The sequence below is a fragment of the Streptomyces sp. SGAir0957 genome (assembly GCF_043523415.1).
In genome coordinates this window covers 6,906,356-7,021,698 of record NZ_CP027293.1, presented here as the reverse complement: position 1 = coordinate 7,021,698, position 115,343 = coordinate 6,906,356, and the positions used below count along the sequence as shown (strand labels likewise).

Here is a 115,343-nt window from a genome sequence, read left to right as displayed (position 1 = left end):
GTCAACGGCCCGCCGGGCGAACCGCCCTTCGTGCAGCCCCTGCACTTCGCCTACGACCCGTCGGCGGGCGGCGAGTTCGGCCGGGCCGTCGCCCATCTCGCCCGCCCGAACCCGCTGTGGCCCGCGCTCGACGCCCGCCCCGAGGTACTGCTCAGCGTCGTCGACGACTACGCCTTCGTGCCGGGACCCTGGCAGGCGCTGCCCGGCGCCCCCGCCGAGCACGGGACGCCGACCAGCGTCTACACCGCCGTCCAGCTCCGCTGCACCGCCCACGTCGTGGACGACCCCGGGGAGAAGGCCGCGCTGCTCGACCGCCAGGTCGGCCACTTCCAGCCGCCCGGCCTCTCCGCGACGGTGGCGGTGGGCGAGGCCCCGTACGGGCGGCTGCTCGCCGGGATCCGTGGCCTACGGCTCGAAGTGACCGGCGTACGCGCGAAGTTCAAGTACGCCGGACACAAGCCGGAGGAGGTCCAGGACCGGATCGCCGCGGGCCTCGCGGACCGGGGCGCCCCCGGCGACGCCGCCGCCCTCGCCGGGCAGCGACGGCGCCGCGCGGAGGCATGACCCGTGCTCACGCCGCGGTTCTGGCCTCCGCCACCGCGAGCCCGCCCACCGCGGCCAGCATCAGCGCCGTACCCGCGACGGTGGCGGCGGTCAGCCGCTCCCCGAGCAGCGTCACGGCGATGAGCGCCGCGGCGACCGGTTCGAGCAGCATGACCACGGACACCGTGGCGGACCGCACGACGGCCGCGCCCGCGAAATACAAGGAGTAGGCGAGCGCCGTCGGCACGGACGCGGTGTAGGCAAGGAGCGCCAGGATTTCCAGGGCCCTGGCCGTGTGCGGGACCAGCCCCTCGGCCGCGCCGAGCGGCAGCAGCGCGAGCGAGGCGACCGCGAACGTGGCCACGGTCGTGCCGAGCTGGTCACCGGCGCGGCCCGCCCGGCCGAACCACCGGGTGAGCAGCGTCATCACGGCGTACCCGGCGGCGGAAAGCAGCGCCCACACCACACCGAGGGGACGTACGGTCGCCCCGCCGCCGGCCAGGACTAGCACCGCGAGCCCGCCGAGCGCGCCCGTCACGGCGACGGTCCCGCCGCGCCCGAGCCGCTCCCCCATCGTCAGCCGGGCGCCGAGCGCGATGAGCACCGGGCCCGCGCCGAGCGTGACGACGGTGGCGACGGCGAGGCCCGTCACCCCGACCGCGGCGAAGTAGGCGGTCTGGAACACGGCCAGGCACAGCCCGAGCACGACGTACCGGACGGACCTGCGGCCGAGCGGTTCGCCCGCCGGGACGGGTGCGGACCCGCGCCGCAGCACCCGGGCGCCCACGAGCAGGACGAGACCCCCGGCGCACCGCCAGAACGACAGGGCGGCGGGCCCCATGTCGCTCTGCCGGAACACGACGGAGGCGGCGCCGCCCGCGGTGCCCCAGGCGACACCGGCGCCGACGAGGTACAACAGGCCGCGCCCCACGGGCAGTCGGGGCGCGGGACGGACATCGGAAGAAGGCGCGGCTGAGCCGGCCGGAACTGCGTGCGACACGTGGATCTCCACGGAAGGGACCCCGCCACGGCGAGGCCCGGGGACACGGACTCGTCCTGCGCGGACAGCCACGAGACCCCGGCCGCCCGCGAGCGGGCCCGTCGGGCGGATCCTCCGAGAACGGCACGGCACGGCCACGGCCACGGTGATGGCCTGCGGCTGCGGCTGCGGCTGCGGCTGCCAGAAGGATCGACGCCCACCCGGGACACGCGCCCCTGCGGATCGGCAGCACCGTGCGGACCGGCACCGAGGGTGCCGGTCTCCTCTCACGGCGGCGGATCGCCGGACGTGACGCCCCGGGTCCGGCCGGTTGTGTGCACCGGCCGGGCGGACGGGCCCTAGACCGCCGGAGGCGGAAGTACGAGTGCGCGTGCGTGCATGATCGTCACCCTAGACCGCGCCGCCCGACCGGGACAACGTGGTTTCCGCCGCTTCCGCCGGTTCCGCCGCGACCGGCCCGGGGTCGGCGGCCACCGGCTTCGAGGACTGCGCGATGAACGCCCCGACCAGCACGACCGCACCGCCGAACAACTGCGGCGCCGACAGGTGCTCGCCGAGCAGCACCCACGCGAGGACCGTCGCGATCACCGCCTCCAGGCACGCCACGACCCCGGCCACCTGCGGAGAAAGACGCCGTACGGACACCACCCCGGTGACGTAGGCGACGACCGTCGCGAGCAGCACGAGCCAGCAGAGCAACAGCCAGGCCGGGACGGCGGTGCCGTTCATGGCGGCCTCACCCGTGAGCACGGACCAGTCCATGGACCAGGGCCGGGCGACGACGGTGAGCACGACGGTGCCGACCAGCAGTCCGTGGGCGATGACGCCGAACGGGTCGGGCACCTCACCGCCCAAGGCCCCCGCGTCGCTGCCCTGGTCGGACAGGACGAAGTAGCCCACCTGGCAACAGGCGGCGGCCAGGGCGAGCAGCAGCCCGAGCGCGTCGAAGCTGAGCCCCGCCCACACCTCCACCACGCACGCGAGGCCGCCGACCGCGAGGACGACGCCGAGCGCGGCGGCGCGGGTCACCGGCTTGCGCTGCACGAAGCGGACCCAGCCGAGCACGAGCGCGGGCGCCAGATACTCGATGAGCAGGGCCACCCCGACCGGGATGCGGGAGATCGCCGCGAAGTAACAGGCCTGCACACCGGCGACGGCGAGCAGTCCGAACCCGAGGAGCAGCAGGGGCCTGTGCCGCACCAGGGCGCGGTGGCGCCAGGCGACGGGCAGCATGACGAGGGCGGCACCCGCGACCCGCAGCCACACCACGTGGAGGGGATCGAGCCCCGCCTCGATCAGCGGTTTCGCCGCGACGCCCGAGCCGCCGAACGCCAGCGCGGAGACCAGCGCGAGCCCGAGCCCGAAGCCGCGCCCTCTGGTTCTCCGACTCTCCCGCAACTCCTTCGACCCATGCACCGGCACATCATGACAGGGCGCGTCAGTACCGTCACCCCCGATGGCGCCTGTCTCACAGAACGGACGCACAGCACGCCCCGCGGTGCGTCGTCCGAGGTCAGCCGAGCCGCCGCCGCAACCGCGCCACCTCCACGCCCGCGCGGCCGAGCACCTCCACCGCCCGGCACTCGCCGTCCGCCGCGAGCGCCGCAAGGAGGTCCAGGCCGCGCGCCCACGCCTCCCCGCGCGACGCGGCCCGCGCGCTGGCCGCCTCCATCGCGGCGGCGACCAGCGGCGACAAAGCGGGGGCTCCCCCGAGGACGGGCACGGCGCCGGAATCCTCCACCGCGCCCTGCCACCGCAGCCCGTAGCCGATGCTGCGCTGCACCAGATAGCCGAGAAGCCGCGCGACCTGCGCCTTGTCGTCGAAGGCCGCCCGCACCTCGGGGTCGGCCTCGAGCAGCGAGTGCAGCAGATGGGCCGTGTCGATCTGCCGGTCCCCGTCCCGCAGCGCACGCCGCCGGGCGCCCGCGACCACCGGGGCCAGCGCGTCGCCGAGCGGGGCGGCGGGGGCGTTCGACGGGGTAGGACTCTGCACGTAACCCACCCCATCAGCCCCGATGCACAGGAACATCCCCGGCGAGGAGCATCTTCGCGTCCGACACAAGGTGGGCATACGGGTACGACGTCTCCTCCTCAAGGAGGAGAGGCAACCGCCACCCCCACCCCGCTCGTCCGTCACAGACATGGAGAGCGGGTGCTGGATCGTGACCCTGCCCGCGGTCGACGGCAGGCAGTACGTGTACCGGGTGTACGCCCCCGCCGACGCGCTGCCCGCCGATCTGTTCTGGGACGCCTGGCACTGCCACGACGAGGGGCCGCACCCGCGCGCGTACGACGTGTTCGACGCGGCGCGGATCGAGCGCGTGGGCGGCGCCGTGGACACGAAGCATTTCTGACGGTTCATCAGTATTGAATGTTCGAGGCCGGACGGCTACTTTCCGCGACACATCACCGTTGCCTGCCGAAGGGGTGCCGCATGGCCGAGGTCAGCGCGGAAGCACGCATCGAGGCGCCCGCCGAGAAGGTCTGGGCGCGGCTCACGGACTTCACCTCGTACGGGGAGTGGAACGCGACCCACACCGGCTTCCCCAAGGGTGCTCCCACCGACCTCCGGGTCGGCGGGCAGTTCGAGGAGAACATGAAACTGATGGGGTTCCCGGCCGAGGTCACCTGGACCGTCGAGGAGCTGGTGAGCCCGCGCACGCTCGCGATCGGCGGGAAGGGCCCGATGGGCGTGCACGTCAGCACGCGCTACACCCTCGCACCCGACGGGGACGCGACGACGATCCGCGCCGACGGCGCGTTCACGGGCGCCGCCGTCTCCTTGATGGCGGGCAAGCTGAAGGACTCGGCGACGGCCGCGCTCCAGGAGTCCCTGCGCAAACTGGCGGCGCTGGTGACCTGAACCCGTACACATCCCTCCGGACACGAAGAGGCGCCCGTACGTGGCTGACGTACGGGCGCCTCTCGCGCGCTCTGTCCCCCGGCGGTCGAGCCCGCACGGGCTCAGTCCTCGTCGGCGAGGATCAGGTACAGCTTCTTGCGCGCTTCGTTGATCACGGAGAGCGCCTTCTCGCGCTGCCCCTTGCTGCCGGTCTTCCAGACCTGGCCGAACGCCTCCATCAGACCGAAGCCGGCCTGCCGGATCTCGTTCATGGCGTCCCAGTCGACGCCGCGGCCCGCCTCCTCCCAGGGGGCCTCGGGGCCCTCCTCGGCGGCGGTGCGGCCGTCGTCGGTGAGCGAGAAGAGCTTCTTGCCGCCCTCGCTGGCGCTGGCGATCAGGCCCTCGTCCTCGAGCAGCTGGAGCGTGGGGTAGACGGAGCCCGGGCTGGGCTTCCACGCGCCGCCGCTGCGCTCGGCGATCTCCTGGATCATCTCGTAGCCGTGCATCGGACGGTCCTTGAGGAGGGCCAGGATCGAGGCGCGCACGTCACCGCGGCGCGCTCGCCCCCTGGGCCCGCCGCCGCGACCGCCGCGGCCGCCCCAGGGCCCCGGGCCGAAGCCGGGTCCGAAGGGTCCGAACGCCGCGCGCCGGCCTTCGAAGCCACCGCGTTCGAACCCGCCGCGCTCGAATCCGCCCCGGCCCTCGCGGCCGGGTCCGTAGTGTCCATGTCCATGGTCGTGTCCGTGGGTACGCATGGGAATCAGTCCTTTCATCACTGATCGTGGGTGTCGATGACCGCGATCATCAACCGATCGCGATGCCTCAACGATATATCGGAAGCCATCGCATGGCAATACCCACCACGGGCCCGGCCGACCGGGGTCGTCTAGCGTCCGTGGCATGCGTATTCGTATCGTCGACGCCTTCACCGACCGCCCCTTCGCCGGCAACCCCGCCGGCGTCCTGCTCCTCGACGCGTTCCCGGACGACGCCTGGATGCAGAACGTCGCCGTCGAGGTCCACCACGCGGAGACCGCCTTCGCGCACCCGCTGCCCGAGGGCGGCGACGCCGACTGGGCCCTGCGCTGGTTCACCCCCGGCACCGAGGTCGACATGTGCGGCCACGCCACGCTCGCCACCGCCCACGTCCTGCACTCGACCGGGGCGAGCAGCGGCCCGGTCCGGTTCGCCACCCGCAGCGGCGTGCTCGTCGCGACCCCGCGCGAGAACGGGTCGTACACCCTCGACTTCCCGACGGCCCCGCTCACCGAGGAAGCGGCACCCGCCGGGCTCGCCGAGGCCCTCGGCGCCGACCCGGTCTCCGTCCACGACACGGGCCGCCACGTCGGCGACCTCCTCGTCGAACTGGCCGACGAGAAGACGGTCCGGGGTCTCGCCCCCGGCCTCAGGGAGCTCATCGGGCTCTCCCGGCGCGGCGTCATCGCGACGGCCCGCGCCGAGGACCCGTCGGGCGGTTACGACTTCGTGTCGCGCTGCTTCTTCCCGGGCGTCGGCGTCGACGAGGACCCGGTGACCGGCAGCGCGCACACGGCGCTCGCCCCGTTCTGGGCGAGGAAGCTCGGCCGCACCATCCTCACCGGGCTGCAGGCGTCCGCGCGCACCGGCCTGGTCCGCGTCGACCTGCGCGGCGAGCGCACACTGCTCGGCGGTCGCGCCGTGACCACCATCGAGGGCGACCTGCTGGTGTAGCGCTCAGGCGGTGGGCAGCCAGTCCACCTTGCCCGCGAGCAGCGCGTATCCGACGAACGCGCCGACGTCCAACAGGGTGTGGGCCACCACCAGCGGTCCCACCCGCCCCCACCGCCGGTACAGGTAGGCGAAGACGACGCCCATCGCGAGGTTCCCGAAGAACCCGCCGATGCCCTGGTACAAGTGGTAGGAGCCGCGAAGGACGGACGACGCGACCAGCGCCGTGCCGGGCGACCAGCCCAACTGGCCGAGCCTGCGCAGCAGATACCCGACGACGATGACCTCCTCCAGTACGGCGTTCTGCACCGCGGAGAGGATCAGCACCGGGTACTTCCACCACACGTCGGGCAGCGCCTCCGGCACGACCGTGAGGTTGAAGCCGAGGCCGCGCGCCGCGAGGTAGAACCCGATGCCGAGGCTGCCGATGACGGCGGCGATCGCGGCGCCGCGCGCCCCGTCGAACCACGGCCGCGTCCGGTCGAACCCGATCGCGCGCAGGCCCGCGCCCTCGCGCAGCAGGAAGTGCGCGACGAGCGCGACGGGCACGAGCGCGCTCGCGATCCCGAACAGCTGCCACGCGAGATCCAGCCACGGCCTGCCGGGCGCCGCCGACGCGTTGAGCGTGGCCGCCTGGTCCTTGAGCCCGCCCGGCTTGGTGACCGAGCCCACAAAGCTGATCAGCGCGGACACTCCGCTCGCGCCGAGCGAGAGGCCCAGGACGAGCAGGGTCTCGTCCCGCAAAAATCGTCGCGAGAGCCCCCCGTCGGGATAAGAACCGGCCACCGTCCCCGCCTCCACCTGCACACCTGCCTTACTTGGGTCATCCCCGCCGCATCCCCCACGCCGCCCCGCTAGGGTCTCGAATGCAGGTACGAAGATCGCGTGCGAGGCCGAGGGGGCGGACGCCGCAGTCCGGCGCGCCTCTCCCCTCCCTTGCTCCACCGCTTATACCGCAACTGCCTTTACGGCTCAGGGAGGGGCACCACCGTCATGGGACGTCACAGCAGCATGCCCGACACGCGCGGACCGGCCGCGGCCGATCCGCGCCCCCGTTCGCGGGGCCGTTCGGTGGCCATCGCGACGGCCCTCGTCCTCACCGTCGCGGCCGGCACGGCGCTCGCCGTCCGCAGCGACCTGCTCGACCTGGGGGACGCGTGCGGGAGCACGGTGCACCTGGAGGTCGTCGCGTCGCCTGACGTGGCGCCCGCCCTGCGGACCGCCGCCGACCGGGCCCGCGAGCGGAACGTCACCTCGGACGGCAGCTGCCTCGATGTCGCCGTCACCCCGCGCGACTCGTACAAGGTCGCCGACGCCCTGCGGGCCGGCAAGGGCGGAGAGGACTACCAGGTGTGGGTGCCGGACTCCGACCTGTGGGTCCAGCGGGTCGGGCAGACCGCGAAGGCAACGCGGGTCAGCGCGGCCGGGAACATCGCCACGTCGCCGATCGGCGTCGGCATGGTCCCGTCGGCGGCGAAGGCGTTCGGCTGGCCGAAGAAGACGTACACCTGGACGCAGTTGACGGGCGCCGCGATGACCGACGACGACGTGCGCCTCGGCGCCGCCGACCCGGCCCGCAGCTCCACGGCGCTGCTCGCGCTCACCAAGCTGACGGACGCGTCGAAGAGCTCCCGCGACGGCGACACCCGGGCCGCCGCCATGGCGAAGGTCCTCTCGCAGCGCACCTCCGACAGCGACGGCCGGCTGATGGAGACCCTGGCCCGCGACGACTCCGGCGCCGGGAAGGACGACCCGCGCCGCAACCGGGCGCTGATCCTCTCCGAACAGGCCGCCTTCGCGCACAACGCCGAGGCGGACGGCGGCTCCTCCCTCGACCTCTTCTACCCGAAGGACGGCTCACCCGAGCTCAACTACCCGTACACGCTGGTCGGCGGGGAGGCCCTGACCACCGAGCAGAGCCGCGCCGCCGTCCGCCTCATGACGCTGCTCACCGCCCCCGACGGCCGCGCCGTCCTGGCGAAGCACGGTTTCCGCACCGACGGCGACGGCTCGCCGGACGCGGTGGCCGCCCAGGCGGGCGCCCACTCCCCGCAGCCGTACGCGGAGCCCACCTCGCGACCGCCCCGCGACGAGGAGATCGAGGAGACCCTCGGCATGTGGACGATCACGGTGCAGAGCGCCCGGATCACCACCGTCGTGGACGCCTCGGGCTCGATGGCGAACCCGGTGCCGGGCCGCGGCCGGTCCCGGATGGAGGTGACGAAGGCGTCGATGCTGGCGGCCCTGTCGACGTTCACGCCCGAGGACGAGATCGGCCTGTGGGAGTTCTCGACGCTGCTCGACGGCGCCCGCGACTACAAGCGGCTGGTCCCGACCGAGCGCCTCGGCGACCGCAAGGGCTCCGGCACCCAGCGCGACCGCCTCTCCGCCGCGTTCACCGCCCTGCAGCCCGTCGCGGGCGGCGCGACGGGCCTGTACGACACGACGCTCGCCGCCTACAAGGAGGCGACGGCGTCGTACCGGAGCGGCAAGTTCAACGCCGTCGTCCTGGTCACCGACGGCGTCAACGAGGACCCGGGCTCGCTCTCCCGCTCCACCCTCCTCAAGCGCCTGGAGATACTCAGCGACCCCGAGCGCCCGGTGCCGCTCATCGCCATCGCGGTGGGCCCGGCCACCGACAAGGACGAGGTCGAGCAGATCGCCGAGGCGACCGGCGGCTCCGGCCACCAGGTCAGCGACCCGGCCGACATCCAGCAGGTCATCCTCAAGGCCATCGTCCAGGCGGGCGCCAAGAGCAACTGACCGCTCCCGGTGCCGGCCCCGCTCAGCCCAGCGGGACGGCGGGCGTCGGCAGCCCCACGGGCCACGTGTGCACGGCCTCCCCGGAGTGCATCAGCTCCGCGTACCGGCGCGTGGTCGCCGCGAGCGCCGCCTCCCGCTCCAGTCCGCTCTCCAGAGCCCGGTGGTAGGTCGCCGCCTGCCACGAGGCGCCGTTCATCCGCCGCTCGCAGCGGCCCTCGATCACCCCGAGGTAGAAGTCGCGGTCGGCGGGTTCGACCCCCCACGCGTCGAGCCCGGCGGCCGCGAGCGGCAGCAGCTCGTCCCGTACGAGGGTGGTGGCCGCCACCTGCTCGGTGCCGCCGCGCCTGCCCTGGCGCGGCCACTCCAGGTGCGCGTCGATCCCGTGCCGGCACGCGGTGTCGAAGTTGCGGGCGGCGGCCTCGAAGGACAGCCGCGACCACACGGGGCGCGACTCCTCCGCGAGCGCCCGCACGAGCCCGTAGTAGAAGGCGGTGTTGGCGACGACGTCGGTGACGGTGGGCCCGGCGGGCAGCACCCGGTTCTCCACGCGCAGGTGCGGGACGCCGTCGGCGATGTCGTAGACGGGCCGGTTCCAGCGGTACACGGTGCCGTTGTGCAGCACCATCTCGGCGAGGGTCGGCACCCCGCCCTTGTCGAGCACCTCGAGCGGCTGCTCGTCGTCCAGGATGGGCAGCAGCGGCGGGAAGTACTTGAGGTTCTCCTCGAAGAGGTCGTACGCCGAGTCGATCCACCGCTCCCCGAACCAGGTCCGCGGCCGCACCCCCTGCGCCTGCAGCTCCGGCGGCCGTACGTCCGTGGACTGCTGGAACAGCGGGGGCCGCGACTCGCGCCACACCTCGCGCCCGAAGAGGAACGGCGAGTTGGCCCCCATCGCGATCTGCACCCCGGCGACCGCCTGCGCCGCGTTCCACACCGCGGCGAAACGGTTCGGCGTGACCTGGAGGTGCAGCTGCACGGACGTACAGGCGGCCTCGGGCACGATCGACGAGGACGTGGTGGTCAGGCGCTCCACCCCGTCGATGTCGAGCTGGAAGTCCTCACCGCGGGCGGCGACCATCTGTTCGTTGAGCAGGGTGTAGCGGTCGACGTCCGACAGGTTCGCGGAGACGAGGTCGTCCGGCCGCAGCGTCGGCAGAATGCCGATCATCACGATGCCCGCATCGACCTCGTTCGCCTTTCTGTGGGCATAGTTGAGCCCGGTGCGCATCTCCTCGGCGAGCTGGTCGAGAACACGGCCGCCGAGCCGGTGCGGGGCAATGTTCACTTCGAGATTGAACATCGCGAGTTCCGTTTGGAAATCCCGGCTCGCGATGCGCTCCAGCACTTCCCCATTCATCATGCGCGGCAGCCCGTCGGGCCCCGCGAGATTCAGCTCGATCTCCAGTCCCATGAGGTTTTTGGGGCGGTCGAACCGCTTCTCCTCCAGGAGTCGCCCGAGCCCCTCCAGGCACTCCTTCACCTTCTGCCGGTAGTGCCGCCGATCCGCCGGATCGACCGCGCCCGCAGCGACCTTCTCCCCCATGGGAGCTTCCTTCCTCGCCTGGGCAGCCCGATGATCCGGCCGCGCGTCACGGTGGATGATGCCCAGCAGATGTGATCGATAACGCCCCGCGCGGGCCCGCGGAGCAGTACGCTCACAGCGCTTACCCCACGGCACATTCCCTAGGCATGCAGCTTTTCGCAGATTCATCTACGAACATCTGGTAAAAAACGCCGACGAGATTCAGCCGTCCGCCCGAACGGGCAAAGCCGAGGTCAAGAGGGTGGGGTCCGCGAGAAATCGTCGTGACACCGACAAAACAGCGTCCACGCGACGTCCTGATAGCCCCTTGCGGACACGTTCGTGACTGCTAGCGGAAACATCATGTGAACACACGTCGTATAAACTCCGCGGACGAGACAGAGAGTTGGCGCCCGTGTCGAGGCCCCCGCCCCCTCTGGCCCGCGTAACGCAGCGCACTTTCGCGCACCCGAGCAGCAGACAGCGCCGTCCGCTCTTCCCGCACCGCCCTCGCACCACGTGCCTGTCGAATGAGAGGCGACCCACCATGCCGCTGCATGTCCCCCCGGCTCCCGCGCCCGCTCTCCGCAGTGTCCTCACCGCCCTGGGTTCTCCCACCGCGGTCCGTGAGGCCCGCACCCCGTCCCTGCGCGCCGCGCAGGGCCCCGCGAGCCCCGAACTCCCTTTGCCCGTCTACGTGTTGGACCGCATCACCGAGACCACCGCAACAGGCGACCGCCCCTCGCCCGCCCGCCTGACCGGCTGGCGCTTCCTGGTCCGCTGCGGGGACCGGGCGGTGGCCGCCGCCGACACCATGCTCACCCCCGACGGCTGGGCCTTCTCCCACTTCTTCGAAGGCCCCTACGTGAAATCCACCGAGCGCGCGCTGCGCCAGGCCGAACCCCTGCCGGGGAGCTACCAGCCGCGGCTCCTCTCGGTCCCGGAGCTGTACATGCTCACCCTGTGGCTCCACGGCGACCACACGGCGGACACCGCCGACGGCATCCCGGCGGCCGACGACATCCTGATCCCTCTCGCACCCGCGCCACCGGGCATCGCCGCCCACCGCCCGCACCGCGTCGCGGAACTCCTCCCGGTCCTGGCGCTGCGCCTGACCCCGGCCCGGGCCGCCCTGCTCGCCTGAAACCGCGCCCACCCCTGTGCCCCGCGCCGCCGCCGTCCGGTCGCGGGGCACAGCCCTGTCCGGCCCGTCCGAGCGGACTAGTCCGCTCCGGCCACCCCGAACCACCCGAAGAGGCAGTGCAGTTGGATTGAACCGCCCGCAAGAGTGACGCGTCTTCATCCAGTGAGGACCGCTGCAACGAAATCCCTGCGGATTGACGCCCGCAGGGCAACACTGGGTTCCGGACCGACCGAATACGGGGGGCGGCCATGAACACGACTTCACGCCGCAGCACAGACGCCGACATCATCGAGATCACTACGCAGCGAAAGAACCTACCCATGTGCCAGCACCAGCCGTCGTGCCCCACAGCAGAATCCGCGGACAGGGAGGCCGCGCTTCCGGTGGCTCACCACCCGGAGCAGGGCTGGAGCCTGCTGTGCAACGGGGTCCTGCTCTTCGAGGACACCGGGGAACTCCTCCCCAACGGCACGATCATCGCCCCGCACCGCCCGCTGGCGACGGTAGTGACAGCCGCCTAGGGGCGCGAGGAACTGCGCGACCGGCCACGTACGAGGGCAGGCCGCGCAGCCACCTCGACCCTCACGCCTCGTAGGCGTCCAGGGGCGGGCACGAACACACCAGGTTCCGGTCACCGAAGGCCTGGTCGATACGGCGGACCGGCGGCCAGTACTTGTCGGAGGCCGCGACCCCCGCGGGGAAGACCGCTTCTTCGCGGCTGTACGCGTGCGCCCACTCCCCGCCGAGCATCCCGGCCGTGTGCGGAGCGTTCCGCAGGGGGTTGTCGTCCGCCGGCCACTCACCGGTGGCGACCTTCTCGACCTCGCCGCGAATGGCGATCATCGCGTCGCAGAACCGGTCGAGCTCGTCGATGTCCTCGCTCTCGGTCGGCTCGATCATCAGCGTCCCCGCCACCGGGAACGACATGGTCGGCGCGTGGAAGCCGTAGTCGATGAGGCGCTTGGCGATGTCGTCGACGGTGACACCGGTCGCCTTCGACAGCGGACGCAGATCGATGATGCACTCGTGCGCGACGAGCCCGCCGGGCCCGGTGTAGAGCACCGGGAAGTGCGGCTCGAGCCGCTTGGCGATGTAGTTGGCGGAGAGCACGGCGACCTGCGTCGCCCGCTTCAGCCCCTCGCCGCCCATGAGCCGCACGTACGACCACGAGATCGGCAGGATGCCCGCCGAGCCCCACGGCGCGGCCGAGATCGGCCCGACGCCGGTCTCGGGGCCCGCGGCCGGCTGCATCGGGTGGTTCGGCAGGTACGGCGCGAGGTGTGCGCGCACACCGACCGGGCCGACGCCGGGGCCGCCGCCGCCGTGCGGGATGCAGAACGTCTTGTGCAGGTTCAGGTGGGAGACGTCGCCGCCGAAGTGCCCCGGCTTGGCGAGCCCGACCAGCGCGTTGAGGTTGGCGCCGTCGACGTAGACCTGGCCGCCCGCGTCGTGCACGGCGGCGCAGATGTCGGCGACGTGCTCCTCGAAGACACCGTGCGTCGACGGGTACGTGATCATGAGGACGGCCAGCTGGTCGGCGTACTGCTCGATCTTGGCGCGCAGGTCCTCGACGTCGATCTCACCGTCGTCGGCGGTCTTCACGACGACGACCTTCATGCCGGCCATCACCGCGCTCGCCGCGTTGGTGCCGTGCGCGGAGGACGGGATGAGGCAGACGGTGCGCTGCTCGTCGCCGTTGGCGCGGTGGTAGCCGCGGACGGCGAGGAGCCCGGCCAGCTCGCCCTGCGAACCGGCGTTCGGCTGGAGCGACACCTTGTCGTAGCCGGTGACCTCGGCGAGCCGCTCCTCCAGCTCCGTGATGAGCGTCAGGTAGCCCTGCGCCTGCTCGGCCGGGACGAAGGGGTGCAGCTGACCGAACTCGGGCCAGGTCACCGGCTCCATCTCGGTCGTCGCGTTCAGCTTCATCGTGCACGAGCCCAGCGGGATCATGCCGCGGTCCAGCGCGTAGTCGCGGTCGGCGAGCTTGCGCAGGTAGCGCAGCATCGCGGTCTCCGAACGGTGCTGGTGGAAGACCGGGTGCGCGAGGATCTCGTCGCCGCGCAGCGCCGACTCCGGCAGTACGTCGGCGGCCTCGGCGTCCAGCGCCTCCACGTCGCCCTCGACGCCGAACGCGCCCCAGACGATGTGCAGCTGGCTACGGGTGGTGGTCTCGTCGCAGGCCACGGAGACGAGATCGGCGTCGACCTGGCGCAGGTTGACCCCGCGCTCGCGCGCGGCCCGCACCACCTGAGCGGCCTGACCCGGCACCCGTACGGTCACGGTGTCGAAGTAGGTGCCGTGCACGACCTCGACGCCGCCCGCCGTCAGACCGGCGGCCAGGAGGGTGGCGTAGCGGTGGGTGCGCTGCGCGATGGAGCGCAGGCCGTCCGGGCCGTGGTAGACGGCGTACATGCCGGCCATGACGGCGAGCAGTACCTGTGCCGTACAGATGTTGCTCGTGGCCTTCTCGCGGCGGATGTGCTGCTCACGCGTCTGCAGGGCGAGGCGGTACGCCTTGTTGCCGTCGGCGTCCACGGAGACACCCACGAGCCGGCCCGGCAGGGACCGCGCGAACTTCTCCCGTACGGCCATGTAACCGGCGTGCGGGCCGCCGAAGCCCATCGGGACGCCGAACCGCTGGGTCGTGCCGACGGCGATGTCGGCGCCCAGCTCGCCGGGCGAGGTCAGCAGCGTGAGGGCGAGCAGGTCGGCGGCGACGGTGACGATGGCGCCGAGCTCGTGCGCCTGGTCGATGACGGGCTTGATGTCGCGCACGGCTCCGGAGGCGCCCGGGTACTGGACGAGCACGCCGACGACACCGCGCTCCGCGACCTCGGCGGGGATGCCGTCGCTGAGGTCGGCGACGACGATCTCGACGCCCGTCGGTTCGGCCCGGGTCTGTATCACGGCGGTGGTCTGCGGAAGCGCGTCGGCGTCCACCACGTAGACACCGTCCTTGACCTTGCCGATGCGCCGCGACAGGGCCATGGCCTCGGCGGCGGCCGTGCCCTCGTCGAGCAGCGAGGCGCCGGAGGTCGGCAGGCCGGTCAGCTCCGCGACCATCGTCTGGAAGTTGAGCAGCGCCTCCAGGCGGCCCTGCGAGATCTCCGGCTGGTACGGCGTGTAGGCCGTGTACCAGGACGGGTTCTCCATGACGTTGCGCAGGATGACGGGCGGGGTGAACGTGCCGTAGTAGCCGAGGCCGATCATCGAGCCGAGCACCTGGTTGCGGTCGGCGAGGGAGCGCAGCTCGGCGAGGACCTCGGCCTCGGTCCGGGCGGCGGGCAGCTCCAGCGCCTCGGCGCTCTTGATCACGTCCGGCACGGCGGCGGCGGTCAGCTCGTCGAGCGAGCCGTAGCCGACCTGCGCGAGCATCTTGGCCTGCGCGGCGTCATCCGGACCGATGTGGCGCTGCTCGAAGGGGATGCCCTGTTCGAGCGCGGAGAGCGGAGTGCGGTTGGCGGTCATTGCGGAGGCCTCCTGGTCACTACGACCTGCGAGGGGCACCACGGCGCGGGTGCCCGGACGGCCTCCCCCTCTGTCATCTCAACCTGAGAGCTTCACCGGCCCGCCCCGCACGATCACGGAGCACACCGGCTTTCACCGTCGGTGAGGGTGGGAGACGCGCCCCCGCCCTGCTTTCCAGAGTGACCTCGTCCGTGCGGTACGTGGGCCTGAGAGATTCCGGGGAGGATTTGCTCCTTCGGCGCCTCCGACCTCGGTCGGAGACTCTCCCGCACAGGGTCAGCAGCCGCTTGCCAGCGTACCAGCGGCAGTATGACCGCAGCCCCCGAGTGGCCGCCTTGCCCGATGTGCTCTTTCGTAGTGCTTACCACCGATTTCGTAGCGCTTACGGACCTGTTCGTCGTCGCCGCTCGAGCGAGTCTGTAGCGTTTCCCGACGAGTCGCGACCTGCTGGAGGGCCCGTGCAGACCGACATCGATCCGCGCACCTTGATCGGCCGCAAAGCGTTCGACCGGACCGGAGCCAAGATCGGCACGATCGACGAGGTCTACCTCGACGACGCCACCGGCATCCCGGAATGGGCCGCGATACGCACCGGTCTCTTCAGCCGCGACGCCTTCATCCCCCTGGCGCCCAGCCGACTCGTCGACGGCACCCTGCGTGTCCCCTTCGACCGCGCCCTGATCAAGGACTCCCCCGACTTCGGCGTGGGCCGCCACCTCTCCCCCCAGCAGGAACTGCAGCTCTACCACCACTACGGCCTGGACACGACGGTCCCGGCCCCGCCGGACACGGAGTTCGGCACCATCGCGGGCAAAGAGACCGAACGCCCCTAGCACCCTCAACGCCCCTGGCGCCCCCGGGGACAGCGGCCCGGCCCCTGCCGCCGACTCCCCCGGCGCACCCCTGGGCGGCTGGTCGGGCGGCCTCACCCCTGTACGCCCGGGCGCCGCCCCGCCTCCCCAGCGGCTCTCACCGCACCGCAGCCGCGCACCGGCCCGCCGGGCTTTGCTGCCTCTTTCAGCGAAGATCGGCCTGGGCCACTCCCGCTCAGTGCGCTCCCCGCACCTCGGCCCCCTCCGCCTCCTCCGCCCGCTCCACCAGCGGCAGCGGTTCCGTCGGCTCCAGTTGCGGGTCGTCGACCAGGAACGTCCTGACCCGGCCGGGGACCGCCTCGTACGGGGTCTCGAAGCGGACCGTGACCCGCCCGAGGCCGCTCCCCTGGACCCAGCCGGGGCCGTACTCCGCGTGCCGCACGTCGTGGCCCGCCATGTAGCGCCGCTCGGCCGACGCGGCCGGGGCCTCCACGGGCTCGGGCCGCTCCTCAGGCGCCTCCACCGCGTCCTGCGCGCCGCCCCGGACCTCCTCCTCGGCGGCAGCCGCCTGCGCGAACAGATCCTCCTGCGTGAAGTCGGCGAGGCCGCTCACCCCGACCCCGAGCAGGCGCACACCGCCCGTCGTGTCCACGGCCTCCAGGAGGCGCGCGGCAGCCTCCCGCACCACCCCGGGGTCGTCCGTGGGCCCCCGCAGCGTCTCGGAGCGCGTCAGCGTCGAGAAGTCGTAGCGGCGCACCTTCAGGACGACGGTCCGGCCCGAGCGCCCGGCCGCCCGCAGCCGCTCCACGCACCGGTCCGCGAGCCGCTGGACCTCGCCCCGCACCCTCACCCGCTCGTGGATGTCCACGTCGTAGGTGTCCTCGACCGACACCGATTTGGAGTCCCGCTCGGCGACCACGGGCCGCTCGTCATGGGCCAGCGCCATCGCGTACAGATGCGCCCCGTGCGACTTCCCGAGCAGCCGCACCAGCTCGTCCTCGCCCGCCTCGGCGATCTCCGCGACGGTGAGGATCCCGGCCCGGCGCAGATGGTCCCCGGTGGCGGGCCCGACGCCGGGCAGGATCCGTACGGACTTCGGGCCGAGCAGTGCCCGCTCGGTCCCGGGCCGTATCAGCACGAGCCCGTCCGGTTTGGCCTCCTCGGAGGCGATCTTCGCCAGCATCTTGGACGCGGCGAGCCCGACCGATCCGGTCAGTCCGGTGACCCGGCGGATGTCCGCGCGCAGCCGCACCCCCACGGCCTCGGCGGACGCTTCGTCCCAGGCCACCTCACCGGCCTCCAGGTCGACGAACGCCTCGTCCAGGCTCAGGGGCTCCACCAGCGGCGAAAGCTCCCGCAGCAGCCCCATCACCTGCTCGCTGATCTCCCGGTACAACCGGAACCGGGGCACCAGGTACGCGGCGTGCGGGGCGAGCCGGCGCGCCTGCCCCATCGGCATCGCCGAGTGCACCCCGAACTTCCGGGCCTCGTACGACGCGGTGGCCACGACCCCGCGTGGCCCGAGCCCGCCCACGACGACCGCTTTCCCGCGCAGGCTCGGCTTGGCCGCCTGTTCCGCCGAGGCGTAGAAGGCGTCCATGTCGAGATGCAGGATCGTCGGCGCGGCTCTCACATCACCGATGCTGCCCTACGCCACTGACAACGCGGGCGCAGGCACGTCACACGGCCCGGTTGCGCCGCCTCGCCAGCTCGTCCGCCGGGTTGTTCCCGACCAGCGTCTCGCCCGTGTCCACCCGCTCCCCGTGCAGCTGCGAAAGGGCGCGGTCCACGTCCCGCCAGACCACGCCCACCGCGATGCCGAAGATCCCCTGCCCGCCCTGGAGCAACTCGTGCACCTCGGCGGGCGACGTGCACTCGTAGACCGTCGCGCCGTCGCTCATGAGCGTCATGCGCTCCAGGTCGCGGAAGCCCTGCTCCCGCAGGTGCTGCACGGCCGTGCGGATGTTCTGCAGCGAGACCCCGGTGTCGAGGAAGCGCTTGACGACCTTCAGGACGACGACGTCCCGGAAGCTGTAGAGCCGCTGCGTCCCCGATCCGTACGCGGCCCGCACGCTCGGCTCGACTAGGCCCGTTCTGGCCCAGTAGTCGAGTTGTCGATAAGTGATGCCGGCCGCCGCGCACGCGGTCGGCCCCCGGTATCCGATCTGCTCGGACGCCGCGTCGCCGCTCTCCCCCGCCACCGCAGACACTGCCTGCGGGCGCTGCGGAGTGTGATCGGCCGCGCTGCCGTGAAACGAGTACGGACCGCCCGTCGCCGTACCGTCGCCGCTGCTTCTCACGCCGACCTCCTCTGTGACCTGCCTTCACGACGGTAGGCAGTCACAAGGGGTGCGTCAACGAACGCCACACTCGCCACGCCGAGTGATAATCACCCTACGAGTGGTTTCCCGTGTCCCGCCGCGGGGAAAGGCTAGCCGAATGTGCCGGGACGGGCGCTCACTGGCTGTTGGTCCCGAAATCCTCGGGCGAGATCTGGTCGAGGAACTCGCGGAACTTCTCCACCTCGTCCTCCTGCTCGTCCGGGATCGCGATGCCCGCGTCGTCCAGGACCCCGTCGCTGCCGAAGATCGGCGTCCCGGTGCGCAGCGCGAGCGCTATGGCGTCGGACGGGCGGGCACTGACCTCGACCCCGCTCGCGAACACCAGTTCCGCGTAGAAGACCCCGTCCCGCAAATCGGTGATGCGTACTTCGGTGAGCTCCTGCCCGACCGCCTCCAGCACGTCCTTGAACAGGTCGTGCGTCAGCGGCCGCGCCGGGGCCATGCCCTGCTGGGCGAAGGCGATCGCCGTCGCCTCCCCCGGTCCGATCCAGATGGGGAGGTAACGGTCGCCTCCCACTTCACGCAGGAGCACGATCGGCTGGTTGGAGGGCATTTCCACCCGGACACCTACGACGTCGAGCTCGTTCACACAGCAACCCTAGGACGTGCCCGGCCGGTTTGGGTAGTCGGGCATGCGCCGCGGCCGGGGCCCACGGCTTTCGCCCACCCCTGTGATCAGGGCAGACGCACGCCAAGTGCAGTTTGCACCAGAGCGGCGTGCAGTCGCACGGTGAGACCGGCCAGTTCTTTGGCCCGCGCCTGCGCCAGGGCCCTGGTCTGCGGATTGCGGTGCACCTTGAGCGGCGCGACGACGGAGTCGACGAGGCCGGCCTCCCGGTCCGCGGCGGCCCGCATCACCCGCAGGTGCCGCGGCTCGATGCCGAACCGGCCGAGCTCACCCACCAGCTCGGCGACCGATACGGCCGTGGCGTCGTAACCGCCGTCCGGCAACGGGGCGATGAGCCCGTACGACTCCCACTCGTCGAGGTCCCCCTCGTCGATCCCCGCGGCGGCGAGCAGCTCGTCCCGGCCAACGCGCGCGGCCGTGGGAGCGCTCTCGGCGTCCTCCGGACCGTCACCGGGCCTTCCCGCGGGCGCGGAGGGGGTCTCGCCCCGCTCCAGCGCGTCGAGCTGCTCCTTGATGACCTTCAGGGGCAGATAGTGGTCCCGCTGCATCCGCAGGACGTGGGCGAGGCGCTCGACATCGTCCGCGCTGAACTTGCGGTAGCCCGAGGGCGTCCGCTGCGGCTCGACGAGGCCCTCGGACTCCAAGAACCTGATCTTGGAGATGGTGACCTCGGGAAACTCGTCGCGCAACACGTTCAGCACGGTGCCGATGCTCATCGACCGACTGCCCGCGGTGGCGGTGCCCGATCCGGCACCGCCCCTCGGTGTATGAAGCATGGACCTTCCTGAGGTTGGCTGGGTCAGATACCCCGCTGGCTCGCGTAGAAGACCAGCCGGTACTTGCCGATCTGCACCTCGTCACCGTTGTTCAGGAGCACGGAGTCGATGCGCTCACGGTTCACGTACGTCCCGTTGAGGCTGCCGACGTCCGACACCGTGAACGAGCCGTCCTGCTGGCGACGGAACTCCACGTGGCGGCGCGACACGGTCACGTCGTCGAGGAAGATGTCGCTCTGCGGGTGGCGCCCCGCCGTGGTGAGGTCGCCGTCCAGGAGGAAGCGGCTTCCCGAGTTCGGGCCGCGGCGCACCACCAGGAGCGCGGAGCCCAGCGGCAGCGCGTCGACCGCGGCCTGCGCCTCGGGCGACAGGGCCGGCAGCTGCGTCTGCCCCGTGGCCTCCGGGTCGTAGGACTCGAGTCCCGAGATGGAGATCGTGGACGTCGTCTCCGACGGTCCCTCGGGCGCGGCGCCGCCGCGCAGCGGAGCACCGCAGTTGGAGCAGAACCGGCTGTTCTCGCCGTTCCGGTTCCCGCACCTCGTACACACCAGGGCCGACATGGACGGATCCTCCTGCCGCGGCTGCCCCGCGGGGGCCTGGGACGCGTACGGGCCGGAGCCGAACTGTCCACCCGTACCTGAGGCTGACGGTTCCCCGAAACCTATGCGGCCGCCACCGGCAGGGTCAACAGACGACGCGCCCTGGCCACCCACCTGGTCCCGGAACAGGGGGCGCTCGCCCACCTGCGTCTCCGGCACATCTCCCTGGCGCGACGCACGGTGACGGTTGTCCTCACGCGCGCTCTTGCCGAACAACTTCGCAAACAACTTCACGGGCGATTCCCCTTGACCGAAACAGACCCGCCCGTGGGGCAGGACGAACCCTGACTGCACACATCGGCGTACATCATGGACACGGACATCCTCACAACGTCCGGATCCGCCAAACAGTTTCCACCACACACCCCGTCTCCGGTGCGGCGACCCCCCGCAACCTCATGCCCTTGCACGACATCCCCCATGCCCCTTCGCCTCACTCGGAGGACGACCGAGCGTAATCAGGCTGCCGCGCCGCCCGCAAGGCGTCCACGATGATCTTCTGGGAGCGGTTCACCACCACGGTGGCCTGCTCCTTCTCCAGTGTCTGCACCACACCTCCGGGGATGTTGAGGGCCGGTTCGAGGTCCTGCGGCTTGCCGATCACCTTGAAGACGTACGGCTGCCCGATCTTGTGCCCGTCCACGCTGACCCCCTTCCCTCCACTCGCGTCCGTCAGATACGTGTTGGCCACGACGCGCACGTCGTTCACCTGGATCGCCTCGGCGCCCGCCGCGCGCAGCTCCTGCACCGCGTCGAGCAGCATGTCCGCCTCGACGGCACCCTTCGGGTCGGTGACCGTCAGGGTGATCCCGGGGCCCTGCGCGGCCACGGTGCCCGCCAGGATGCCGAGCTGCCGTTCCTTCTCCACCGTCTGCTTGCGCGCCTCCTCGGCCTGGTCCGAGCTGTTCTCCAGCTCGGTCCGCTGATCCTCGAGACCTTGCTTCTCATCTTCCAGACGTTGAGTGCGGTCATCGAGTTCATCGAGGATACGAACAAGATCTTCTTGTCGCGCGCCGCGCAACGCGCTGTTGTCGTCACTGTTCGAGCGCACCTGGATGGCGAGTCCGAGGCCGAGGACGAACAGCAGCACGGCGACGGTCAGTTGCGCGCGCGACACGCGCGGCGGCCAGAGCCCCTGTACGAGCCGCTGCCGCCCGGTGAGCCCCGCCTCGCCGCCCGGCTCCGGCGCCGCCGCGACGGCCGGTGCCTCGCTGCTGCTCACCGGCACCTCGGCGGGCAGCTCCTTGCGGTAGCGGTGCTGCTCCGTGCTCTCGGCGTGCTCGGCGTGCTTGCCGTGCGCCGTGTTGTCGGCGTGCTTGCCGTGCCCTGTGTTGTCGGCGTGTTTGCCGTGCTCCGTACTCATCGGCGTCACGCCCTGAAGACGTGCCGACGGATGGCGGCCGCGTTGGAGAAGATGCGGATACCGAGCACCACGACGACGCCCGTGGACAGCTGCGCGCCGACACCCAGCTTGTCGCCCAGGAAGACGATGAGGGCGGCCACGACGACGTTCGACAGGAACGACACGACGAACACCTTGTCGACGAAGATCCCGTCCAGCATGGCGCGCAGCCCGCCGAACACCGCGTCGAGCGCCGCGACGACGGCGATCGGGAGGTAGGGCTCCACCACTGCCGGCACCTCGGGCCTGACGAACAACCCGACCACGACTCCCACGACGAGGCCCAGTACGGCGATCACGATGTGCCCTTCTGCTCTGCTACCGGCTGTGCTGTACGTACGATCACGCTGGGTGCGGCGGGCAGCTGGACGTCGTCCTGGGCCGAGATGCTGGTCCGGATCCCGAAGTTCTCCTGCAGGGCGTGCAGATACAGCCCGTCGGAACTGTTCTGGAACCGGGTGCTCAGCCGCTGGCCGTCCCCCACCGCGAGCACCGCGTACGGCGGCACCAGCGGTTTGTTGTCGACCAGTATCGCGTCACCCGCGGCCCTGATCGCGGACAGGGCGGTGAGCCGCTGCCCGTTGATGCTGACGGCCTCGGCGCCGGACTCCCACAGGCCGTTGATCACCCGCTGCATGTCGCGGTCGCGCACCCGCCCGGTGTCGGAGAACCCCGCGCTCTCGCGCGGCCCGCTCCCGCCGCCGGACTCGGCCGACTTGGCGTCGTCGACGACGAGCTTGATCCCGGGCCCGTGCACGGGAATGGCGCCCGACAGCACGCCCATCAACTCGCCCTGTTCACCGCCGTGTTTCTTCAGCGCCTCGCGCTGCCTCTCCCCCACGTCGGTCCGCAGCGAGTCGACCCGGCCCTCCAGCTTGTCGGCGGCCGCGGTCTCCTCGTCGATGCGGTCGATCAGTTCCTCGCGCTCCTTGGCCACCACCGGCGCGGCGACCCGGGCCTGCGCGGCCCCCACGGTCACCACGAGCGCGGCGAGCACGAGCCCCGCCGCGAGCCCCAGCTTCGCACGCAGCGTCTTGGGCATTCCGCTCTGCCCCGAGGCCCGCATCCGGGCCGTCGCCTCCGCGTACCCGTCGTCCAGGCTGTGGTCCATGACGTTGGTCAGCAGCGACATGGAGGCGTCGGGGCGCGGAGGGCGCTGAGGAGTGCTCCGAACGGGGGGCTGCTGCGGCATGCCGCACATCGTCGCACGTCGCGGCCGTTACCTCCGAATGGCCCCGTCGGCGCGCCGGTCGGCACCCGTGACGGGTGCCGACCGGACCGACCTCACGTGCGGCTACGGGTGGTTCAGCGCCCCGCGCTGTCCACCACCGCCGCCCACTCGTCGAGCAGTTGCTGCGCGGAGGCGTCGTCGGGGCCCTCCGCCCACAGGTGCGTGACAGCCTCGGCCGGGTCGGGCAGGACCATGACCCAGCGCCCGTCCGCCTCGACCACCCGCACGCCGTCGGTGGTGTCCACGGACCGGTCGCCCGCCTCCTCCACGACGCGACGCATGACAAGGCCCTTGACCGCCCACGGAGTCGCCAGATCGCGCTTGATGACGTGCGCCCGCGGGATACGGGCGTCGATCTGGCTCAGCGTCAGCTGCGTCCGGGCGACCAGGCCGATCAGCCGCACGAAGGCCGCCGTGCCGTCGAACACGCTGCTGAACTCCGGGATGATGAAGCCGCCGCGCCCGTCACCACCGAAGATCGTCTCGTCCTCGCGGCCCACGCGCGTGAGGTCGTCGGGCGACGTGTTCGTCCACTCCACCTGCGTGCCGTGGTACGCGGCCACCTGCTCGGCGATCCGCGTGGTCGTCACCGGCAGTGCGACCCGCCCACTGCGCCGCTCGGCGGCGACGAGGTCGAGCATGACGAGCAGCGCCCGGTCGTCCTCGACGATCCGCCCCTTCTCGTCGACGAGCGAAAGGCGCTCGCCGACCGGGTCGAACCGCACGCCGAACGCGGCCCGCGCCGACGCCACGATCTCCCCGAGCCGCACAAGGCCGGCCCGCCGGGCATCGGCGGTCTCGGTGGGCCGGGACTCGTCGAGCCCCGGGTTGATCGTCAGCGAGTCGACGCCGAGGCGGCCGAGAAGGCTGGGCAGCACGAGCCCGGCGCTTCCGTTGGACGCGTCGACGACGACCTTGAGCCCGGCCTCGGCGATCCCGGTCGTGTCCACGTTCCGCAGCAGCGACCCGGTGTACGAGTCGAACACGCTGGACGGGAAGTGCAGGTCGCCGATCTCACCCGGGAACGCCCGCCGGTACTCCTGCCGCGCGAACACCCGGTCGAGCTTGCGCTGACTGGCCTGCGACAGGTCCGCCCCACGCTCGTCGAAGAACATGATGTCGACGGAGTCCGGCACACCCGGCGTCGTCCGGATCATGATGCCGCCGGCGCTGCCTCGCGCGGTCTGCTGTCTGGCCACCGGCAGCGGCACGTTCTCCAGGTCCCGTACGTCGATGGCGCTGGCCTGCAGGGCGGAGATGACGGCCCGCTTCAGCGCACGCGCACCACGCGAGTGGTCACGTGCGGTGGTCACGGTCGACCCCTTCTTCAGGGTCGTCGCATACGCGCCCGCGAGCCGCACCGCCAGCTCGGGGGTGATCTCCACGTTCAGGATGCCGGAGACGCCGCGGGCGCCGAACAGATGGGCCTGTCCGCGCGACTCCCAGATCACCGAGGTGTTGACGAAGGCACCGGCCTCGACCGTCTTGAACGGGTAGACCCGCACATTGCCCTGAACGATCGATTCTTCACCGACCAGGCACTCGTCGCCGATGACGGCGCCGTCCTCGATCCGGGCGGCCCGCATGATGTCGGTGTTCTTGCCGACCACGCAGCCGCGCAGATTGGACTGCTGCCCGATGTAGACGTTGTCGTGCACGACGGCCTTGTGCAGGAAGGCCCCGCTCTTCACGACGACGTTGGAGCCCACGACCGTGTGTTCGCGAATTTCCACATCGGCTTCGACCTTGGCGTAGTCACCGATGTAGAGCGGCCCGCGCAGCGTCGCGTCGGGGTGGACCTCGGCACCCTCGGCGACCCAGACGCCCGGCGAGATCTCGAACCCGTCGATCTCGACGTCGACCTTGCGCTCCAGGACGTCCGCCTGGGCCTTCACGTAGCTCTCGTGGGTACCTACGTCCTCCCAGTACCCCTCGGCGACGTAGCCGTAGACCGGCTTGCCTTCCTTCATCAGCTGCGGGAAGACGTCGCCGGACCAGTCGACGGACTTGTCGGCCTCGACGTAGTCGAAGACCTCCGGTTCCATCACGTAGATGCCCGTGTTCACCGTGTCGGAGAAGACCTGGCCCCAGGTCGGCTTCTCCAGGAAGCGCTCGACCTTGCCTTCCTCGTCGACGATGGTGATTCCGAATTCCAGCGGGTTGGGGACACGCGTCAGACAGACGGTGACGAGTGCTCCCTTTTCCTTGTGGAAATTGATGAGTTCAGTGAGGTCGAAATCGGTCAGGGCGTCACCGGAGATGACGAGGAACGCGTCGTCCTTCAGCGCTTCCTCAGCGTTCTTCACGCTGCCGGCGGTGCCGAGTGGCTTCTCCTCGTTGGCATAGGTGAGCTCCATACCGAGCTCCTCGCCATCCCCGAAGTAGTTCTTGACCAGTGAGGCCAGGAACTGCACAGTGACCACGGTTTCGGTAAGCCCATGCCGCTTGAGCAGCCTGAGCACGTGCTCCATGATCGGCCGGTTGGCCACCGGCAGGAGCGGCTTGGGCATACTCGAGGTCATGGGGCGAAGGCGGGTGCCCTCGCCTCCGGCCATCACGACGGCCTTCATGTCGGAAGCGTCCTCCTTGAAAGAGACGACGGTCCGGCCGACTTCGCCCGTCCGATAACCCGCAGTTCTTGTGACGCGGGCCACTCGGCTTCACCGAAGACCGAATGGCGAGCTCAATCAGCCGTGGAGTCCGCCCTGACAAGTCGGCGGACTTGGACCATGTACAGGATCCCTGCCCACCAATACAGGGTTGTACCCCAACCGGCGAACGCCCATCCGAAAATAGCAGCGAGTTCGTGGATCCAACCGTCCCCGTCACTGAGTAGCAGCAGCGGGAACGCGTACATCAGGTTGAACGTGGCGGCCTTGCCGAGGAAGTTCACCTGCGGCGGCGGATAGCCGTGGCGGCGAAGGATCCCCACCATCACCAGGAGAACCAGCTCACGCGCCAGCAGTATGGCGGTCAGCCAAATGGGAAGGATCTCCCGCCATGTCAGACCGACCAGGGTCGACAGAATGTAGAGCCGGTCGGCAGCGGGGTCGAGGAGCCGGCCGAGGTTGCTGATCTGGTTCCAGCGGCGGGCGAGCTTCCCGTCGAGATAGTCGCTGACCCCGCTGAACGCGAGCACCAGCAGTGCCCAGCCGTCGCTCTTCGGCCCGCCGAACTCAGGCCTGAGGATGAGCCACAGGAAGAGGGGTACGCCGACGAGACGCGCCATGCTGAGGATGTTCGGGATGGTGAGCACCCGGTCCGTCTGGACACGGGTCTCCTGGACCTCCACCCGGGGGCCTCCTGTGGGGAAACGAGCCAACGATGCCCCCTGACTTTACCCTCAGCCCCGTCGGCGTCGAGCAGGGGGTGCGTCTGAACGCAGAAAAGCCCCGTGCCAATGGCACGGGGCTTTTCTCTACAATTAGTTCGGCGGCGTCCTACTCTCCCACAGGGTCCCCCCTGCAGTACCATCGGCGCTGTGAGGCTTAGCTTCCGGGTTCGGAATGTAACCGGGCGTTTCCCTCACGCTATGACCACCGAAACACTATGAAACTGTCAACCGGAGCCGTGACCATGGCTACAAACGGTTGTTCGTGGTTTCAGAACCAACACAGTGGACGCGAGCAACTGAGGACAAGCCCTCGGCCTATTAGTACCAGTCACCTCCACCCGTTACCGGGCTTCCAGATCTGGCCTATCAACCCAGTCGTCTACTGGGAGCCTTAACCCCTCAAAGGGGGTGGGAGTCCTCATCTCGAAGCAGGCTTCCCGCTTAGATGCTTTCAGCGGTTATCCTTTCCGAACGTAGCCAACCAGCCATGCCCTTGGCAGGACAACTGGCACACCAGAGGTTCGTCCGTCCCGGTCCTCTCGTACTAGGGACAGCCCTTCTCAAGACTCCTACGCGCACAGCGGATAGGGACCGAACTGTCTCACGACGTTCTAAACCCAGCTCGCGTACCGCTTTAATGGGCGAACAGCCCAACCCTTGGGACCGACTCCAGCCCCAGGATGCGACGAGCCGACATCGAGGTGCCAAACCATCCCGTCGATATGGACTCTTGGGGAAGATCAGCCTGTTATCCCCGGGGTACCTTTTATCCGTTGAGCGACGGCGCTTCCACAAGCCACCGCCGGATCACTAGTCCCGACTTTCGTCCCTGCTCGACCCGTCGGTCTCACAGTCAAGCTCCCTTGTGCACTTACACTCAACACCTGATTACCAACCAGGCTGAGGGAACCTTTGGGCGCCTCCGTTACTCTTTAGGAGGCAACCGCCCCAGTTAAACTACCCATCAGACACTGTCCCTGATCCGGATCACGGACCCAGGTTAGACATCCAGCACGACCAGAGTGGTATTTCAACGACGACTCCCCCTGAACTGGCGTCCAGAGTTCACAGTCTCCCACCTATCCTACACAAGCCGAACCGAACACCAATATCAAACTGTAGTAAAGGTCCCGGGGTCTTTCCGTCCTGCTGCGCGAAACGAGCATCTTTACTCGTAGTGCAATTTCACCGGGCCTATGGTTGAGACAGTCGAGAAGTCGTTACGCCATTCGTGCAGGTCGGAACTTACCCGACAAGGAATTTCGCTACCTTAGGATGGTTATAGTTACCACCGCCGTTTACTGGCGCTTAAGTTCTCAGCTTCGCACACCCGAAAGTGCACTAACCGGTCCCCTTAACGTTCCAGCACCGGGCAGGCGTCAGTCCGTATACATCGCCTTACGGCTTCGCACGGACCTGTGTTTTTAGTAAACAGTCGCTTCTCGCTGGTCTCTGCGGCCACCCCCAGCTCACCGAGTAAATCGGATCACCAGTGATGGCCCCCCTTCTCCCGAAGTTACGGGGGCATTTTGCCGAGTTCCTTAACCATAGTTCACCCGAACGCCTCGGTATTCTCTACCTGACCACCTGAGTCGGTTTAGGGTACGGGCCGCCATGAAACTCGCTAGAGGCTTTTCTCGACAGCATAGGATCATCCACTTCACCACAATCGGCTCGGCATCAGGTCTCAGCCTTAATGTGCGACGGATTTACCTACCGCACGGCCTACACCCTTACCCCGGGACAACCACCGCCCGGGCTGGACTACCTTCCTGCGTCACCCCATCACTCACCTACTACCAGATTGGACCGGCGGCTCCACCACTTTCCATTCCCCGAAGGGTCCGGAACGGCTTCACGGCCTTAGCATCACTGGATTCGATGTTTGACGCTTCACAGCGGGTACCGGAATATCAACCGGTTATCCATCGACTACGCCTGTCGGCCTCGCCTTAGGTCCCGACTTACCCTGGGCAGATCAGCTTGACCCAGGAACCCTTAGTCAATCGGCGCACACGTTTCTCACGTGTGTATCGCTACTCATGCCTGCATTCTCACTCGTGAACCGTCCACCACTAGCTTCCGCTGCGGCTTCACCCGGCACACGACGCTCCCCTACCCATCACAGCCGCCGTTGGGCGTATTGCTGCAATGACACGACTTCGGCGGTACGCTTGAGCCCCGCTACATTGTCGGCGCGGAATCACTAGACCAGTGAGCTATTACGCACTCTTTCAAGGGTGGCTGCTTCTAAGCCAACCTCCTGGTTGTCTGTGCGACTCCACATCCTTTCCCACTTAGCGTACGCTTAGGGGCCTTAGTCGATGCTCTGGGCTGTTTCCCTCTCGACCATGGAGCTTATCCCCCACAGTCTCACTGCCGCGCTCTCACTTACCGGCATTCGGAGTTTGGCTAAGGTCAGTAACCCGGTAGGGCCCATCGCCTATCCAGTGCTCTACCTCCGGCAAGAAACACACGACGCTGCACCTAAATGCATTTCGGGGAGAACCAGCTATCACGGAGTTTGATTGGCCTTTCACCCCTAACCACAGGTCATCCCCCAGGTTTTCAACCCTGGTGGGTTCGGTCCTCCACGAAGTCTTACCTCCGCTTCAACCTGCCCATGGCTAGATCACTCCGCTTCGGGTCTTGAGCGCGCTACTAAATCGCCCTATTCGGACTCGCTTTCGCTACGGCTTCCCCACACGGGTTAACCTCGCAACACACCGCAAACTCGCAGGCTCATTCTTCAAAAGGCACGCAGTCACGACTGCATGTGCAAGCACATACAGCGACGCTCCCACGGCTTGTAGGCACACGGTTTCAGGTACTATTTCACTCCGCTCCCGCGGTACTTTTCACCATTCCCTCACGGTACTATCCGCTATCGGTCACCAGGGAATATTTAGGCTTAACGGGTGGTCCCGCCAGATTCACACGGGATTTCTCGGGCCCCGTGCTACTTGGGTGTCTCTCAAACGAGCCGCTGACGTTTCGACTACGGGGGTCTTACCCTCTACGCCGGACCTTTCGCATGTCCTTCGCCTACATCAACGGTTTCTGACTCGTCTCACAGCCGGCAGACTGTAAAAGAGAGATCCCACAACCCCGCATACGCAACCCCTGCCGGGTCTCACACGTATACGGTTTGGCCTCATCCAGTTTCGCTCGCCACTACTCCCGGAATCACGGTTGTTTTCTCTTCCTGCGGGTACTGAGATGTTTCACTTCCCCGCGTTCCCTCCACACTGCCTATGTGTTCAGCAGCGGGTGACAGCCCATGACGACTGCCGGGTTTCCCCATTCGGAAACCCCCGGATCAAAGCCTGGTTGACGACTCCCCGGGGACTATCGTGGCCTCCCACGTCCTTCATCGGTTCCTGGTGCCAAGGCATCCACCGTGCGCCCTTAAAAACTTGGCCACAGATGCTCGCGTCCACTGTGCAGTTCTCAAACAACGACCAACCACCCGTCACAACCCGCTCACGCGAATCTTTACCGGGGCCGGCATTGAGGTCGGGAACAAGTCCGTACCCTCAGATACCCAACAGCGTGCCCGACACCCTCGCCGCTTCCCTCAACGTTCCACGCTCCGAAGAGCAGTACTGGAAGGAGAAGACGATCAAGTGTGCCGAATAGTCAACGTTCCACCCATGAGCAACCACCGTCGAACGTTTGCCGACGTTATGGCCCTGGACCACCAAGCAAGCTTGGCGGCCTAGATGCTCCTTAGAAAGGAGGTGATCCAGCCGCACCTTCCGGTACGGCTACCTTGTTACGACTTCGTCCCAATCGCCAGTCCCACCTTCGACAGCTCCCTCCCACAAGGGGTTGGGCCACCGGCTTCGGGTGTTACCGACTTTCGTGACGTGACGGGCGGTGTGTACAAGGCCCGGGAACGTATTCACCGCAGCAATGCTGATCTGCGATTACTAGCAACTCCAACTTCATGGGGTCGAGTTGCAGACCCCAATCCGAACTGAGACCGACTTTTTGAGATTCGCTCCACCTTGCGGTATCGCAGCTCATTGTATCGGCCATTGTAGCACGTGTGCAGCCCAAGACATAAGGGGCATGATGACTTGACGTCGTCCCCACCTTCCTCCGAGTTGACCCCGGCGGTCTCCTGTGAGTCCCCATCACCCCGAAGGGCATGCTGGCAACACAGAACAAGGGTTGCGCTCGTTGCGGGACTTAACCCAACATCTCACGACACGAGCTGACGACAGCCATGCACCACCTGTACACCGACCACAAGGGGGACCCTGTCTCCAGGGTTTTCCGGTGTATGTCAAGCCTTGGTAAGGTTCTTCGCGTTGCGTCGAATTAAGCCACATGCTCCGCTGCTTGTGCGGGCCCCCGTCAATTCCTTTGAGTTTTAGCCTTGCGGCCGTACTCCCCAGGCGGGGAACTTAATGCGTTAGCTGCGGCACCGACGACGTGGAATGTCGCCAACACCTAGTTCCCACCGTTTACGGCGTGGACTACCAGGGTATCTAATCCTGTTCGCTCCCCACGCTTTCGCTCCTCAGCGTCAGTAATGGCCCAGAGATCCGCCTTCGCCACCGGTGTTCCTCCTGATATCTGCGCATTTCACCGCTACACCAGGAATTCCGATCTCCCCTACCACACTCTAGCCTGCCCGTATCGACTGCAGACCCGGGGTTAAGCCCCGGGCTTTCACAACCGACGTGACAAGCCGCCTACGAGCTCTTTACGCCCAATAATTCCGGACAACGCTTGCGCCCTACGTATTACCGCGGCTGCTGGCACGTAGTTAGCCGGCGCTTCTTCTGCAGGTACCGTCACTTTCGCTTCTTCCCTGCTGAAAGAGGTTTACAACCCGAAGGCCGTCATCCCTCACGCGGCGTCGCTGCATCAGGCTTTCGCCCATTGTGCAATATTCCCCACTGCTGCCTCCCGTAGGAGTCTGGGCCGTGTCTCAGTCCCAGTGTGGCCGGTCGCCCTCTCAGGCCGGCTACCCGTCGTCGCCTTGGTGAGCCATTACCTCACCAACAAGCTGATAGGCCGCGGGCTCATCCTTCACCGCCGGAGCTTTTAACCACCGTCCAGGAGGACGGAAGTGTTATCCGGTATTAGACCCCGTTTCCAGGGCTTGTCCCAGAGTGAAGGGCAGATTGCCCACGTGTTACTCACCCGTTCGCCACTAATCCACCCCGAAGGGCTTCATCGTTCGACTTGCATGTGTTAAGCACGCCGCCAGCGTTCGTCCTGAGCCAGGATCAAACTCTCCGTGAATGTTTCCCCGTGATCGGGGTGACACCACGAGAGCGGACCAGACAGGAGGAATAGTCCCGTCCGGTCACAGCGTCCTCGCTGTGTTTATTTCAAAGGAACCTCGCCCCAACCATCAGATGACGGCCGGAGACGGGGTAATCAACATATCTGGCGTTGACTTTTGGCACGCTGTTGAGTTCTCAAGGAACGGACGCTTCCTTTGTACTCACCCGAGAGACTCTCTCGCGGCTTTCCTCCGGGCGCTTCCCTTCGGTCTTGCTGTCTTGCGTTTCCGACTCTATCAGATCTCTCCGATCCGATTTCCTCGGGGGTTTTGCTTTTTACCGCTCTTGCTTCCGGAATTCCGCTTTTCGCGGTCTCCCTTCGGCGATTCCGAACTCTATCAGTGTTTTTCCGGCCCTCTAACCAGGCATCCGCAGACATGCGAAAGCTGAGCAAAGTTAAGGTTGACTTGATAGAAGCTGCCGGGCCAACGGACGTTCGAAGACGTCGGTCCGTCCCAGGCAGGGGTACGACAGTACATGGGGGTCAGGGTGCGGCGCAAATCGTTTGCCGGGCGCCCCTACGTCAGCCAACCGGTACCTCTGGTGCGGAACCGGGACTTTTTATGACTTACGCTTCTGAACAGTACGCCTTTGCACAGTACGCCGTCCAGCACAACCGTGACGGCGCTCAAGAATCTCCGCCCCCTGGGAGGCTTGCCATGACCAGTGTGTCGTCCCCTCTTGTAGGACGCGCCATCGGGCTCTCCACCGTGCCTGACCCGGTGTTCTCCGGCGCCATGGTCGGCCCCGGCACCGCCATCGACCCCGTCCGTGAGCCCTCCGAGGCCGTCGCTCCCGTGGACGGCATCGTCGTCTCCCTGCACCCGCATGCCTTCGTCGTCGTGGACGACCAGGGGCACGGTGTGCTGACGCACCTGGGCATCGACACCGTCCAGCTCAACGGTGAGGGCTTCGAGCTGCTCGTCAACAAGGGCGACACCGTTCAGCGCGGCCAGGCCGTGGTCCGCTGGAACCCGGCCGCGGTCGAGGAGGCCGGCAAGTCGCCGGTGTGCCCGGTCGTCGCGCTCGAGGCCAGCGCCGAGTCACTGTCGGACGTCGTCGAGGATGGCGACGTCGCGGCTGGGGACCTTCTCTTCAGCTGGAAGTGACGGACGTCCGTTCGCGGACTGCCGGCAGCAGCACAACCAACGCGGCGGCTCGGGCCGCCGCACTATCGGAGACGGTGAGATGGAGACAACGCTTCGCGGCGTCGGTGTGAGCCACGGTGTGGCGATCGGCGAGGTCCGGCACATGGGGACCGCCGTGCTCGAGCCGCCGGCCAAGCAGATTCCGCCGGAGGAGGCCGAGCGCGAACAGGGGCGCGCCCGCCAGGCCGTCGAGGCTGTCGCGGCGGACCTGATCGCCCGCGGCAATCTGGCCGGTGGCGAGGCGCAGATGGTGCTCGAGGCCCAGGCCATGATCGCTCAGGACCCTGAGCTGATCGCCGACGTCGACCGCCGGATCACGGTCGGCAGTTCGGCGGAGCGGGGTATCTACGACGCCTTCTCGCACTACCGCGAGCTTCTCGCGGGTGCCGGCGAGTACATGGCGGGCCGGGTCGCGGACCTCGACGATGTGCGGAATCGTATCGTCGCCCGTCTGCTCGGGGTTCCCATGCCCGGCGTGCCGGACAGCGACAAGCCGTACGTGCTCATCGCCCGTGACCTCGCCCCCGCCGACACCGCGCTGCTCGACCCCGCGCTCGTGCTCGGCTTCGTGACCGAGGAGGGCGGGCCGACCAGCCACAGCGCCATCCTCGCGCGCGCTCTTGGTGTGCCCGCTGTCGTGGCGCTGCCGGGCGCCGGAGAGCTGGCGGAGGGCACCGTCGTCGCCGTCGACGGCAGCACGGGCGAGATCTTCGTCGACCCGACCGCGGAGAAGCGGGCCGCCCTTGAGGCGTCCGCCGCCGAGCGCAAGGCCGCGCTGTCCGCTTCGACCGGGCCCGGCGCCACGTCGGACGGGCACAAGGTGCCGCTGCTCGCCAACATCGGTGGCCCGGCGGACGTTCCCGCCGCCGTCGAGGCGGGTGCCGAGGGCGTCGGTCTCTTCCGCACCGAGTTCCTCTTCCTCGACGACAGCAAGCAGGCGCCGTCGGAGGAGAAGCAGGTCGAGGCGTACCGCCAGGTGCTCGAGGCCTTCCCCGAGGGCCGGGTCGTCGTGCGCGTGCTCGACGCCGGCGCCGACAAGCCGCTCGACTTCCTGACCCCGGCCGACGAGCCCAACCCGGCTCTGGGCGTGCGGGGGCTGCGCTCCCTCCTCGACCACCCCGAGGTCCTGCGTACGCAGCTGACTGCGCTGGCGAAGGCCGTCGAGGGGCTGCCGGTCTATCTCGAGGTCATGGCTCCGATGGTGGCCGACCGGTCCGACGCCAAGGCGTTCGCCGACGCCTGCCGCGAGGCCGGTCTGCAGGCCAAGTTCGGTGCGATGGTCGAGATTCCGTCCGCCGCGCTGCGTGCCCGCTCGGTGCTGCAGGAGGTCGAGTTCCTCTCGCTCGGCACCAACGACCTGGCCCAGTACACCTTCGCGGCCGACCGTCAGGTCGGTGCCGTGTCGCGGCTGCAGGACCCGTGGCAGCCCGCGCTGCTCGATTTGGTCGCGCTGTCCGCCGAGGCGGCCAAGGCCGAGGGCAAGAGCTGTGGCGTCTGCGGTGAGGCCGCGTCCGACCCGCTCCTCGCCTGTGTGCTGACCGGTCTGGGTGTCACCTCCCTCTCCATGGGTGCCGCCTCGATCCCCTACGTCCGCGCAACGCTCGGCAAGCACACGCTGGCCCAGTGCGAGCGGGCGGCCGCCGCCGCCCGCGCCGCGGACTCCGCCGACGAGGCGCGTGCCGCCGCGCAGGCCGTCCTGTCCGGCGAGTAGGCGACGAGCCGCAGCCCGGCCGGCCCACAGGGCTCCGGGCCGCGGGCTCTTCTGAGGGCGCTTCACCTTCGGGTGGGGCGCCCTCAGCGCTGTCGTCGCTGTCGTCGCTGTCGTCGCTGTCGTCGCTGTCGTCGCTGTCGTCGCTGTCGTCGCTGTCGTCGCTGTCGTCGCTGTCGTCGCTGTCAGCGGGTCTGTACTTGCCTGCGGTTCAGTGGCAGTCGCGGCCCTCCAAGGCGGCGAGGCCCTCCACTTCGGGCGCTGTGCAGTACTCGACACCCGGTTCGGGTGCGGTCAGGTCGCCGGAGACCGTGTCGGTGCAGTACGCGTCGAAGACCTGGGCGGCGGTCAGCTGCTGGAGGCGTTTCTCCTTCAGGCGCCAGCCGTAGACGCGGGCGCTGTGGTCCACGGTGGTCCGGACGACCAGGGCGCAGGGGGTGTCGGTGACGAGGGCGAGCGCCATGACGGTCGTCAGTTCCATCGCCGACGTCTCGTCGAGACGGACGGTGCCGGGTGTCCGGGCGTCGATGTGGAGTACCGCGAACAGCGTCTGCTGCCCGGTGGGGACGCTGCACACCCAGTGGTGGAGGCCGTCCCCGATGGTGTCGACGGCTCGCGCCACCAGGTACGAGGCGCGGGCGAAGGCGGTGCGGCCGATGTCCTCGCCGCAAGCCGGGCAGGGGCCGGTGCGGGCGAGGACGGAGGAGGCGTACTCCCAGGTCGCCCGGCGGACGGCTTCTTCGACGAGCCGGGGCACGAGATCGGCGAGGGGTTGTCCCTCGTACGGGAGCGAGGGACCTGTCGACGCCAGTTCCGCGGTGAAGCGGGTGCGGCTGGTCGGGGTGTCGGGTTCGAGGCCCCCGTCCGCGCAGAACTCGGCGTACTCGTCGGGGTCGAAGAGGGCGACGGTGGTGTGGCCGCCCGTCGCCGCCAGGGATTTGAGCAGGGACTCGACCTGGCGCAGGTACGCCGTGTGGTCGTCGAAGGTGAAGCTGCGGTAGCGCCGCATCCGCGTGAAGTCGTGTTCGTCGGCGAGCAGGCCGATGGTTCCCGCGATCTCGCGGCGCAGGATGGTCCGGGTGCTGGTCGTCCGGCCGTGCTGGGTGTTCGTCATGATTCCCCCTGAGTGCGCTCGTCGATCGATGCTCACTCAGAGTAATCGGCGGCAATGACAACGGCCCCGGGGCGGGCCTGACCAGGCCGGACGCCGCTCGGCCGTCAGGCTCGTCCGCGGGCGATCTCCTCGTAGAACCGGAGCAGTTCGAGGTTGTCGATGGAGCCGGGGTTGACCGCCTTCTCCAGCGGGGTGCCCTGGAGCAGTCGCTTGACCGGGACCTCGATGCGCTTGCCGGTCAGGGTGTGCGGGACGCCGGGGGCTTCGATGATCTCGTCGGGGACGTGCCTCGGGGAGAGCTGTTCGCGGATGACCTGCTTGATGCGGGCGCGCAGGTCGTCGTCGAGGGTGGCGCCGGGGGCGAGGTGGACGAAGAGGGGCATCCAGTAGCCACCGTCGGGCTGTTCGAGGCCGATGACGAGGGACTCGCGGATCTCGGGGAGGCGTTCGACGGCTTCGTAGATGTCGGCGGAGCCCATGCGGACACCCTGGCGGTTGAGGGTGGAGTCGGAGCGGCCGTGGATGACGACGGAGCCGCGGGAGGTGAGGGTGATCCAGTCGCCGTGGCGCCAGGCGCCGGGGTAGGTGTCGAAGTAGCTGTCGTGGTAGCGGCTGCCGTCGGGGTCGTTCCAGAAGCGGATCGGCATGGACGGCATGGGGTTGGTGACGACGAGTTCGCCGACCTCGTCGGTGAGGTCGTTGCCTTCGGGGTCCCAGGCACGCAGGTCCGTGCCGAGGCCGGGGGCCTGGAGCTCGCCGATGTGGACGGGGAGGGTGGGCACGGCTCCCGCGAAGCAGGAGCAGACGTCGGTGCCCCCGCTGACGGAGGCGGTCCAGAGGTCGGCGCGGACCTCGTCGTGGAGCCAGCGGAAACCGTCGGGCGGGAGCGGGGAGCCGGTGGTGGCCACGCACTTCACGCGCGTGAGGTCGTAGTCGCGGGAAGGGTGCACGCCGGCCTTGCGGCAGGCCATGACGTACGCGGCGGAGGTGCCGTACAGGGTGGCTCCGGTGCGTTCGGCGATGGCCCATTGCGCGCCGGTGTCGGGAAAGCCGGGGCTGCCGTCGTACGTGACGATCGTGGTGCCGGTCAGGAGGCCGGAGACGAGGAAGTTCCACATCATCCAGCCGGTGGAGGTGTACCAGAAGAACCGGTCGTCGGGGCCGAGGTCGCAGTGCAGGCCGAGCTGTTTGAGGTGCTCGACGAGGATGCCGCCCTGGGACTGGACGATGGCCTTGGGCAGGCCGGTGGTGCCGGAGGAGTAGAGCACCCAGAGGGGGTGGTCGAAGGGCACCTCTTCGTAGACGGGCGCCACGTCGGCGGAGGTGAGGGCCGACCATTCGAGGGCGCCTTGCGGGGCGTCGGTGCCCAGCAGGGGGATGTGCACCACTGCGCGCAAGGAGGGCAGTTCGGTGCGGAGTTCCGCGACGGTGTCACGGCGGTCGTGCTCCTTGCCCCCGTAGCGGTAGCCGTCGACGGTGAACAGGACGACGGGTTCGACCTGCTGGAAGCGGTCGAGGACGCTGCGGGCACCGAAGTCGGGCGCGCAGGACGTCCAGACGGCGCCGACGGCCGCGGTGGCCAGGAGGGCGACGACGGCTTCGGGGATGTTGGGCAGGTAGCCGCTGACTCGGTCGCCGGGGCGGACGCCCAGGGCGCGCAGTTCGGCGGCGAGCGAGCCGACCTGGCCGCGCAGCTCCGCCCAGGTGACGGGGCGGAGCTCGTGCGTCTCGTCCGTGTGGAGGATGGCGGGGGTGTCCGCGCGCGCGGGGTCGTCGGCGGTGCGCAGGGCGTGGGCCGCGTAGTTCAGGGTGGCGCCGGGGAACCATTCGGCGCCGGGCATGGCGCGGCTGCCCAGCACGCGCGCGTAGGGGTGGGTGAAGCGCACGTCGAAGAAGTCGGTGACGGCTTTCCAGAAGGTGTCGAGCTCCGTGACGGACCAGCGGTGCAGGGCCTCGTAGCCGCCGTCCGCGGGTGCGCCGTACCGGTCTGCGGCCCAGGCCTGGAACCGGGTGATCCGCGCGTCGGCGATCTGCTGCGGTCCGGGCCGCCAGAGCGGCGAGGGGTTCGCTGTGGTCATGGTGCGGCTCCTGGAGAGTACGCGGCGTGTGCGTCCTGTGCGCGCACGGGCTGGGGTGTGCGCGTGACGCGGCTGAGAGGACGATGTCATGTGATCGATTGCGGCACCAGGGTGTCCGCCACACAGTGCGGCTCGTGAGGATGTGCGGTGGCCACGGGTGAACGGGAGTTGAACGCGGCCCGCGCGCGCGTCGGCGAGTGGCAGGGTGAGCGGCATGGACGGTGGTGGCCTGGTGCGCTCGGTGAAGGTGTTCTCCCTGCTGGGGCCGGTCCAGGGGGTGCGGGCCGTGGGGGCGGCGTGGCGGCGGCGCCGGGCGGACTCCGCGGGCCTCGCCCGCCGGGGGCCGGAGCGGGCGCGGGTGCCGGGGAGCGTGGTCGGGGCGGAGCCCGCGCCGGGTGGCGGTCTGGTGCGTTTCGAGCGGTCGCGGCTGCTGGTCAGGGTGACGGTGAGCGGTGCCGTGTTCCTGGGGTGGGACGGGGCCGAGCCGGCGCCGTCCTACGGTGTCGCGGGGCGGTGTCCCGAGGCGGACGCGCGTGCCGTTCTGGAGCCGGACAAGGACGGCGGCTGGCGGGTGGTGTCCGAGCGGGCGACCGTGGCGGTGTCACGGCACGGCGCTGTCACGGTGTGCACGCCTGGTGGGGTGCTGTTGCGGCGTGCGCTGCCGCCGCGCTGGTGGGAGCCGGTGGGTGGCGGGGAGGCCCGGTGGGTGCAGCGCTCCGAGGTGGCGGCGGACGCGCGGTTCTTCGGGCTCGGGGGGCGTGCGGAGGGTCCGCGGCTGCGGGACGGGACGTACGCCCTGTGGAACAGCGACCCGGGCGATGTGCCCGGATCGGCGGACGCGTCGTCGTCGGTGGGGATGCCGGTGCAACTGGTGGTCGCGGACGCGGGCACGCATCTGGTGTTCCACGACACCACGTGGGACGGCACGGTGAAGCTGCGGGAGGGGCGCGAGGGCGCGGGTTCCGGGCACGACCGGCCGGGCACGAGCGAGCTGCGGACGGGCGGCCCGTTGCGCTGCTGGGTGGTGGTGGGCACGCCCGCGCGTGTGCTGCATACGTGGACGCGGCTGACGGGGGCTCCCGCGGTGCCGCCGTCATGGGCTTTGGGTCACCACTACGCGCGCGGGGATCTCGACGCCGAGGAGGAAGTGGGCCGGGTCGTCGACAGGTTCGAGAGGCTTCGTCTGCCCTTGGCGGCCGTGCATGGGGAGATTGAGCGTCCTGGGGCTCGATGGGCCGAGGAGGTGCGGGAGGACCGGGTGCGGCTGGTGGCCGAGGTCATCCCGCAGGTGGAGGCCGTGGCCAGCAATGCGGTGTTCGACAGTGGGCGGGCGATCGACACCTTTGTGCGCGACGCGTCCGGGCGCCGGGTGCGTGGGCGCGTGGGGACGGTGTGGTCGGTCTGTCCGGACTTCACGTCGGAGAAGGTCCGGAAGTGGTGGGGCGGTCTCTACGAGGAGCGGGTGGCGCAGGGCTTCTCGGGGTTCTGGCACGCCATGCGCGCGCCCGCGTCGTTCCCCCTCTCGGCCCGGTACGCGCTGGAAGGGCGAGGCGGCGACCATCGCGAGGCGCACAACGTGTACGCCCTGTGCATGGCCCGCGCCGCGTATGAGGGGCTACGCGAACTGCGCCCGCAGGAACGGCCTTTCGTGGTCGGCCGGGGCGGCTGGGCGGGCACGCAGCGCTACGGCGGGGCGTGGTGCGGCGATGACGTGCCGGCCGGCTGGTCCGGGCTGCGCGCCTCGCTGGCCCTGGTGATCGGGCTCGGGCTGTGCGGGATCCCGTACGCGGGAGCGGATGTGAGCGGCGCCGACGAGGAGCCGTCGCCGGAGCTTTTCGTGCGCGGGGTCCAGTTGGGCGCCTGTCTGCCGTTGTTCCGTACGCGGTCGGCGTCGCGGGTGGGGCGGCGGGAGCCGTGGGGCGTCGGTGACGAGGCGCTCGCCCACGCGCGCGTGGCGCTTCAGGGACGGCGGCGTCTCGCGCCGTACTTCATGTCGCTCGCGCACGTGGCCCGGCAGACGGGTGCTCCGTACGTGCGGCCCTTGTGGTGGGGTGCTCCGGAGGACCGTGGCCTGCGGGACTGCGGGGACGCCTTCTTCCTGGGCGACTGTCTGATCGTGGCTCCGGTGCTGGAGCCCGGGGTGGAGCGCAGGAGCGTACGGCTGCCCGAGGGGCGGTGGCACGACACGGCGACCGGCGCGGTGTTCGACGGTCCGGGGCCGGTGACGGTCGACGCTCCCCTGTCGCGGATTCCGGTGCTCGCGCGCGCGGGCGCGGTCGTGCCCGTACGGGGTGAGGGCGGTGGGACCGAGCTGGAGGTGTGGGGTCCGGAGGCGGGGCGTGCGGGCGGTGGCCTGGTCGTGCCCGACATGGGCGACGGGTGGGAGGAGCCGAAGGCCGAGCGGTACCGCGTGCACTGGCGCGAGGGGCGGGTGGTCGTGGAGGGGAACGGCGGCGATGGGAGGCCGCCGTACCCCGTGCGGCTGCGTGGTCTCTGAGGGCGCGTCTCAGCGGGGGGCGGGGACGGTCACAAGGGACGCGCGTAACGACCCTCGAACCATGCCTTGACGGCCACCGTGTGGAGCGGGAAGGCGAGTTCGGCCGGGTGGCGCAGGAGGTGCCAGCCTTCCGTCTCGTCCGTAGCGGCGCTGTCGGGCAGCTGGTCCGCCGGACGTTCGGGCAGGAGACCGAAGAGCAGGAGGTGGCCGTCGGGGGCGCTCATGGCGTCCACGAGGCGCACGTCGCGGCCGGCCGCGTCGATGCCGGTCTCCTCCTTCAGCTCGCGGACGACGGCGTGGCGCCAGTCCTCGCGGTTGTCGATGAAGCCGCCTGGCAGAGCGGCCTCCCCGCGCGCGGGGGCGATGCTGCGGGTGATCACGACCAGTGCCGTGCCGGCCGTGTCGTACACGGGCTGCAGGGCGATCGCGACGGGCAGCGGGTTCCGGTAGGCGACGGTCTCGCATGCCGGGCAGGTGCGCGGCCAGCCGTGCACCTCGTTCCCGTAGGCGGCTCCACAGCTCGAACAGTGGGAATCCGGAACGGGGTTGACCATGGGGTGGGTTTCTTCGGACACGGCGCGGACTGTATCCGATCACCCGGGCACGGTCTTCCCCGGAGGGGTCGGCTCCTGATAGACGCAGGGACCATGACCACAACCGTCACCGCACTGCGCAGACTCGCCGCCATGGTTTCCGCCGCACTGCTGGGCGTGGCCGCCGCTCCGGCGACCGCACAGGCCGCGCCCGAACCGAAGGCGCCCAAGGGCTTCGTGGCGCTCAGCGACGTCGATCCCACGATCATCCAGGAGATGCGCTACTTCACGGAGCACGACTTCGTGGGCGAGCGGATCGACGGCTACAAGAAGCCGATGTGCATCCTTACGCGGCCTGCCGCGAAGGCTCTGCACAAGGCGCAGCTCGGACTCCTGAAGCAGGGTTACTCGCTGAAGGTGTACGACTGCTACCGGCCGCAGCGGGCCGTCGACCACTTCGTCCGGTGGGCCGAGGACCTGGGCGACCAGCGGATGAAGGCGGAGTTCTATCCGCGGGTCGACAAGACGCGGTTGTTCGCGGACGGCTACATCGCCGAGAAGTCGGGGCACAGCCGGGGCTCCACGGTCGATCTGACCGTCGTGAAGCTGCCGGCCCGCCCCGCGCGCGCGTACGTGCCCGGAGAGTCGCTCACGCCCTGTTACGGGCCCAAGAAGGAGCGGTTCCCCGACAATTCCGTCGACATGGGCACCGGGTTCGACTGCTTCGACACGCTCGCGCACACGGATGATCCGCGCATCAAGGGCGTGCAGCGGGCCAACCGGGATCTGCTGCGCAACGCGCTGTCGGGGCAGGGGTTCGTGAATCTCCCTGAGGAGTGGTGGCACTTCACGCATTTGGCGAGTCAGGGCGACGTGTACTACGACTTCCCGGTGAGCCGCCGATCCCTCACGTCCTAGCCGGACGAGTCGGCCGATCGAAAACTGGCCACGATCTGGCGTGCGTACTGATCATCCGGGCCTAGGTCTTGGACCGCTTGATCGGCCTCATGCATCCGACTCGTCTCGCACAGCAGGTGAATGAGGGTATAGAGGGCATGGCGATCGCCCTCTCTGGCGCGGTTACGGAGTGCCGTTCCCATCCTCCGCTGGCGGAGCGCTCTGTTGAGCCTCCGCCGCGCGTGGACATCAGTGATTGCGCGCTCCGTAAGCTCCGAGAACCGATCCGCCCGCGCCAGCAGATCCATGTGCCACAGGTGGCTGTCATGCCTGGAGGGATCGGCGGAGAAGCACTCCGCGTGGGCGCTCACCAGCGCGATGGCCATGTTCCAGTCGCGGCGTCGTTCCGCCGCTTGAGCTACCTCGAACCACTCCACGCGACGAGTATCACCCAGCGCGGGAGAGCGGGGCCCTCCGGCGAGGAGTGGCCGGGATCGCTACAGGTGAGCCGCTGCCTGCTGACGAGCGACTGAAGAGAAGGACTGTGGCACTACACCTACAAGCCCGAGCTCTTCCCCGACACCTACTTCGACTTCCCGGTCTCCCGGCGGTCGCTTGCGGGGCGGTGAACCGGAGGGCGCGGCCGGAAACACCCCCGTCGGATCCCGGTCGCGCCCTCACGGAATAGACGGACGCACAGGAGGCGCACATGGTTCTGCGCGACACCTGACGACGTTCGGCCGACCGTGGCACACTTCTGACGTTCCGTCAGGTCGGGCGCCGGGGAGGAATTGTGGCGCGAACGCGTACGCCTGTCGTCGCCGATTGGTTCACGGGCGAAGGGCAGGAGTTCTGTCTGCTGGGCACGCGGTGCTCGGCCTGCGGGTCGGTGTTCTTCCCCCGTGAGGACTCGGCGTGCCGCAACCCGGGGTGCGCGGGCGGTGAGCTCGTCGAGGTGCCGTTGTCGCGGCGGGGGCGGGTGTGGTCGTACACCGACGCGCGCTACCGGCCGCCCGAACCGTATGTCTCGGACCGGGAACTTCCGTGGCAGCCGTACACGTTGATCGCTGTGGAGCTCGCGGCAGAGCGCATCGTGGTGCTCGGCCAGGGGGCTCCAGGGGTCTCCGTGACCGATCTGGAGGTCGGCATGGAGGTGGAGGTCGTACCGGGGGTGCTCGGCGAGGAGGGGGACGAGGAGACGGGCACGGCCTTCACGACGTGGCACTGGCGGCCGACGGGGGTGGCGGGATGACGGGGGACGTGGCGGTGCTCGGCGCGGGCATGCATCCCTGGGGCAAGTGGGGGCGGAGCTTCGTCGAGTACGGCGTTGCGGCGGCGCGGGCGGCTCTCGCCGACGCGGGCGTGGAGTGGCGTGACGTGGACTCCGTGGTCGGCGCGGACACCGTGCGCGGCGGATACCCCGGCTATGTGGCGGGGGCGACGTTCGCCAAGGCGCTCGGGTGGCAGGGCGCTCGGGTGACCAGCGTGTACGCGGCCTGCGCGTCGGGGGCGCAGGCGGTGCAGGCGGCGCGGGCACAGATCCTCGCGGGGCTCGCCGAGGTCGTCCTGGTGGTGGGGGCGGACGCCGCGCCCAAGGGCTTCTTCCGTCCGGCGGGCGGGGAGCGGCCCGACGACCCGGACTGGTTGCGCTTCCGGGTGCTCGGGGCGACGAACCCGACGTACTTCGGGCTCTACGCGCGGCGCCGCATGGCTGTGCACGGGGACACGCTGGAGGACTTCGCGCAGGTCAAGGTGAAGAACGCGGCCTGTGGTGCGCTCAATCCGAACGCGCGCTACCGGACGGCGGTGACGGCCGAGGAGGTCGCCGGGTCCGCCGTCGTGGCCGATCCGCTGCGGTTGCTGGAGATCTGCGCCACCTCGGACGGGGGCGCGGCGCTGGTGCTGTCCAGCATGGAGTTCGCGCGGAGGCACCGGGTCACGGCGCCGGTCCGCGTCCGGGCGGTCTCCACGGTGACGCCGACGTATCCGGCCACGGTGCTCGACCTTCCGGACATCGCCACGGACTCGGCGGCGGGCGTCGAACCGGAGGGGCCGGGTTTCCGGGCCTCCATCGCGCGTGCCGCCTACGAGGAGGCGGGGATCGGCCCCCGGGACCTGTCCCTCGCCGAGGTCTACGACCTGTCGACGGCGCTCGAGCTGCAGTGGTACGAGGATCTCGGGCTGTGCGGCGAGGGCGAGGGCGCCAAGCTGCTCCGCGAGGGCGCGACCACGCTCGGCGGCCACATACCGGTGAACGCCAGTGGCGGGCTCGCCTCCTTCGGGGAGGCGGTTCCGGCGCAGGCGATCGCGCAGGTCTGCGAGCTGACGTGGCAGCTGCGGGGAGAGGCCGGGGCGCGGCAGGTGGCGGGGGCGCGGGTCGGGATGACCGCCAATCAGGGGCTGTTCGGGCACGGGTCGGCGGTCGTCGTGGTGCGCTGATCCACTGCGTGCGCCGGCCCGACATCCGTACCGTGCCGTTCCTCAATCCCCTTTCGCATGGCGGGATTTGAGGCGCTGCGCCCTCCCCTCAACCGTTGCCGTCCGCGACCTTGACGCTCCAGTACGGCCGGTGAACACTTCCGGTGTCAGTCGGCATCGCCGCATGTCGGCCCTTCGTTCACGGGCCACTCCCCCACGATCGGCGGCAGTGCGGGCACGCTTGTCACGGACGCCGGGCGGGCGCGGGACGCTCCGCCGCCGGCCGAAGTCGCCGGAACCAGCCATGGGATACGCACCCTGCACGGAGGACCGGGGCGAGGGCCCCGGGCGAGGGCCTAGGAGCCGCCATGAGCAATGGAGACATCTTCGTAGGTGAGGTCATCGGCACCGCCATCCTGATCCTGTTCGGCGCGGGCGTCTGCGCCGCCGTCACCCTCAAATACTCCAAGGCGAAGGCGTCCGGGTGGGTCGTCATCGCGTTCGGCTGGGGCTTCGGGGTCCTCGCGGGGGCGTACACGGCCGCGCCGCTCTCCGGCGGGCATCTGAACCCGGCCGTGACGCTCGGCATCGCCGTCGACACCGGCAAGTGGGACAAGGTCTGGGTCTATCTGTGCGGCCAGATGGTCGGGGCGATGCTGGGAGCCGTCCTCGCGTACCTGGTGTATCTCGCGCAGTTCAACGCCAATGTGAGCGCGGGCGCGAAGCCGGGGGCGCAGGGCGCGCAGGAGTCGGCGGGCGCCGTGGAGGGCGGCGGTCCGGTGCCCACACTGGGGATCTTCTCCACGATCCCGGAGATCCGGAACCCTGTCGCGAACCTGATCACGGAGGTCATCGCGACGATCGCCCTGGTCCTGCCCATCCTCGCGTTCGGTCTGACCAAGGGCCTGGGCGAGTCCGGCATGACGGTGCTGCTCGTGTCGCTGGTCGTCGTCGGCATCGGCCTGTCGCTCGGCGGGCCCACGGGCTACGCGATCAACCCCGCCCGTGACCTGGGGCCGCGCATCGTCCACCAGTTCCTGCCCATTCCGAACAAGGGCACGTCCGACTGGGGTTACGCCCTCGTCCCGGTGGTCGGACCGCTGATCGGCGGGGCGCTGGCGGGGCTCATCTACAACGCAGCGTTCTGAGCACGTCACCACTCGTACGCACGCCGTCTTCTCACGAAGGGGTAGCCATGCCCGACAACTCCGTGAAGTACGTCGCCGCCATCGACCAGGGCACCACGTCGAGCCGCTGCATCATCTTCAACCAGGACGGCGAGATCGTCGCCGTCGACCAGCGCGAGCACCGGCAGATCTTCCCGAAGCCCGGCTGGGTGGAGCACGACGCCACCGAGATCTGGTCCAAGGTCCAGGCCGTGGTGGCGGGCGCGATCGCCAAGGCGGGCCTGCGACCCGACCAGCTCAGCGCGCTCGGCATCACCAACCAGCGCGAGACGACGGTCCTGTGGGACCGGGCGACCGGCAAACCCGTGCACAACGCGATCGTGTGGCAGGACACCAGGACCTCCGCGCTCTGCAAGGAACTGGGCGGCACGGACGGCCAGGACCGGTTCCGCGAGCAGACGGGACTGCCGCTGGCCAGCTACTTCTCCGGGCCGAAGGCGGCCTGGCTGCTCGACAACGTGCCGGGCCTGCGGGCGCGCGCCGAGCGCGGCGAGATCGCGTTCGGCACGATGGACTCGTGGCTGATCTGGAATCTGACGGGCGGCACCGACGGCGGCGTCCATGTCACGGACGTCACCAATGCCGGGCGCACCATGCTGATGAACCTGGAGACGCTGCAGTGGGACCCGACGATCCTGTCGGCGATGAACGTGCCGCAGGCGGTGCTCCCGGAGATCCGCTCCTCGGCCGAGGTGTACGGCACGGCGGTGGGCCAGCTCTCCGGGGTGCCGGTCGCGTCCGCCCTCGGCGACCAGCAGGCGGCCGTGTTCGGGCAGGCGTGCTACGACACCGGGACGGCGAAGAACACGTACGGGACGGGCAGCTTCCTGCTGCTCAACACGGGGAACCGGCCGGTCCCGTCGAAGAACGGGCTGCTCACCACCATGGGCTACAAGATCGGCTCCGAGGCGCCGGTGTACTGCCTGGAAGGGGCCATCGCGATCACCGGCGCCCTGGTGCAGTGGTTCCGTGACCAGCTCGGCATCATCAGGACGGCCGACGAGATCGAGACCCTTGCGGCGAGCGTCGACGACAACGGCGGGGCGTACATCGTGCCGGCGTTCTCCGGCCTGTTCGCGCCGTACTGGCGCTCCGACGCGCGCGGTGTCGTCACGGGCCTGACCCGGTACGTCACCAAGGGGCACCTGGCGCGCGCCGTCCTGGAGGCGACGAGCTGGCAGACCCGCGAGGTCGTCGACGCCATGTACCAGGACTCCGGGGTGCGGATCACGACCCTGAAGGTCGACGGCGGCATGACGAAGAACAACCTCCTCATGCAGCACCAGGCGGACGTCCTCGGGGTGCCCGTCATCAGGCCCAGGGTGTCCGAGACGACGTGCCTGGGCGCCGCGTACGCCGCCGGGCTCGCCACGGGCGTGTGGAACGACCTGGACGAGCTGAAGGCCCACTGGCAGCGGGACGCGGAGTGGACGCCGTCGATGGACGAGCGGGCCAGGGAGGCCGAGTTCCACAACTGGCGCAAGGCGGTGGAGAAGAGCTTCGGCTGGCACGAGGAGGCGGGCGCCGAAGGAGCCTAGGGCGGTACGGCGGTACGGCGGTACGGCGGTACGGGCGCGTAGCGGAGAAGTGGGCGGTACCGGCGTACGCGCGCGTAGCGGAGAAGAAGACGGCACGGGCGCGCGCGTAGGGGCGGAAGACGTCCCTACGCGCGCGTGCCGCACCGTACGGGTCAGGTCACCGCGGGCTGCCGTCGGCGTGCGGCCGTGTCCGCGGCGTGTTCGACGACGCGGATCAGGACGTCCTTGACGGAGCCCTTGTCGCGGGCGTCGCCGAGGACGACGGGCACGCTGTCGTCCAGGTCGAGCGCCTGCCGCACCGAGTCGGCGGGGTAACGGTCGGCTCCGTCGAAGCAGTTGACGCCGACCACGAAGGGGATGGAGCGCCGCTCGAAGTAGTCGACGGCGGCGAAGCAGTCCTCCAGGCGGCGGGTGTCCGCGAGGACGACGGCGCCGAGGGCGCCGGTGGCCAGCTCGTCCCACAGGAACCAGAAACGGTCCTGCCCCGGCGTGCCGAAGAGGTAGAGGACGAGGTCCTCGCGGAGCGTGATGCGGCCGAAGTCCATGGCCACCGTGGTGGTGTGCTTGCCTTCCACGCCCTGGGTGTCGTCGACGGGCCGGCCGGCCTCGCTGAGCAGCTCCTCCGTGCGTAAGGGCCTGATCTCGCTGACCGCGCCGACCAGCGTGGTCTTGCCCACGCCGAAGCCGCCGGCCACCAGGATCTTGAGCGTGACGGGCTCGACGGGGCCCTTGCCGCGCTCGGATCGCCCGAAGATCATGGGTTGTCTCTCCTGCCTCACTACTGATGTCGCTGTGTGCTGTGCGCGCCGTTCCGGAGGGCCTTACAGAGCTCTGAGGCCGTCGATGACGTCGCGCAGGATGCTTTCGTCGGGCAGTTCCGCGGGCGGTACGGGACGGCTGACGTGGACCAGTTCGTCGTCTACGAGATCGCCGATGAGGACGCGGACCACGCCGACGGGCAGGTCGAGTTCCGCGGCGAGTTCGGCGACCGACTGCGGGGCGTCCTGACAGAGCCCGACGATGTCGACGTGCTCCGGCGACAGCGTCTGGTCGGCGACCGGGTCGTCGGCGCGGGACTCCGCGACGACGACCGCGATCAGGTCGAGGCGATGCTGGGCCGCGCTGCTGGTGCGGCCGCGTGTCATGGCGTACGGACGGACGACGGGTCCGGCCTCGTCGTCGAACCAGGCCTGTGTCTCCTGCGTCTCCTCACCGTCTGCGCTCATGCCGACCCACTACCCTCCGGCGGGCTGATCCGTGCGCGGGGCCGTCCCCAGATGTGCGCCCACCCGCTTGACCAGCAGTGTCATCTCGTAGGCGACAAGGCCGACATCGGAGTCCGCGTCGGACAGGACGGCGAGGCAGCTGCCGTCACCGGCGGCGGTGACGAACAGGAACGCCTCGTCGAGTTCGACGACGGTCTGACGGACGCCGCCCGCGTCGAAGTGGCGTCCGACGCCCTTGGCGAGGCTGTGGAACCCGGAGGCGACGGCGGCGAGATGCTCGCTGTCCTCCCGGCTCAGGTCCTTGGAGATCCCTGTCGGCAGTCCGTCCCCGGAGAGCACGAGCGCCTTGCGGATGCTGGCGACGCGCTCGACCAGGTCGTCCAGGAGCCAGTTGAGCTCCCTCGATCCACCGTTCGTGGTCTGCGCGGTGGCCTTCGGTGCGGTCATCGACCGTCCCCCTCAGAAGTCGTTCCCTGTGCTGTGCCGTCGGCGCCCTGGGCGCTCTCGGCGTTCTCCTCGCGGCCGCGCCGCCAGCCACGCTGGAGCGAGGCCATCCGGCTGCGTACCTCGTCGGCGTCCCGGTCGGCGGGCGATGCGGAGACTGTCTCGTCGCGGGCCTTCGCGCGGTTGCCGCGCAGGTCGGGCCCGTCCTTCAACTGCGGTGCAAGGTTCGCCTGCCGTACGCGCTTGGGCAGGCCCCCGAGTGTGGCGTCGGGCGCTGCGGTCTCGGCGGGCGCGGCCGGCTCGGCGGCACGCGCGCGCCTGCGCGGGAGGTCGGCCGGGGGCGCCGGGGTGAGGCCGCGGGGCCTCTCGGTGCCGTCGCGGTCGTGGCGCTCCCCCGGCTCCGTGGCGCCGCCCCGGTCGAGGGCGGCGGGCCGGGTGCGCGTGACGGGCCTGCCGTGCGAGCTGACGAGCTTGGGGGCGCGGCGGCGCGGCAGGGGCACGAGGCCCTCCGGGGCGGCGTCACGGCCGCCGCCACGGCCGTTCTCGGCGGTCGTGGGCTCGTCGGCCTGCTGGTGCTGTTCGCCGGGGAGGCCCGCGACGCGGCGGCGGGGGCGGAACAGCGCGCCGCGCTCGCTGTCCTCGTCGCCGAGGGCGCCCGGGAAGGCGGGCGTGTCCGAGGTGACCGGCGGCGCGTCCAGGGTGATGGGGCTGTCCAGCTCGACCGGGCCGCCGAGGACGGAGGCCGGGAGGCCGGGCAGGCCGTCGGAGGTGCCGAGGCCGGGCAGCGGCGCCTGGCGCGTCCCCTCGGGCCGGTCGAGGCGGAACCCGGCGCCCTCGGTGTCGGGGGCGTCCGTGAGCAGCGCCTCCGGGATGAAGACGACCGCGGTGGTGCCCCCGTACGGGGACGGCTGCAGGGAGACGCGGACGTTCTGCCGCTGGGCGAGGCGGCTGACGACGAAGAGGCCGAGACGGTCGGTGTCGGAGAGTTCGAACTCGGAGGTCTCGGCAAGGCGAAGATTGGCGTCCAGGAGGGCGTCGGCGGCCATGCCGAGGCCGCGGTCGTGGATCTCCAGGGTGAAGCCGTTGGCGACGCGCTCGCCGAGGACCTGGACGGCGGTGTGCGGGGGCGAGAACACCGTGGCGTTCTCCAGGAGTTCGGCCACCAGGTGGGTGAGGTCGGCGACGGCGGGCCCGGTCACCGCGATCCGCGGCAGCCGGCGCACCTCGATGCGCTCGTAGTCCTCGACCTCGGCGACGGAGGCCCGCACGATGTCCATGAGCTGCACGGGCTTGCGCCACTGGCGGGACGGCGCTGCCCCGGAGAGGATCACGAGACCCTCGGCATGGCGGCGCATACGGGTGGTCAGGTGGTCGAGCCGGAAGAGGTCGGCGAGTTCGTCGGTGTCGTCGGTCCTGCGCTCCATGGCGTCGAGCAGAGTCAGCTGCTTGTGGAGGAGGACCTGGCTGCGGCGCGCCAGGTTGACGAAGACCTCGGAGACGCCGCGCCGCAACTCGGCCTGCTTGACGGCCGCCTCGACGGCGGAACGTTGCAGGGTGTTGAGCGCCTGGCCGACCTGGCCGATCTCGTCCTTGTCGTACTCCAGGTGCGGCGACTCGGTCGCCACGTCGACGGTCTCGCCCGCGGCAAGGCGGCGCATCACGCCGGGCAGCCGGACGCCGGACGCCTCATGGGCCTCAAGACGCAGCCGGCCCAGGTCGCGGACGAGGCCGCGGCCGATGCGGACCGACAGGAAGAGGGAGACGAGCAGGGCGAGGAGGCCGAGGACACCGGCGACACCGGCCCGGACGAACACCTTGACGGCGATCGGTTCGGCCCGGTCCTGGTAGCGCTTCGCGGCTGCGGTGTCCCGCTCGGCGAGGGCGCCGAGGACCTGGCTCGCGGCCTTGTCCCAGCTGGCGGAGGTGACGCCCCTGGGGGTGCCCGGGGCGCCGGTGACCAGGGCGTTCTCGGCCGTGCGCAGCGGGTTGGTGTCGGGGCTGCGCCAGTAGCGCTGGAACCGGGCGCGTTCGTCGGCGGGCAGCTGGGCGAGGTGGGTGTCGTACAGGAGCGTGCGCTGCGCCACGAGGTCGGAGACCTGGCGCAGTTCCTGCTGCGTCAGACGGCCCGCGACGAGAGCCGAGCCGACCAGCGCGTCCTCGCGCGACAGCAGCTCGCGGGCCTTGATGACGCCGGCGACGGCGCGTCCCTGGCTCTCCACCTCGGAGTCGTCGAGAGCGGTGAGGTGGAGCAGGAAGCGATCCGTCGGCTCGATCAGGCGGGTGTAGAAATCGAGCGCCTGCGCGCGCGTGACGGTTCCTTCGTCCACGGTCCTGCGCAGGGACTCGATGCCTTCGAAGCCCTCGACGGCGGCGTCCAGGGCGCCCCGCGCGTCGCCGTTCAGGTCGTCGCGCAGGCCGGAGTCGGCGGCCTTCCGCTTGATCAGGGACATCTGCTCGTCGGCGGCGGTGCGGCGGGTCCGCAGGTCGGACTGGGCGTCGGAGGCGCGGGGGTCGGCGAGGTAGACCAGGGTCTGGCGGCGTTCGTCCTGCAGGGCGCGGCTGGTGTCGACCAGCGGGTAGCCGATCGCGTCGGCGGCGTTGTCCGCCGAGAAGAGCTGCATAGCGGCCCGCCCGGTGATCACCGAGGCGAACGCCCAGATCGCCGTGAGCGACAGGAGCGGCACCAGCAACAACGCCACGATCTTCCGGCGGATGGACTTCCCGCGAAAGCGCATGGCCTCCCCCAGATCGCCCCCGTGTGGTCGTCAGGGGCACACGTGTGCGTCAACAAACGGCGCGAGCCTACTACTGAGACACCCATTACTCGAAGGCCTGTCCGGATGCTGTCCGGTCCCTGTGCGGCGCGGGCGCCCCGAGTTGTCCGGGCATTGGGGGAGATTGCCTACCGGGATTCCGGTGGCCGACGCCTTTCACAGTTCGACGATCGTGAGAGCCAGTTGGCTGGAAAGCTTCGGTTCCTCTTTCGACTTCGAGGCAGTTGTCCCGAACGGGAATCTTTGTGGGCGGCCGTTCGTCTTTCTTGCAGGATGTACGGGGGGTGTACGGGGGCGCGGAGCGAGCACCGAGAGGTGGCGTGAAGCGGAGCAGGCCGGGCACTCACTGTGCAAGCGGCCGGTGCGGGGGCACCGGCGCGAGGTGTCGCAGGCATGGCCTGAGAGCGGTGGGGAGTGACGTGGTGTCGGAGACGGCGGAGCGGCGGGAGTTGTGGATCGAGGAGCCGGCGAAGCGGCGCCGGATGCCCGATCCGGTGCGTACGGCGGCGGTGCGGGCCGTCCTCATCAGTTCGGTCACCCTGATCCAGGCGATGGTCGCCTTCCTGTGCACGCTCGCCGACTCCTGGCTGGCGTTCCCCATGGTGCTCAGCAGCGTGGCCAGCACGGTCGTGGCGACATGGAGCGTGCTCGACGTCTGGGTCACGCGCCAGGTCTGGTACCAGCGTCACGGCGTGGTCTCGGTCCCGGCGAGCACGGCGCGCCAGCTGCGCAAGGAGCGGCGGCAGGCCCGACGGGCGGGGCACCGGGCGCCGGAGGGCATACGGCGGGCCGGTGGCGCCGGTCAGCTGAAGCACACGTGAGGTTGTCGTGGGTGAGCACCGGTGAGGTTGTTGTAGGTGAGCATGTCGCCGGGACACCCGTGAGCTTGTCGCCGGAGCACCGGTGAGTTTCTCGCCGGGTCGTAAGGCGGGGGCCAAGTCGGGCGGCTCACACGGGAGTTGTCGGCCCTGCCGGTAACCTGATGTTCCACATCGCGCACGAGGGCGCGTCTTGCGCAACGATGCGTCCCGGCAACGGGCCGCCGGGTGGTGGGAGCCGAGCCATGCCACGTAAGCAGGCCCCGACCGAAGCCGGGACCTCCGCCGTACAGTCCGTGGATCGCGCCGTCAGCGTCCTGGAGAGCCTCGCGCGGCGCGGAGAGGCCGGAGTCACCGAGATCGCCGACGAGCTGGGCGTGCACAAGTCCACGGCGTTCCGGCTGCTCGGCGTGTTGGAGAACCGGGGCCTGGTCGGCCAGGCCAAGGAGCGCGGCAAGTACTACCTGGGGGCCGGGGTGCTGCGTCTCGCCGGAGCGGCGGCCGTGCGCATGGACATCTCGCAGGAGGGCGGCCCCGTCTGCCGCGACCTCGCGGACGAGCTCGGCGAGACGGTGAACATCGCGGTGCTCGACGAGGACATGGCGGTCAACATCATGCAGGCCCGCGGCGCCGCGTCGGTGACCGCGCAGAACTGGCTGGGCCGGCGCACGCCGTTGCACGCCACGTCCAGCGGCAAGGTGCTGCTCGCGCACCAGCCGCCGGTCGTGCGCGAGGGATTGCTCGCGCGTACGCTGCCCCGGTTCACCGAGCACACGCTCACCGGGACGGATGCGCTCCGCGTCGAGCTGGGAGAGGTGGCCGAGCGGGGGTACGCCGTCGCCGTGGAGGAGCTGGAGGTCGGCCTCGCCGCCGTGGCCGCGCCCGTCCGCTCCCACGACGGCACGGTGATCGGGGCGATCAGTGTGTCGGGTCCGGTCTACCGCCTGACGGAGGAGAGCCTGCCGACGTCGGCGAAGCGGACCGTCGCCGCGGCCGCAGAGTTGTCGCGCCGCATGGGCCACGGCTTCTGACCGACCCCGGCCCGCCGGGCTGGTGCACTGCCTCTGCCCCGGGCACGGCGCGCCGCACTCATGCACGGCCTCCGACCGAACCCGACTCGCTCGGCCAGTTGTGCTTGCCCCCACCCCTTGACGCCGCCTCTCCCCCGTTCCCACTATGGGCCTTCGGCGTCGTCTCGCATCGCGCAACAGGTCCTGCAATACGCAACAACCGGGCCGGTTCCGTAGGCTCCGTGGGTTCTGGAGGAGCGGCATGTCCAGCGCGGCAGTTGAGCACAGCACTCCCAAGATCGTCGTCATCGGTGCCGGGATCGTCGGCTGCTCGCTCGCCGACGAGCTCACCGCCCGCGGCGTCCGCGACCTCACGGTCCTGGAGCAGGGGCCGTTGCCCGCGCCCGGCGGGTCGACCTCGCACGCGCCCGGGCTCGTCTTCCAGACCAACCCCTCCCGGACGATGACCGCGTTCGCCCGCTACACGGTGGAGAAGTTCTCCGCCCTGCGCGTGGACGGACAGCCGTGCTTCGACCGCGTCGGCGGCCTGGAACTGGCGACCACCTCCGAACGCTGGGCCGATCTGCACCGCAAGTCCGGCTGGGCCGCCTCGTGGGGGGTGCGAGGCGAACTGGTCTCCCCCGCCCGCTGCAAAGAGCTTTGGCCGCTTGTCGATGAATCGATGATCCTGGGCGGCTTCCACACGCCCGACGACGGTCTGGCCCGCGCCGTCCCCGCCGCCCAGGCCCAACTCCTCCGCGCTCAAGAGCGCGGCGCCCGTGTCCTGGACCGCCACACCGTCACCGGCATCGAACAGGAGAAGGGCCACGTCACCGGCGTCGTCACCGACCACGGCACCTTCCCCGCCACCCACGTCGTCTGCGCGGCCGGCTTCTGGGGCCCGGTGATCGGGCGCATGGCCGGCGTCGAGGTGCCGTTGCTGCCGCTCGCCCATCAGTACGCGCGGACGAAGCCGTTGCCGGATCCCATCCGCACCGGGGCCCCGCACGCCACACCCTCGAAGCCGATCCTCCGTTTCCAGGACCGGGACCTCTATTTCCGCGAACACACCGACCCGGCCGGTACCCGCCTCGGCATCGGCAGCTACGCCCACCGCCCCCTCCCCCACGACCCAGACCGGATCCACGCCCACACCAACGCCCACACCGACGCCCACGCCCACGCCCACGCCCCGGGTATGCCCTCCTCCCTCCCCTTCACCGAAGAGGACTGGCTGCCCAGTTGGGAGGAGTGCCGGCGCCTCATGCCGGCCCTCCAGGACACCGGCGTCGAGGACGGCTTCAACGGGGTCTTCTCCTTCACCCCCGACGGCATGCCGTTCCTCGGCGAGGCCCGGGCGCTGCGCGGGTTCTGGCTCGCGGAGGCCGTGTGGGTGACGCACTCGGCCGGGGCCGCGAAGGCGGTCGCCGAGGTGATGCTCGACGGGCACGCCGCGACGGACCTGCACGAATGCGACCCGGACCGGTTCGAGGAGGCGCAGCGTTCACCCGCGTACGTACACGACCGGGGGGCGCGGCAGTTCGTCGAGGTGTATGACGTCATCCATCCGCTGCAACCGATGGACCGGCCGCGCCCGTTGCGGGTCAGCCCCTTCTATGCGCGACAACAGGAACTCGGCGCGTACTTCCTGGAGGGCGGTGGCTGGGAGCGGCCGCACTGGTACGAGGCCAACCCCGTGCCGCCCGAGGGGGCCGAGCGGCGCGACCCCTGGTCCGCCCGTCACTGGTCGCCGATCGTCGCCACCGAGGCGAGGGCCACCCGCGAACGCGTCGCCCTGTACGACATGACCCCGCTGCGCCGCCTGGAGGTCACGGGCCCTGGCGCGCTCGCGTTCCTGCAGCGCATGACGACCAACAATGTCGCGAAGAGGCCGGGCTCGGTCACGTACACACTGCTGCTCGACGAGAAGGGCGGCATTCGTTCGGACCTGACCGTGGCGCGGCTGGCCGCCGAACGTTTCCAGGTGGGTGCCAACTCCCCCGCCGACCAGGTGTGGCTGCAACGGCACGCTCCCGACGACGGCAGTGTCCGGGGCCGAGACATCACCTCCGGCACCTGCTGCGTCGGAGTGTGGGGGCCGCTCGCCCGCGCCCTCGTCCAGCCCCTGACCGGCGACGACTTCTCGCACGAGGGGTTCGGGTACTTCCGCGCGAAGGAGACGTACATCGGGCATGTCCCGGTCACGGCGCTGCGCGTCAGCTACGTCGGTGAGCTGGGTTGGGAGCTGTACACCACCGCCGACCTGGGCCTTCGCCTGTGGGACACGCTGTGGGAGGCGGGGCGCGGGTACGGCGTCGTCGCGGCGGGCCGCTCGGCGTTCAACAGCCTGCGCCTGGAGAAGGGGTATCGCGCCTGGGGCGTCGACATGACCGAGGAGCACACCCCGTACGAGACGGGGCTCGGCTTCGCCGTGCGGATGGACCGGGGCGACTTCGTCGGGCGCGCGGCGCTGGAACGGCTCACGCCCCCCGCGCGCCGCCTCACCCCGCTGCTCCTCGACGATCCGTCCGCCGTCGTCCTCGGCAAGGAGCCCGTTCTCGTGCGCGGCGCGCCGTCCGGCTATGTCACGAGCGCCGCGTACGGCTACACCCTCGGCCGCTGCGTCGCGTACGCCTGGCTGGAGACGCCGTCGCCGCTGCCCGCCGGGACCGGTGTGCATATCGAGTACTTCGGCGAACGGCTGCCCGCGACCGTCGCCGACGAGCCGCTCTTCGACCCGCAGATGACCCGTATCCGCAGATGATCCGTATCCGCAGATGACCCGCGCCCCCAGCTGACCCCGCCCTCAGCTGAAAAAGGCAACACTGTCACTCGGCCCACCGGCTCATGGCCCACTGGGAGGCCCCATGTCCCCCACCTACGACGTGATCGTCATCGGTCTCGGCGGCATGGGCAGTGCCGCCGCGCACCATCTGGCCGCGCGCGGCGCCCGCGTGCTCGGCCTGGAGAAGTTCGGCCCTGTGCACCATCGCGGGTCCAGCCATGGCGGCTCGCGCATCATCCGCCAGTCGTACTTCGAGGACCCCGCGTACGTGCCGTTGCTGCTGCGCTCCTACGAGCTGTACGAGGAGTTGGAGCGGGCCACCGGGCGTGACATCGCGACCTTGTGCGGCGGTGTCATGGTCGGGCGCCCGGGCTCGCGCACGGTCGAGGGGTCGCTGCGCTCCGCCGAGCAGTGGAACCTTCCGCACGAGATGCTCGACGCGGGCGAGATCCGGCGCCGTTTCCCGACGTTGACGCCCGACGACGACGAAGTCGCGCTGTTCGAACGCAAGGCCGGACTGGTCCGCCCCGAACACACGGTCGCCGCGCACCTCCAGCTCGCCGCGCGGGCCGGTGCCGACCTGCGCTTCGAGGAGCCGATGACGCGCTGGGAGCCGTGCGCGGGCGGCGGGGTGCGCGTGCACACCGCCGAGGGCACGTACACCGCCGGGCAGTTGGTGATCTGCCCCGGCGCCTGGGCGCCCCGGCTGCTCACCGATCTCGGCGTGCCGTTCACCATCGAGCGGCAGGTCATGTACTGGTTCAGGCCGAGCACGGGAGTGGCGCCGTTCCGCCCCGAGAACCATCCGATCTACATCTGGGAGGACGCGGCGGGCGTGCAGGTCTACGGGTTCCCCGCCATCGACGGGCCGGACCTTGGCGCCAAGGTCGCCTTCTTCCGCGGCGGCGCCGAGTGCACCCCGGAGACCATCGACAGGACCGTCCACGACGACGAGGTCCGCGCCATGGCCGACCACATGTCCCGCCACATCCCGGCGCTGCCCGGCACCTTCGTCAAGGCGGCGACCTGCATGTACTCCAACACGCCCGACGAGCACTTCGTCATCGCCCGGCACCCCGCGCACCCCGACTCCACGACCGTGGCCTGCGGGTTCTCCGGGCACGGGTTCAAGTTCGTCCCGGTCGTCGGGGAGATCCTCGCCGATCTGGCGCTGACCGGTGCCACCGCGCACCCCATCGACCTGTTCGACCCGCGCCGGCTCACCGGCGCGCCCACCGCCTGAGCCACCTCGCGCCGAGCCACCGCCACGCCCCTGTACGAAGCCCCACGCCGAGCCACCGGCATCCGCACCGTCCGAAGTCCCGCGCCGGGCCACCGGCAGCACCGTCCGAGCTGTCCCCCGCCGGGCCACCGGCACCCGCACCGTCCGAGCTGTCCCCCGCCGGGCCACCGGCACCCGCACCGTCCGAGCTGTCCCGCGCCGGCTCACCGGCGCATCCGCCGTCCGAGGAGCCCGCCGTGCCGACTCTTCCGCTGCCGCCGAGTCTGGTGGCCACGCTGCCGGGCCGCTACTACACCGACCCGGACCTCTTCCGCGCCGAGCAGGAACGGATCTTCGAACGCCGGTGGATCTGCGCCGTCCGCAGCGCCGATCTCGACGCCCCCGGTGCGTTCCGCACGGTCCAGATCGGCCGGGAGAGCGTGCTGATCACCCGGTCCCGTACGGGCGCGCTCCGCGCTTTCCTCAACGTCTGCCGTCATCGCGGCGCCCGCCTTTGCATGGAGGCGGAGGGCCGGGTCCGGCGCAGCCTGCGCTGCCCGTACCACGCGTGGACGTACGACCTCGACGGGCAGCTGATCGCGGCGCCGCAGCTGGTGCGGATGCCGGACGTCGACCGTTCCGCGTACGGTCTCGTCGCGGTCGCCCTGCGCGAGTGGCTCGGGTACGCGTGGGTGTGCCTGGCCGACGAGCCGCCGTCGTTCGAGGCGTCGGTGCGGTCGGCGGCGGTCGAACGGCTCGGCGACGCGGCGGCCATCGACCACTACGGCACCGACCGGCTCGCCCTCGGCAGGCGGATCACCTACGACGTGCGCGCCAACTGGAAGCTCATCGTCGAGAACTTCATGGAGTGCTATCACTGCGCGACCATTCACCCCGAACTCACGCACGTCCTACCGGAGTTCGCGAACGGTTACGCGGCGCAGTACTTCGTGGGGCACGGCGCCGCGTTCGGTGCCGACGTGCAGGGGTTCACCGTCGACGGCGGCGAGGGCTTCGCCGCGCTGCCCGAGGTGACTCCCGAGCAGGACCGCCGCTACTACGCGGTCACGGTCAAGCCGACGGTCTTCGTGAACCTTGTGCCCGATCACGTGATCCTGCACCGCATGTTCCCGCTGGCCGAGGACCGTACGGTCGTCGAGTGCGACTGGCTGTACGCGCCCGACGTGGTGGAGTCCGGGGCCGACGTGTCGCGGTCGGCCGAACTCTTCCACCGGGTCAACACGCAGGACTTCGCGGCGTGCGAGCGCACCCAGCCCGCCATGGCGTCGCGGGCGTACCGCGACGGCGGCGTCCTCGTGCCCACCGAGCACCACATCGGGATCTTCCACGCGTGGGTCAGGGAGCAACTGGGCGCCGCCTAGCGCCGGTTCACGCCTCCTGGACCGTCTGCTCGGCGCGAGCGGCGGGCACCGTGGGCTCCACCGCTTCGACGGGCTCGGCAGACTCGACGGGCTCGACGGGCTCGGCAGGCCGCTTGAACATCCGGGTCGCCGTGATCTTCCCATGCACCGTCTCCCCCTCCGGATCCTGCTGCGGCAGCCCCGGGCGCAGATGTTCCTCCACGCTGATGTACTTCAGGCCAGCCCGCAGGTCCGCGTCGTTGCGCAGGCGGATGACCAGCGGGAACTCGGCGAGCGCCGTGGTGTCGAAGAGGCCGGTGGTGTAGAGGAGCTGAACACCGAGCGCGTCGGAGACGGCCCTCTGGAGCTCCAAAAGGTACGTGGCATTGGCGCGGCCGATGGGGTTGTCGAGGAACAGGGTGCCCGCGTGGCGGTGCTTGTCGCGGCCCCTGTCGTTCGAGCGCAGTGCGGCCATCGTGCAGTACAGGGCGATGGCGGCGGTGAGCAGCTGGCCGCCGGAGAACACGTCGCCCATCTGCCCGACGGGGACCCGCTCGGCGCGCAGTACGGCGTCGGGCTTGAGGATCTCGACGGCGACACCCTTGGGTTCGAGGGCGGCGCCGACACTGCGCAGCAGCAGGGACATGCCGTCGCGCCGCATGTCGGAGTTCTTCTTCACGGCCGCGCGTGTGGCGTCGTCGATGACCTCGCCGAGGCGCTCGGTGAGCGTCGCCTGGTCGGGCTCCTCGAAGCGGATCCGCAGGAACTCCTGGCCCGACCATTCGCCGAGCCCTTCCGGGAGGCGGGACAGGCGCTGGGCGGAGCGGAGCGTGGCGAGCGAGGACTCGACGAGGCCGCGCAGCCGGTCCACGATCGAGTCCCGGTTGCGCTCCAGCTGCGCCAGCTCGTCGGTCAGGACGCGCAGCCGGGGCGCGAACGCGTCGGCCCAGCGCTGCGCGTGCTCCGGCAGCGCCGACGCGGGCAGCTCCCGGATCTGCTGCCGCGCGGGCGTGCGCACCTGCTCGTACCGCGTGGAGTTCGCGTGCCGTACGAGGATGTCGCTCGCCTCGCGGACAGCGGTCTCGGCGGCGGACAGGTCGGCGGCGCAGCCACGCAGCGAGCGGCGGGTCTCGGCGGCGGCGGTGCGGGCCTCCTCCAGGGTGCCCGGGTAGGGCTCCGGCTCGTCCTGTTCCTCGCCGTCGGTGTGGTCGCGGAGGAGGTCGCGCAGGAGCGCGGCCGTCTCGTCGAAGCCGCCGGTGCCGTCCTCGGCGGCCCGGTGCGCGTCGAGGAGTTCGCTGTGGGCGGCGCGGGCGGTGCTCAACGCGTCGGTGCGCACGGCCAGTTCGGTGGTGACGGTGCGCAGCAGGGCGCCCGCCTGCTCGGCGTCGGCGGGGACGAGCTCCTCGGGCAGCTCGGTGTGGGCCCCGCCGTCCTCGGGCGCGTGCCGCTCGGCCTCGCCGCGCAGGCGGCCGAGCTGCTCGCTGGCGGTGGAGGCGCGGGTCTCCAGGAGCTGGACGAGCTCTTCCGCGCGGGCGGCGGCGGCCTGCCGGGAGGGGCCGTCGGACCCGTCGGGCGATTCGAGGAGGGCGGCGGCGCGGGTGCGCACCTTGTTGCTGAGCCGGTCCAGCTCGCTGAGCGCGGCGGACTCGTCGCTCTCGGCGCGGGCCTGCTCGGCACGAAGGTCGGCGCCGACGCCGACCTTCTCGTACAGCTGGGACGCGGCGCGGTACGCCTCGCGCAGGGCGGGCAGCGACGCCTTGGGCGCCTCCCCTTCGGGTACGTCGTCGGGGGCGCCCGCGATCTCGGCGCGCTCGGCGCGCAGCGCGCGGGCGGTGCGGCGGGTGTCGTCGGCGGAGCGCTGGGCGGAGCGCCGGTCCTCGTCGGCGGCGCGGGCGTGCTCCAGGCACGCCTGGGCGCGGGCCTCCGACTCGACGGCCTCGTCGGCGAGTTCGCGGACCTTGGCCTGCCAGGCCGCGCGCTCGCGCAGGCGGTAGGCCAGTCCGGCGAGGGCGTCGGCGGTGCGCCGGGCGCGCTGGGCCGCCTCCTGGCGTTCGTCGCGCACACGGGTCGCCTCGGCGGCGGCCTCGTCGGCCTCGGCGCGCACGGTGCGGGCCTCGGCCAGCTCGGCCTCGGCCTCTCCGGCGAACGTACGGGCCTGCTCGGCGGCCGTGGCGAGTTCGATCAGGCGGCCGGCCGGGCAGCCCGCGCGCCAGGAGGTGAGCCGGGCGGCCAGTTCGCGGTCCTTGGCGAGGCGTCCGGCGAGGGTGCGGATGTCCTCGTCGCGCTGGGCGGCCCGCGCGCGCAGCGCCTGGCGCTCTTCGTCGGCGGCGTGCTCGTCGTGCATGGCCGGGTTCGGCGGCACGAGGAAGACGCCGTCGCCGGAGGCGTTCGCGCCCGGGGTGGGGGCGAGCAGCGCGGCGGAGGTGCCGACGGCGACGGCGGAGCGGGGCAGGAGCGCGGCTCCCGCGAGGGCTTCACGCGCGCGTGCGTGCGAGGCGGGGTCGGTGATGATGACGCCGTCGACCAGCTCGGGGCGGGCGGCGAGCACGCGCGCGTGGTCGACCGGGTCGACGGACTGGGCGAGGTAGCGCCAGCCGGGCAGGGCGGGGATGCCGTGCTCGCCGAGGTACTCGACGGTGGCGAGGACGTCGGGTCCGGGCGGGAGCAGGCCGCCGTCGCCGAGGGCGCCGAGGATGCGGGAGTCGTCGGCGGCGGCGGTGCGCAGCTCGAACAGCTGTCGCTCGGCGGCGGTGACGGAGTCGTCGAGGAGGGTGGTGAGGTCGTCGGCGGCGCGGTCGAGGTCCTCGGGGGTGAGCGCCGCGTCGGCGGCGCGGTCCGCGTCGGCCGTGGTGATGCCGCTCGACGGGCCGACGCCGTGCCCGTCGGTGGTGGCGGTGCCGCTCGACGGGCCGACGCGGTCCCCGCCGGCCGTGGTGATGCCGCCCAACGGGCCGTCGACGCCGAGGAGTTCGGCGAGCCGCTCCTCCCCCGCCAGGGCTGCGGCGGCACGCTCCTCGGCCCGGTACGCCTGCTCGGCGGCGTTCGCGGCGTCGGCGGCGCGGGCGGCGGTCAGCTCGGCGCGGGCCTCGACCGAGGCGGCCTCGCGCGCGTGCTCGGTGGCGCGGCGGGCGGCCTCGCGGGCGGTGTCCCAGGCGGCGACGGTGGTCTTCTCGGCGTCGGAGGCGGCGAGCGCGGCGCGCGCCGGGTCGGCGTCGGGCGCGCTGTCGTCGAGCCAGCCCGCGCGGACGGCCTCGGCGGTCTCCTGCTCGACCTCGGCGAGGCGCTGGCGCAGGTGGCCGAGTTCGCTGCGGGCGCGCTGGGCCTCGGTGGCGGCGGCGGTCGCGTCGCGGTGCGCGGTCTCGCCCGCCTCCTGGAGGACGGCGGAGCGCTCCTCCTCCTCGTTGGCGTGGTGCTCGGCCTTCTCGGCGGCGCCGTGCAGGGCGCGGACGAGTTCGGCGGCGGCCTTCGCGCGGGCGGCGAGCGCGGGGGCGGCGTCGCGCTCGGCCTCGCGGATGGCGGCGGCCACGCGCGCGGAGCGGTCGGCGGCGGCGCGGTGGCGCAGGACGGCCTCGGCGGCCTGCCAGGCGGAGTGCAGGGTACGGGCGTCGGCCAGCTCGCGCTTCTGCGCTGCGGCGGCCTTCTCGGCTCCGGCGAGAGCCAAGGAGGCGTGCCGGTAGGCCAGTTCGGCGGCGATGAGGGCGCTGCGCTCGCGCGCGGACTCGGCCTCGGTGACGGTGTGCGCGGCGGCGGTGACCTGCTGGGCGAGGTCGGCGGCGCGCCCGCGCTCGACGCCCGCGCGCGCGGAGAGGCGCCGGGCGAGCGTGCGGGTGCGGCGCTCGGCGGCGGCGTGGATGTCCCGCGCGCGTGCCCGGGTGTCGGCCGCCTCGACGATGCGGGTGAGCAGGTCGACGGAGCCCGCGGTGAAGTCGCGCTCGGCGATCAGCTCGGCGCGCCGTCCCAGCTTGTTGCCGAAGCCGCTGACGAGGTCGGCCAGGCCGTCCGTGTCGCGCGTGTCCGTGACGGCGCGCAGCAGCAGGTCGGTGAAGTCGGAGTCCTTCTTGACGGCGAAGAGCCCCGCCGCCTCGCCCTCGTCGGCGTTCATCTCGCGCTGGTAGCGGAAGAGTTCGGGGTCGAGGCCGAGGTCACCGAGGTGTTCGTTCCACCGGTCGTGGCCCTCCTCCCAGTTCACCTCGAGGTGCGGGTACGCCTTGCCCGCCTCGGTCAGGGCGTCCCGGAAACCCTTCATGGTGCGACGGCGGCCCTGCGCGCCCGAGGCGCCCTCGACGGCGGCCCGTACGGCGGTCGACTCGGCGACGGGCAGCGAGTCCAGGCTCAGCCCCGGGCCCGGCCGGAACGAGTACCAGGCCTCGGCGAACTTGCGCGGGTCGTTGGAGACCTGCCGTCCGCGCCACTCGCTGGCCTTGCCGACGACGACGCACTCGCCGGTGAGGGTGTGCTGCCACTCCAGGGCGACGTGTCCGCAGTCGTCGGCCAGGAGGAACTTGCGGAGCACGCCGGAGCTGGCACCGCCGAGCGTGTTGCGGTGTCCTGGCAGCATCACCGAGAAGATCAGCTTCAGCAGGACCGACTTGCCGCCGCCGTTCTCCAGGAAGAGCACACCGGCCGGCGCGGGGCGGCGCGGCGGGCCGACGGGCTCGTCCTCGAAGAACTCCGCCTGGGTGGGCGCGGGGTGGGGCACGGGCGCGCCGACGCCCCGCAGGTCGAGCACGGTGTCGGCGTAGCGCGCACCGGCCGGCCCGATGGAGTAGAGGCGAACCCGGGACAGCTCGTACATGGCGGACTCTCGTGGTAGGTACGGACGTTCGAAGGGACGGTCGGCGTCTGAAGGGTCAGGCGGTCGGGCAGTCGGGCGACTTGGTCGGTCAGGCGGTCAGGCGGTCAGGCGGTCAGGCGGTCAGGAATGGAACGGAAGGCCCGCGTCCGCGACCAGCTCCGCCGCGCCCTCGTCCATCGGAGGCGCCAGGCTCGCGGAGCCGTCGGTCACGGCCACCACGCCGAGGTCCAGGAGTTCGGCCATGGCGGCGGTGCCGGCCATGTCGCGGACCTGCAGCTGGTAGCGGGCCGTGGTGCGGTAGGTGCCGCCGCCGTCGTCCCCGGTTCTCTGCAGGAACCCGGAGTCCGTCAGGAACGCGACGGCCTTGGCGACGATGCCGGTCGTGGACCCCGCGAGGCGGCGCGCGTCCTTGGTGGCGCCGGTGGAGCTGCGGCGCGCCCAGATCCGCCAGGCCGCTTCGAGTCCGGGCGCGTCGGTGGCCGGGTCGGTGTTCTCGCCCTGTTCGTCCGCGCGCTCCTCCAGCTTGCGGCAGGCCTGGCGGACGAACGCGTCCACCCCGTTGACGCTGACCCGGCCGATGTAGCCGTCGTCGGCGAGGTCCTCGGGGCGGGGGAAGGCGAGCGCGGCGACGGCGAGGTGGGCGAGGCCGTGCAGGAAGCGGTCGGTGGAGTCGGCCGCGGTGCGGCGGGCGTAGTCGCCCATGCGGACGGCGAAGACCGAGTCCTCGGCGGCGGTCACGGCCATCCCCGCGCGCGGGGACACCTCCAGGACGACGAGGCCGAGCCCCGTGGCGACGGCGTCGGCGAGCCGCGCGAACGGCGGGTCCTCGCGGTAGCGGCGCAGCAGTTCGCCGTACTCCTGGTCGCGGGAGGGCTGGAGCTTGGGCTGGAGGCCGAAGGAGACGAGCCGGGCCGCGTCGGCGGCGTCGGCGGGCGTGACCGGCGCGGGCGCCTTGACCGAGCCCGGGGCGGCGGCCTCGGGCTCGCCCCACTCGGGGTGCTCGTCGGGGTACTCGGTCACGGGCGGTGCTCCTTGGTCATGTCTTGGTGGGTCGGGCGGTGGTCGTCGAGGGGTACGTCACGCCGCCTCCGTGCGGTCGGCCGCCATGCCCGCCGCGTCCAGCAGGGCCGTGCCGACGATGAGGTCGGCGCCGCCGAACTCCTCGTCGTCGAGTTCGGTGCCGTCGTCCACGGCGAAGAGCAGTTTGCCCTCGCCCTGACGGTAGGCGGTACCGACGGGCGGGCTCGCCGCGTGGACCGCCAACAGGGCCACCAGGTACGGGAGTTCGGGGTCGCGCTTCCGGGCTTCGGCGAGGAGGCCCGACAGGCGGCGCGGCGCGTCCGCCGGCAGGTCGAGCAGTTCCTTGGCGCTCGCGAGCTGCTCCTCGCTGAACCGGCTGTCGTCCGGGGTGGCGATGAGGTCGGGCTCGGGCATCTCGACGCCGAGGTGCTCCCGCTCCTGCGGCGGGGTCAGCAGTATGTCGACCAGGTCGCCGACGCGTACGGAGACGGGGGTGCGCAGTCCGGTGCCGCGCGCGAAGAACGCGTCGGTCACCTTGCGGGCGTCCTGCACCGGGAGCGGCAGCAGCGGTGCGACGAGCTGCCCGTACAGGTCGAGGCCCGCGCGCGCGGAGGGCGTCGCGAACGCCTGCCGGTCCTGCTCGGCGCGGAACAGCGGCCCGGCCTCCAGGAGGCGGGACTGGAGCTGCGTGTGGCGGCGGATGCAGTCCTTGACGATGTCGACGAGCTCGGCGGCGCGGCGCTTCTGCTCCGGGTCCTCGGACTCGTCGCGGGCCTTGCGGATGTTCGTCAGGATCGCGTTCTCGTGGCGGTAGCGGTCGGCGACGTGGTCGAGCGCCTCGGCGATCATGTCGGGGACGGCCTTCAGCCAGTCGACGGCGCGCACATTGCGGCGTGTGGCGTCGAGCGCCCTGCGCAGCGTCTCGGAGTACTGGACGGTCCGGTACCGCGCCTGTTCGGCGGCGAGCTGGGCGTCGGCGAGCCGGCCGCGGCTGATCAGCACCTCCAGCTTCACCTCGGCGGCGATCTGGGCGCTGGTGACATCGGTGTCGAGGGCGCCGACGAGCACATTGACGGCCTCGTCGGTGGTGCGGAGGTAGACGCTGCCGCCGGGCCCCGGCACCTCCTCGATCAGCTTGAAGTCGTAGTCGCGGCGCACGTAGGAGCCGTCCGTCGCGAACGTGCCGTACACGGCGCGGAAGCCGCGGTCGACCGAGCCGACATTGATCAGGTTCTCCAGGACCCAGCGGGCCACGCGCTCGTGCTCGGCGCCGGGTCGCTGGGGTGCCTGGGCGGCGATGCGGGGCACCAGGCGGGCCACTATCTGCTCGTGGTCGGCGCCCGTGTCGAAGTCCATGTTGAGCGTGACGAGGTCGATCGCGCTGAGTGCGACCTCGGCCATGCCGTACGTCGAGTACTCGCCCGCGAGGTTCGCCTTGCGCACGTCGAGATCGTGCAGCGGCGCGGTGCAGGCGAGCGCGCGGAGCCGCCGCGCGAGCCCCTCGTCGGCGGCCGGCCCGGGTGCCGGGCGCGGCCCCGCGCTGAGCTGGGGCGGAACGGATTCCGTGGTGGCAGGCGAAGTCACGGAGCACAGACTAGGCGCTGGGTCTGACAACGGTCGAAACGACGCAGATGCGACGGTGGTCCGGGGCGGCTACCGGTCCGCCGTGACCCGTTGCCCGTACACCTCGACGAGGCCGTCGCGGGAGTCGTCGAGGTAGGCGGCGAGGAGCGCCTCGGCGTCGTCCCCGCGGCCCTCCCGGAGCGTCTCGACGATCTGGACGTTGCGGGCGAGGTAGGGCTCGTGGAGGCGGCGCGGGTCGTCCACGACGTGGAAGGCGAGGCGGAGTTCGGCCAGGACGCTGCGCATCAGCTCGTCGGTGCGCTCGCTCCGTGCGAGGGCGACGAGCTCGCGGTGGAAGTGGATGTTGGCGGTCGAGACGCCTTTCCACTCACGCGCCTTGGCGGCGCGCTGCCCGTCGGCGACGGCGGCGGCCACCCGGTCGAGGGCGTACGGAGGTTCGCCGAGGTTGCGCACGACGGCGCATTCGATCATGCGCCGGATCCGGTAGATGTCCTCGACGTCGTCGACGCTCAGGACGCGCACGAAGACGCCGCGGTTGAGCCGGTGTTCGAGGAGGCGTTCGTGCGTGAGCAGCCGGAACGCCTCGCGCAGGGTGTTGCGCGAGACGCCGAGAGCGCCGCCGATGCTGTCCTCCGAGAGCCGGGTGCCGGGCGGGAAGAAGCCGTCCGCTATGCGGCTCCTGAGGATGTCCGCGACGCGCTCGGCGGTGCTGGTGCGCCCGAGCAGCGGGCGGTCGTCGGCGAGTGCGTTCAGTTCTTCCGTGGCCACGGCCGAATTCAAGCGCAGATACAGGAACGAGACAACATGGGTATTGAGGGATCGTTCAACGATCCTCTACCTTGACGTCCAGAGGGGTCCCGGGACCGGGGCCTTTCGCGCGCTCTTCGCTCATCCCGTACGCACCGCCACGCACACACATCCACTGCGAGGTGCCCATGAGCACGACTCCACCGTCGCCAGGCGCGACCCTCCCCGACGGACAGCCCGCACCGGCCTCCGGACCCCAACCCGCCACCGACAGCGGCGCGTTCGGCTGGCTGCGCGCACTCGGCCCGCGCGGCCGCCGCGCCTTCGGCGGGGCTTTCGGGGGATATGCCCTCGATTCCTACGACTACTTCACGCTGCCGCTGAGCATGGTGGCGCTGGCCGCCTACTTCGGCCTGAGCAGCGGCCAGACCGGCCTGATCACCACGGTCACCCTGGTCGTCTCGGCGGTCGGCGGCGCGGCGGCAGGCGTCATCGCCGACCGGATCGGGCGCGTCAAAGCCCTGATGATCACGGTCCTCACGTACGCGGTCTTCACCGTGGCCTGCGGTTTCGCTCCCACCTACGAGGCACTGCTCGTCTTCCGCGCCCTGCAAGGGCTCGGGTTCGGCGGCGAGTGGGCGATCGGCGCGGTCCTCGTCGCCGAGTACGCCTCCGCGAAGCACCGGGGCCGCACGCTCGGCGCCGTCCAGAGCTCATGGGCGGTGGGCTGGGCCCTTGCCGCGATCGTCTACACGTTGGTCTTCCAGTTCCTCGACGCCGATCTGGCGTGGCGCGTCATGTTCTGGACGGGCGCGCTGCCCGCCCTCCTCGTCGTGTGGCTGCGCCGCCGCGTCCAGGACGCCCCGAGGGCGACACAGGAACGCGAGTGCGCGTCGGGCGCGCGCAAGGGCGCGCTCGCGCAGATCGCCGCGATCTTCGAGCCGGGCCTGCTGCGCACCACGCTCTTCGCGGTCCTCCTGTCGACGGGCGTCCAGGGCGGCTACTACACGCTCGCCACCTGGGTGCCCACCTACCTGAAGGACGACCGGGGGCTGACCGTGGTCGGCACCGGCGGCTACCTGTCGTTCCTCATCTCCGGCGCCTTCCTCGGCTATCTGACCGGCGGCCACCTCACCGACCGGCTCGGCAGGAAACGCAACATTGTGCTGTTTGCCGCGCTCTCCGCCGTGTGCATCGTGGCGTACACGAACATTCCGGACGGCGCGAACACCCTGCTCCTTGTGCTCGGTTTCCCGCTCGGCTTCTGCATGTCCGCCATCTTCAGCGGCTTCGGCTCCTTCCTCAGCGAGCTGTACCCGACGGCCGTACGCGGGACGGGACAAGGCTTCACGTACAACACGGGCCGCGCGATCGGCGCGGTCTTCCCCACCCTCGTCGGCTTCCTCGCCGACAGCTGGGGAGTGGGCGGCGCCCTGGTCTTCGGGGCCATCGGCTACGGCCTCGCGGTCCTGGCGCTGCTCGGACTGCCGGAGACGCGCGGAAGGGAACTGCTGTGAACACGGTGCACACGGACACGGTGAACGCCATCGACCGCACGGACACGCAACCGGCGTCCTGGTCACCCCCGCAGGCCCGCGCCCACTTCCGCGCGGGCGCGAGCGCCCCCACCGCGGGCTGGGCGCGCGGCCACACCCAGGCCAACCTCATCTCCGTACCGGCCGACTGGGCCTACGACATGCTGCTGTTCTGCCAGCGCAACCCGAAACCGTGCCCCGTCCTCGACGTCACGGACGCCGGTTCCTGGACGACACCGCTCGCGCCGGACGCGGACCTGCGCACCGACCTACCGCGCTACCGGGTGTGGCGGGACGGCGAGTTGGCGGACGAGCCGACCGATGTCGTCGACGTCTGGCGCGCGGACCTGGTGACGTTCCTGATCGGGTGCAGCTTCACCTTCGAGTGGGCGCTCGCCGGGGCCGGCGTGCCGCTGCGCCACATCGAGCAGGGCAGGAACGTGCCCATGTACGTCACCACGCGCGCGTGCCGCCCGGCCGGGCGGCTGCACGGCCCCATGGTCGTGTCGATGCGCCCGGTGCCGCAGCACGCCCTGGAGGCCGCTGTACGGGAGAGTTCCCTGATGCCCGCGGTGCACGGCGGGCCGGTCCATCTGGGGCCGCCCGGCGCCCTCGGCATCGACGACCTGGACGCACCCGACTTCGGGGACCCGGTGGACCGCGAGCCCGGGGACATCCCCGTGTTCTGGGCGTGCGGGGTGACGCCGCAGGCGGCGGTGATGGCGTCGCGGCCCCCGTTCGCGATCACGCACGCGCCGGGCCACATGTTCGTCACGGACACGCGGGACGAACAGCACCGGATCCTGTAGGCGCGGGCAGGCAGCCAGGCGCGGGCCGGAAGCCAGGCACCGTCAGGCAGCCAGGCACCGTCAAGCGGCCGCTTCCGGGCCGATCCTGGCGCGGACGGCGGTCTGCACCTCGGCCTCCTCGGCCGGATCCGCGGCAAGGCGGCGGAGCTGGTCGACCACGCGCGCGTCGCCGGTCTCCGCATGGCGGGCGGCGACCTCGCGGGTGGACTCCTCGCAGTCCCACAGGCACTCGACGGCGAACCCGGCCGCGAAGGAGGGGTCGGTGACGGCGAGGGCGCGGGCGGCGTGCCCACGCAGATGGGACGAGGCGGTCTCGCGGTAGATATGGCGCAGGACGGGGGCGGCGCAGGCGATGCCGAGCCGTCCGGCCCCGTCGACGAGCGGCCACAGGGCGGGGGCGTCGGGTCCGTCGCCGCGGACCGCCTCCCGCAGGGCCCAGAGCACGAGGTCGCTGTCCTGGGCGCCGCCCAGACAGGCGAGCATGCGGCCCGCGGCGGCGCCGAGCGCGTCGGGCCTGCGCGCCCAGCGGCGGGCGCGCTCCACGGCGGCGAGGCTGCGCATGCGCTCGAAGGAGTCGAGGGCGGCGTCCACCACCACGCGCGCGGGTGACTCGACGGCGGCCTCGACGAGATCGAGGACGTCGGGATCGTGCGCGTCGGCCAGGTAGCGCAGGGCGGTGCAGCGCGCCCCGTCATTGCCGTCCTGAGCGGCGCGGACGATCTGCGCGCGGTCCTCGGGCCCGGCGACGGCGGTCAGGCAGCGGGCGGCGGGCACGTACAGGACGGCCCCGCGCTCGAAGCCTTCCTGCGCCCAGTCGAAGACGGCCTGCACGCTCCAGCCGGGGCGCGGCCCCGAGGGCGTCAGCTGGCGCTGCCAGCGGTCGAACGACCCGGCTTCCTGGGCGGCACGCACGCGTGCGCCCACGTTCGGGCGCGGATCCTCGGCCCACAGCCGCCAGGGCCGCGGCTCGTAGGCGTCGCGGACGGCGGCGACGAGGTCGGCCTCGTCCTGCGCGGGGAACCGGGCGAGGACCGGCTCGGCGAGGGCGCGCAGACCCGCGTCGTCGTCGCGCAGGGCCAGCTCGTCCAGGGCCCAGGCCCAGTTCGAGCCGAAGGCGGCGTACCTGCGCAGCAGCTCCAGGGCGTCCCGCCTGCCGTACGAGGCGAGGTGGCCGAGGACCGCGAGGGCGAGCCCGGTGCGGTTCTCGTCCGTGTCGAGGACGTCGTCGGGGCCGAAGAGGTGCCGCTCGATCTCCCCGAGCTCGCCGTGGAGGTCGAGGTAGAGGCGGGCGTAGTAGAGGGAGCGGTTCTCCACCTGCCAGTCGTGGCGGGGGTCGCTCAGCACACAGTGATCGAGGGCGGCGAGGGCCTCGGCCCTCGGGGCCGTCAGCGCGTGCAGCGTGCCGTCACCGCGGCCCCGCTGCAACAGGCCGAGCAGCGTACCGCTGGGCGCTATGACCGGTTCGAACATGGGAAACAGCCTCACATCAAGCGTCGACGCAACCGGGGACCTGGAACTACCTGGCCACGCGACAACACGTCGGAGCGCCCGCCGTCTCTTGCTTGCTGTAGACCATCTCTCTGCCTCTCGTCCTAGGCCCGGTCGGGCCGATCACGGCCCGCGCGGTTCGTGGGCTTCACCTGCCCTGCCGTCGCGTCCGGAAATCACGTCGTCATCATGACCCAGCGGTTCTGCCCGCCGCGACCACATTTCCCGCACCCCCGTTTTGCCTGGTCAGACGCTGTGCGTCAGGAAGCTCCGAAGAGCTCGACGAGCTCCGCCTTGCCGAACATCCGGGCCGTGTCGACCGCCGAAGGGGTGCCCGCGGCCGGATCCGCGCCTCCGTCGAGCAGGGCGCGGATGACGCCCTCCTCGCCCTTGAAGACGGCGCCCGCGAGCGGGGTCTGGCCCTTGTCGTTGGCGCAGTTGGCGTCGGCCCCGCGCGCGAGGAGGGCGCGGACCGCGTCCGCGTGCCCGTGGTAGGCGGCCAGCATGACGAGCGTGTCGCCGCGGTCGTTCGTGAGGTTGGCCGGAACGCCCGCGTCCACATACTCCGCGAGCGCCTCGCTCTCGCCCCTCCGGGCGAGGTCGAAGATCTTGGTGGCCAGCTCCACGACCTCCGGGTCGGGGGCTTCGCTCATCGGCCGGACCGCCTTTCACATCTGTGCCGGTACGACCGTGCGGCCGTACGAGTGAATCGACAGAGTACTGCCCGGCGACGGCACATGAGCCGACCTCAGCGAGGCAAAGATCACCCCCAGTGCGGACGAGAGTCCGACGGCACGACGGGTCGAGGGAACCCTCCTGCTACCTGCCCAATGGGTGAATTCCAGCGAATTACACCCATTTGCACCTTTTGTCGTATAGATACATGCTGTGAGCCTGGAAGAACTCATGGTGACTGTCCCCATCAACCAGGAGAACCCTCATGATCCTCTCCATCTCGGGCGTCGTGCTGCTCGGCATCATCGTCTTCCTGTTCTTCCGCAAGGACGGCCTGAAGGCCTCGCACGCACTGGTCTGCGCCCTCCTCGGCTTCTACCTGGCGGGCACGGCCATCGCCCCGAGCATCAAGGCGGGCGGCGCGAGCCTCGCCAGCCTGCTCGGCGGGATCAAGTTCTGACGCCGTCCCCACCCGCACACACCCCCAGGAGACCGACGTGGCCAGGCGCCCTCTCCCCCGCATTCTGAGCAACGGCAGCGCCTCGATCGCCCGGAGCCGGGAAATGGCACGGACGGCCGCCGACGGCGCCACCGACGTCCTCCACCCCCTCATCACGATCACCCGTGGCCTGCGCCGGCTGGCAGCCGCCGGACGGCGCAAGTGGGTGGACACCCCCAAGGAACGGCGCAGCCCGCTGCTGTTCCTCGCGGGGGCGGTGGTCCTGGTCCTGGTGTTCCTCCCCTACGCGCCCCTGCTCGCCCTCATCTGCCTCATGGCGGTGGCCGCGTGGAAGGGCCGCGACCCCAAGCAGGCCGAACCCACCGGCCCCGACGAGTCGCAGGTCCAGCGGCTCTCCTCGCTCTACGAGGCGCTCGTGCCGTACTTCTCCGTCGCGGACGATCCCAGTCCCCTGTACGCGCACGGCGGCGAGTGGGAGAACGCGTTCGAGTCCTACGAGTTCGACGGCGACGGCCGCTTCGAGAGCCTCGCCATCCGCTACCCGGCCTACTTCACCGACGGCGAGCCCGAGTCCCGGGCCCGCATCGAACAACTGCTCAACGCGAAGCTGGGCCGGGGCCGCGAGTACCACTTCGGCTGGGACGAGGAGGGCAACCGGCTCACGGTGACGGTCCTCGCCCCGCTGCCCACCGACATCGCCGCCCAGCGCTTCGTCACGTCCCCCGGCGAGACGGTGCTCGGCTTCACCGACGAGACCGGCGTCCAGCGCACGCTCCCCGTCCAGGACGGCGACGGGCAGCGCGACGTGCCGCCCGTCATCTGGCGCACCGGCATCCGCTCCACCGAGCCGCACCTCCTCATCGTCGGCCAGCCCGGCACCGGCACGACCTCGCTCGTCCGCTCCGTCGCGCTCCAGGCCCTCCAGGACGGGGACGTCCTCGTCATCGAGGGCAGCGGCACCGGCGACTACGCGAGCCTCATCGGGCGGGCCGGCGTGCTCGCCGTCGAGTCCGGGCTCGCCGGGGCCCGCGCCACGCTCGAATGGGCCGCGCACGAGACCGAGCGGCGGCTCATCGCCGCGAACCGGGCCCGGCAGGCCGGGCACCCCGCGCCCGAGGACATCAAACGGCCCCTGTGGATCCTGCTCGACCGGCCCAGCGCCCTCGGCCACCTCGCGGCGGCGGACGGCCGTGACGATCCGCAGGCCCTGCTGCGGATTCCGCTGCGGCACGGGCGCGCGGCGGGCGTGACAGTCGTCGTCGCCGAACAGTTCGACAGCCTCGGCGGCCTCGACGAACACGTGGGCGCGCACACCCGCGCGCGCGTAGTGCTCGGCCCCGCCACCCCGGCGGAGCTCCTGGACGTGCTCGGCGCCCTCCCCCTCACCACCCCGACCGCCGACGCCCCTCCCGGCCGCGGCTACGCCCGCCTCGGCACCGGCCAGGTCCACCGCCTCCAGGTACCGGCCACGCCCGACCCGAACGACGACGCCACGAGCGACACCCACCGCCAGGCAGTCATCGCCCTCCTCCCGCACCACACCACCCCACGGGACGCGACACCCCCGACCCCCGACGCCTCAGCAGCCGAATCAATCCCGCCGGACGCGATCTCCCACGAGCCGACGAGAAACGCCCTGGCCGAACCGGGCCCCCCGGCCGACCCGACCAGGACGGGGTCCCCGGCCAACTCGACCGAGGCGGGGCCCCGGCGGAACACAGCGGCCGGGGCGGGGGCCGCGCAGGGTGGGACGGGCGGGGCGACAGCCGCACGGGGCGGGACGGGCGGGGCGCAGGCCCGGCAGAGCACGACGGTCGGGGCGGGGGCCTTGCAGGACACACCGGCTGGGGCGCAGGCCCCGCAGAGCACTTCGGCCCAAGCCCATGCCCAGGCCCCGAACGGCACGGCGGCCCAGGCCCCGAACGGCTCGGCGGCCCAGGCGCCGCAGGGCACTACGGCCCAGGCCCAAGCCCCGCACGGCACGGCGGGCCATGCCCAGGCCACGCAGAGCACGGCGGCCCAGAACCAAACCCCGCAGAGCACAGCGGCCCAGGCCGAGGCACCCCTGAGTACACGGGCCCGGGCCGAGCAGCCGCGGACCACCGGGGCCTACGCGCAGACACCAGAGAACCCTTCGGCCGAGGCCGCGTCTCCGCAGGGCACGACGGCCCAGACCGAGGCAGCCCGGGGCACCCGCGCCCTGGCGGGGCAGCCCCAGAACAGAGGGGCCCAGACGGAGCCGCCGCAGAACACACCAGCCCAAGTCGCGCAGCCCCAGAGCGCGCCGGCCCAGGCTCAGCAGCCGGAGAGCACGCCAGCCCAAACTCCGGCACTCCAGAACACACGGGCCCAGGACCAGCGGGCTCAGAGCGAGCCGAGCCGGACCCAGGCACCCGAGAGCACACCGCCCCAGGCCGACCCGCCGCAGCACGCACCGGCTCAGGCACCTCAGAAGACTCCGGCTCAAGACCAGCAGCCTCAGGCCAAGCCGGCCGAGGCCCAAGCACCCGAGAACACACCGCCGCAGGCCGAGCCGCCTGAGACCGGGACCCCGGCGGTCACGCCCGAGCCGCCCGAGACCCCGTTGATCCGTCCCGAGCCGCCCACGGCTCAGCCGCTCGCGGCGGAGCCGCCCCAGACCCCGCCGGCTCAGCCCGAGCCGCCCCAGATCCCGCCGCGCCCGTCCCAGCCGCCCCGGCACACGCCGATCCAGGCCAAGGCGCCCGGGGGCGAGATCGTCCAGAGTGAACCGTTGGAGGCCAAGCCGAGCCCGGCGGAGTCCGCCTCGACCGAGCCCACCCCGACTGAGACCGCTCCGACGCGGCCTACTCCGGCGGAGACCGCACCTACGGACGCTGATCCGACGGAGGCTGATCCGACGGAGGCTGATCCGACGGAGGCCATCCCGCGGGAGGCCGAGGCGCTCGCGGAGCGGTAGCACCGCCGGGGGCGGAAGAACGTCGCAAGGCACGCCACTGGAAGGGCGCCCGCTCAGCACCCGGTCGCGGGGGAGGCGCCGCCACGGGGACGGACTCGTCGCGCGGCACCCCGCCGGGAACGCCGCACCGGCCCCCAGCCCCGGGAGGGGCCGCCAAAGGGACACCCCCTCACCCGCCCCCACACCCGGGGCACCCGCCCCGCACCCGGCCACGGCCACGGGTAGACGCCGCCAAGGAGACGCCCCCGCCCCCGGCCACGCCGCCCCACCCCCACCCCGCTCAACCGAACAGCCGCGTCACGACCTCACGCGATGAGGGTCCGGGGGACCTCCGCCCCGGCACCCCGCCCCTCCCGAACCACCCGTGCCGCCGTGGCCAAGCGGAGCGCCGCTTCTTCGGCCACCGCGCCGCTCACGGTGAACGGAAGGCGGACGTAACCCTCGAAGGCGCCGTCGACGCCGAAGCGGGGGCCCGAGGGGACGCGGACGCCGAGGCGTTCGCCGACCTCGGCGAGGCGGGAGCCGGAGAGGCCGCCGGCCTTCACCCACAGGGTCAGCCCGCCTGCGGGGACGTCGAACTCCCAGGTGGGCAGGGTCTGGCGGAGCGCCCCGACGAGCGCGTCCCGGTTCTCCCGTGCCTGGTCGCGGCGCAGCCGCACGGCCGATTCCCAGCCTCCGGTGCTGAGCAGCCAGTTGACCGCGAGCTGTTCGAGCACGGGCGTGCCCAGATCGGCGTACGCGCGCGCGGCGACGAGGCTGCGGATGACGTCCGGCGCGGCCCGCACCCAGCCGATCCGCATCCCGGCCCAGAACGCCTTGCTCGCGGAGCCGACGGTGATCACGGTCGAACCGGCCGGGTCGAACGCGCAGACGCGGCGCGGCATCTCCTGATCCTCGTCGAGCCGCAGCTCCGTCATGGTCTCGTCGACGACGAGCACCGTGCCGGCCGAGCGGGCCGCGTCGACCAGCGAGCGGCGCTGTTCCTCGTCGGCGAGGGCGCCCGTCGGGTTGTGGAAGTCGGCGACGACGTAGGCGAGCCGGGGCGCGGCGTCGCGCAGCACCTGCCGCCACCGGTCGAGGTCCCAGCCGCGGAGGCCGTCCGCCATGGCGACGGGGACGAGCCGCAGGCCCGCCTCGCGCATGAGCTGGAGGATGTTGGCGTAGCTGGGCGATTCGACGGCGACTCGTTCGCCCCGGCCGGCGAAGAGGTGGCAGATCGCGTCGATGGCGCCCATCGCGCCGGTGGTGACCATGATCTGTTCGGGCATGGTCGGGATGCCGTGGCCCGTGTACCGCTCGGCGATCATGGTGCGCAGGGCGGGCAGCCCGGCCGGATAGTCGCCGTGGGTGTGCGCGTACGGCGGCAACTCCTCCAGGGCGCCCTGCACCGCGCGCGTGAGCCACGGTTCGGGCGCGGGCAGCGCCGCCGTGCCGAGGTCGATCATCGAGCCGAGCGCTTCAGGCGGCAGGGGTTCGAGGCCGCGCGCAGGCAGCGGATTGCCCGCGGGGACGGCCGTCCAACTGCCCGCTCCCCTGCGGGACTCGAGGAACCCTTCGCCGCGCAGCGCCTCGTAGGCGGCCGCGACCGTGGTGCGGCTCACCGAGAGCGCCTGGGCCAGTTCGCGTTCGGCGGGCAGTCTCGCGGCGACGGGGACGCGGCCTTCCAGGACGAGCAGCCGGATGCCGTCGGCGAGCGCGCGGTAGGCGGGCGGGCGACGGGTGCCGGGCCCGGCCGGACGGGGTTGCTGCGAGGTGAGCAACCGGGCAAGCTGCACCGATCCGATCGCCGAAGTCCACTGAGCCATACGAATCAGTCCACCTTTCCGGAATTGGCCATGGCCGACCTCTGCCCAGGAGCCACAGAGTGTCACGCATCAGGCCACGCCCACCACCCGGGGGACCCCTTGTCCACACCGTCCGGACCGACAACACCGCCCACACCGGCCACACCGTCCACCGCCGCGCCCGCGCCCGCCCCTCACCCGCACGCCCACCCCCACCCCCACCCTCCCCGCCGCCACCTCCCCCGCCGCCTCGTCCAGCTCTACGCCGGACTCGCCCTGTACGGCGCCAGCTCGGCGCTCCTCGTCGAGGCGGGGCTCGGCCTGGAGCCCTGGGGGGTGCTGCACCAAGGGCTCGCGGAGCGCACCGGCATCTCCATCGGCGTCGTGTCGATCATCATCGGCGCGATCGTCCTGCTCCTGTGGATCCCGTTGCGCCAGCGCCCCGGCCTCGGCACGGTCTCGAACGTCTTCGTCGTCGGCCTCGCCATGGACGCCACCCTCGCCGTCGTGCCGGACGTACGCGCCTACGCGGTGCGCGTCCCGCTGATGGTGGTGGCGATCGTGCTCAACGGGGTCGCGACCGGCCTCTACATCGCGGCCAGGTTCGGCCCGGGACCGCGCGACGGGCTGATGACCGGCCTGCACCGGCGCACGGGCCGGTCGATCCGCCTGATGCGCACCGCCGTCGAGGTGACGGTCGTGGCCACCGGCTTCCTGCTGGGCGGCACGATCGGCGTGGGCACGGTCGTGTACGCCCTCGCGATCGGCCCGCTCGCCCAGTTCTTCCTCCGGGTCCTCGCCGTACCGGGCCCGCCCGCCGACGCGACCGTGGTGGCACGCGCGCCCGCGCGCAAGGCGATACTTCGACGGTGACCCACCCCGTACGCCACCACCGGCTCCACCCCTACCTCGACCATCCGGGACCGCTCCCCTTCGCGCATCGCGGCGGGGCGGCGGACGGCCTGGAGAACACCGTCGCCGCGTTCCGCCGCGCGGTCGGCCTCGGCTACCGCTACATCGAGACGGACGTGCACGCCACGGCCGACGGACAGCTCGTGGCGTTCCATGACGCGACGCTCGACCGGGTCACCGACGGCAGCGGCCGGATCGCCGACCTGCCCTGGGACGACGTGCGCCACGCGCGCGTGGCGGGCAGCGAACCGGTGCCGCTCTTCGCGGAGCTCCTGGAGACCTTCCCCGAGGTGCGCTGGAACGTCGACGTCAAGGCGGAGCCCGCGCTGCTCCCCCTTATCGATCTGATCGAGCGCACGCGCGCGTGGGACCGCGTCTGCGTCGGTTCGTTCTCGGAGGCGAGGGTCGCCAGGGCGCAGGCGCTGGCCGGGCCGCGCCTCGCCACGTCGTACGGCACGAAGGGCGTCCTGGGCCTGCGCCTGCGCTCGTACGGCCTGCCCTTCCCGCTGCGCGGCACGGCCGTGTGCGCGCAGGTGCCGGTCGGGCAGTACGGGGTCCGGGTGGTGGACCGGCGCTTCGTGCGGGCGGCCCACGCGCGCGGGCTGCAGGTCCACGTGTGGACGGTCAACGACGAGGACGAGATGCGACGGCTTCTCGACCTCGGGGTCGATGGCATAGTTTCCGATCACATCGAGACGCTGCGCGACGTCCTCAAGGACCGGGGCACCTGGGCCTGAGGCCCGCCGCGCGGCGCCGGACCACGGGGAACGCAAGGGGACACGGGTGGGCACCGACACCGCGCGGGAGACGGCGAGCGGGGCCAGTGCCCTCGCCGACCGCAGGCGCGAACAGCGCGGCTGGTACGTCTACGACTGGGCCTGTTCGGTCTATTCGACGAGCGTCCTGACCGTGTTCCTGGGCCCGTACCTCACCTCGGTGGCGAAGGCGGCGGCCGACGCGGACGGCTTCGTGCACCCGCTGGGCATCCCGGTCCGGGCCGGTTCCTTCTTTGCGTACACCGTCTCCCTGTCGGTGATCCTCGCGCTCTTCGTGATGCCGCTGGCGGGCGCGGCGGCCGACCGTACGGGCCGCAAGAAGCCGCTGCTCGCCGCCTCGGCCTACCTGGGCGCGGCGGCGACGGCCGGCATGTTCTTCCTGTCCGGCGACCGCTACCTGCTCGGCGGCGCGCTGCTGGTGATCGCGAACGCCTCCCTGGCCGTCTCGATGGTGCTCTACAACAGCTATCTGCCGCAGATCGCGCCACCGGAGGAGCGCGACGCGGTCTCCTCGCGCGGCTGGGCCCTCGGTTACGCGTCGGGCGCCCTGGTGCTGCTGGCGAACCTGTGGCTGTACACGGCGCACGACACCTTCGGTGTCTCGGAGTCGACAGCGGTGCGGATCTGTCTGGCGTCGGCCGGTGTGTGGTGGGGTGCGTTCACCGTGGTCCCCCTACGCCGTCTGCGCGACCGGCGTACGCCGCCCGGCCCGGACCGTACGGCGCCGGGGTTCCGCCACTTCGTCGCGACGGTCAAGGACATGCGCCGCTACCCGCTGACGCTCTCCTTCCTGCTCGCGTACCTCGTCTACAACGACGGCGTGCAGACGGTGATCTCGCAGGCGTCCGTCTACGGCTCCGAGGAGCTGGGGCTCGGGCAGTCGACGCTCATCGTCGCCGTGCTGCTCGTGCAGGTCCTCGCGGTGGCCGGGGCGCTCGGCATGGGCCGCCTCGCGCGCGCGTACGGGTCGAAGTACACGATCCTGGGCTCGCTCGTGGCCTGGACGGTGACGATCGGGGCGGGGTACTTCCTGCCGCCGGAGTCACCGGTGTGGTTCTTCGCCCTGGCGGTCGGCATCGGACTGGTGCTCGGGGGTACTCAGGCCCTGTCACGGTCTCTGTTCTCGCATCTCGTGCCGGCCGGGAAGGAGGCGGAGTACTTCTCCGCGTACGAGATGAGCGACCGGGGCATGAGCTGGCTGGGGCCCCTGGTGTTCGGGGTCGCGTACCAGCTGACCGGGAGCTACAGGGACGCGATCGTGTCCCTGGTGGTCTTCTTCCTGGTCGGTTTCGCCCTGCTCGCGCGCGTTCCGGTGCGGCAGGCGGTGCGCGACGCGGGCAATCCCGAACCCGACCAGATTTAGCACCTGAAGGCAAAGGCCGGTAGTGTACGCGGTTGGCCTGCCAGGCGTACCGTTACTGCACGTCAAGATTGCCAGACGCTAGGTGACATCTGGTGTCAGATGTGACAAACCGGGCGTTGGTGGGTACAACAAGGGGCGGCTACGACGGCGACGCATGTCCCGGAACGGGAATCTTTACCGCCGACCGGACGTTGACCGGATGACGACGACAGCGACACCTGTCCTGTGGGCGACAAGCCCGGGAGGCACGATTCATGAGTGAGCGAGCTCTTCGCGGAACGCGCCTCGTAGTGACGAGCTACGAGACGGACCGCGGTATCGACCTGGCTCCGCGCCAGGCCGTGGAGTACGCATGCGAGAAGGGACATCGCTTTGAGATGCCCTTCTCGGTGGAGGCCGAGATCCCGCCGGAGTGGGAGTGCAAGGTCTGCGGGGCCCAGGCACTTCTCGTTGACGGCGACGGTCCTGAGGAGAAGAAGGCGAAGCCGGCCCGTACACATTGGGACATGCTGATGGAGCGGCGCACCCGCGAGGAGCTCGAAGAGGTCCTCGAGGAGCGTCTGGCGGTCCTGCGTTCGGGCGCGATGAACATCGCGGTCCACCCGCGGGACAGCCGCAAGTCGGCCTGACCCCAGGGTTCACGGTAAGACGCAAGACGGCCGGGGCCGGACACACTCTGTGTGTCCGGCCCCGGCCGTTTCCATGGTCCCAGCGCCCTCGACGGCCGGTCCCAGCGCCGTCGACGGCCGGTCCCCACGCCTAGGACGGCTGGTCCCCGCGCTTACGCGACGGTCGGCCCCGCGCTTACGACGGCATGATCGGCGGGCGCTGTTGCGAGCCGTCCGGGCCGTGCGACGGCTTCTCGTCGTCCCGGACCACCTCGCCCTGGATCACGGTGCCGGTGCCGCCGGCCGGGCCGCCGCCGCGCCGCTCTTGGAAGGCGCCGCCGAACGCGCCCAGGGAGGCCGCGCTCATCTTCCGCTCGATGGTCCGCTCCGTATAGCGGCTGAGCGCCGCACGGACCGGCGGCACGAGCAGCAGCAGGCCGAGGGCGTCCGAGATCAGACCGGGGATCATCAGGAACAGACCGGCGAGCATCAGCAGCCCGTTGCCCTGTGAACGCTGCTCGCCCGCCTCGACGGAGCCCGGCCGCTGCTGACGCTGGAGCGTCTCACTGAGGTTCTGGAAGGCGCGCCGCCCCGCCGCCTTGATCACGGCGGCGCCGAGCACGAAGCCGCCCACCAGGAGCAGGAACAGCGTGAAGCCGCCGACGGCGCCCGCCACCACCGTCAGCAGCCAGATCTCCAGGACCACCCACGCGGCGACGGCGAGCGGCAGGAGCGTGCGGACCCGGGAGCGCCGGGCGCCGGTGGACTGGTTGCTGGACGGTGTGCCTGTGGTCATGCTCCCAGTGTGCCTGGGGGCCCGTCCGAGTGGCGTAAGCAGGAACTGAGCGGAGGACGGGCGTAAGCAGAGGTGAGCGGAGGACGCGGGGACGCCGCTCAGGACCGGGCGGAGGGCCCTGAGGGGCCTGAGGGGCCCTCGGAGGAGCGGCCGAGCATCTTGCCCACCCGGGCGCCCACGCCCCACGTGGTGACCCTCCACAGGGCCTCCACGACGATGTCCTTGCTCATCTTGGAGTCGCCCAGCTCGCGCTCGACGAACGTGATGGGGACCTCGACCACGTGATAGCCGGCCTGGACGGCGCGGCGGGCGAGGTCGACCTGGAAGCAGTAGCCCTGCGAGGCCACGTCGCCGAGGCCGAGCCCCTCCAGGGTCTCGCGGCGGAAGGCGCGGAAGCCGCCGGTGACGTCGCGGATCGGCACGTCGAGCAGGAGCCGGGAGTAGGTGGAGCCGCCGCGGGAGAGGAACTCGCGGGACTTGGGCCAGTTGACGACCCGTCCGCCCGGCACCCAGCGCGAACCGAGCACCAGATCGGCGCCCTTGAGCGCGGTCAGCAGCCGGGGCAGTTCCTCGGGCTGGTGGGAGCCGTCGGCGTCCATCTCGATGAGGACGCCGTACCCCTGCTCCATGCCCCAGGCGAACCCGGCGAGGTACGCGGCGCCGAGGCCCTCCTTGCCGGTGCGGTGCAGGACGTGGACCTGGTCGTCGTCGGCGGCCAGTTCGTCCGCGAGCTTGCCCGTGCCGTCGGGGCTGTTGTCGTCGGCGACCAGTACGTGGGCGTCGGGCACCGCGGCCCGGACCCGCCCGACGATGGCCGTGATGTTCTCCGCCTCGTCATAGGTCGGAATGATCACCAAAGCCGTACCGAGAGGGCCGAACTCGCGCCCACCGCCGTCGCTCACAGATTCCCCTTAGGACTACACGCAGAACTTCAGTGCGCTTCCTCACCGCACAAGGGGACCTACCTTAGCGAGCACCGCAGGTCGGGCCGACACTGCGGATCGGGGCCGGGCGTCCTTCGGGCCGACCTGGGGCCCGCTGGCTGCGGGTCGACCGAGAGCCGTTGTCTACTGAACGCCCGGGCCCCACCCGGGTCGCACCTCGCCGGCCGGCCGGAACGTTCCAGCGCCCCGTGGCGCGGGCGCCGGACTGCGTTCTACCACCGCGTAGTCTGCGCGGCCGTACGAAAGGTGGTGGACTTGGCCGAACCTACCCGCCCCCTGCGGCGGTCTGTCAACAGCCGTCCCACCTGCACCTCTTTGTGAAGACGGCTGGTCAGGGCCGAGGATGCGCAGGTCTGCGGGGACGGCGGGCGCCCGGGACGGGCCGCGCGCCGCCCCGGTATCTCACTCGTCCGGCCCTACGAAGACCGGCTGTCCGAAGACCACCGTCCGCAGACAGACGGGGAGTTGGGCGCCCGGCGACAGGTCGGGCAGCCCCGGCGTGCCGGAGCGCGGGTCGGTGGACCAGCGGGCCACCCGGTCGTCGGGGGCCTGCACGACCAGCTCGTCGGTGCGCCAGACGGCGTAGTCCGCGGGGGCGCCCGGGACGAGGATCCCGGCGTCGTCGCGGCCCACGGCGCGCCAGCCCCCGCGCGTGTGGGCGGTGAACGCGGCCCGTACCGAGACCCGGTGCTCGGGCGTGCGGTGGAAGGCGGCGGCGCGGACCGTGCCCCACGGATCGAGCGGGGTCACCGGGCTGTCGGAGCCGAAGGCGAGCGGCACCCCGGCGCGCAGCAGGGCCGCGAACGGGTTGAGGGTGCGCGCCCGTTCGGCGCCGAGGCGGTCGGCGTACATGCCGTCCTCGCCGCCCCACAGCGCGTCGAAGGCGGGCTGCACGGACGCGGTGAGACCGAACTCGGCGAAGGCCGCGACGGATTCGGGGGTCAGCATCTCGGCGTGCTCGACACGGTGCCGGGCGGCGCGCACGCGCGCGAGGCCGACTTTCTCGGCGGCGGCCCTCATGCCGTCGACGACCGCGGTGACGGCGGCGTCGCCGATGGCATGGAACCCGGCCTGGAGGCCCGCCTCGGTGCAGGCGGCGACGTGCGCGGCGACGTCGGCGGCGCTCAGGTACGCGGTGCCGGTGTGGCCGGCGTCGGCGTAGGGCGCGTGCAGGCAGGCCGTGTGCGAGCCGAGGGCGCCGTCCACGAAGAGGTCACCGGCCGCGCCGAGGGCGCCGAGGGCGCGGGCGCGCTCGATGTCGCGGTCGGCCCAGTACCCGGCGACGCGCGGGCCCGGCTCGGAGCGGGCGAGGTCGAGCAGCCCGGTGAAGTCGTCCTCGGAGGAGATGTCGGGGCCGCCGCACTCGTGGATCGAGCCGATGCCGAGGGACGCGGCGCGGCGCAGGGCGGCGCGCTGCGCCTCGGTGCGCTGCTGCGGACCGACGGCGCCGAGGGCGGCGGCGCGGACCGCGTGGTGGGCGTCGCGCGTCAGGGGCCCGTCGGGCGCGAACCCGGCCCGGTCCCGGACGCCGGGGACCAGGTCGAGCAGGGCGGTGCTGACAGCCGCGGAGTGCACGTCGATGCGGGTGAGGTAGAGCGGGCGGCCGCCGGCGGCCTCGTCGAGCTCCGTGCGCGAGGGCGGGCGGGTGTCGGGCCAGCGGGCGGCGTCCCAGCCGTGGCCGAGCAGCACCCGGTCGGTGGGGCGGGCCGCGGCGTACTCCCGTACGAGGGTGAGGGCCTCCTCGCGGGAGCGGGCGGCCGTGAGGTCGAGCCCGGTGAGGGCGAGTCCGGTGGCGGTGGTGTGGACGTGGGCGTCGGTGAACGCCGGGGTGACCAGGGCGCCGTCGAGGTCGATCACCTCGTCCACGCCGTCCGCGAACGCGTCCGCCGCGCCTTCCGAACCGACCCAGGCGACGTGTCCGGCCTCCACCACCATCGCGGTGGCGAAGGGGTCGGCGGGGCTGTGGACCTCGCCGCGCCGGAGGAGAACGGTACGGGTGCTGGGGGGCGTGCTCATGGGGGACAGTCTCCCGCGCGGGCGAGCACGCGCGCGTGCCGGGGTCCTTTTTGTCGGCCCTGGGCGTGCTGCGCCATAGATGCACGGCCCGCGTGTGCCTCAGCTACACGTCCGGCGTGTGCCTCAGATGCGGGGCGGGCGCGCCTCAGATGCGGGGCGGGCGCGCCTCGTACGGCGTCGAGAGGACGACGGTCGTGCGCGTGGAGACGCCGGCGAGGGAGCGCACGCGCGCGAGCAGGTTCTCCAGTTCGTGCGGTGTCTCGACCCGGACCTTGAGGATGTAGTTCTCGTCCCCGGCCACGCTGTGGCACGCCTCGATCTCGGGGACGCCCGCGAGCCGTTCGGCGATGTCGTCGGGGGCGCTCGGGTCGAACGGCTTCACCGAGATGAACGCGGTCAGCGGAAGGCCCACCGCCTCGGGGTCGACGACCGCGGCGTACCCGCGGATCACGCCGCGCTGCTCCAGGCGGCGCACCCGCTGGTGCACGGCCGACGTGGACAGGCCCGTGGCCTTGCCCAGGTCGGTGTAGCTCATCCGCCCGTCCTTGACGAGCAGCTGCACGATCTGTCGGTCGAGCTCCTCCATGCGGCAGAACCTACAGGCACGTGATCGCCCCGGATACCTCGGAGCCGTGCGACCGGCCCTGTGCGGCCCCTTCGCCTACCGCGCCCCGGGCACACCCAACCGGCATGTGACGAAGACCACACAGTTCGGACCGTGTCCTCGCACGGGAAGCGATTACCGCGTGGGCGGGGAGGGAAGTGCTTGCTGTGGTCGTGGCCGCGGTTCCTGGTCGGCCCACCCGAGGGGGAGATTCCCATGCAGAACGTGAAGCGTCCCGGACGCCCCGCATCCCGTCAGCGCAAGCGCACGGTCGTCGAGCCGCAGCCGGAGGGCGTCGAACCCGACGTCTTCGACGAGGAGGCCGCCGACACCGCCGTCGAGGCCGACGCCTACGACACGTTCGAGATGTACCGGGTCCTGTGCCCGGACTGCGCGCAGCCCATCGCACTCCTCGCGGACGAGGACGTCCTGCCGGAGCACGCGCTGTGCGCCTCGCCCTGGAACCCGTTCGGACTCACCGTCTGCGCGGGCACCGGGCGTTCGGCCGCCGAGGCGCGGCCCGCCGACGAACTGATCGGCGCTCAGGAGCAGGACACCGCCCTGCTGCTCACGCTCCCTCAGGGGCTCGACTGGCGCATGCAGCCGTTCTCGCACGTGGGCGGGCCCGGCTCGCGGCCGCTGCGGATGCCGTTCCAGCCGAACCGCCGGGCCGCGGCCTGAGCCGCGCCCACCCCTTTATCTGAACCTGTTCCAGTACCTGCCCTGCACCATGGCCCGCAGGCTGCCGTGGTGCAGGATCAGTGTGTCCGGATCGCCGGGCACGACGGCCTCGCCGAAGTGGATCTGGCGATAAGCGACGCGGAGCATCACGATCGCGTGCCGCAGCGCCGCGTACAGCGTGTAGAAGTCCATGTCGCGCGGGGTGCGGCCGGTGAGTTCGGCGTAGCGCGCCTCGACGTGGTCGCGGCGCAGGAACCCGGGCAGTCCGCGCTGGCCGAAGCTCTCGGTCAGGTCCTGGAAGAAGCGGTGCAGATAGATGGTCCAGCCGAGGTCCACCTCGCGCGGGGCGAGCGCCGCCATCTCCCAGTCGAGGACGGCGACCGGGGTGAAACCGTCGTAGACGATGTTGCCGATGCGGGCATCGCCCCAGGTGAACACCGGCTCGCCCTCCTCGCGCGGCCACAGCGTCTCGAGCCGCTCGAAGGCGCTCTCGATGAGGGGTGAGCGCGCGAGGCCGTCGACGACCCAGGCGTAGTAGGCGCGTTGATCCTCGACGTGCCTGCGCAGCGGGGTGCCGTCGCCCGGCAGGGCGAGGAAGTCCGCCTCGGCCGCGGGCACGCCGTCGTGCAGCCGGGCGAGCAGTTCGATGCTGGCGTCCTCCAGGCGGGCGCGCTCGTCGTCGGTGGCCGCGTGCAGCCAGTTTCCCTCGTACGTGTAGGGCATCACGTCGGGCGGGACGCGCCCGGTGACGCGTTCCATCACGAAGAACGGCGCGCCGAGCGGCCCCGGGTCCTCCTCGAGCCACAGCACGCGCGGCACCGGCAGTTGGGCGCGGTCGGCGGCGAGCCGCATCGTCCGGTACTGGCGCTCCATGTCGTACACCGGGAAGACCGTGTACGCCGACGGGTCCGCGGCCAGCCGCAGCGCGCACGCCCTGACCGGGGGCCGGGGATGCTCGATCTCGAACAGCAGGGTCTCGCTGGACATGCCGTTGGAGGCGGGGACGGCGACGTCCACCGCCTTGGCGCCCGGCAGGCGGCGGCCGAGCCAGGCGGTGAGACGGCGGGCGATCTCCTCGGGGTCACGCGTGGAGGTACGGGGGCGCGGGGTGCCGGCCATGACCGGACTCCCTCCGAAGACGAAGACGAAAATGAACGCGGAGGCGAAGACGAAGACGAACGCGGAGGCGGGGGCGGAGACGGAGGCAGAGGCAGAGGCGATAGGACGGGGCTCAAGAGCGGCCCGGCGCCACCGAGTCGAACCCGGTGAAGCCGCTCGGGTCGTGGCGGCCGAAGCTGCCGTGCTCGAAGATGCCGTGGCCGACGCGCCCGTCGAGGGTGAAGCGGGCGGCGTGGTCGGTCACCCCGAAGGCGGCGCGCGGGTGGGCCGCCAGGTCGGAGAGGTCGTAGGCGCGGCGGTCGGTCCAGTCGCGGCCCTGCCAGGTGCCGTGCTGCCAGTCGTCGGCGGGCGGGTAGCCCGCGCCCAGGGCCAGGGGCGAGGAGGTGAGGATCTCCACCCCGAGTTCGAGTGGTTTGCGCTCGGCCGGGTCGACGAGGTGGACGACCGCGCCGCGCGGCCGTCGGGTGCCGGGGTGGTAGCCGATGTCGACGCGGGGCCAGCCGAGTTGCAGGTCGCGGTGGCCTTCGCGGACGAGGGTGGCGTCGTTGAGGGTGCGGTACCCGTCGGCGTCCTCCTGCACCACCACCATCAGGAACCGGTCCTCGAAGCGGACCGGCGCCCACACCCAGTGGAACCCCTCGGTGGGATGCTCGGCGGCGAGCCGGCCGCCCTCCTCGCCGGGCACGGGCCGCACGCCCCAGCTGCGGTCGCGGGTTCCGGTCCAGCCGCGTACCTCGATCTCGCGCTTGCCGATCCGCAGCCATCCGTCGCACTGTCCGGCCTGTACGAACCGCTTGCCCTCCAGGGTGAGCCGGGCGCCGCGGCGCTGGGTGTGGTGCGGTTCCCAGAGCGCGGGGAAGCCGGCGTGCCAGCCGATCTCGTAGGCGAGCGCGTCCGGGTCCCCGGGGTCGGCGGCGCACATCAGAAGGAAGTCCTTCAGCGGCCGCTCGACGAGGATCCGCAGCGGGCCGACCTCCATCCGCATCCGGGTCTCGTCGCCAAGCGCGTCCGAGGCGCGGACGGCGTGCAGGGTCTCCCCGTGGCGGAGGGTGGCGTACGCGTCGATCACCCCGAGGTTGGGGTACACCCCGAGTCCCAGGATGAGCAGGAACTCGCCCGTGGGGTCCACGAGATGGAAGATGCACCGGTCGTAGGCGTTGCGGTCACCGGTGGCGACGTGCTTCATCGAGAGCGGCACTTGATGGACCGGGTACTCGTCGAGGGCGACGGGACGGTCGTCCTGAGCCATGCGTCCTCCTCCGGAGGTTCGGCACCCGGAGGTTCGGCGCCGACACCTGAAACCTGGGATCGCGGAACTGACAGCGCACAGAACTGACGGTACGTCAGGTATCGCGCGGGAGGGTAGGTGTGCGGCGACAGTCCCCGCCCCGCCCCCGGGCCTCGGTGATCCCGCGAACGGACGCCCTATTGCCGGTGCCGGTGACCCGTGGCGGCGGCCGCGCGTTGGTCCGGCATGACCCCGACGCAGCCCCCCGCCCCCGCGCCCACCGGGCGGCGTAGGCGCGGCCTCTCGCCCGTCCCCGCCCCGCTCTTCGCAGAATCGGTTCACCAGGCGCCCCACACGGCCCCTGCGCCCCGCGCACCCCTGGCGCCTCACGCACCCCAGGACCCGCCCCTCTACCGCGCCCTCCTCGCCTCCTGGGCCGAGCGCGGGAGGACGCTCCCGGGGCAGTACGACCCCGAATGGGTGCGGCTCGCGGCGCCCACCGTGCGCACGGGACAGTTCAGCGACTTCCGGGCCTACTGAGTGGGCTCCGCCCAAGTGGGGGCGGCGGGCCACCAGTTGAAGAAGTGACGGAAATTGGTCCGGACCATTGACCGCACTGGTCTAGTCCTCCTACTGTCTGTTCCGTTCGGCGACACCACGCGTTCATGCCACCCCCCACCGTCGCCACTCCCCCCTCATGTCCCCCTCCCCCACGAGGAGACACCATGCGCATATCGAGACTTCCCCGCACGCCCCTCAAGGCCCTCGCCGCGGCCGCCTGTTCGGCCGTTCTCGGCGCGGGCCTGCTCGCCTCCGCGGGCAGTGCGGCCGCCCAGCCGGACACCGCCGCGCAGTCGAAGGCCGCCGCCGGTTCGAAGACCGCCGCCGGTTCGAAGGTCGTCGGATACTTCACCGAGTGGGGCGTCTACGACCGGAACTACCACGTCAAGAACATCGAGACGTCCGGCTCGGCCAACAAGCTCACGCACATCAACTACTCCTTCGGCAACGTCCAGGGCGGTAAGTGCACGATGGGCGACGCCTACGCGGCGACCGACAAGGCGTACACCGCCGACCAGTCGGTGGACGGCGTCGCCGACACCTGGGACCAGCCCCTGCGCGGCAACTTCAACCAGCTCCTGAAGCTGAAGAAGAAGCACCCGGACCTCAAGGTCCTCTGGTCCTTCGGCGGCTGGACCTGGTCCGGCGGGTTCACGGAGGCGGCGAAGAACCCGGCCGCGTTCGCCCAGTCCTGCTACGACCTCGTCGAGAACTCCAAGTGGGCCGACGTCTTCGACGGCATCGACATCGACTGGGAGTACCCCAACGCCTGCGGCCTGACCTGCGACACCAGCGGCCGCGACGCGTACAAGAACCTCATGGCGGCGCTCCGCGCCAAGTTCGGCGGCGACTACCTGCTGACCTCCGCCATCCCGGCCGACGCCTCCGAAGGCGGCAAGCTGGACGCCACCGACTACGCGGGCGCCGCCCAGTACGTCGACTGGTACAACCCGATGACGTACGACTACTTCGGCGCGTGGGACGCCCAGGGCCCGACCGCCCCGCACTCCCCGCTGAAGGCGTACGACGGCATCCCGAAGGACGGGTACAACACCGACGCCACCATCGCCAAGCTGAAGGCCGCGGGCGTGCCCGCCTCGAAGCTGCTGCTCGGCATCGGCTTCTACGGGCGCGGCTGGACCGGCGTCACCCAGGACGCCCCCGGCGGCACGGCGAGCGGCCCCGCCGCGGGCAAGTACGAGCCCGGCATCGACGACTACAAGGAGCTGGTGACCAAGTGCCCCGCGACGGGCACGGTCGGCGGCACCGCGTACGCGCACTGCGGCAACGACTGGTGGAGCTACGACACCCCGCAGACCATCGCGGGGAAGATGGACTACAAGAACCAGCAGGGCCTCGGCGGCACGTTCCTGTGGGAGCTGTCCGGCGACACGGCGAACGGTGAGCTGATCAAGGCTGTCAGCTAGCCACCGCGCGGTTCCCGTACGTCACGAGGGGCGGGTCCCGGTCTTCCGGGGCCCGCCCCTCGCGGCTGTCGTCGCGGCGGTCACATCAGTCCTGCCTGTGTGACGAACATCGCGAGCACGACCACCAAGGTCCAGCCCATGAGGTGCTCGAGGATCTTCGGGCCGTCCTCCTGCGGGCCGCCCGTGCGGGTGCGCGCGGCGGCGGGGGCCTGGGGGGCCACGGAGGCGGCTACGGAGCTTGCGGTCATGGGGGTCTCACTCACTCGGTTCGTGGGCGGTGCGCTCACCAGCTGTGTGCTCACCATCGGTGCGCTCACCAGCTGTGTGCTCACCATCGGTGCGCTGACCAGCGGCGCGCTCACCACCGGTGCGTAAACCACCTTGCCACCGGAATGTCGCTTTGCGTCCGTAACCTTGGTCACGCCCGGCGCCCGCCCCTGCCGCGCACAACCGGTCCGTGGTGTCGCGCGTCCCACATTGCGACGCGTTCCCGTCGACACCGACCGGAAGGTTCTCGATGCGCACATACCGGACACCCCGTAGGCCTGGCCGCAGAACCCGTCTCACCGTCGCCGCCGCATTCACCCTCGGCGCGGCGCTCACCGCCCCGGCCACCGTCTCGCAGGCCGCCGCGGAGCCGCCCACGCCGGGCGCCCCGGGCCTCGGCGACCCGATGTTCCCGCTCGACGGGAACGGCGGCTACCGCGTCCGCCACTACACGCTCGACTTCGACTGGCGGGCGCCGCTGACCCCGTTCGCCGCGTCGGCGACGATCACCGCCAGGGCGGAGCAGGCGCTGTCCCGCTTCAACCTCGACTTCGCGGGCAACGAGCTGCACACGGTCACCGTGAACGGGCGCCCCGCGCAGTTCCGCAGGGAAGGCGACGAGCTGGTCGTCACCCCCAAGTCGGCGCTGCGCGACGGGGATTCGTTCACCGTGAAGGTCGACTACACCGCCGACCCGACGCAGACCCGCCACCGCGACGACGCGATCGAGGACTACGGCTGGATACCCACGCCCGACGGCACGGTCCTGTACCCGCAGCCCAACGGCGCCAAGCTGATCTTCCCGGCCGACGACCACCCGAGCCGCCGCGCGCCGATCACCTTCCGCGTCACGACCCCGCCCGGTCTCACGGCCGCCGCCAACGGCAGGCTCGTCGACCGGACCGTCCGGCCCGACGGCCGGGTCCGCTGGACCTACGACTCCGAGCAGCCGGTCGCGGCCCAGCTGGCGCAACTGGCCATCGGACGGTTCCGGTTCATCGACGGCAAGGGGCCTGGCGGTCTCCCGCTGCGTGATGTCGTGCCGGACGCGCTGGTGGCGCCGACCAAGCAGTACCGCGACCTGACGCCCGCCCACCTCGACTGGCTGCGCGAGCGGCTCGGCCCCTACCCCTTCAACCGGTACGGCGTCCTGGTCGGCGACACGGACCTGGGCGTGGCCCTGGAGACCCAGACCCTGTCGCTGCTGCCCAAGGCGGACCTGCTCGGCACCCGGGTCGACGCCGAGCGGGACCTGATGCACGAGCTGACCCACCAGTGGTTCGGCGACAGCGTCGCCCTCGCCGGCTGGTCCGACCTGTGGCTCAGCGAGGGCCACGCCCGCTTCTACGAACGCGCGTACTCCGAGGAGCACGGCGGGGACAGTTTCGAGGCCGCCATGCGGACGGCCTACGAGAACCACGATCAGTGGCGCCACGACTACGGGGCGCCCGCCGAGCCGACCGAGCCGAACCTGTTCAAGCGCATGCGCTACGACGGCTCGGCGCTCGTCCTGTACGCGCTGCGCGCGGAGGTCGGCGCCGGCACGTTCCAGCGGATCGAGCGGGCGTGGCTGACGACGTACCGGGGCAGGGCGGCGTCGACGGCCGACTTCACCGCGCTGGCCTCGAAGGTCGCCGGGCGGGATCTGTCCGGCTTCCTGCACCCGTGGCTGTACGGCCCGAAGACCCCGCCCATGCCGGGACACCCCGACTGGGTGGTCACCCCGGTGGTCAGCCCCTGACACGTCGTCCCCGGGTACGGGGTCAGCGCACCCCCACGGCCGCCAGCGCCTTGCGCTGCTTCGGGGTCGGGTGGGCCGGGAAGTACAGGTAGCAGACGCCGCCGGTGCCGGAGACCACCTTGCCGGAGGCGTTGTAGCGCTTGGTGCGCAGCCAGATCGTCTCCCACTCGGCCCGCTTGTAGACGCGCCGCACCGCCGGGTCGCTCGGCGACGCCGGGTCGTTGGCGATCACGTCGCCCTCGGCGGTGAACCCGATGACGGTCATGAGGTGCCCGGAGGTGCCGTAGCCCGCGCCCGTCAGCTCCTCCTTGAGGAACGACTGGGACGTTATGGCCGGGATACCGGCCGCGATCAGCGTCTCCAGGTCCGTCAGGGAGGAGAGCCGGGTGACGACGCCCTGAAGGTCCTTGTACGTCGCCGCGTACGCCGCGTTGAAGGGCCAGTTGCCGCAGCCCTCGTACTGGTAGTCGAACGTGGAGCGGGCGGCGAGGCAGACCTGCGGGTCGGCGTAGGACGGGTCGACCCAGGCGAGCTGCTCCGCGGTGGGCCTGCGCCCCCAGTACTCGATGATCATCTGCGAGGAGGTGGGGCTGCACCAGGCCTCGCCGCCGTTGTCGTACTGCGGGTACTGGCCGGCGTGGATCTCCTGCGAGTAGCGCGGGACGATCAGCTCCTTGGCGAGCCCGGGGGTGGAGGCCGGGACGGTGAAACGGTCCGGCACGTCCGAGCCCATCGCGCCGAGCCGCCACACGGTCGGGGCGGCCTTGGCGCCGGGGGCGCGCAGCAGGGTCAGGCGCAGGCTGTAAGAGACGAGCCGCAGACCCGAGGCCGCGTCGTCGATGGAGAAGGTGTCGGTCCAGATGCTCGACCTGCCGTCGCTCTGGTCGTCGACGGAGGTGCGGCGGATGTCGAGGGTCTCGTCGTCCCCGGCCGTCCAGCGGCCCATCACGTACCAGGGCGTCTTCGTCCCGTCGGTGTACGTGCCCTGCAGCTCGACCTGGATCCAGGTGCCGGGCGGGGTGTGCGCGTTCCAGGAGGCGATGACCTCGGTGGCGGGGACGCTCAGGCGGTGGACCGGGGAGGTCCAGGTGGCGTACTCCCAGTCGGAGGTCCTGTCGAGGTGCGGGTCGGTGTAGGTGAGCGTGCCGGTCGCCTTGGCGAGGGTGACGCCGGGGCGGGCGCCCGCGACGGCGCGCGTGCCCTCGGCGGTGCCCGAGCGCCAGTCGGCGAAGGTCGTCCAGGTGTGGTTGTCCACGGGGCGTGCGGGGGCTTTCGGCCGGGCGGCGGACGGGCCCGCCGCCGCGCGCGCGGTGCCGGCGGCCGCCGTGGCGGCGAGGACGACGCCCGCGGCCGCGGCGAGCACGGTTCTGCGGGCCGGACGGGAGTCCTGATCGGGTCGGGTCATCGGGTGGTCCCCCAGTCGACGGGTCGGACGGGTCGTGCGGACGGTGCGGAGCGCACAGGGGCAGGAGATCGCCTTGTGGAACAGTGCGCCAACTATGGCCGCAGTGACGCGTTTTCCACCAGCGTTCCGGGGCCTGTCGCCCGGACCAATATTGGTCTCCACCACTGGAATGACCTGCGGCGGCGCGCGCGAAACCCGGTCCGGTCCCGGCGGGGCCGCCGCGTAACCTGGCGGCTGTGAGCTACCAGCCCGTGTCCCTCGCCCCGTACGCCGGCCGCCTGCGGCGGCTGCCGCCGTCGTGCGGTCCCGTGCGTCTCGTCGGCATCGACGGGCACGCGGGCTCGGGGAAGTCGACCTTCGCGGCGCGGCTGGCCGAGGCGCTCGGCGGGGCGCCGGTGCTGCGCCTCGACGACATCGCGAGCCACGACGCGCTCTTCGCCTGGACGGACCGACTGCGCGAACAGGTACTGACGCCGCTCTCCCGGGGCGACGCGGCGCACTACGAGAGCTACGACTGGCACGCCCGCCGCTTCGGCGCCGTGCGCGAGCTGCCGCCCGCCGGGGTGATCCTCGTGGAGGGCGTGGGCGCGGGCCGGCGCGCTCTGCGGCCCTCTCTGGCGCGTCTCGTGTGGATGGATCTGCCGCGGGAGACGGCGTGGGCGCGCGGGCGGGCCCGGGACGGCGCGGCGCAGGAGGGGTTCTGGGACGGCTGGATACCGGCGGAGCGCGAGCACTTCACACGCGACCCGTCCCGCCCCTTCGCCGAGGAATTGGTACGGGAGTGCCCGCAGGGGTACGAGGTGCGCGTGGGGCCTGGCGGGACCCTGCGAAACCACCCTTCCGTCACACAGGGTGAAGGACCGCCAGCGGTGCGCTGACGCCCTCGCTACGGCCTTCCGCCACTTTCCCCGAGTGCCTCAACTCTGCTTGACCCAGGGGCCGTACAGGACTTACGTTTCCAATGAGCGGCCTTTCGGGGCCGCCGGCAGACGCGAAGCCCCCGGTTGTTCCCCCGTGATCGGGGGCTTCGTTCTGCCCGCAATGTCCTTGTCGATCCGTGCCGAGCCCCTCGCCGCTTACCCTGGGTCACCATCCTCCACCGCGCTCACCTGCGCGAAATCCCGGGCCCGCGGCGCGCTCCGCACCGATCCGACACCGTCGCGCCCTACGGCCGACCACGCCCTCGCAGGTACGATGCCCTCGGTGCGGTCTACGGACGGCTCGCTGTCCGCATCGTGACAACTCCCGTCCATGACAGAGCGGTTCATCGGGGGCACGGCTTGTGGGGGACGTGATGGACTTCGGCACCGGTGCGCCGACGGGCCCGGCCGACCTCGCCTGGCTGCGGGGCGTCGACGCGTACACGATGGGCGCGTATCCGCAGGCGGAGGAGGAGTTCCGGGCCGCGGTGCGGCTCGATCAGGGGATGGCCGACGGCTGGCTCGGACTGCACGCGCTGCGGATCGACACGACGACGGCGCTGCTGCGGATGTTCCGCCACCGCAACCGGTTCGGGGAACAGCGCACGAGGCACCGCCGCACGCTCAACTCCTGGTACTGGCTGGGCTGGTGGGTGCAGCCGGTCCTCGAACGCCCGCGCGACCTGCTGCTCGCGCACGCCTCGCACTGGCTGGACGGGCGCCACGTCCCCGAGCTGGACCGGGCCCTGTCCACCCTGCCGGCGGCCGACGCGGATCCGCAGGTGCGCTTCCTGCACGCCTGCCGGGCCTACCTGGTCAAGGACTGGGACCAGCTGGTCCGGCACACGGACTCGCTGATCGACGACCCCATGCTCGGCATCGAGGCCGGCCTCTTCGGCGGCATGGCGCGGGTGCGCCTGGAGATGTACGGGCAGGCGGAGCCGCTGCTCTCCTCGGCCCTGATGCGCTGTCGCAGCGAGCAGCCGCAGCGCAAGGAGCTGCGGTACTGGCTGGCGCGGGCGCACGAGGGCACGGGCCGCTCGGCCGCCGCGATGCCGCTGTACCGGGCCGTGCACCGGGTCGATCCGGCGTTCATGGACACCTCGGCGCGGCTCGCGGCGATCGCCGAGGGCGACGGGTACGGGGACTTCGGCGACGGGCCGGACCTGGCCCCGCTCCCCCTGACCGGCTACCAGGACAGCGCGGACGGCGGGGAGTCGGTCGAGCCGCTGTTCGCGGGTGACGGGCGGGACCTGAAGGTCACCGAGCCGGGGCTGCCGACCCCGAGCGCGGTCGGCGCGGACGAGCCCGACATGGTGCGGGAGAAGGCCGTCGTACCGGTCTCCGCGCCGCTGCCGGCCGGGCCCGCCGATCCGGTGCTCCTGGAGGAGGCGCTCTCCGAGCTGGAGCTGATGGTCGGCCTTGAGCCGGTGAAGCGGCAGGTGAAGGCGCTCTCCGCGCAGCTGAACATGGCGCGGCTGCGCGCGGGGCAGGGGCTGCCGGTCCAGCCGCCGAAGCGGCACTTCGTCTTCTCGGGCCCGTCGGGCACCGGCAAGACGACGGTGGCCCGCATCCTCGGCCGGGTCTTCTACGCGCTCGGGCTGCTCGGCGGCGACCATCTGGTGGAGGCCCAGCGCTCGGACCTGGTCGGCGAATATCTCGGCCAGACCGCCGTGAAGGCCAACGAGCTGATCGACTCCGCGCTCGGCGGCGTCCTCTTCGTCGACGAGGCGTACGCGCTGTCCAACTCCGGCTACGGCAAGGGCGACGCGTACGGCGACGAGGCCCTGCAAGTCCTGCTCAAACGGGCCGAGGACAACCGGGACCACCTCGTGGTGATCCTCGCCGGATATCCGGAGGGCATGGACCGGCTGCTCGCCGCCAACCCCGGCCTGTCGTCGCGCTTCACGTCACGGGTCGACTTCCCCTCGTACCGGCCGATGGAGCTGACCTCGATCGGCGAGGTCCTCGCGGCCGAGAACGGGGACGCGTGGGACGAGGAGGCCCTGGAGGAGCTGCGCTCCATCGCCGGGCACGTGGTGGAGCAGGGCTGGATCGACGAGCTGGGCAACGGGCGGTTCCTGCGGACCCTGTACGAGAAGTCCTGCGCCTACCGCGACCTGCGGCTCACCGGATACCTGACCGAGCCCTCCCGCGACGACCTGGCCACGCTGCGGCTGCCCGACCTCATGCAGGCGTACGGCGAGGTACTGTCCGGGCGGGGGCCGCAGGACCCCACGGGGTTGTAGGGCCTGCGGCCGCCCGGGCCGGGGCTACGTCAGCGCCGCCTCCTGCTTCGTCCGGGCCACCGGGACCTCCGGCTCCTCCCGGTGCGCCGGGTCGCGGACCTCGCCGACCAGCAGTTCCAGGACGTCCTCCAGGGCGACGAGGCCGAGGACCCGGCCCGACGCGTCGGCGACCTGCGCCAGGTGCGTCGCCGCCCGGCGCATCACCGTCAGGGCGTCGTCCAGGGGCAGTTCCGCGCGCAGCGTCGTCATCGGGCGCCAGACCTGCTGCGGGACCGCGCGGTCCGTGCCGGGGCCCTCGATCAGGTCGAGGACGTCCTTGATGTGCAGGTAGCCCATGAACGCGCCGCCCTCCGCGCAGACCGGGAAGCGGGAGTACCCGGTGCGCGCGGTGAGGGCGATGATCCCGGCCGGGGTGACCGAGGGGCCGACGGTGACCAGGTCCGCGCGGCGCAGGAGGACGTCGGTCACCGGGCGGGAGCCCAGTTCCAGGGCGTCCTCCAGGCGTTCCTGTTCCTCCGGGCCGAGCAGGCCCGCCTGGCCGGAGTCCTCCACCAGGCGGTTCAGCTGCTCGCTGGTGAAGACCGCCTCGACCTCGTCCTTCGGCTCGACCCTGAACAGCTTGAGGATCACGCGGGCGCAGGCGCCGAGCGCGATCGTCACCGGCTTGCAGAGCCGGGCGAAGGCGACCAGACCCGGGCTGAACCACAGCGCGGTCTTCTCGGGCGCCGCCATCGCCAGGTTCTTCGGCACCATCTCGCCGATGACCAGGTGCAGGAAGACGACCGCCGCCAGGGCGATGGCATAGCCCAGCGGGTGGATCATGCCGTGCGGGACGTGGACCGCCTCGAAGACGGGTTCCAGGAGGTGCGCCACCGTCGGCTCCGCCACCGCGCCGAGCGTCAGCGAGCAGATGGTGATGCCGAACTGGGCCGCCGCCATCATCTGCGGCAGGTGTTCGAGCCCGTACAGGACCTGCCGGGCCCGCTTGCCCGGCAGCGGTTCGATCTGGCTGCGGCGGACCGAGACCAGGGCGAACTCGGCGCCGACGAAGAAGCCGTTGGCGAGGACGAGGAGGATCGCGAAGAAGAGTTGCAGCGCGCTCATCGGGCCGCCTCCAGGACGGCGGCCGGGGCGTCCGCGAGCTTCACGATGCGGACGCGCTCGGCGCGGTAGTGGTCGACCTGGCGTACGGCCAGGCGCCAGCCCGGCAGTTCGGCCTTGTCGCCGGGGGCCGGGATGCGGCCCAGGAGATCGGCGACGAGTCCGGCCACCGTCTCGTAGGGGCCTTCGGGGACGTCGAGGCCTATGCGGCGCAGGATGTCGACGCGGCAGCTGCCGTCGGCGTCCCAGGCGGGCCTGCCGTCCTCGGGCGGGGCCGCCGCGAGTTCGGGCAGGTCGAGCCGGTCGTGCTCGTCGCGGACCTCGCCGACGAGTTCCTCCACGATGTCCTCCAGGGTGACGACCCCGGCCGTGCCGCCGTACTCGTCGACGACGACGGCGATGGGCTGCTCGCTGCGCAGACGCGCGAGGAGCGGCTGCACGGGCAGGGTCTCCGGGACGAGGAGCGGGGCCTGGGCGATGCGCACGACGGGCGTGCGCAGGCGCTCGTGCGCCGTCATCGCCAGGGCGTCCTTGAGGTGGACCATGCCGATGACCTCGTCGATCCGCTCCCGGTAGACGGGGAAGCGGGACAGGCCCGTGGCACGGGTCAGGTTGATCACGTCCTCGGCGGTCGCCGATGCCTGGAGCGCGCTGACCTTCACGCGGGGCGTCATGACGTGCTGCGCGGTCAGCTCGCCGAGCGACAGCGTCCGCACGAACAGGTCGGCGGTGTCCTGCTCCAGGGCGCCCGCCTGCGCCGAGTGCCGGGCGAGCGAGACCAGCTCGCCCGGGGTGCGGGCGGAGGCCAGCTCGTCGGCCGGTTCGACGCCGAGGGCGCGGACGAGGCGGTTGGCGACCGTGTTGAGCAGGGAGATCACCGGCCGGAAGAGACGGGCGAAGGCGTGCTGGGGGCCGGCCACGAAACGGGCCACCTGGAGCGGCCTGGAGACCGCCCAGTTCTTCGGGACCAGTTCGCCGATCACCATCTGCGCGGCGGAGGCGAGCAGCATGCCGACGACGACCGAGACGCCGCTCGCGGCGCCCTCGGGCAGGCCGACGGCCTCGCAGGGGCCGCGGAGCAGCTCGGCGAGGGCCGGTTCGGCGAGCATGCCGACGACCAGGGAGGTGATGGTGATGCCGAGCTGGGTGCCGGAGAGCTGGAAGGACAGCTCCTTGAGCGCCTCGACGACGGTGCGGGCGCGCTTGTCGCCCGCGTCCGCCGCCTCCTTGGCGTCCTGGCGCTCGACGGTGACGAGCCCGAACTCGGCCGCCACGAAGAACCCGTTGGCGAGGATCAGGAGGAAAGCTGCCGCGAGGAGCAGCAACGGGATGGTCATGCAGCCGCCTCCGGGGACCTGCGCGCGAGGGGCGCGCTATGTCGGGAGGGGGCGGCGCAGGTACTGCCGGACGATCCGTCCATCGCTGGAGGGAGTCACTCCTTGGTTAGCAGGAGCCCCCGCCCACCCGTCCGGGCGCGGCAGGGGCGGAGCGGCACATGGCGCACGCCCCGCCCAACAGGTTAATCAAGGTTGGGGGCAAGGTGTCAGGGGCCGGGGCCCTGACTCAGCCCTGAAGTCCCGTCCGGGCCTCGGCGAGCGCGCGCAGCGCCTTCGCGTCGCGGATCGCGCTCTGCTTGGCCAGGGCCGGCTGGATGCCCATGGCGGCCAGGCTGGTGCCGTCGGTGAGGTTGAGGAAGACCCAGGGGTCGCCGGGGCGCAGGTTGACCTGGACGATCTCCGCCCAGGCGAGGCGGCGGCCACGGGCGATGTTGACGACGGTGACGCCGTCCTCGTCGGCGACGACCTTGGGCCGCGCGAGCAGCCCGAGCACACCCCAGAACAGCGCCGCGGTGAAGACGAAGCTCAGCTTCTCCGCCGGGCTCATCGTGTCCAGGATCAGCGCGACGACGCTGATCACGACGAAGCAGGCGGCGCCGAGCGCGTGCAGGATGACGCGGGTGTGACCGGGCCGGAAGGTGACCGGAAGGGCTACGGGGTCGGACATGGTGTGCGTCCTCAGAGGCGGCAGGCGTGGATGGCCGTGGTGAGGATGGCCCGCGCGCCGAGGGCGTACAGGTCGTCCATGATGCGCTGCGCGTCCTTGGCGGGGACCATGGCGCGCACGGCGACCCAGCCCTCGTTGTGCAGCGGGGAGACGGTCGGCGACTCCAGGCCCGGGGTGAGGGCGACGGCCTTCTCCAGGTGCTCGGCGCGGCAGTCGTAGTCCATCATCACGTACGTACGGGCGACGAGGACACCCTGGAGGCGGCGCAGGAACTGCTGGACCTTCGGGTCCTCGGCGCTGTCGCCCTTGCGGCGGATGACGCACGCCTCGGACTTCATGATCGGGTCGCCGAAGACCTCCAGGCCCGCGTTGCGCAGCGAGGTGCCGGTCTCGACGACGTCGGCGATGGCGTCGGCGACGCCGAGCTCGATGGCGGTCTCCACGGCGCCGTCGAGGTGGACGACGGAGGCGTCGACGCCGTGCTCGGCGAGGTACTTGCCGACGATGCCCTCGTAGGAGGTGGCGATCGTCTTGCCCGCCAGGTCGGCGAGGTCCTTGACGGCGCCGGGCCGGGAGGCGAAGCGGAAGGTGGAGCGGGCGAAGCCGAGCGGCAGGATCGTCTCGGCGTTGGCCCCCGAGTCGATCAGGAGGTCCTGGCCGGTGAGCCCGATGTCGAGCTTGCCGGACGCCACGTAGATCGCGATGTCCTTGGGGCGCAGGTAGAAGAACTCGACCTCGTTGCCCGGGTCGACCGTGACGAGTTCCTTGGACTCCTTGCGCTGGCGGTATCCGGCCTCATGGAGCATCGCCGACGCAGGCCCGGACAGTGAACCCTTGTTGGGGACGGCGATGCGCAGCATGAGGACGGATTCCTTCGCGTAAGGGGTGGTGAATGGGGTCGGGCCGCGTCGGGACGGCTCAGAGGTGGGCGTACACGTCGTCGAGGGAGATGCCGCGGGCGACCATCATCACCTGGACGTGGTAGAGCAGCTGCGAGATCTCCTCGGCGGCGGCTTCCTTGCCCTCGTGCTCGGCGGCCATCCAGACCTCTGCGGCCTCCTCGACGACCTTCTTGCCGATGGCATGGACACCCTTGCCGACCAGCTCTGCGGTGCGGGAAGTGGCGGGGTCGCCGGTGGCGGCCTTCTGCTGGAGCTCGGCGAAGAGCTCCTCGAACGTCTTATTGGACATGGTGGCCCCTACTTTACGCGGCTCTCCCCCGCCCCTAACGCCAGGGTTCGGAGACGGTACGCAGCGTGGTGGCGGTGGCCACGGCCGCGGTGACCGCTTCGTGCCCCTTGTCCTCGCTGGAGCCCTCGATGCCCGCGCGGTCGAGCGCCTGCTCCTCGGTGTCGCAGGTGAGGACGCCGAAGCCGATGGGGACGCCGGTGTCGACGGAGACCTGGGTCAGGCCCTGGGTGACGCCCTGGCAGACGTAGTCGAAGTGCGGGGTGCCGCCGCGGATGACGACGCCGAGCGCGACGATCGCGTCGTAGCCGCGGCCCGCGAGGACCTTGGCGACGACCGGCAGCTCGAAGCTGCCGGGGACGCGCAGGACGGTGGGCTCGCTGATGCCCAGCTCGGTCAGGGCGCGCAGGGCGCCGTCGACGAGGCCGTCCATGACCTTCTCGTGCCACTGGGCGGCGATGACGGCCACGCGCAGGTCGCCGCAGTTCTTCACGCTCAGTTCGGGGGCACCCTTGCCGCTCACGCGCTTCTCCTCGTACGTAGATGAGTTCAGGGAACAGATGGAGTTACTGGTTGGTGCAGGCGGATGTCTTGGGCGCGTCCAGCCAGGGCAGGTCGTGGCCCATCCGGTCCCGCTTGGTGCGCAGGTAGCGGAGGTTGTGCTCGCCCGCGGTGATCGGCATGGGCTCGCGGGCGGTGACGACGAGGCCGTGCCGGGTGAGGGCGTCGGTCTTGTCGGGGTTGTTGGTCATCAGGCGCAGGGTGCGCACGCCGAGGTCGTCGAGGATCTGGGCGCCCGCCGCGTAGTCGCGGGCGTCGGCGGGCAGGCCCAGCTCCAGGTTGGCGTCGAGGGTGTCGCGGCCCTGCTCCTGGAGCTCGTAGGCGCGCAGCTTGGAGAGGAGGCCGATGCCGCGCCCCTCGTGGCCGCGCAGGTAGACGACGACGCCGCGGCCGTTCTCGACGATGCGGCGCATCGATTCCTCCAGCTGGGGGCCGCAGTCGCAGCGCAGGGAGTGGAAGACGTCGCCGGTGAGGCACTCGGAGTGGATACGGACCAGGACGTCATGGCCGTCGCCCAGGTCGCCGTGGACGAGGGCGACGTGTTCGACGCCGTCGACCGTGGAGCGGTAGCCGTACGCCGTGAACTCGCCGAAGGCGGTGGGCAGATGGACGGTCGCCTCGCGCTTGACGGTGGGCTCGGCGGAGCGGCGGTAGGCGATCAGGTCCTCGATGGAGATGATCGTCAGGCCGTGCTTGCGGGCGAACGGGATCAGCTCGGGCAGGCGCAGCATGACGCCGTCCTCGCCCGCGATCTCCACGATGGCGCCGGCCGGGCGGAGCCCCGCGAGGCGGGCGAGGTCGACGGCGGCCTCGGTGTGCCCGTTCCTGGCCAGGACGCCGCCGGTGCGGGCGCGCAGCGGGAAGATGTGTCCCGGCCGGACGAAGTCGCCCGGCTCGGCCGTGCCGCCCGCCAGGAGCCGGAGCGTCACCGCGCGGTCGGCGGCGGAGATGCCGGTGGTGACGCCGTGCGCGCCGGAGGCGTCGACGGAGACGGTGAAGGCGGTCTTCATCGACTCGGTGTTGTCGCCGACCATCTGCGGCAGGTCGAGCCGGTCGAGTTCGGCGCCCTCCATGGGGGCGCAGATCAGGCCGCGGCACTCGCTCATCATGAACGCGACGATCTCGGGCGTGATCTTCTCGGCGGCGACGACGAGGTCGCCCTCGTTCTCCCGGTCCTCGTCGTCGACGACCACGACGGGGCGGCCCGCGGCGATGTCGCGGATCGCCTGTTCGACCGGGTCGAGGGAGAGGTCGGTGTCGGCGGTGATCTCGTACAGGTGGGCTGCGGTGCTCATGCGTGGGCTCCTTCGAGCGCGGGGGCCTTGGCCGCGGCGGCGCGGGACCGCAACCACCAGTCGCGCATGCCCCACAGGACGAGCGCGCCGTAGATGACGTAGACGAAGCCGGAGAAGGCGAAGCCGTTGGCGAAGTTCAGCGGGACGCCGACGAGGTCGACGAGGAGCCAGGCGAACCAGAACTCGACCATGCCGCGCGCCTGGGCGTACATGGCGACGACGGTCCCGACGAAGATGTACGCGTCCGGCCACGGGTCCCACGACAGCGCGGGGAACGCGGTGAACAGGCCGCCGACGGCGAGCGTGCCGAGCGCGGCGGCACCGACGAGGGCGCCCCGCTCACGCCAGGTGGCGAACCGGACGGCGATGGAGCCGTCCTGCGCCTGGCCCGTACCCCGGTTCCACTGCCACCAGCCGAAGAGCGCGACCAGGATGACGACGAGCTGCTTGCCCGCGCTGCCCGAGAGGTGCGCGGTGGCGAAGGCGGTGAGGAGGATCGCGCCGGAGATCAGCTGGGCGGGCCAGGTCCATATGGAGCGGCGCCAGCCGAGCGCGAGGGCGATCAGACCGATGGTGTTGCCGATCATGTCCGACCAGAGGATGTGCTGGTCGAAGATGGTGAACGCTTCCGTGTTGAGCCAGTTCACTTGGTGCCCCCCTGAGCGCTGTCCCGGCCGTCCTGCCGCGTACTGCCCTGGTAACCGAGCATCCGCTCGACGTATTTCGCGAGGACGTCGACCTCGAGGTTGACGGGGTCGCCGGGCTGCTTGAAGCCGAGCGTGGTCAGGGCGAGGGTGGTGGGGATGAGGCTGAGGGTGAAGTAATCGGCGCCCGCCTCGACGACGGTCAGGCTCACACCGTCGACGGTGATGGAGCCCTTCTCGACGACGTACCGGGCCAGCTCCTCCGGGAGCGAGATCTTGACGATCTCCCAGTGCGTGGAGGGCAGGCGTTCGATGATCGTGCCGGTTCCGTCGACGTGGCCCTGCACGATGTGCCCGCCGAAGCGGCCGTCGGCGACCATCGGGCGTTCGAGGTTGACGCGGGAGCCGGCCGCGAGCGCGCCGAGGCTGGAGCGCTTGAGGGTCTCGGCCATGACGTCGGCGGTGAAGGAGTCGCCGTCGTGCTCGACGACGGTGAGGCAGACCCCGTTGACCGCGATGGAGTCGCCGTGTTTGGCGCCTTCGGTGACGACGGGGCCGCGGACGCGGAAGCGACATGCGTCGACCGGGCTGCCGAGCATCTCGACGGCGGTGATCTCGCCCAGCTCTTCGACGATTCCGGTGAACACTTCCCGGGTCCTCCCTCATAGGGCATGGACTCCGGGGCGCTGTCGTACGACGACGACAGAACGTACGGACTGCGACACCGGTCACCGGGAACGACGCCGAACGACGGGACCGCCCGGCTGATGTGGGACGGCACCCGGAACAGACGGCGACGCACACCCTGGGGTGTCCGCCCGCCGCGCACTGCCTCCCATCCGGACTTTAACCGTCGGTCCAGGAATTTCACCTGGTCAACCGGCCACTGGACGTGACCGGGTCGCGGACTGTAACCGCCGGTTCGGACTTTCACCGACCCCGGAGTGCGCTGCTTCTGGTACAGGGCCAGTGTGCCACGTCCGATCCATGTGCATGCAAGCGAATCCTGTGGACTGGCTCACAGGGTCCGGGCGGCGGCGCGCCCCTCTGCCAGGGTGGGACCGTGACGAGCAGCTCCACCACCGGCCCCGCCGACGGACCCGACGCCACCGCGGAGTTCGAGCGGCACCGGCCGCGGATGTTCGGCCTCGCCTACCGGATGCTCGGCTCCGCCGAGGAGGCGCAGGATGTGGTGCAGGACGCCTACCTGCGGTTCGCCGGTACCGAGCCGGGCTCGATCGGGCATCTCGGCGGCTGGCTCGCCAAGGTCGTCACGAACCTCTGCCTGAACCGGCTCACGTCGGCGCGGGTGCGGCGCGAGCAGTACGCGGGGCCCTGGCTGCCGGAGCCCGTCCTCACCGCCGGCGGCACGCTCGGCCCCCTCGAATCGGCCGAGCAGCGCGACTCGGTCTCCGCCGCGCTTCTGGTGCTCCTCGAGCGGCTGACGCCGACCGAGCGGGCGGTGTACGTGCTGCGCGAGGCGTTCGCGTACGGGTACCGGGAGATCGCCGGGGTCCTCGACCTGGGCGAGGCGAACTGCCGCCAGCTGTACCGGCGGGCGACCGCCAGGATCGGAGAGCCGGGGGCGCGGTTCGAACCGTCGGAGCGGGTGCGGCGGGAGCTGGCGGAGGCGTTCGTCGGGGCGGCCCGCGAGGGTGACCTGGCCGCCCTGGAGAAGGTGCTCACCGCCGACGTGGTGTGGTGGAGCGACGGCGGCGGCAAGGTCAGCGCGGCGCGCAAACCGGTCGGGGGCCGCGTGAAGGTGCTGCGGTTCCTGGCGGGCATCGCGGAGCGGTACCTGGTGGGCGCGCGGCTCACGGTCGCCGAGATCAACGGGGAGCCGGGGATCGTCGCCCTGCTCGGGGGCAGGCTGCTCGCGGTCGTCACGTTCGAGGTGCGGGGCGGGCTCGTCATGGCCGCGCACACGGTCCTCAACCCGGACAAGCTGGAGTTCGCCGACCGGCAGCTGGCCGCGGCCCGTCAGGAGTTCTGAAAAAGATCGTCCCGGGTTGTCACATGCGCGGGGGCCCGCCGGTTCTCAGCCGGTGACGGGCGCTCCACCAGGGAGCGCTCCGGGTACGAAGGAGCTGATGCGGCCGTGACCACGATTCTCGTGACCGGGGGTACCGGAACGCTGGGCCGGCTCGTCACCGAGCGGCTGCGCGAGGACGGGACCGACGTACGGGTGCTGAGCAGGAGGTCCGAGCCGTACGCGGTGGACCTGCGGGAGGGCGGGCCCGCGCTGGACCGGGCCGTCCAAGGGGCCGATGTGATCGTGCACTGCGCGTCGTCGCCGCGCGGCGGGGACGAGCAGGCGGCGCGGAACCTGATCGGGGCCGCGCGCCGGGCGAAGGTCCCGCACCTCGTCTACATCTCCATCGTCGGCGTGGACCGGGTGCCGTTCGGCTACTACAAGGCGAAGCACGCGGTGGAGCGGCTGGTCGAGGAGTCCGGGCTCGGCTGGACGGTGCTGCGGACGACCCAGTTCCACGAGTTCGTCCACGCCATCCTGCGCACCTTCGCGAAGTCACCGGTGATGGTGCTCCCCGCCGGCCTCGACGACCAGCCGATCGAGGTGGCGGAGGTCGCCGACCGGCTGGCCGGGCTGGCCCTTGAGCCCCCGGCGGGCCGGGTCCCCGACATGGGCGGCCCCGAGGTCCGCACGCTCGGGGACCTGGCCCGCGCCTACCTGCGGGCGGAGGGAAAGCGCCGGGCGGTGGTCAGTGTGCCGCTGGCGGGGAAGACGTACCGGGCGTTCCGCTCGGGCGGCCATCTGGCACCGGAGCGGGCGGTGGGGAAGGGGACGTTCGAGGAGTATCTGCGCCGGTGAGCGCCCGGGGCGGGCCCGTGGGCCGCACACGCCCTCCCGGGTCAGCCGGTCGGTCCGAAGACGTCGTCCTGCGCCGACTGTCGCGCCGTGAGGAGCGCTCCGCGCAGCACCGCGCCGCCGCCGAGCGCTCCCGGCCGTACCTCCGTCGCCAGCGGGGACAGTGCGGTGAGGCGGGTGGCGACGCGGTGGGCGAGGGTCTCGCCGCCCGCCCGGCCCACCTCCCCGGCCAGGACGAGGCAGCCGGGGTCGAGGACCGCGACGACGGCGGCGGCGCCGAGGACGACACGGTCGGCGAGCGCGTCGAGGAAGGCGTCCGCGCCGGAGGCGACCGCGTCGCGGACCACCTCGGCCGCGCGCTCCACCGGCTCGCCCGGGGCCACGAGGCCGTGGGCGGCGGCCAGTTCGAGGATCGCGGCCGAGCCTGCCAGGGAGTGGTAGCCGCCGTCGCACCCGGTGGCGGAGGGCAGGCCGCCCGCGCCGGGCACCGGCAGGAAGCCGACCTCCCCGGCGCCGCCGGAAGCGCCGCGGCGCAGCTTGCCGTCGAGGACGACCGCCGCGCCGATGCCGAGCCCGAGCCAGAGCAGCACGAAGGTGTCCTGCTCGCGGGCGGCGCCGTCGAGCTGTTCGGCGAGGGCGGCGAGGTTCGTCTCGTTCTCGACCAGGACCCGGGCGGGGAGCCGCTCCTGGAGCACGGTGACGAGGCGCCGGTGCCACTCCGGGAGACCCGAGGAGTCGCGGAGTTCGCCGGTCGCCGGGTCGATCAGGCCGGGGGCGCCCACCCCGACGGTGTGCAGCCGGTCGACGCCCGCCTCCTTGGCCGTGTGTTCGAGGAGGGCGACGGCGCGCTCGACGGCGGCGCCGGTCCGCTCCCCCGCCTCGACCGGCAGGGACGCCCGCGCGAGCACCGTGCCGAGGAGGTCGGCGACGACGAGCCGGACGCTCTCGGTGCGCACGTCGAGGGCCGCTAGGTGCGCGCGGTCGGCGACGATCCCGTACAGCCGGGCGTTCGGACCGCGCCGTTGCGCGCCCGCCTCCCCCACGACCGTGACGAGCCCGGACGCGGTGAGCCGCTCCACGAGGTCCGCGACCGAGGGCCGGGAGAGCCCGGTGCGGTCCTTCAACTGCCCGGCGGTGAGCGGGCCTTCGTCCTGGAGGAAGCGCAGCGCGAGCCGGTCGTTGATGGCGCGGGCGGTCCTCGGTGTCGCGGGCATGGCCGGATCCTACGCTGAAATAGGGGGTAACTATCAGGCAGGGTTCCTGATAGTTTACGGCGGCCACCTCGGGCGCGCGGACGGGACGCGTACGGGGATCGACCGGGAGGGGCCCGCCGGATGAGTGAAGTGACGTACGCGCCGCGGAGCGTGAAACGGGCGCGCTACGCCGTCGCGACCGTGTTCTGCGTGCACGGCGCGGTGACCGGGTCCTTCGCGACCCGCGTGCCGTGGATCCAGGACCACGCGGGCGTCAGCGCGGGCCAGCTCGGCCTCGCGCTCGCCTTCCCCGCGATCGGCGCGTCCGTGGCGATGCCGCTGGCCGGGAGCGTGACCCACCGGTTCGGCGCGCGGACGGCGCTGCGCGGCCTGCTCGCCCTGTGGACGCTGTCCCTGGTCCTGCCCTCGCTCGCCCCGAACCTGCTCACGCTCTGCGCGGTGCTCTTCGTCTACGGCGCGTCGGCCGGCATGTCGGACGTGGCGATGAACGCGCTCGGCGTGGAGATCGAGACCCGCCTCGACAAGTCGATCATGTCGGGCCTGCACGGCATGTGGAGCGTGGGCGCGCTCATCGGCTCGGCGGGCGGCACGCTCGCCGCGCACATCGGCGCCGACGCCCGACTGCACCACCTGCTCGCCGCCGCGGTGCTGACCGTGGCCGGGTTCCTCGCCTGCCAGTGGGTGCTCGACCTGCGCCCGGCGGAGGACGAGGAGGCGCCGCCGCGGTTCGCGCTGCCGCCGAAGTCCGCGCTGCTCATCGGCGCGGTCGGATTCTGCGCCGTCTTCGCCGAGGGCGCGAGCCTGGACTGGTCGGCGGTCTATCTGCGGGACGTCCTCGACACCTCGGCGGGGCTCGCCGCCGCCTGCACCACGGCGTTCACGCTCACCATGGCGGTGGCCCGGATCGCCGGGGACGCCGTCGTGGACCGGTTCGGGGCGGTGCGCACCGTGCGGGTGAGCGGCGTCATGGCGACGGCCGGCGCGCTGCTCGTGGTGATCGCCCCGAACCCGCCCGTCGCGATGGCCGGGTTCGGTCTGCTCGGCCTCGGTATCGCGGTCGTCGTCCCGCTCGCCTTCGCGGCGGCCGGGCGCAGCGGGCCGAACCCGAGCCAGGCCATCGCGGGCGTCGCCACGATCACGTACACCTCGGGTCTCATCGCCCCGTCGGCCATCGGCACGGTCGCCGACCTGACGAGCCTCGTGGTCTCGTTCGGCCTGGTGACGGCGTTGACGTGCGGGCTGGTGGTGTGCGCCGGTGTGCTGCGCGGGGCGGACCGCACGACGACGGCCCCGAAGGACACGCCGGTGGCGCGCACCCCCTGAGTTCCCCGCCGCCGGGTCCGGCTCGGCGCGAGGCTCGTACGTACGTGCCCTTACCATGAGGCGATCGTTTCGAGCCACAGAAAGCAGAACTCACATGGACCTCGGCGTGCGCTGGAAACTGCACGGTGACGGGCGCACCCCGGCCCCAGGCGCCGTGGTCCGCCCCGACGAACGGCTGTCGTGGCCGCGCACGATCGGGCTCGGCGCGCAGCATGTGGTCGCCATGTTCGGCGCGAGTTTCGTGGCCCCCGTCCTCATGGGGCTCGACCCGAACCTCGCCATCATGATGTCCGGCGTCGCGACGGTGATCTTCCTGCTCGCGACGCGCGGCCGCGTCCCCAGCTACCTGGGCTGCTCGCTCTCGTTCGTGGGTGTCGCGGCCGTGATCCGGGCACAGGGCGGCACCAGCGCCACGGTGACGGGCGCGGTCCTCGTCGTCGGCGCCGTGCTGTTCCTCGTGGGCCTCGCGGTGCAGCGGTTCGGGGCGCGGATCATCCACGCCGCGATGCCGCCGGTCGTCACCGGCGCGGTCGTCATGCTGATCGGCTTCAACCTGGCGCCGGTCACGGCCTCCACGTACTGGCCGGCCGATCAGTGGACGGCGCTCCTGGTGATGCTGTTCACCGGTCTGGCCGTGGTGTGCCTGCGCGGTTTCTGGTCGCGTATCGCGATCTTCCTCGGGCTGATCTTCGGCTACGTGATCTCGTGGCTCTTCGACCGGATCTTCGGCAAGATCCACTCGGTGAACGGCGGCGCCGAGGCCGTCGACCACTGGCGCCTGGACTTCTCCGCGGTCGGCAAGGCGGACTGGATCGGCCTGCCCACCTTCCACGGTCCGTCCTTCCAGTGGTCCGCGATCCTTGTCGCGCTGCCCGTCGTCATCGCCCTGATCGCGGAGAACGCCGGGCACGTCAAGGCCGTCGGCGAGATGACCGGCGCCAACCTGGACGACAAGCTGGGCACCGCGATCTCCGCGGACGGCGTCGGCTCGATGCTGTCCACCGCCGTCGGCGGCCCGCCCAACACCACGTACTCCGAGAACATCGGCGTCATGGCCGCGACCCGCGTCTACTCGACGGCCGCCTACTGGGCGGCGGCCGGGTTCGCCCTCCTGTTCGGCCTGTGCCCGAAGTTCGGCGCGATCGTCGCGGCGATCCCGGGCGGCGTCCTCGGCGGCATCACCGTCATCCTCTACGGCATGATCGGCCTGCTCGGCGCGCAGATCTGGATCAACGCCAAGGTCGACCTGCGCAACCCGCTGAACCTGGTGCCCGCCGCCGCGGGCATCATCATCGGCGTCGGCAACGTCTCCCTGAAGTTCTCCGACAACTTCTCCCTCAGCGGTATCGCGCTCGGCACGATCGTCGTCATCACCGGGTACCACGCGCTGCGCGCGATGGCGCCCGCACACCTGAAGTCGCAGGAGCCGCTGCTCGACTCCGGCACGTCCACGTACGACGAGAAGACGTACGGCGAGAAGACGTACGGCGAGGACGCCAAGCAGTAGCGCGCGGTTCGCTCGTTCTGGGGAAGCGCCGAGCGGGGCCGCATCCAGGCGGCCGACGACTGCGACTCTTCGCTCATGGCGCAGTCGCAGCAGTACGAGCCGCTCGCAGCGGCACCGGGGGTCGATCGCGGGGCCGGTCACGGGGGCGGCCAGGGGGTCGACGCGGTGATCGCGCGGATGCGCGCGCTCGCCGCGGGGCTTCCGCCCCGGGACGGTGTGGCGGTCTTCAACCGGGTCTACCTCGCCGTCACCGAGGCGGTGGACCGGGCCATCGACAGCGGCGCGGCAGGCGGTTTCCCGGACCGCGCCGCCGCCGTCACCCTCGACGTCCGCTTCGCGGAGCGCTACCTCACCGCCGTGGACACGGCCTCCCCCGGGCTGCGGCTCGGCCCGGCGTGCTGGCGTCCGCTGCTGCAGTTCCGCCGCCACCCCGGGGTCAGGCCGCTGCAGTTCGCCCTGGCCGGCATCAATGCGCACATCGGCCACGACCTGGCGCTCGCCGTCGTGGACACCTGCCACGCGCTCGGCTGCGAACCGCCCGCCCTGGAGGACGAGTTCGACCGCGTCGGAGACCTCCTCGTCACCCTTGAGGAGCGCATCCGCGAGGAGCTGATGCCGGGCCCCGATCTCCTCCAGGTCGCCGATCCGCTCACCCATCTGCTCGGCTCGTGGAGCCTGGAGCGGGCGCGCGACGCCGCGTGGGGCGCGGCCCGCGCCCTGTGGGCGCTGCGCGGACTGCCGGGCGTGAGCGCCGAGTTCACCCGCTCCCTGGACACCTCGGTGGGCCTGGTGGGGCGCATGTTGCTCACCCCGCTCCCCGACTGAAGAAACCTTCGGTCTACACGGAACTCCCGGGCGCCGCTCGCGCGTTGACCTCTGCGACATCCGATGCGCACGCGACGAAGGAGCACGGTATGGCGACCCGACTCGGCCTCGGCCTCCCGCAGATGCGGCAGTACGACATCGGCCGCGACATCCCGGACGTGGCGCGCGCCGCCGAGGCGACCGGGTACGAAAGCCTCTGGGTCTTCGAGCGGATCCTCTTCCCCGAGCCCGCCCGGCAGGGCCTCTACGGCGTCCCGGGCCTCCCCTGGCCCGACCGGTACCGCTCGGTCGCCGACCCGCTCGTCTCGCTCACGCTCGCCGCGGCGGCCACCTCGCGCGCGCGGCTCGGCACCAGCGTCCTCGTGGCCCCGCTGCACGTGCCGTTCCAACTGGCCCGCGCCCTCGCCTCGTTGGACGCGGCGAGCGGCGGCCGGGTCGTCGCGGGGCTCGGCACCGGCTGGTCCCACGACGAGTACGCGGCGGCGGGCGTGGCGCCCTTCGAACGGCGCGGCAAGGTCCTGGACGAGCTGATCGCGGTGTGCCGGGCGGTCTGGGGCCCGGACCCGGTGGCGTACGAGGGCGAGCTGACGGCGGTCGCGCCGTCCGTGGTCGGCCCGAAACCGGCGGGGCCGCTGCCCGTCCTGCTGCCCGCGAACAGCGCCAGGGCCGCGCGCCGCCTGGTCGACCACGCGGACGGCTGGATGCCCGCGGCGACCGGTGCGGAGGCGCTGAAGCAGCAGTGGGCGGAGTTGCGCGCGCTCGCCGAGGAGCGGGGCCGCACGGCGCCGCTGCAGAGCGTGCTGCGGGCGAACACGCTCTGGACGCGCGAGCCGTACACGGCCGACGACCGCCGCCCGTTCCAGGGCAGCGCCGACCAGATCGTCGAGGACCTGGCCGCGCACGACGAGGTGGGCCTGGAGGAGATCCTCGTCGACCTCCAGGGCGACTGCCGCGACGCCCAGGAGCTGAAGGACGTCGCGGCCGAGGTCTACGAGAAGGCCAGAGCTGCCGGTATCTAGGGGGTCAGTCCTCCGGGAGTTCGACCGGCGCGATCGCGTCGTACACGTCGCCGGGCCCGGGGTTGGTCGCGTCGGTGGCGCCGCCCAGATGGTGCATCACGCCCCACACGGCGTTGAGCGCGGTCTGCACGGCGCCCTCGGCCCAGCCGGCCGTCCAGGAGATGTCGTCCCCGGCGAGGAAGATGCCGCGCCGGTCCTCGGGAAGGCGCTCCTGCATGAAGTGGGTGAACAGGCGGCGCTGGTAGCGGTAGTGGCCGGGCAGGTTGGCCTTGAACGCGCCCATGAAGTAGGGCTCGTTCTCCCAGGAGACGGTGACCGGGTTGCCGATGATGTGCTTGCGGATGTCGACGTCCGGATAGATCTCGCCGAGCGACTTGAGCATGACCTCCATGCGCTCGTTCGCCGAGAGCGGCAGCCACTTCAGGCTGTCGTCGCACCACGTGTAGGAGAGGCAGATGACGGCGGGCTTGTCGGGTCCGTCGTCCAGGAGGTAGGTGCCGCGCGTCATCCGGTCGGTGAGCGTCATCGACATGGTGTCGCGCCCGGTGGCCGGGTTCCTGTCCAGCCAGAACGGCCGGTCGACCGGCACGAACAGCTTGCTGGACTCCATGTAGTGGGTGCGCTCGATCGCCGTCCAGTGGTCGATCGGGAAGAGCGCGTCGTCGCAGGCCACCTTGGAGAGCAGCATCCACGACTGCGCGGTGAAGATCGCCGCGCGGTAGGTGCGGATGTCGCCGTCGGCGTCCGTGACCGTGATGTGGTTCCCGGCGGTACGGGCGAGCCGCGTCACCGCGGGCCGGGGCTCGCCCGCCGCGTGCAGCGAGGCGAGCGAGGTCCCGGGCGCCCAGTGCACGATCTTCTGCGGCTCGCGCTCCCACAGCCGCAGCGGCAACTGCTGCGAGCCGCCGACGATGCCGCGGTGGTGGTCGTCGGCCTCGGTGTAGACGACGCGCAAGATCTCCAGGATGGAGTTGGGGAAGTCGGTGTCCCAGCCGCCGGTGCCGAAGCCGACCTGGCCGAAGATCTCGCGGTGGCGGAAGGACTTGAACGCCTCGGAGTCGCACAGGAACCCGTAGAAGGTCTGGTTGTCGAGCTTCTCGACGAGCTGGGACCAGATCTCCCGGATGCGCGGCACGTCCCGCTCGCGCATCGCCTGGTTCATGTCGGTGAAGTCGGCGCCCTCCTCCAGGCAGGCGGCCCACGCGGCGGCGACGTCACGGTAGACCTGCGGCAGGTCGTCGATCGTCTCCGCGTAGTGGCTCTCGCCCTTGAGGTCGACGACGGTCGAGGGGGTCGCCGGGGAGAGCGGGTTCGGGAACGGCCGCGTCTCCAGACCCACCAGGTCGATGTAGTGCTGGAGCGCGGTGGAGGAGGGCGGGAAGCGCATGGCGCCCATCTCGGCGCTCAGCCCGGCCGCGTCCGGCGGGGTCCCGTCGAAGCCGACCGTGCGCAGCCGCCCGCCGATCTTGTCCGCCTCGTAGACGACGGGCTTGAGGCCCATCTTCATCAGCTCGTACGCGGCGACGACGCCGGAGAGCCCGCCGCCGATGACGGCGACCTCGGTGCCGTGCTCGGTCGCCGGTATCTGCCCGAGCCCCGCCGGGTGCGCGAGGAAGTCGTCGTAGGCGTACGGGAAGTCAGGGCCGAACATGGTGATCGGCGGCTGCGCTTCGGTGTGCTGGACGGCGGTCGGCACCGTGGACGTCATGGGGTACGGGCTCCTTGCGAATACGCGGGTACGCGGGGTACGCGGCTACGGGGTTCGCGGCGACGACGGCATGGCTGTGCTCGGGAACGTACGGCCGTGAGGGAGGGGCTCCGGGGGGCTGCCCGGGGGCCGCTATGACGGTACGTTTCGCCCGCTCGGCGCGACAAGACGCGTCTGTTGCGTCTGCGGAGGCGATCCGTTGCGCGTGATACGGGCGCGACGGTGATTCGTTGCGCGGAGCCGAACCGGGGTTCAGGCCGCGGAGCGGACGGCGTTCAGAGCGGGGTTCGGACGGCGTTCAAACCGGGGCTCGGTGCGGGGTTCGATCCGGGGCTCAGACCGGCGAGCCGGACGTGAAGCGGCGCATCAGCGGGGACAGCACGAGCACCGACTTGGTCCGCTCGACGAAGGGCTCCCCCGCGATCCGCTCCAGGACGCGCTCGAAGTGGCGCATGTCGGAGGCGAAGACCTGGACGAGGGCGTCCGCCTCCCCGGTGACGGTGGAGGCGGCGGCGACCTCGGGGTAGCGCTCAAGACCCCGCCGGATCGCGTCCGGCGAGGTGTTGCTGCGGCAGTAGATCTCGATGAACCCCTCGGTCTCCCAGCCGAGCGCGGCCGGGTCGACGCGCACGGTGAAACCGGTGATCGCCCCGGTGGCCCGCAGCCGGTCCACGCGCCGCTTCACGGCGGGCGCGGACAGGCCGACGATCTGGCCGATGTCGGCGTAGGAGCGGCGGGCGTCCTCGGCGAGGGCGTGCACGATGCGTTCGTCGAGATCGTTCAGCAAGGCAGGAGGTTCACTTCTGAGGCTCTGAGGGGGCGGCGGGGGGCTCTGCGGGGGCGGCGAGACGGGAGCGGCGCATCCCGTAGCAGAAGTAGAACACGAGGCCGACGGCCATCCAGACACCGAAGACGATCCAGGTGATGGCGGACAAGCTGCCCATCATCCAGACGCAGAGCGCGAAGCCGATCACGGGAACCAGCGGCGACAGCGGCACCCGGAACGTCCGCTCCATGTCGGGGCGGGTCCGGCGCAGCACGATCACGGCGACGTTGACGAGGGCGAAGGCGAAGAGCGTGCCGATGCTGGTGGCGTCGGCGAGCTGGCCGAGCGGGACGGCGGCGGCGAGCACACCGCAGAACAGGGAGACGAGGACGGTGTTGACGCGCGGCGCCCCGCTCTTGGCGTGGACCTTGGAGAACACCTTCGGCACGAGCCCGTCGCGGCTCATGGCGAACAGGACGCGGGTCTGCCCGTAGAGCACGGTCAGGACGACGGAGGCGATGGCGATGACCGCGCCCGCGGCGAGCAGCGTCGCCCAGAACGACTGGCCCGTGACGTCCTTCATGATCCCGGCGAGCGCGGCCTCGGAGTCGCTGAACTCCTTCCAGGGCCGGGCCCCGACGGCGACCGCGGCGACGAGGACGTACAGCGCGGTGACGATGACGAGGGAGAGCATGATCGCGCGCGGCAGGTCGCGCTGCGGGTTCTTGGCCTCCTCGCCGGCGGTGGAGGCGGCGTCGAAGCCGATGTAGGAGAAGAAGAGCGTGGCGCCCGCGGCGCTGACACCGGCCATGCCGAGCGGCATGAAGTGCTCGTAGTTGCCGGACTGGAAGCCCTTGAGGCCGATGGCGCAGAAGAGCAGCAGCGACACGATCTTCACCGCGACCATGATCGTGTTTGCGCGGGCGGACTCCCGGGCGCCGCCGAGCAGGAACACCATGGCGAGCAGTACCACGATCAGGGCAGGCAGATTGAAGATGCCGCCGTCGCCGGGCGGCGCCGAGAGGACGTCCGGGATGGTGACGCCGATCGTGCCGTCGAGCAGCTCGTTCAGGTATTCGCCCCAGCCGACGGCGACGGCGGCGACGGAGACCCCGTACTCCAGGACCAGGCACCAGCCGCACACCCAGGCGATCAGCTCGCCCATCGTTGCGTATGCGTACGAGTAGGAGGATCCGGCGACCGGGATGGAGCCGGCCAGTTCCGCGTAGGAGAGGGCCGAGAAGAGGGCGGTGAGGCCCGCGATCACGAAGGAGAGCGTGACGGCGGGACCGGCCTTCGGGACGGCTTCGCCGAGGACGACGAAGATGCCGGTGCCGAGCGTGGCGCCGATGCTGATCATGGTCAGCTGCCACAGTCCGAGCGAGCGCCGCAGCTGGCCGCCCTCGCCCTGGCCACCCTCCTCGACCAGCCGCTCCACCGGCTTGCGGCGCATCAGTCGGGCGCCGAGGCCCGCGCTCGCGGACTCGTCGTGGGGGTTGCGCGGGGGTGCGCCGTGGTCGAGCACGGACTGGCTCCTTCATCGCTGCCGGCAGGAGTTCGGGCGGCGCGAGAAGGCGTCTGATCGGTCACACCGCGAACGGGGGATTCGCCGAGCAGCGCGTTCCCGCCGTGCCGCGTACAGCGGATGACTCTAGAGGACGTGCCTTCCCGGCTGTAATGCAGCAACCTTGCGTGCGGCCGGATGATCGTTGCGCGGATCCCCGCTGCGCGGGTG

General features: G+C 71.4%; 94 protein-coding genes, 3 rRNA genes, 2 pseudogenes and 2 riboswitches (1 of these 101 cut by a window edge). Of the genes and pseudogenes, 43 read left to right on the top strand and 56 right to left on the bottom strand.

The features are described 5' to 3' along the window. Positions 1 to 564, top strand: partial view of an FMN-binding negative transcriptional regulator gene (locus tag C1N81_RS36665; RefSeq protein ID WP_394435684.1) — the 3' portion only. It extends 84 nt beyond the left edge of the window; the window shows 564 of its 648 coding nt (coding positions 85–648); its start codon lies off the left edge, out of view; it ends in the stop codon at positions 562 to 564. Positions 565 to 571: 7 nt separating this feature from the next. Here C1N81_RS36665 and C1N81_RS36660 read toward each other — a convergent pair whose 3' ends face one another. The 3 genes from C1N81_RS36660 to C1N81_RS36650 form a co-directional block, all read right to left on the bottom strand. After that, entirely contained in the window at positions 572 to 1,480 is a 909-nt protein-coding gene (locus C1N81_RS36660; RefSeq protein WP_394438472.1) for a DMT family transporter, read from the bottom strand. A 453-nt stretch (positions 1,481 to 1,933) separates the two neighbouring features. Beyond that, the gene (locus C1N81_RS36655; RefSeq protein ID WP_394435683.1) at positions 1,934 to 2,965 is read right to left on the bottom strand and encodes an EamA family transporter; all 1,032 of its coding nucleotides are present in this window, start codon (positions 2,963 to 2,965) and stop codon (positions 1,934 to 1,936) included. Between the two features lie 91 nt (positions 2,966 to 3,056). Then, positions 3,057 to 3,572, bottom strand: a complete 516-nt coding sequence (locus C1N81_RS36650; protein WP_394435682.1) for a Clp protease N-terminal domain-containing protein — start codon at positions 3,570 to 3,572, stop codon at positions 3,057 to 3,059. A 112-nt stretch (positions 3,573 to 3,684) separates the two neighbouring features. On the opposite strand from C1N81_RS36650, the gene C1N81_RS36645 reads away from it, so the two are divergent. Continuing rightward, a complete protein-coding gene (locus tag C1N81_RS36645; RefSeq protein ID WP_394435681.1) occupies positions 3,685 to 3,897 on the top strand; it encodes a hypothetical protein in 213 nt (70 codons plus the stop codon). 80 nt (positions 3,898 to 3,977) lie between these two features. Continuing rightward, entirely contained in the window at positions 3,978 to 4,406 is a 429-nt protein-coding gene (locus tag C1N81_RS36640) for a type II toxin-antitoxin system Rv0910 family toxin (protein WP_394435680.1), read from the top strand. Between the two features lie 101 nt (positions 4,407 to 4,507). On the opposite strand, the gene C1N81_RS36635 is transcribed toward C1N81_RS36640, so the two are convergent. Further along, complete coding sequence (locus C1N81_RS36635; protein WP_394435679.1) at positions 4,508 to 5,140, bottom strand: helix-turn-helix transcriptional regulator; 633 nt, start codon at positions 5,138 to 5,140, stop codon at positions 4,508 to 4,510. Positions 5,141 to 5,285: 145 nt separating this feature from the next. Between C1N81_RS36635 and C1N81_RS36630 the strand changes: the two genes are divergently transcribed. Continuing rightward, positions 5,286 to 6,095 carry a PhzF family phenazine biosynthesis protein gene (locus tag C1N81_RS36630; RefSeq protein ID WP_394435678.1) on the top strand — a complete coding sequence of 270 codons (810 nt, stop codon included), beginning with the start codon at positions 5,286 to 5,288 and terminating at the stop codon, positions 6,093 to 6,095. A gap of 3 nt (positions 6,096 to 6,098) precedes the next feature. On the opposite strand, the gene C1N81_RS36625 is transcribed toward C1N81_RS36630, so the two are convergent. Beyond that, a complete protein-coding gene (locus C1N81_RS36625) occupies positions 6,099 to 6,899 on the bottom strand; it encodes a CPBP family intramembrane glutamic endopeptidase (RefSeq protein WP_394435677.1) in 801 nt (266 codons plus the stop codon). A 204-nt stretch (positions 6,900 to 7,103) separates the two neighbouring features. On the opposite strand from C1N81_RS36625, the gene C1N81_RS36620 reads away from it, so the two are divergent. After that, positions 7,104 to 8,855, top strand: coding sequence for a substrate-binding and VWA domain-containing protein (locus tag C1N81_RS36620; protein WP_394435676.1), 1,752 nt, complete (start codon positions 7,104 to 7,106; stop codon positions 8,853 to 8,855). A gap of 22 nt (positions 8,856 to 8,877) precedes the next feature. Here C1N81_RS36620 and C1N81_RS36615 read toward each other — a convergent pair whose 3' ends face one another. After that, entirely contained in the window at positions 8,878 to 10,398 is a 1,521-nt protein-coding gene (locus tag C1N81_RS36615; protein WP_394435675.1) for a glutamate--cysteine ligase, read from the bottom strand. 526 nt (positions 10,399 to 10,924) lie between these two features. On the opposite strand from C1N81_RS36615, the gene C1N81_RS36610 reads away from it, so the two are divergent. Together C1N81_RS36610 and C1N81_RS36605 are read left to right on the top strand one after the other, a co-directional pair. Beyond that, entirely contained in the window at positions 10,925 to 11,521 is a 597-nt protein-coding gene (locus C1N81_RS36610; RefSeq protein ID WP_394435674.1) for a hypothetical protein, read from the top strand. A 320-nt stretch (positions 11,522 to 11,841) separates the two neighbouring features. Beyond that, the gene (locus tag C1N81_RS36605) at positions 11,842 to 12,042 is read left to right on the top strand and encodes a DUF5999 family protein (protein WP_394435673.1); all 201 of its coding nucleotides are present in this window, start codon (positions 11,842 to 11,844) and stop codon (positions 12,040 to 12,042) included. Positions 12,043 to 12,103: 61 nt separating this feature from the next. On the opposite strand, the gene gcvP is transcribed toward C1N81_RS36605, so the two are convergent. Further along, positions 12,104 to 14,989 (bottom strand): aminomethyl-transferring glycine dehydrogenase, encoded by a 2,886-nt coding sequence (gcvP, locus tag C1N81_RS36600; RefSeq protein ID WP_394435672.1) that lies wholly within the window; start codon positions 14,987 to 14,989, stop codon positions 12,104 to 12,106. 184 nt (positions 14,990 to 15,173) lie between these two features. Continuing rightward, positions 15,174 to 15,268: riboswitch (glycine riboswitch) on the bottom strand. Positions 15,269 to 15,447: 179 nt separating this feature from the next. Here gcvP and C1N81_RS36595 point away from each other — a divergent pair. After that, positions 15,448 to 15,822: a PRC-barrel domain-containing protein gene (locus tag C1N81_RS36595; protein ID WP_394435671.1), complete on the top strand. Its 375-nt coding sequence runs from the start codon at positions 15,448 to 15,450 to the stop codon at positions 15,820 to 15,822. A gap of 214 nt (positions 15,823 to 16,036) precedes the next feature. Here the strand turns inward: C1N81_RS36595 and C1N81_RS36590 are convergent, their stop codons facing one another. From C1N81_RS36590 to C1N81_RS36530, 13 genes are all read right to left on the bottom strand, one after another. Beyond that, positions 16,037 to 17,434: a DNA polymerase IV gene (locus C1N81_RS36590; protein ID WP_394435670.1), complete on the bottom strand. Its 1,398-nt coding sequence runs from the start codon at positions 17,432 to 17,434 to the stop codon at positions 16,037 to 16,039. Between the two features lie 46 nt (positions 17,435 to 17,480). Further along, positions 17,481 to 18,101, bottom strand: a complete 621-nt coding sequence (locus C1N81_RS36585) for a MerR family transcriptional regulator (protein WP_394435669.1) — start codon at positions 18,099 to 18,101, stop codon at positions 17,481 to 17,483. Positions 18,102 to 18,258: 157 nt separating this feature from the next. After that, positions 18,259 to 18,732: a bifunctional nuclease family protein gene (locus C1N81_RS36580; RefSeq protein WP_347731313.1), complete on the bottom strand. Its 474-nt coding sequence runs from the start codon at positions 18,730 to 18,732 to the stop codon at positions 18,259 to 18,261. A gap of 86 nt (positions 18,733 to 18,818) precedes the next feature. Continuing rightward, entirely contained in the window at positions 18,819 to 19,547 is a 729-nt protein-coding gene (locus C1N81_RS36575) for a transcriptional regulator FtsR (protein WP_394435668.1), read from the bottom strand. 23 nt (positions 19,548 to 19,570) lie between these two features. After that, entirely contained in the window at positions 19,571 to 20,497 is a 927-nt protein-coding gene (locus tag C1N81_RS36570) for an FHA domain-containing protein (RefSeq protein ID WP_394438470.1), read from the bottom strand. An 82-nt stretch (positions 20,498 to 20,579) separates the two neighbouring features. Further along, a complete protein-coding gene (locus C1N81_RS36565; protein ID WP_394435667.1) occupies positions 20,580 to 21,509 on the bottom strand; it encodes a DUF881 domain-containing protein in 930 nt (309 codons plus the stop codon). 5 nt (positions 21,510 to 21,514) lie between these two features. Beyond that, positions 21,515 to 21,847, bottom strand: a complete 333-nt coding sequence (locus C1N81_RS36560; protein ID WP_031069011.1) for a small basic family protein — start codon at positions 21,845 to 21,847, stop codon at positions 21,515 to 21,517. Beyond that, a complete protein-coding gene (locus C1N81_RS36555) occupies positions 21,844 to 22,749 on the bottom strand; it encodes a DUF881 domain-containing protein (protein WP_394435666.1) in 906 nt (301 codons plus the stop codon). Before C1N81_RS36555 ends, C1N81_RS36560 begins: the two co-directional genes overlap by 4 nt. 104 nt (positions 22,750 to 22,853) lie before the next feature. After that, positions 22,854 to 25,349, bottom strand: a complete 2,496-nt coding sequence (locus C1N81_RS36550) for a sugar phosphate nucleotidyltransferase (protein WP_394435665.1) — start codon at positions 25,347 to 25,349, stop codon at positions 22,854 to 22,856. Between the two features lie 113 nt (positions 25,350 to 25,462). Further along, on the bottom strand, positions 25,463 to 26,071 hold the full coding sequence (locus tag C1N81_RS36545) for a CDP-alcohol phosphatidyltransferase family protein (protein ID WP_394435664.1): 609 nt from the start codon (positions 26,069 to 26,071) through the stop codon (positions 25,463 to 25,465). A 135-nt stretch (positions 26,072 to 26,206) separates the two neighbouring features. Next, positions 26,207 to 26,323, bottom strand: a 5S ribosomal RNA gene (rrf, locus tag C1N81_RS36540). An 88-nt stretch (positions 26,324 to 26,411) separates the two neighbouring features. Beyond that, a 23S ribosomal RNA gene (locus tag C1N81_RS36535) occupies positions 26,412 to 29,535 on the bottom strand. 311 nt (positions 29,536 to 29,846) lie between these two features. Next, a 16S ribosomal RNA gene (locus C1N81_RS36530) occupies positions 29,847 to 31,372 on the bottom strand. Together the 16S, 23S and 5S rRNA genes form the textbook arrangement of a ribosomal RNA operon. A gap of 703 nt (positions 31,373 to 32,075) precedes the next feature. On the opposite strand from C1N81_RS36530, the gene C1N81_RS36525 reads away from it, so the two are divergent. After that, positions 32,076 to 32,525 carry a PTS sugar transporter subunit IIA gene (locus C1N81_RS36525; protein ID WP_394435663.1) on the top strand — a complete coding sequence of 150 codons (450 nt, stop codon included), beginning with the start codon at positions 32,076 to 32,078 and terminating at the stop codon, positions 32,523 to 32,525. Positions 32,526 to 32,604: 79 nt separating this feature from the next. Further along, positions 32,605 to 34,275 carry a phosphoenolpyruvate--protein phosphotransferase gene (gene ptsP / locus C1N81_RS36520; RefSeq protein ID WP_394435662.1) on the top strand — a complete coding sequence of 557 codons (1,671 nt, stop codon included), beginning with the start codon at positions 32,605 to 32,607 and terminating at the stop codon, positions 34,273 to 34,275. A 208-nt stretch (positions 34,276 to 34,483) separates the two neighbouring features. Here the strand turns inward: ptsP and C1N81_RS36515 are convergent, their stop codons facing one another. Together C1N81_RS36515 and C1N81_RS36510 are read right to left on the bottom strand one after the other, a co-directional pair. After that, entirely contained in the window at positions 34,484 to 35,386 is a 903-nt protein-coding gene (locus C1N81_RS36515) for a hypothetical protein (RefSeq protein WP_394435661.1), read from the bottom strand. Between the two features lie 104 nt (positions 35,387 to 35,490). Continuing rightward, a complete protein-coding gene (locus C1N81_RS36510; RefSeq protein ID WP_394435660.1) occupies positions 35,491 to 37,464 on the bottom strand; it encodes an acetoacetate--CoA ligase in 1,974 nt (657 codons plus the stop codon). A 214-nt stretch (positions 37,465 to 37,678) separates the two neighbouring features. Between C1N81_RS36510 and C1N81_RS36505 the strand changes: the two genes are divergently transcribed. Further along, the gene (locus C1N81_RS36505; protein WP_394435659.1) at positions 37,679 to 39,961 is read left to right on the top strand and encodes a glycoside hydrolase family 31 protein; all 2,283 of its coding nucleotides are present in this window, start codon (positions 37,679 to 37,681) and stop codon (positions 39,959 to 39,961) included. 29 nt (positions 39,962 to 39,990) lie between these two features. Here the strand turns inward: C1N81_RS36505 and C1N81_RS36500 are convergent, their stop codons facing one another. Next, on the bottom strand, positions 39,991 to 40,515 hold the full coding sequence (locus C1N81_RS36500) for an NUDIX domain-containing protein (protein ID WP_394438468.1): 525 nt from the start codon (positions 40,513 to 40,515) through the stop codon (positions 39,991 to 39,993). 93 nt (positions 40,516 to 40,608) lie between these two features. Here C1N81_RS36500 and C1N81_RS36495 point away from each other — a divergent pair, with 93 nt between their 5' ends. Beyond that, entirely contained in the window at positions 40,609 to 41,412 is an 804-nt protein-coding gene (locus C1N81_RS36495; RefSeq protein ID WP_394435658.1) for a M15 family metallopeptidase, read from the top strand. Here the strand turns inward: C1N81_RS36495 and C1N81_RS36490 are convergent. Continuing rightward, positions 41,409 to 41,828 (bottom strand): hypothetical protein, encoded by a 420-nt coding sequence (locus C1N81_RS36490; protein WP_394435657.1) that lies wholly within the window; start codon positions 41,826 to 41,828, stop codon positions 41,409 to 41,411. The two genes, C1N81_RS36495 and C1N81_RS36490, sit on opposite strands and share 4 nt — an antisense overlap. 99 nt (positions 41,829 to 41,927) lie before the next feature. On the opposite strand from C1N81_RS36490, the pseudogene C1N81_RS36485 reads away from it, so the two are divergent. The 5 genes and pseudogenes from C1N81_RS36485 to glpK form a co-directional block, all read left to right on the top strand. Continuing rightward, positions 41,928 to 42,020 (top strand): annotated as a pseudogene (locus C1N81_RS36485) (D-alanyl-D-alanine dipeptidase); the annotation flags it as partial. Between the two features lie 164 nt (positions 42,021 to 42,184). Then, positions 42,185 to 42,643, top strand: coding sequence for a Zn-ribbon domain-containing OB-fold protein (locus C1N81_RS36480; protein WP_394435656.1), 459 nt, complete (start codon positions 42,185 to 42,187; stop codon positions 42,641 to 42,643). Next, the gene (locus C1N81_RS36475) at positions 42,640 to 43,830 is read left to right on the top strand and encodes a lipid-transfer protein (protein WP_394435655.1); all 1,191 of its coding nucleotides are present in this window, start codon (positions 42,640 to 42,642) and stop codon (positions 43,828 to 43,830) included. The genes C1N81_RS36480 and C1N81_RS36475 overlap by 4 nt, the downstream gene beginning before the upstream one ends. Positions 43,831 to 44,177: 347 nt before the next feature. Next, complete coding sequence (locus C1N81_RS36470) at positions 44,178 to 44,957, top strand: MIP/aquaporin family protein (RefSeq protein ID WP_394435654.1); 780 nt, start codon at positions 44,178 to 44,180, stop codon at positions 44,955 to 44,957. Positions 44,958 to 45,004: 47 nt separating this feature from the next. After that, positions 45,005 to 46,534 carry a glycerol kinase GlpK gene (glpK, locus tag C1N81_RS36465; protein WP_394435653.1) on the top strand — a complete coding sequence of 510 codons (1,530 nt, stop codon included), beginning with the start codon at positions 45,005 to 45,007 and terminating at the stop codon, positions 46,532 to 46,534. A 152-nt stretch (positions 46,535 to 46,686) separates the two neighbouring features. On the opposite strand, the gene C1N81_RS36460 is transcribed toward glpK, so the two are convergent. The 4 genes from C1N81_RS36460 to C1N81_RS36445 form a co-directional block, all read right to left on the bottom strand. Further along, positions 46,687 to 47,292: a GTP-binding protein gene (locus C1N81_RS36460; protein WP_394435652.1), complete on the bottom strand. Its 606-nt coding sequence runs from the start codon at positions 47,290 to 47,292 to the stop codon at positions 46,687 to 46,689. Between the two features lie 63 nt (positions 47,293 to 47,355). Further along, on the bottom strand, positions 47,356 to 47,760 hold the full coding sequence (locus tag C1N81_RS36455; protein WP_394435651.1) for a DUF742 domain-containing protein: 405 nt from the start codon (positions 47,758 to 47,760) through the stop codon (positions 47,356 to 47,358). Positions 47,761 to 47,769: 9 nt separating this feature from the next. Beyond that, a complete protein-coding gene (locus C1N81_RS36450) occupies positions 47,770 to 48,207 on the bottom strand; it encodes a roadblock/LC7 domain-containing protein (protein ID WP_394435650.1) in 438 nt (145 codons plus the stop codon). Then, a complete protein-coding gene (locus C1N81_RS36445; RefSeq protein ID WP_394435648.1) occupies positions 48,204 to 50,939 on the bottom strand; it encodes a nitrate- and nitrite sensing domain-containing protein in 2,736 nt (911 codons plus the stop codon). Before C1N81_RS36445 ends, C1N81_RS36450 begins: the two co-directional genes overlap by 4 nt. Positions 50,940 to 51,244: 305 nt before the next feature. On the opposite strand from C1N81_RS36445, the gene C1N81_RS36440 reads away from it, so the two are divergent. The 5 genes from C1N81_RS36440 (at position 51,245) to C1N81_RS36420 (ending at position 58,195) form a co-directional block, all read left to right on the top strand. Next, the gene (locus C1N81_RS36440) at positions 51,245 to 51,799 is read left to right on the top strand and encodes a hypothetical protein (protein WP_394435646.1); all 555 of its coding nucleotides are present in this window, start codon (positions 51,245 to 51,247) and stop codon (positions 51,797 to 51,799) included. A 242-nt stretch (positions 51,800 to 52,041) separates the two neighbouring features. Then, complete coding sequence (locus tag C1N81_RS36435) at positions 52,042 to 52,827, top strand: IclR family transcriptional regulator (protein WP_394435644.1); 786 nt, start codon at positions 52,042 to 52,044, stop codon at positions 52,825 to 52,827. A 241-nt stretch (positions 52,828 to 53,068) separates the two neighbouring features. Then, a complete protein-coding gene (locus tag C1N81_RS36430) occupies positions 53,069 to 55,570 on the top strand; it encodes a GcvT family protein (RefSeq protein WP_394435643.1) in 2,502 nt (833 codons plus the stop codon). A 103-nt stretch (positions 55,571 to 55,673) separates the two neighbouring features. Next, complete coding sequence (solA, locus tag C1N81_RS36425) at positions 55,674 to 56,834, top strand: N-methyl-L-tryptophan oxidase (protein ID WP_394435641.1); 1,161 nt, start codon at positions 55,674 to 55,676, stop codon at positions 56,832 to 56,834. Positions 56,835 to 57,070: 236 nt separating this feature from the next. Continuing rightward, a complete protein-coding gene (locus tag C1N81_RS36420) occupies positions 57,071 to 58,195 on the top strand; it encodes an aromatic ring-hydroxylating oxygenase subunit alpha (protein WP_394435639.1) in 1,125 nt (374 codons plus the stop codon). A 7-nt stretch (positions 58,196 to 58,202) separates the two neighbouring features. On the opposite strand, the gene C1N81_RS36415 is transcribed toward C1N81_RS36420, so the two are convergent. From C1N81_RS36415 to C1N81_RS36400, 4 genes are all read right to left on the bottom strand, one after another. Continuing rightward, positions 58,203 to 62,969 carry a hypothetical protein gene (locus C1N81_RS36415; protein WP_394435637.1) on the bottom strand — a complete coding sequence of 1,589 codons (4,767 nt, stop codon included), beginning with the start codon at positions 62,967 to 62,969 and terminating at the stop codon, positions 58,203 to 58,205. 120 nt (positions 62,970 to 63,089) lie between these two features. Beyond that, positions 63,090 to 63,989 carry a hypothetical protein gene (locus tag C1N81_RS36410; protein ID WP_394435636.1) on the bottom strand — a complete coding sequence of 300 codons (900 nt, stop codon included), beginning with the start codon at positions 63,987 to 63,989 and terminating at the stop codon, positions 63,090 to 63,092. Between the two features lie 57 nt (positions 63,990 to 64,046). Continuing rightward, the gene (locus C1N81_RS36405; protein WP_394435635.1) at positions 64,047 to 65,573 is read right to left on the bottom strand and encodes a hypothetical protein; all 1,527 of its coding nucleotides are present in this window, start codon (positions 65,571 to 65,573) and stop codon (positions 64,047 to 64,049) included. Between the two features lie 69 nt (positions 65,574 to 65,642). After that, on the bottom strand, positions 65,643 to 66,341 hold the full coding sequence (locus tag C1N81_RS36400; RefSeq protein ID WP_394435633.1) for a GntR family transcriptional regulator: 699 nt from the start codon (positions 66,339 to 66,341) through the stop codon (positions 65,643 to 65,645). A gap of 167 nt (positions 66,342 to 66,508) precedes the next feature. Here C1N81_RS36400 and C1N81_RS36395 point away from each other — a divergent pair, with 167 nt between their 5' ends. Both C1N81_RS36395 and C1N81_RS36390 read left to right on the top strand, forming a co-directional pair. Next, a complete protein-coding gene (locus tag C1N81_RS36395) occupies positions 66,509 to 67,837 on the top strand; it encodes an MFS transporter (RefSeq protein ID WP_394435632.1) in 1,329 nt (442 codons plus the stop codon). 5 nt (positions 67,838 to 67,842) lie between these two features. Next, positions 67,843 to 68,664, top strand: coding sequence for a putative hydro-lyase (locus tag C1N81_RS36390; RefSeq protein ID WP_394438466.1), 822 nt, complete (start codon positions 67,843 to 67,845; stop codon positions 68,662 to 68,664). 60 nt (positions 68,665 to 68,724) lie between these two features. Here the strand turns inward: C1N81_RS36390 and C1N81_RS36385 are convergent, their stop codons facing one another. Together C1N81_RS36385 and C1N81_RS36380 are read right to left on the bottom strand one after the other, a co-directional pair. Next, positions 68,725 to 70,134, bottom strand: a complete 1,410-nt coding sequence (locus tag C1N81_RS36385) for a HEAT repeat domain-containing protein (RefSeq protein ID WP_394435631.1) — start codon at positions 70,132 to 70,134, stop codon at positions 68,725 to 68,727. 278 nt (positions 70,135 to 70,412) lie between these two features. After that, entirely contained in the window at positions 70,413 to 70,805 is a 393-nt protein-coding gene (locus C1N81_RS36380; protein WP_394435629.1) for an ankyrin repeat domain-containing protein, read from the bottom strand. A gap of 287 nt (positions 70,806 to 71,092) precedes the next feature. Here C1N81_RS36380 and C1N81_RS36375 point away from each other — a divergent pair, with 287 nt between their 5' ends. Together C1N81_RS36375 and C1N81_RS36370 are read left to right on the top strand one after the other, a co-directional pair. Then, on the top strand, positions 71,093 to 71,287 hold the full coding sequence (locus C1N81_RS36375) for a hypothetical protein (RefSeq protein WP_324767692.1): 195 nt from the start codon (positions 71,093 to 71,095) through the stop codon (positions 71,285 to 71,287). Between the two features lie 37 nt (positions 71,288 to 71,324). Continuing rightward, positions 71,325 to 72,881, top strand: a pseudogene (locus C1N81_RS36370) (hypothetical protein); the annotation flags it as partial. A 1,649-nt stretch (positions 72,882 to 74,530) separates the two neighbouring features. Here C1N81_RS36370 and C1N81_RS36365 read toward each other — a convergent pair. After that, the gene (locus C1N81_RS36365) at positions 74,531 to 76,030 is read right to left on the bottom strand and encodes an SCO1417 family PLP biosynthesis transcription factor (RefSeq protein WP_394435627.1); all 1,500 of its coding nucleotides are present in this window, start codon (positions 76,028 to 76,030) and stop codon (positions 74,531 to 74,533) included. Positions 76,031 to 76,285: 255 nt separating this feature from the next. Between C1N81_RS36365 and C1N81_RS36360 the strand changes: the two genes are divergently transcribed. The 4 genes from C1N81_RS36360 to C1N81_RS36345 all read left to right on the top strand — a co-directional run bounded on the left by C1N81_RS36360 (position 76,286) and on the right by C1N81_RS36345 (position 79,689). Beyond that, positions 76,286 to 76,882 (top strand): membrane protein YczE, encoded by a 597-nt coding sequence (locus C1N81_RS36360; RefSeq protein WP_394438464.1) that lies wholly within the window; start codon positions 76,286 to 76,288, stop codon positions 76,880 to 76,882. Beyond that, positions 76,879 to 77,658, top strand: a complete 780-nt coding sequence (locus C1N81_RS36355) for a glycerophosphodiester phosphodiesterase (protein ID WP_394435625.1) — start codon at positions 76,879 to 76,881, stop codon at positions 77,656 to 77,658. Before C1N81_RS36360 ends, C1N81_RS36355 begins: the two co-directional genes overlap by 4 nt. Positions 77,659 to 77,704: 46 nt before the next feature. Beyond that, positions 77,705 to 79,060: an MFS transporter gene (locus C1N81_RS36350; protein ID WP_394435624.1), complete on the top strand. Its 1,356-nt coding sequence runs from the start codon at positions 77,705 to 77,707 to the stop codon at positions 79,058 to 79,060. A gap of 254 nt (positions 79,061 to 79,314) precedes the next feature. After that, entirely contained in the window at positions 79,315 to 79,689 is a 375-nt protein-coding gene (locus C1N81_RS36345; RefSeq protein ID WP_003977404.1) for an RNA polymerase-binding protein RbpA, read from the top strand. Positions 79,690 to 79,864: 175 nt separating this feature from the next. Here C1N81_RS36345 and fxsA read toward each other — a convergent pair whose 3' ends face one another. The 4 genes from fxsA to C1N81_RS36325 form a co-directional block, all read right to left on the bottom strand. Then, positions 79,865 to 80,464, bottom strand: coding sequence for an FxsA family membrane protein (fxsA, locus tag C1N81_RS36340; protein ID WP_394435622.1), 600 nt, complete (start codon positions 80,462 to 80,464; stop codon positions 79,865 to 79,867). A gap of 98 nt (positions 80,465 to 80,562) precedes the next feature. Then, entirely contained in the window at positions 80,563 to 81,366 is an 804-nt protein-coding gene (locus C1N81_RS36335; RefSeq protein ID WP_394435621.1) for a polyprenol monophosphomannose synthase, read from the bottom strand. 444 nt (positions 81,367 to 81,810) lie between these two features. Continuing rightward, positions 81,811 to 83,424, bottom strand: coding sequence for an amidohydrolase (locus C1N81_RS36330; protein WP_394435620.1), 1,614 nt, complete (start codon positions 83,422 to 83,424; stop codon positions 81,811 to 81,813). A gap of 145 nt (positions 83,425 to 83,569) precedes the next feature. Beyond that, positions 83,570 to 84,010: an Lrp/AsnC family transcriptional regulator gene (locus C1N81_RS36325; protein ID WP_018534770.1), complete on the bottom strand. Its 441-nt coding sequence runs from the start codon at positions 84,008 to 84,010 to the stop codon at positions 83,570 to 83,572. Positions 84,011 to 84,244: 234 nt separating this feature from the next. On the opposite strand from C1N81_RS36325, the gene C1N81_RS36320 reads away from it, so the two are divergent. After that, entirely contained in the window at positions 84,245 to 84,709 is a 465-nt protein-coding gene (locus C1N81_RS36320) for a hypothetical protein (RefSeq protein ID WP_394435619.1), read from the top strand. A gap of 15 nt (positions 84,710 to 84,724) precedes the next feature. Here C1N81_RS36320 and C1N81_RS36315 read toward each other — a convergent pair whose 3' ends face one another. Together C1N81_RS36315 and C1N81_RS36310 are read right to left on the bottom strand one after the other, a co-directional pair. Continuing rightward, on the bottom strand, positions 84,725 to 85,828 hold the full coding sequence (locus C1N81_RS36315; RefSeq protein WP_394435618.1) for a phosphotransferase family protein: 1,104 nt from the start codon (positions 85,826 to 85,828) through the stop codon (positions 84,725 to 84,727). A 112-nt stretch (positions 85,829 to 85,940) separates the two neighbouring features. Next, positions 85,941 to 87,077 (bottom strand): hypothetical protein, encoded by a 1,137-nt coding sequence (locus C1N81_RS36310; RefSeq protein ID WP_394435617.1) that lies wholly within the window; start codon positions 87,075 to 87,077, stop codon positions 85,941 to 85,943. 225 nt (positions 87,078 to 87,302) lie between these two features. Between C1N81_RS36310 and C1N81_RS36305 the strand changes: the two genes are divergently transcribed. Together C1N81_RS36305 and C1N81_RS36300 are read left to right on the top strand one after the other, a co-directional pair. Further along, positions 87,303 to 87,596: a hypothetical protein gene (locus tag C1N81_RS36305; RefSeq protein ID WP_394435616.1), complete on the top strand. Its 294-nt coding sequence runs from the start codon at positions 87,303 to 87,305 to the stop codon at positions 87,594 to 87,596. A 185-nt stretch (positions 87,597 to 87,781) separates the two neighbouring features. Next, positions 87,782 to 89,044, top strand: a complete 1,263-nt coding sequence (locus C1N81_RS36300; RefSeq protein ID WP_394435615.1) for a glycoside hydrolase family 18 protein — start codon at positions 87,782 to 87,784, stop codon at positions 89,042 to 89,044. A gap of 80 nt (positions 89,045 to 89,124) precedes the next feature. On the opposite strand, the gene C1N81_RS36295 is transcribed toward C1N81_RS36300, so the two are convergent. Further along, positions 89,125 to 89,292, bottom strand: coding sequence for an SCO1431 family membrane protein (locus C1N81_RS36295; protein WP_394435614.1), 168 nt, complete (start codon positions 89,290 to 89,292; stop codon positions 89,125 to 89,127). Between C1N81_RS36295 and C1N81_RS36290 the strand changes: the two genes are divergently transcribed. Both C1N81_RS36290 and C1N81_RS36285 read left to right on the top strand, forming a co-directional pair. Next, entirely contained in the window at positions 89,291 to 89,419 is a 129-nt protein-coding gene (locus C1N81_RS36290) for a hypothetical protein (RefSeq protein WP_394435612.1), read from the top strand. The two genes, C1N81_RS36295 and C1N81_RS36290, sit on opposite strands and share 2 nt — an antisense overlap. A gap of 142 nt (positions 89,420 to 89,561) precedes the next feature. Beyond that, positions 89,562 to 91,052, top strand: coding sequence for a M1 family metallopeptidase (locus C1N81_RS36285; RefSeq protein WP_394435610.1), 1,491 nt, complete (start codon positions 89,562 to 89,564; stop codon positions 91,050 to 91,052). 22 nt (positions 91,053 to 91,074) lie between these two features. On the opposite strand, the gene C1N81_RS36280 is transcribed toward C1N81_RS36285, so the two are convergent. Continuing rightward, positions 91,075 to 92,457 carry a peptidase C39 family protein gene (locus C1N81_RS36280; RefSeq protein WP_394435608.1) on the bottom strand — a complete coding sequence of 461 codons (1,383 nt, stop codon included), beginning with the start codon at positions 92,455 to 92,457 and terminating at the stop codon, positions 91,075 to 91,077. Between the two features lie 236 nt (positions 92,458 to 92,693). Here C1N81_RS36280 and C1N81_RS36275 point away from each other — a divergent pair, with 236 nt between their 5' ends. Beyond that, positions 92,694 to 93,335: a uridine kinase family protein gene (locus C1N81_RS36275; RefSeq protein WP_394435606.1), complete on the top strand. Its 642-nt coding sequence runs from the start codon at positions 92,694 to 92,696 to the stop codon at positions 93,333 to 93,335. A 416-nt stretch (positions 93,336 to 93,751) separates the two neighbouring features. Then, a complete protein-coding gene (locus C1N81_RS36270) occupies positions 93,752 to 95,626 on the top strand; it encodes an AAA family ATPase (protein ID WP_394435604.1) in 1,875 nt (624 codons plus the stop codon). Between the two features lie 24 nt (positions 95,627 to 95,650). Here C1N81_RS36270 and C1N81_RS36265 read toward each other — a convergent pair whose 3' ends face one another. The 9 genes from C1N81_RS36265 to C1N81_RS36225 form a co-directional block, all read right to left on the bottom strand. Further along, complete coding sequence (locus C1N81_RS36265) at positions 95,651 to 96,730, bottom strand: hemolysin family protein (RefSeq protein ID WP_394435603.1); 1,080 nt, start codon at positions 96,728 to 96,730, stop codon at positions 95,651 to 95,653. Beyond that, on the bottom strand, positions 96,727 to 98,064 hold the full coding sequence (locus C1N81_RS36260) for a hemolysin family protein (RefSeq protein ID WP_394435601.1): 1,338 nt from the start codon (positions 98,062 to 98,064) through the stop codon (positions 96,727 to 96,729). The genes C1N81_RS36265 and C1N81_RS36260 overlap by 4 nt, the downstream gene beginning before the upstream one ends. Positions 98,065 to 98,290: 226 nt before the next feature. Continuing rightward, positions 98,291 to 98,731 (bottom strand): PH domain-containing protein, encoded by a 441-nt coding sequence (locus tag C1N81_RS36255; protein WP_394435600.1) that lies wholly within the window; start codon positions 98,729 to 98,731, stop codon positions 98,291 to 98,293. An 11-nt stretch (positions 98,732 to 98,742) separates the two neighbouring features. Next, positions 98,743 to 99,591 carry an ATP phosphoribosyltransferase gene (gene hisG / locus C1N81_RS36250; protein WP_394435598.1) on the bottom strand — a complete coding sequence of 283 codons (849 nt, stop codon included), beginning with the start codon at positions 99,589 to 99,591 and terminating at the stop codon, positions 98,743 to 98,745. Between the two features lie 58 nt (positions 99,592 to 99,649). After that, positions 99,650 to 99,922, bottom strand: a complete 273-nt coding sequence (locus tag C1N81_RS36245; RefSeq protein WP_361079704.1) for a phosphoribosyl-ATP diphosphatase — start codon at positions 99,920 to 99,922, stop codon at positions 99,650 to 99,652. A gap of 34 nt (positions 99,923 to 99,956) precedes the next feature. Then, positions 99,957 to 100,442, bottom strand: a complete 486-nt coding sequence (gene ribH / locus C1N81_RS36240; RefSeq protein WP_394435597.1) for a 6,7-dimethyl-8-ribityllumazine synthase — start codon at positions 100,440 to 100,442, stop codon at positions 99,957 to 99,959. A gap of 43 nt (positions 100,443 to 100,485) precedes the next feature. Then, positions 100,486 to 101,775 (bottom strand): bifunctional 3,4-dihydroxy-2-butanone-4-phosphate synthase/GTP cyclohydrolase II, encoded by a 1,290-nt coding sequence (locus tag C1N81_RS36235; RefSeq protein ID WP_394435596.1) that lies wholly within the window; start codon positions 101,773 to 101,775, stop codon positions 100,486 to 100,488. Further along, positions 101,772 to 102,422 (bottom strand): nicotinamide mononucleotide transporter family protein, encoded by a 651-nt coding sequence (locus C1N81_RS36230; RefSeq protein ID WP_394435595.1) that lies wholly within the window; start codon positions 102,420 to 102,422, stop codon positions 101,772 to 101,774. Before C1N81_RS36230 ends, C1N81_RS36235 begins: the two co-directional genes overlap by 4 nt. Beyond that, positions 102,419 to 103,066, bottom strand: a complete 648-nt coding sequence (locus C1N81_RS36225; protein WP_394435594.1) for a riboflavin synthase — start codon at positions 103,064 to 103,066, stop codon at positions 102,419 to 102,421. Before C1N81_RS36225 ends, C1N81_RS36230 begins: the two co-directional genes overlap by 4 nt. A 174-nt stretch (positions 103,067 to 103,240) precedes the next feature. Next, positions 103,241 to 103,371, bottom strand: a riboswitch (FMN riboswitch). A 111-nt stretch (positions 103,372 to 103,482) separates the two neighbouring features. On the opposite strand from C1N81_RS36225, the gene C1N81_RS36220 reads away from it, so the two are divergent. After that, positions 103,483 to 104,412 (top strand): RNA polymerase sigma-70 factor, encoded by a 930-nt coding sequence (locus C1N81_RS36220; RefSeq protein WP_394435593.1) that lies wholly within the window; start codon positions 103,483 to 103,485, stop codon positions 104,410 to 104,412. Between the two features lie 105 nt (positions 104,413 to 104,517). Continuing rightward, positions 104,518 to 105,249 carry an SDR family oxidoreductase gene (locus tag C1N81_RS36215; protein ID WP_394435592.1) on the top strand — a complete coding sequence of 244 codons (732 nt, stop codon included), beginning with the start codon at positions 104,518 to 104,520 and terminating at the stop codon, positions 105,247 to 105,249. A gap of 41 nt (positions 105,250 to 105,290) precedes the next feature. On the opposite strand, the gene C1N81_RS36210 is transcribed toward C1N81_RS36215, so the two are convergent. After that, entirely contained in the window at positions 105,291 to 106,460 is a 1,170-nt protein-coding gene (locus tag C1N81_RS36210; protein WP_394435590.1) for an ROK family transcriptional regulator, read from the bottom strand. 120 nt (positions 106,461 to 106,580) lie between these two features. On the opposite strand from C1N81_RS36210, the gene C1N81_RS36205 reads away from it, so the two are divergent. The 4 genes from C1N81_RS36205 to C1N81_RS36190 all read left to right on the top strand — a co-directional run bounded on the left by C1N81_RS36205 (position 106,581) and on the right by C1N81_RS36190 (position 111,134). Next, positions 106,581 to 107,783, top strand: coding sequence for an MFS transporter (locus C1N81_RS36205; protein ID WP_394435589.1), 1,203 nt, complete (start codon positions 106,581 to 106,583; stop codon positions 107,781 to 107,783). Positions 107,784 to 107,877: 94 nt separating this feature from the next. Beyond that, positions 107,878 to 109,290, top strand: a complete 1,413-nt coding sequence (locus C1N81_RS36200; RefSeq protein WP_394435587.1) for a uracil-xanthine permease family protein — start codon at positions 107,878 to 107,880, stop codon at positions 109,288 to 109,290. Positions 109,291 to 109,365: 75 nt separating this feature from the next. After that, a complete protein-coding gene (locus C1N81_RS36195) occupies positions 109,366 to 110,115 on the top strand; it encodes a DUF5995 family protein (RefSeq protein WP_394435586.1) in 750 nt (249 codons plus the stop codon). An 89-nt stretch (positions 110,116 to 110,204) separates the two neighbouring features. Next, entirely contained in the window at positions 110,205 to 111,134 is a 930-nt protein-coding gene (locus C1N81_RS36190; protein ID WP_394435584.1) for an LLM class F420-dependent oxidoreductase, read from the top strand. Positions 111,135 to 111,138: 4 nt separating this feature from the next. On the opposite strand, the gene C1N81_RS36185 is transcribed toward C1N81_RS36190, so the two are convergent. The 3 genes from C1N81_RS36185 to C1N81_RS36175 all read right to left on the bottom strand — a co-directional run bounded on the left by C1N81_RS36185 (position 111,139) and on the right by C1N81_RS36175 (position 115,133). After that, the gene (locus C1N81_RS36185; protein WP_394435583.1) at positions 111,139 to 112,842 is read right to left on the bottom strand and encodes a flavin monoamine oxidase family protein; all 1,704 of its coding nucleotides are present in this window, start codon (positions 112,840 to 112,842) and stop codon (positions 111,139 to 111,141) included. Positions 112,843 to 113,176: 334 nt separating this feature from the next. Further along, the gene (locus C1N81_RS36180; protein WP_361079730.1) at positions 113,177 to 113,629 is read right to left on the bottom strand and encodes an Lrp/AsnC family transcriptional regulator; all 453 of its coding nucleotides are present in this window, start codon (positions 113,627 to 113,629) and stop codon (positions 113,177 to 113,179) included. 10 nt (positions 113,630 to 113,639) lie between these two features. Next, positions 113,640 to 115,133 (bottom strand): amino acid permease, encoded by a 1,494-nt coding sequence (locus C1N81_RS36175; protein ID WP_394435581.1) that lies wholly within the window; start codon positions 115,131 to 115,133, stop codon positions 113,640 to 113,642. Positions 115,134 to 115,343 lie beyond the last annotated feature (210 nt).

Bases quoted from the DNA above. Each gene is read 5' to 3' on its own strand.
- C1N81_RS36395 (WP_394435632.1), top strand. From the start codon at position 66,509: ATGAGCACGACTCCACCGTCGCCAGGCGCGACCCTCCCCGACGGACAG.
- C1N81_RS36260 (WP_394435601.1), bottom strand. From the start codon at position 98,064: ATGACCATCCCGTTGCTGCTCCTCGCGGCAGCTTTCCTCCTGATCCTC.
- C1N81_RS36500 (WP_394438468.1), bottom strand. From the start codon at position 40,515: ATGGTCAACCCCGTTCCGGATTCCCACTGTTCGAGCTGTGGAGCCGCC.
- C1N81_RS36640 (WP_394435680.1), top strand. From the start codon at position 3,978: ATGGCCGAGGTCAGCGCGGAAGCACGCATCGAGGCGCCCGCCGAGAAG.
- C1N81_RS36615 (WP_394435675.1), bottom strand. From the start codon at position 10,398: ATGGGGGAGAAGGTCGCTGCGGGCGCGGTCGATCCGGCGGATCGGCGG.
- C1N81_RS36380 (WP_394435629.1), bottom strand. From the start codon at position 70,805: ATGAGCGAAGCCCCCGACCCGGAGGTCGTGGAGCTGGCCACCAAGATC.
- C1N81_RS36365 (WP_394435627.1), bottom strand. From the start codon at position 76,030: ATGGCTCAGTGGACTTCGGCGATCGGATCGGTGCAGCTTGCCCGGTTG.
- C1N81_RS36635 (WP_394435679.1), bottom strand. From the start codon at position 5,140: ATGCGTACCCACGGACACGACCATGGACATGGACACTACGGACCCGGC.
- C1N81_RS36195 (WP_394435586.1), top strand. From the start codon at position 109,366: ATGGCGCAGTCGCAGCAGTACGAGCCGCTCGCAGCGGCACCGGGGGTC.
- hisG (WP_394435598.1), bottom strand. From the start codon at position 99,591: ATGCTGCGCATCGCCGTCCCCAACAAGGGTTCACTGTCCGGGCCTGCG.
- C1N81_RS36255 (WP_394435600.1), bottom strand. From the start codon at position 98,731: ATGTCCGACCCCGTAGCCCTTCCGGTCACCTTCCGGCCCGGTCACACC.
- C1N81_RS36605 (WP_394435673.1), top strand. From the start codon at position 11,842: ATGTGCCAGCACCAGCCGTCGTGCCCCACAGCAGAATCCGCGGACAGG.
- C1N81_RS36525 (WP_394435663.1), top strand. From the start codon at position 32,076: ATGACCAGTGTGTCGTCCCCTCTTGTAGGACGCGCCATCGGGCTCTCC.
- C1N81_RS36415 (WP_394435637.1), bottom strand. From the start codon at position 62,969: ATGTACGAGCTGTCCCGGGTTCGCCTCTACTCCATCGGGCCGGCCGGT.
- C1N81_RS36295 (WP_394435614.1), bottom strand. From the start codon at position 89,292: ATGACCGCAAGCTCCGTAGCCGCCTCCGTGGCCCCCCAGGCCCCCGCC.
- C1N81_RS36435 (WP_394435644.1), top strand. From the start codon at position 52,042: ATGCCACGTAAGCAGGCCCCGACCGAAGCCGGGACCTCCGCCGTACAG.
- ptsP (WP_394435662.1), top strand. From the start codon at position 32,605: ATGGAGACAACGCTTCGCGGCGTCGGTGTGAGCCACGGTGTGGCGATC.
- C1N81_RS36650 (WP_394435682.1), bottom strand. From the start codon at position 3,572: ATGTTCCTGTGCATCGGGGCTGATGGGGTGGGTTACGTGCAGAGTCCT.
- C1N81_RS36475 (WP_394435655.1), top strand. From the start codon at position 42,640: ATGACGGGGGACGTGGCGGTGCTCGGCGCGGGCATGCATCCCTGGGGC.
- C1N81_RS36320 (WP_394435619.1), top strand. From the start codon at position 84,245: ATGCAGAACGTGAAGCGTCCCGGACGCCCCGCATCCCGTCAGCGCAAG.
- C1N81_RS36300 (WP_394435615.1), top strand. From the start codon at position 87,782: ATGCGCATATCGAGACTTCCCCGCACGCCCCTCAAGGCCCTCGCCGCG.
- C1N81_RS36205 (WP_394435589.1), top strand. From the start codon at position 106,581: ATGAGTGAAGTGACGTACGCGCCGCGGAGCGTGAAACGGGCGCGCTAC.
- C1N81_RS36325 (WP_018534770.1), bottom strand. From the start codon at position 84,010: ATGGAGGAGCTCGACCGACAGATCGTGCAGCTGCTCGTCAAGGACGGG.
- C1N81_RS36620 (WP_394435676.1), top strand. From the start codon at position 7,104: ATGCCCGACACGCGCGGACCGGCCGCGGCCGATCCGCGCCCCCGTTCG.
- C1N81_RS36515 (WP_394435661.1), bottom strand. From the start codon at position 35,386: ATGACGAACACCCAGCACGGCCGGACGACCAGCACCCGGACCATCCTG.
- C1N81_RS36550 (WP_394435665.1), bottom strand. From the start codon at position 25,349: ATGAAGGCCGTCGTGATGGCCGGAGGCGAGGGCACCCGCCTTCGCCCC.
- C1N81_RS36235 (WP_394435596.1), bottom strand. From the start codon at position 101,775: ATGAGCACCGCAGCCCACCTGTACGAGATCACCGCCGACACCGACCTC.
- C1N81_RS36285 (WP_394435610.1), top strand. From the start codon at position 89,562: ATGCGCACATACCGGACACCCCGTAGGCCTGGCCGCAGAACCCGTCTC.
- C1N81_RS36245 (WP_361079704.1), bottom strand. From the start codon at position 99,922: ATGTCCAATAAGACGTTCGAGGAGCTCTTCGCCGAGCTCCAGCAGAAG.
- C1N81_RS36385 (WP_394435631.1), bottom strand. From the start codon at position 70,134: ATGTTCGAACCGGTCATAGCGCCCAGCGGTACGCTGCTCGGCCTGTTG.
- C1N81_RS36330 (WP_394435620.1), bottom strand. From the start codon at position 83,424: ATGAGCACGCCCCCCAGCACCCGTACCGTTCTCCTCCGGCGCGGCGAG.
- C1N81_RS36375 (WP_324767692.1), top strand. From the start codon at position 71,093: ATGATCCTCTCCATCTCGGGCGTCGTGCTGCTCGGCATCATCGTCTTC.
- C1N81_RS36555 (WP_394435666.1), bottom strand. From the start codon at position 22,749: ATGTGCGGCATGCCGCAGCAGCCCCCCGTTCGGAGCACTCCTCAGCGC.
- fxsA (WP_394435622.1), bottom strand. From the start codon at position 80,464: ATGACCACAGGCACACCGTCCAGCAACCAGTCCACCGGCGCCCGGCGC.
- C1N81_RS36495 (WP_394435658.1), top strand. From the start codon at position 40,609: ATGACCACAACCGTCACCGCACTGCGCAGACTCGCCGCCATGGTTTCC.
- C1N81_RS36345 (WP_003977404.1), top strand. From the start codon at position 79,315: ATGAGTGAGCGAGCTCTTCGCGGAACGCGCCTCGTAGTGACGAGCTAC.
- C1N81_RS36645 (WP_394435681.1), top strand. From the start codon at position 3,685: ATGGAGAGCGGGTGCTGGATCGTGACCCTGCCCGCGGTCGACGGCAGG.
- C1N81_RS36265 (WP_394435603.1), bottom strand. From the start codon at position 96,730: ATGAGCGCGCTGCAACTCTTCTTCGCGATCCTCCTCGTCCTCGCCAAC.
- gcvP (WP_394435672.1), bottom strand. From the start codon at position 14,989: ATGACCGCCAACCGCACTCCGCTCTCCGCGCTCGAACAGGGCATCCCC.
- C1N81_RS36470 (WP_394435654.1), top strand. From the start codon at position 44,178: ATGAGCAATGGAGACATCTTCGTAGGTGAGGTCATCGGCACCGCCATC.
- C1N81_RS36270 (WP_394435604.1), top strand. From the start codon at position 93,752: ATGGACTTCGGCACCGGTGCGCCGACGGGCCCGGCCGACCTCGCCTGG.
- C1N81_RS36305 (WP_394435616.1), top strand. From the start codon at position 87,303: ATGACCCCGACGCAGCCCCCCGCCCCCGCGCCCACCGGGCGGCGTAGG.
- C1N81_RS36460 (WP_394435652.1), bottom strand. From the start codon at position 47,292: ATGATCTTCGGGCGATCCGAGCGCGGCAAGGGCCCCGTCGAGCCCGTC.
- C1N81_RS36210 (WP_394435590.1), bottom strand. From the start codon at position 106,460: ATGCCCGCGACACCGAGGACCGCCCGCGCCATCAACGACCGGCTCGCG.
- C1N81_RS36190 (WP_394435584.1), top strand. From the start codon at position 110,205: ATGGCGACCCGACTCGGCCTCGGCCTCCCGCAGATGCGGCAGTACGAC.
- C1N81_RS36430 (WP_394435643.1), top strand. From the start codon at position 53,069: ATGTCCAGCGCGGCAGTTGAGCACAGCACTCCCAAGATCGTCGTCATC.
- C1N81_RS36280 (WP_394435608.1), bottom strand. From the start codon at position 92,457: ATGACCCGACCCGATCAGGACTCCCGTCCGGCCCGCAGAACCGTGCTC.
- C1N81_RS36185 (WP_394435583.1), bottom strand. From the start codon at position 112,842: ATGACGTCCACGGTGCCGACCGCCGTCCAGCACACCGAAGCGCAGCCG.
- C1N81_RS36450 (WP_394435650.1), bottom strand. From the start codon at position 48,207: ATGACCGCACCGAAGGCCACCGCGCAGACCACGAACGGTGGATCGAGG.
- glpK (WP_394435653.1), top strand. From the start codon at position 45,005: ATGCCCGACAACTCCGTGAAGTACGTCGCCGCCATCGACCAGGGCACC.
- C1N81_RS36290 (WP_394435612.1), top strand. From the start codon at position 89,291: ATGGGGGTCTCACTCACTCGGTTCGTGGGCGGTGCGCTCACCAGCTGT.
- C1N81_RS36310 (WP_394435617.1), bottom strand. From the start codon at position 87,077: ATGGCTCAGGACGACCGTCCCGTCGCCCTCGACGAGTACCCGGTCCAT.
- C1N81_RS36445 (WP_394435648.1), bottom strand. From the start codon at position 50,939: ATGCGCTTTCGCGGGAAGTCCATCCGCCGGAAGATCGTGGCGTTGTTG.
- C1N81_RS36610 (WP_394435674.1), top strand. From the start codon at position 10,925: ATGCCGCTGCATGTCCCCCCGGCTCCCGCGCCCGCTCTCCGCAGTGTC.
- C1N81_RS36200 (WP_394435587.1), top strand. From the start codon at position 107,878: ATGGACCTCGGCGTGCGCTGGAAACTGCACGGTGACGGGCGCACCCCG.
- C1N81_RS36630 (WP_394435678.1), top strand. From the start codon at position 5,286: ATGCGTATTCGTATCGTCGACGCCTTCACCGACCGCCCCTTCGCCGGC.
- solA (WP_394435641.1), top strand. From the start codon at position 55,674: ATGTCCCCCACCTACGACGTGATCGTCATCGGTCTCGGCGGCATGGGC.
- C1N81_RS36575 (WP_394435668.1), bottom strand. From the start codon at position 19,547: ATGCTTCATACACCGAGGGGCGGTGCCGGATCGGGCACCGCCACCGCG.
- C1N81_RS36315 (WP_394435618.1), bottom strand. From the start codon at position 85,828: ATGGCCGGCACCCCGCGCCCCCGTACCTCCACGCGTGACCCCGAGGAG.
- C1N81_RS36505 (WP_394435659.1), top strand. From the start codon at position 37,679: ATGGACGGTGGTGGCCTGGTGCGCTCGGTGAAGGTGTTCTCCCTGCTG.
- C1N81_RS36510 (WP_394435660.1), bottom strand. From the start codon at position 37,464: ATGACCACAGCGAACCCCTCGCCGCTCTGGCGGCCCGGACCGCAGCAG.
- C1N81_RS36455 (WP_394435651.1), bottom strand. From the start codon at position 47,760: ATGAGCGCAGACGGTGAGGAGACGCAGGAGACACAGGCCTGGTTCGAC.
- C1N81_RS36565 (WP_394435667.1), bottom strand. From the start codon at position 21,509: ATGAGTACGGAGCACGGCAAACACGCCGACAACACAGGGCACGGCAAG.